Source organism: Marinomonas polaris DSM 16579, assembly GCF_900129155.1.
Classification (GTDB): Bacteria; Pseudomonadota; Gammaproteobacteria; order Pseudomonadales; family Marinomonadaceae; genus Marinomonas; species Marinomonas polaris.
The window spans coordinates 56,381-171,723 of the sequence record NZ_FQVF01000005.1 but is presented as its reverse complement, the minus strand read 5'-3'; the positions used below and the strand labels follow the sequence as shown (position 1 = coordinate 171,723).

The window sequence follows — 115,343 nt, the reverse complement described above, 5'->3', positions numbered from 1 at the left end:
GCGTGTCCGGCTTTTCTGTCTCTGAGCAATAAGTTTATTGTTTGATGTTGGTGCTCACTACAAAACGCTCATTGAAACAATTTTATTAAAATACAGGCAAATACATGGCAACACATTTAAGCGCGGCCGATACCAGACCTCGTCATAAGCGAGTCTTGCCCGGACTCAGTTTAAGCTTGGGAACCTCCCTGCTGTTTATCAGCTTGATTCTGTTACTCCCAATGAGCGGATTGGTCATGCAATCCGTCGACATGGGCTGGGACAGATATTGGCAGGTAATCAGCGACGAACGTGTGGTTGCCAGTTACAAAGTGACTCTGTGGGCAGCTTTAATAGCCTCTATCTTTAATGGCTTTTTTGGTCTTTTACTCGCTTGGGTATTAGTGCGTTATGAATTCCCCGGACGCCGTATTTTAGACGCGTTAGTGGATTTGCCCTTTGCTTTACCAACCGCGGTTGCAGGTATCACATTGGCGACCTTATATGCTCAAAATGGTTGGTACGGTGAAATACTAGAAAGCCTAGGGCTTAAGGTAGCTTACACGCCTTGGGGGATCGTGCTTGCCATGGCATTTACCAGCATTCCTTTTGTGGTCAGAACCGTTCAGCCAGTATTGGAAGAGTTATCGCCTGAAGAGGAAGAAGCCGGTATGACGTTAGGCGCTTCCGATTGGTCAGTCTTTCGTCGGGTTATTTTCCCTGCCTTGTGGCCAGCATTGATGACGGGGATTGCCTTGTCATTCACTCGTAGTTTAGGCGAATTTGGCGCGGTGATCTTCATCGCGGGTAACATGCCTTACGTCAGCGAAATTACGTCCTTGATGATATTCGTTAGCTTACAAGAATTCGATTTCCCTGCCGCCAGCGCCATTGCGTCTGTTGTGCTGATGGCGTCGCTGATCCTCTTGTTCGCCATTAACATCTGGCAGGCGCGTTATTTACGTCGCCTTCATGGACGCAGTTAGGAAAATATTATGTCATCTTCTAAAACATCATCTGGGCAACGCCACCAGCTAAGAGTTGGCGACAGTCCTTGGGTAAAAGGCCTGTTAATCGGCATTACCTTATTTTTGACCGCAATATTATTAGTTGTGCCACTCATTGCCATTTTCCAACAGGCTTTTGTCGAAGGCGCAGCGCATTACTTCAACAGTTTGATTGAAGCCGATACCTTGCACGCCATTGGTTTGACTCTGGTGGTTGCGGCGTTAACTGTGCCGATTAACTTGGTGTTCGGCGTGATGCTCGCATGGGCCGTAACGCGTTTTGAATTCCCCGGCCGCAAACTATTGATGACCTTGATGGACATTCCCTTCGCGGTATCTCCTGTGGTGGCGGGCCTGTTATATCTTTTGTTGTATGGCAATAACGGCTGGATTGGCTCATGGCTTTATGACCAAGACATCCAATTGATGTTCGCTTGGCCCGGCATCGTCATGGTGACCGTGTTTGTAACTTGTCCGTTTGTGGCGCGTGAATTGATCCCTCTGATGCAACAACAAGGTCGAGAAGACGAAGAAGCCGCCGTCATTTTGGGGGCTTCAGGCTGGCAATTGTTCCGCCGAGTGACTTTGCCCAATATAAAATGGGCGCTGATTTATGGCGTTATCCTGACCAACGCTCGCGCTGTAGGTGAATTTGGCGCTGTGTCCGTGGTTTCTGGCAATATTCGCGGTGAAACCAATACCTTGCCGCTGCATGTTCAGTTGCAGTATGAGGATTACCAAGCCGCTGCCGCATTTGCCAGCGCCTCGCTATTGGCGATGATTGCCCTACTTACCTTGTTGTTGAAAGCCTTCATTGAATGGCGTCAGGAACGTAGTTTAAAAATTGAAGCTGAAAAAGAAAGACAGGTGACACAATGAGCATTTTGATTGAAAACATTTCCAAACACTTTGGGCATTTTCAAGCCTTGTCACCTTTGTCATTAGATATTAACGAAGGCGAAATGATTGGCTTGCTTGGACCATCCGGTTCAGGGAAAACCACCCTATTACGTATTATCGCAGGGCTTGAAGGCGCAGACACTGGCCGTATTAAATTTGGCGACCGAGATGTGACCAACTTGCACGTCCGTGATCGTCGCGTGGGCTTCGTATTCCAAAACTATGCCTTGTTCCGTCACATGACAGTGGCTGATAACGTAGCCTTTGGCTTAGAAGTCTTACCTCGCAAAGAACGCCCAAGCCCGACAGAAATCAAAAACCGCGTAATGCATTTATTAGAAATGGTACAGCTTGAACATCTTGCTAACCGTTTCCCGTCACAGCTTTCTGGCGGTCAAAAACAGCGTATTGCTTTGGCGCGTGCTTTGGCAACGCAACCGGAAGTATTACTGCTAGACGAACCCTTCGGCGCCTTGGATGCAAAAGTACGAAAAGAGCTACGTCGCTGGTTGCGCGGCTTGCACGATGAACTTGGCTTTACTAGCGTATTTGTGACCCATGACCAAGAAGAAGCCTTGGAATTGTCGGATCGTGTTGTCGTCATGAGCAACGGACACATTGAGCAAATCGACCAACCCGGTGCGCTTTACGCTTCACCTAACAGCCGATTTGTATTCGATTTCCTGGGCAACGCCAATGTCTTTGAAGGCAAAGTTGAAAACGGTAAATGGCATAATGGGAAGGCTAGCATCGTTTTACCTGATGCCGCAAAACAGAAAGACGGTCAGCTATACATTCGTTCCCATGAGTTCTTTGTATCGAAAGAACCAACTGCTCATGCAAACTTGCCGTTACGCGTTATTGCCATCAACCCGATTGGCGCTGAAGTTCGGCTAGAACTCACCCCAATTGATTGGCAAAGTAACGACGTCTGGGAAATCGACCTGCCTCACAAAGCCTTCGACAAAAACTGCTTTGAGAAAGGCCAAACCTTATACGTTACCCCGAAAGCAGGTTACTTCTTCGCCCACGACGCACAAAAACCTGTGCTATTGAGTTGGGAAACAGAGAAAGTCAAAACGGCTGATAAAGCATAATTTAAACAACCAAAAGAGCGGCATATATTGTGTCGCTCTTTTACATCAACCGCACAGAAAATAATATCACTATACTGCATCTAGATTCATGACTAGAACCTAACAATTCCCCACGAAAATTACGGCATTTTATTTGCATAAAAAATAAGATATTGTGTTCGTAAAAAAAACTTATGAGGGGATCAAAGTATGTTAGAAACAAGCAGCAAGGCAAATACATCCTATTTTCAAAGCCATTTGAAGCGCTCTAATCTTGCTTTTACTCACCCCACCCCTTCTAAGAATTCTTCAACACAGCCCAAAAGAGCAAACTTTGTACTGCTAGATCATTTTTCTATGTCTTCTTTTTCCGTTGCTTTAGATACTCTAGTGACCCTTAATCTAGTACATGACAACCCTATTTACGAATGTAAAACGTACAGCGTAAACAATAACAAAGCGCTATCAGATATCTCTATCGAAATAGCAACTGACGGCAATATACAAGATATTGAAATAAGCAAAGACTCTATTTTGGTGATTTGTGGCGGCTTTCGTAACTCACTTAAACCAGAACCATTGCTTAATAAAAAATTAGCCAAAGCCGCACAGTCAAATGCGACAATCATAGGTATATGGAACGGAAGTTTTTATATCGCTGATAGCAAGATCAAGACAGGGAGCACTATTTCTATTCACCAAGACAACAAAGCAATAATGGAAGAGCGTTTTCCCGAGTTAAATTTATCGACCTCCACTTTTACTGAGGAAGGTACTTTATTAACGTGTTCTGGACCCAACAGCACACTAGACATGATGCTCCATTTCATTAAAGGCTCACATGGAACAGATTACTCACAAGCTGTTGCAGAAGTAATTGGGTCTGATCGATCCAATAAAAAAGATTCAAAAATCATTAATCGCTTTTTACTTGCTGAATCACACACTCCTGATTGCATAAAAGAGTCGATACAACTAATGGAAAATAATGTTGAAGATCCATTAACCATAGATGAACTAACAAAACTCGTCGGTATTTCCAGGCGTCAAATAGAAAGACTATTCAAGACTAATGTCGGTGTGACTCCTGCGCGTTATTACATGGAGTACCGATTAACTCATGCACGCCAACTAATACAGCAGTCCAACCTTAGTATTTTTGAAGTATCCGTTGCTTGCGGTTTCGTAAGCTCAGCTCACTTTAGTCGTACTTATCATAGATTCTTTGGCCAATCTCCAATCGATTCCCGTCGTACATCTCAAGCAAGCTAAACTTACACTTCATCAGTTCAATGCATTGGGTAACCACAAGACAAAAAGTAGCGAACATCCAGAACTTCTATGTGTATGATTAGGTAGAAACGATAGATGAATACTTCAGGGAGAATTTATGAAGTGAGCTATTTACTTACAAATCCCTTGCTTACTTTTTTAAAACCCTTTGTCGCTTTCCGTCAACCTTTCGCCGCAATAAGAAATACGACTAAAAGATAAGCATCCTAGAGTCGGTAGATACCAACTCCCGAAGGAAAAAGTCGTATGCGCTATCCAAGTTTATTGTTAGTTTCTGTCGCCTTGTCCCAAGCTCCTTTGGCATTATCTGCCGCAAAGTTTGATTTCTCTAATGAATACAACGCGACGTCAATTCATGCTGAAGGTGATAAATATTTCATTGATCAAGTAACAAAACTTAGCAATGGCGACATAGATATTACACTCCACACAGGTGGCTCTCTCGGGTTTAAATCTACTGACAATTTTTATGCTGTTGCTGACAATGCCATTCAAATTGCAGATACTTTAGCAGGCAGCATGGCTGGAATAGATCCTATATTCCTATTATCTTCACTGCCTTTTCTCGTAGAGAATGAAGACCAAGCAGAACAGCTTTATCAAATCGCCAAACCTTATTATCAAAAAGTATTTGCTAATAATGGACAAATCCTACTTTACGCTTCTCCTTGGCCAGCCAGTGGTATTTGGTCTCAAAAACCCGTCACGACAAAAGAAGAACTCGCCAATTTAAAAATTCGTACCTATGACAAAAATGGCACTTTGACATTACGTGAAGCTGGCGCAGAACCAATTAGCCTTTCGTGGGGGGATGTCGTTCCTCAACTGTCCACTGGTGGCATTAAAGCGGTGCTTACCTCAGCTGATGCGGGTGCGAGCGGTAAATTTTGGGAACATCTTGATAATTACAGCGCTATTCAATACGCCATTCCTCTCAACATGGTACACATGAACAAAGAAGCATTTGACGATTTATCCAATGAAGAACAAAGCGCTATTCTCAAAGCAGCCGCTTTAACTGATGAACATAACTGGCAAACAGTGAGAACTCGAGTTGCTGGTAACTACAAAGAACTGGCCGAACATAAGGTTGTCATTCATCAAGATCTACCAAAACCCTTCATTAACTGGCTGCAAGAATCAGCTAAGCCATCGTTAAAAGAATGGCTAAAAGACACAGGAAAATCGGGTAGCGATATCATGGCGGATTTTGAGAAAAGCAAATGATCATCCGTCTATTAGCCAGTGTATCCAGACGGCTTAACCAGCTGTCTGGTGCATTGGCAATGTTGCTAATAGCCTATCTACTGTGCCACATACTGTTAGAGATTGTCTTACGTCTATTTGGAACATCAACGTATGTTTTGGATGAATTTGTTGGCTACGCTATCGCCACTACAACCTTTCTCGGCCTAGGTTATAGTTTAGAAAGAAATGGGCTTATAAAGGTTAATATATTAAGTGACCGTCTCCCAGAACAGCACCATTGGCTGTTAGATCTTGTTATATCTTTCGTTTCTTTCGCCCTTTTTTCTTGGATTTCATACTACTGGTACATCAATGTTGCCAGAAGCTTTAAACGCAATATCACCAGTGAATCTATAGCAGAAACACCTTTGTGGATTCCCGAAGGCATGGTGTTAGTTGGCTTGAGTCTTTTATGCTTAACGTTATTTGTCAGAATGCTCGTCCTCGTATCTACACGCCAAATCCCCAATATTGAGACAAACAAATAAGATGGAAATAGTATTATCAGCCGTTGGTGTTATTACTTTAATTCTCTTGGTTCTCGGACTTGGGGTTTGGGTATTTTCTGGTCTGGCAATCGTTGCTTTGTTGTCTCTTATTTTAATTGGAGATGTCAGCTTAGATCGTGCCGGAGCCATACTAAGCCGTATCCTTTTTAGATCAGCAAACTCTTGGGAATTATCCGCCATCCCGCTCTTTATTCTGATGGGGGAACTTATCTTCCGATCAGATATTTCAGATCGACTGTTTAGAGGACTAGAGCCTTGGACGAAAAAAATACCAGGCGGCATTCTTCACACGAATGTTTTCGGCTGCGCTCTTTTTGCAGCGGTTAGTGGCTCAAGTGCTGCCACCACAGCAACGGTGGGGAAAATCACCACGACTGAACTTAAAAAACGTGGTTATGATAGAAGTTTATCCGTCGGCTCCTTGGCTGGAGCAGGCAGCCTAGGGCTATTAATCCCGCCATCGCTTGTGATGATCGTATACGGCATTCAGTCAGAAGTCTCAATCAGTAAACTTTTTATGGCTGGCGTATTGCCTGGAGTTTTAATTGCCACACTCTATTCTGGATACATCATATTTCGAGCAATATTAAACCCTTCATTATGTCCACCAGAACAATCCCATACCGCCAGTAAACTGGAAAGTTTGATTCTGCTTTTACCCGTAATTTCACTGATCGTTATCGTAATGGGAGCAATTTATACAGGTATTGCCACACCATCAGAAGCCGCCGCTGTCGGCGTATTTGCAACCGTCATTATTTTAATAAAAGAACGTCAGCTATCATTTAAAATGATACAAGAAGCAATGATTGCCACCTTGTTGAGCTCAACCATGGTATGCAGCATATTAGTTTCTGCTGCGCTTTTATCTACCGCAATGGGCTTCCTTCACCTGCCTTCCGAACTAGCTGGCTACATCGCAAGCTTGGATCTTACGCCTGCTTTTTTACTTTTAGCGCTGGCAATTTTTTACATAATACTTGGCTTATTTCTAGACGGTATTTCCATCACGGTAATGAGCTTGCCCATAACCTTACCCATCGTGATTCAAGCTGGCTTTGATCCCATTTGGTTTGGGGTATTTCTTGTCATACTCATAGAACTTGGGCAAATTACACCACCAGTCGGTTTCAACCTCTTTGTCCTACAAGGTCTTACCGGAGAAAAAATAGGCCAAGTCGCAAAAGCCGCTTTCCCATTCTTTCTTCTGATGTGCTTAGCTGCATTTATACTTTGCCTAGTTCCAGAAATCGCTTTATGGCTGCCTAATGCACTTTCAAATTAGGTCTTATCCATGTCTAATAAAGCACCAAGAAAAAAGCAAAGTGATAAACAATTATGCAAGCAGTCATTTTTGACATGGATGGATTACTGATTGATTCCGAACCCTTCTGGAAGCAAGCAGAATACGATGTATTTTCGTCGGTTGGTGTTGAAGTTACTTCCGAGCTGACAGCGTTAACTGCTGCAATGACGACAAGAGAAGTCACTGAGTTCTGGTTTGCAAAACAACCTTGGTATGATGCTTCTCTTGAGGAAGTCGAGAATCGTGTCGTTGAGCGAGTCAAATATTTGATCGAGACTCAAGGGCAAGCCATGCAAGGTGTTCATGATTTACTCAACTCACTACAACAAGCCAAAGTAAAAATTGGCCTTGCTACCAACTCACCAAAAGACATTATTCCTAGCGTGTTACAACGCCTTAATATTGCCGACTATTTTATGGCTTATAGCTCAGCGGATGAAGTAAGCCAAGGCAAACCCGCTCCTGATGTTTACCAGCTAACACTGGAAAAACTTGGTATTGAAGCTCATCAGTGCATTGCTTTTGAGGATTCACTCGGCGGTATAAAAGCGGCATTAGCTGCTGGCATTAAAGCGATTGCCATACCGCACCCAGACGAATTTGATCATGATAAATTTGATCTAGCACCACACAAACTCAAGAATTTATCTGAGTTCAACCACCAGCTTGGCAAAACGCTTTTGGCTCGCTCCTAAAGCTAAAAAAATAAAACCAAAAGCTTAAATTAAAAATCTAGCTTCAAAGCCTCATTAAGCTTTTGACATGACAAAAGGCAGCGCGTCCTAGCGCATCTACGTTATAACCACCTTCTAATACCGATACTACTTTTCCACCACAGTGACGATCAGCAACATCCATCAAAAGATCAGTAATCCAAGTAAAGTCAGACTCGCTTAATCTTAGTTGCCCCATTGGGTCTTCTTTGTGAGCGTCAAAGCCTGCTGAAATCATAATCAGCTGAGGCTTGAATGCGTCCAGCGCTGGCAGCAGCTGCTCAGTAATGATGTTTTGAAAGGCTTCGCTACCAGAACCGGCTTCCAGAGGCATGTGTAGAATATTATCGTGAGAAGCACCTGGATCGCTGTAGGGATAAAACGGATGTTGGTAGCTGGAAGCATAAAGCACTTTCGGATCAGCTTTAAAGATGTCTTCCGTACCGTTACCGTGATGAACATCAAAATCTACGATCGCCACACGCTCTAAACCGTATTGTTCAACGGCATAACGTGTTCCAACAGCAATATTATTGAACAAACAAAAGCCCATGGCTTTGTCGTACTCTGCGTGATGACCCGGCGGACGAATCGCGCAAAACGCATTGTCCATTTCGCCTTTCATAACTAAGTCTACCGCTTTAATCACCGAACCTGCTGCATATAGCGCAGCATCTAGCGTGTGTGGCATCATCAAGGTTTCTGGCTCTAGTTCCACATGACCTTCTTCTGGCGCTCGCGCAAAAATAGAGTCCACATAGGCTTCATCATGAGCCAGAAGCAATTGCTCTCGCGTTGCTGGATCGGATTCCAATCGACGTAGAAAATCCATCAACTGCCCCATGATCAAACGATTTTGAATCGCACCAAGGCGCAACGGAGACTCAGGATGATCTTCTCCCATATCATGCTTATCGCAATAAGTGTGTGTGATGTAAGCCGTTGTCATCTTTATTCCAGTGTTTTTTATTTTTAAAAACTGTAGAAGTCCTTTCAGGCTGTCATGAGCAAAGTAAAGACAAGGCAAAAACGGACGAGAAAGCAGAGTTTATGGGTTATAAATGAGCATTTCGAGTCCGTTTTTAACACAGTATTTACAAGCGCAGTAAGCATGAAACGATCTTCTTATATCAAGCCACGAATGAAAAAGACAGTCTACCCTACCATGGTCTACAATTCGTATTATAGAGGACTGTGATACAGTCCCAAGACAGAGCTACAGTCACAAAGCATAAAGTGAGTTTCAGGAGAAAATTAAGTGAGCCAACACGCATTACAATCTCTACTCGCCCCAAAGTCTATGGTGGTGCTCACTGGCGATGATGCGCACGACCCTCTCATGCTGGCGCTGTTAACGTCCTTATCTCATACAAAAAAGTCCTGTCCGGTTAGTCTTGTTGGTGTTCAGCCTGCGACAGAGTTCTCCTTCCCGCTTTTTTCAACGCTCGGCGAATTAACCACAAGCCCTGATCTTGCCGTGTTAGTTGGCTCTTATTCTTCCAAAGAAAGCCAACCTTCCATGGAAGACATTATTGCCGCCTGTGGCGCTGCGGGCATTGGCTCATTACTAATGTTGTCTTGGACAGGCGACAGCCAAGAATCACTGGTTGAAGCGCTGCGCAAACACAATGTTCGATTACTTGGCCCGAACAGTTTTGGTATTTGTCGCCCTAAACAAGGCGTCTTTGCTTGGCTTGGTTTAACTCAGCCTTTACCGGGACGCTTAGCATTAATGTCGCAATCTGGCACGGTCGCCAGTGCGCTTGTAGATTGGGCGACTTGGCAAGGCATCGGCTTTTCTCAAGTAGTTTCTATGGGGTCACCTGTCGATGTGATGCCATCGCAAGTATTGGATTACTTATCCAATGATTTCGACAGTCAGGCCATTTTGATGTATTTGCAAAAAATAGGTCGTCCGACACGCTTCCTTAGCAGCTTACGCGCTACAGGGCGAAGCAAACCCGTTGCCGTTGTCACCGAACATTCCGTCGGTGCCGATGAGCGAGTACTCGACGCCGCACTCAGCCGAACTGGTGCAGTACGTGGACGACGCTTGAATGATTTAATCGCGGCCGCCTCGGTAATGACAAACGCCCGTCGGGTAAAAGATGGCTCGTTGTTAATTATAGGTAACGGCGCAGGGCCGGGCGAACTCGCGGCACAACGCGCTATGGAATTAGGCATTGATCTACTCACGCCAGAAGGCGAGTTACACAATAGATTGGAATCCACCATGGCGGGTCGCGGTGGCATTGGCCCGGTGACAACGGTTTGGGCAAGTTGCGCCACAGATCTCTTTATTGATCTTGCCGCTAATGCTTTGCAGAGTGATGATTGTGGTGCGGTGTTACTAACGCTAAGCCCAACTGCGCTAATAGACATAGATTCCCTTTACGATCTCATCATCAAGTTGCATCGAACACAGAAAAAGCTTGTTATGGTATGTTTGCTTGGTGGTGGCAACATGACTAACATGCGTACGCGTATTAACGAAGCTGGCATTCCAACCTTCCGCACCCCAGAAACCGCCATTGAAGGCTTTCAGTTCTTGGTGCAATTCCAGCGTAACCAATTACTCGCCAAACAATCTCCTGACAGCCATGCGTTTCGTTTTAAAATTGATGTTTCAGAAGCAACCAAAACGCTTAATCGCCTTTTTAAACAAGAACGTAGACAAGAGCTCAAACAGGTTGAAAAAACGCCTCATACGGATTCGTTACGAGATATTTTTGAGCTGTTTCATATTCGCTTAATTACTCGCCGTCAGGCCTCAAATCAGTTATCTGCACCGATCCATCTTAGAGTATTTCAGGATAAAGTATTTGGCCCAGCCATTGGTTTGTCGTTGGAAGGTGCTCAGCAACATAAACAAGCTGAAGCCGTTGCTTTGCCACCTCTCAATACTATTTTGGCGAAAGATTTAATTCAACGCGCCTTTCCCGGTGAAGAGTCATTTGAGCTAGAAAGTTTACTGCGCAACTTATCCTCTATGGTTTGCGAATTACCTGAAATTGAAAGCCTAGAAATGGCCGATGTGAGGCTTCATGACAGTGGTAGTGTTTACGCTGACGTCACGGCCAATCTTCGTCTTTGCAAAAATTGGCGTCGTTATGAACATCTCGCCATTCATCCTTACCCAAGACAATGGGTATCGGAGCGAGTATTGAAAAATGACGAGATCGCCACCGTTAGACCTGTTTTACCGAGAGATTCAGGCATTTTGGCGGATTTTGTTCGCAGCATGTCTCATGAGACTCGCTATTTTCGTTTTATTTCCAATATCGAAGAACTGACACCGCGCATGCTCGCCAGCATGTCCCACATCGACTACGACCGAGAAATGGCCTTACTCGCGGTGATTCAGCGGGATGACCAAGATTTATTGATCGGCACCGCACGATACATAGATAACTTCGACGATCAAAGTTGTGAATTTGCCGTGGTACTTGGCGATGAATTCCAAGGTTTAGGCTTAGCGTCTTATCTAATGCGACGACTGATGCAAGTCGCCGCAGACAAAGGCATTCGCGTGATGAAAGGTATTGTCTTAGCCGAAAACAAACGCATGATCGAATTCTGCCGCCATTTAGGATTTTCTATTCAACGCGATCCAGATGATTTCGGCCAAATGGTGGCGAGTATTAAACTGACACCGAGCTTGCTTGAAAAATGTCGGGATGCTTCCTAACTAGTTCAAGACCTCAATCTCAACTTCTATAACACCAGAACGAGTATTACCGATGCGCTGAAAAGCTGCTTTGCTCAGGTCAATAATCCGACCACTTACGAACGGTCCACGGTCATTAACTCGCACCACGACACTTTTGCCATTCTCGACGTTGGTAACTTTTACTTTTGAGCCAAAAGGCAATCGTTTATGGGCGGCAGTCATGGCTTTTTGATCAAACAATTCTCCGCTGGCGGTTTTACGTCCTTGATACTTCATGGCGTAATAACTGGCTCCGCCGCTTTCTTCGAACCCTACTGAATCGGAACGACTGATTGGACCACTTGCGCATGCGGTTAGAGCAAGAGACAAGATTGCCACACATAAGGTGCTAATTTTTCGCATTGTTTTTTCATTTCCTTTAAGTCGCTTTGATTTTCAGATGCTATGCTCTTAGTCTCATAGTAACAGATACGTCCGCCTAGCAAACTCAACCAAACGAAACATCAGTCAGCTTCTTGTCAGTTTTTGATGTATCTTCCTATTCTTTGCCTTAATGCTCACAGCAATTCCCAACATAATAAGGCAGCAACATAAGTTGCAAGTATGGTTAACATCACCAGAGACGCCAATAATACCTGCTCATTTAAGGTATGCTTCGCGCCATTAATACTCACTGACTTTTTCGACAGATAGACATGACTTCTCGCTTTTTATCACTTTGCAAAACCCCTTCTCGTTGGCCAACAACCTGGCGATTAACCGTCTTATTAGCCGTATCTTTTGTTTTAGTGGTTTGTTTTGAATACGCTAATTTGCCAGCGGCGCTTCTGCTTGGTCCTATGATTACAGCAATTATTTTAGCCACCAGTGGCGCAGGTATGACACTGCCAAAGCCAATGTTTTTAATGGCTCAAGGTATTTTGGGCATGATGATAGCCAACAGTCTTCCGCTGACGGTCTTTGCGAAAATCTCCATGGAATGGCCGTTGTTTCTAATTGGCACTGTCTCGACGATTGTCGCGTCTAGCTTTTTGGGCTGGTTGCTTAGTCGTAGCGGATTATTGCCCGGCACTACTGCCATTTGGGGTTCTTCTCCTGGCGCGGCATCCGCAATGACTATTATGTCTGAGTCTTACGGAGCGGACATGCGGCTGGTCGCCTTTATGCAGTATTTACGTGTGGCTTGCTGTGCTATCGCGGCAACGATTGTTGCGGCGGTATTTCACGTCGATGGTGTTTCTGCTGAACCGATTGATTGGCTTGGCGTGTCGTCATGGTCTGGTTTTGCTATTACGCTAGCAGTCATCTTAGTAGCGAGCATTGTGGGTGTAAAACTTCGTCTACCAAGTGGGCCTTTACTGCTTTCTCTTGCAGTAGGGTTGGTGATCAAGTTCTCCGGTATTTTACCAATTATTCTGCCCCATTGGTGCTTGGCGATTAGCTTTGCAATGCTGGGTTGGGGGATTGGCTTTCGCTTCACTCGACAAGTGTTGCAGCACGCTTGGCATGTCTTTCCGCATGTATTAGCCGCGATTCTAGCCTTGATTGCGATTAATGCCTGCTTGGCCATGCTTTTGATTACTTTTGCCGATATCGACCCGCTCACGGCCTTCCTTGCCACCAGCCCTGGCGGTGCTGACTCTGTTGCCATTATCGCCGCGTCAACTAATGCTGATGTGTCTTTTGTGATGGCCATGCAGGTTGCTCGCTTTCTATTGGTACTGATTGCTGGGCCGATGCTTGCTCGTTGGCTTTCAACAAATAAGACCGCCTAAAAGCTTTCTACATAAAAAAATATCTAGACAAAAACCATATAAACAAAAAACCACCCGAAGGTGGTCTTTGAAGTTAGGGCTAAGCTCTAAAGTTTAGCTAACTTGTTGTTCCAGATTCTCTGGGCCAAACGAGAAGGGTAATAGGTCGTTCATTGTGAGGGATTTTCTCACGCCTTCTGCGCCACAAATATGAATCATGGTATCCACAGAAGAGAACTCACGAATTTTCTGACGGCAACCACCACAAGGTGTTACCAATTCCTCACCTTTCCCAATGACATAGATATCTTTGATAAGCGTATCGCCACCAAGCACCATGGAAGCGATAGCGCCAGCTTCAGCACAAGTTCCTTCTGGATAAGCCGCGTTTTCCACGTTACAACCAGAATAAATCTTGCCACCAGCCGTTAAAATCGCCGCGCCCACATGAAAGCGAGAATAAGGCACATAGGCTTTATTCATCGCGTCTTTAGCCAATGCAAATAATTCAGCGCTTTGCTCCTTATTTGGCATGTTAGGCTCGCTCTTTCACATAAGGGCGACCGATCGCTTTTGGTCCGATGGCTTTGCCGATGAAGCCTGCCAATAACAAGACAGTTAATACATACGGCAATACTTCGATTGCTTGTACTGGTACTTCGCCAATACCTGGAATCACAACGCCCTGCATACGAACCGCAACAGCGTCTAAGAAACCAAACAACAAACAAGCAAGCAATACTGGAACTGGACGCCATTTACCAAAGATAAGCGCAGCCAATGCCATGTAGCCTTTACCCGCACTCATATCTTTCAAGAAACCTGCGTTATGGGCAGTAGACAAATACGCGCCAGCAAGGCCACATAAAATGCCACAAATAATCAAAGCGCGGTAACGAATGAAAGACACTGAAATGCCAGCCGTATCAACCGCATGAGGGTTCTCACCCACCGCACGAAGGCGCAAGCCAAAGCGAGTTTTATAAATCACCCAATAGGTCACTGGCACCATAATAAAGGCCAAGTAAACCAAAATATTGTGGCCGCTAAGCAAGTTCGAATAAATTTGTCCGATTATAGGCACACTTTCCATTGCATCAGCAAATGGGAAAGTAATGTCTAAAAAGCGCGCATCACCAACCAGTGCCGGTGTTTGTCCGCCCATGCCAAACCAGTGCATAGACAAAGTAACCGTCAAACCAGCCACAATAGTATTAATCGCCACACCAGAAACGATGTGATCGCCGCGGTGAGTAATACAAGCGAAACCGTGAATCATAGCCAAGCCAACAGAGGCTAATATACCAAAGCACAAACCGATCCAAGCTGAGCCAAAAACGGCTGCTGCTGCCGCTGCTGCAAAAGCACTGCCTAAAATTTTACCTTCTAAACCGATATCAACAATACCCGCACGTTCAGAATACAAGCCAGCTAACGCAGCAAAGATAAGCGGAGTAGATACGCGCATTGTCGCGTCTAACATGAGTATTAATGTTTCAAACATAGTTTTCCCCTACGCGACAGCTCTGCGAATAAAAAAGCCTTCGATACGATCCTTGAACATATGCTCAAGCGCACCAGAGAATAGAATCACTAAACCTTGAATAACAACGACAATTTCAGGCGTAATAGTTGGAATTTCAAATGCTAATTCGGCACCACCTTGATACAAGGCACCAAATAGAATAGCTGCCAGAATAATACCAATCGGATGATTACGTCCCATCAAGGCCACTGCGATACCGGCAAAACCGTAACCCGCCGTAAAGTTGAGCAACAAGTTATGGTTCACACCCATGATCTCATTAAGGCCAACAAAACCTGCCAAGCCTCCAGAAATCAACATTGCCCAAATGGTCACTTTCGCAGTATCAATACCAGCGTAACGAGCCGCCGTAGGATTGGTTCCTAGCGTACGCAGCTGATAACCCCAACGTGTATGCCAAATTAATCCCCAAACAAACACACAGCACAACAAAGCCCAAATGAAAGCAAGGTTCAATGGTGAGTCACCAATTTCGATACCTATTGGAGAAAGCAGTTCATGTAAATAAGGCAACCAAGCGCTTTCTTCAAACGTTCGGCTGTTTGGTGCCATACGGCCATCTTCTTTTAACCAGTTTACGATCAAGTAAACCATCAACGAAGAGGCAATAAAGTTAAACATGATGGTAGTGATAACAATGTGGCTACCGCGACGAGCTTGTAAATAAGCTGGAATGTATGCCCATGCTGCACCAAAAACTGCTGCACCAATTACGGCCAAAGGCGCAATCACATATAATGGCATGGTGTGATCCAGTGACAAACAGATCAAACCAACACCTAGACCACCAATATAAGCTTGCCCTTCACCACCGATATTGAACAAACCACCTTTAAAGGCTACAGACACAGCTAAGCCAGTAAAAATAAGGTTTGTTGCGTAGTAAAGCGTGTAACCAATACCTTCGTCGTAACCAAAAGCGCCATAAATAAGATATCCAGCAGCTTCAATTGGGTTTTCACCAATAGCAAGAATCACCAATCCAGAAACAAAAAAGGCCAACATAATATTTAGCACAGGGATAAGGGCAATATTTACCCACGTAGGGACTTTCGCCTGACTCATGCGGACACCCCTTCTTGCTCTTCGTTATAGGCATTAGCCATCATCAGGCCAAGGGTTCGTTCATCGGCATCTTTTGCATCTAGCTCACCGACAACCGCACCATCAAACATCACAATGATGCGATCACTTAGTGCCATAATTTCATCCAATTCAACGGACACAAGTAAAATGGCTTTACCCGAGTCTCTTAATTTAACGATTTGTTCGTGAATATTTTCGATTGCGCCAATATCAACACCACGAGTTGGCTGGCCAATCAATAATACTTCAGGGTTTTGCTCAACTTCACGGGCAATAACTATTTTTTGCTGGTTACCACCGGAAAAATTCGCCGTTTTCAAATGAGGATTCGGTGGACGCACATCCCAAGCCGCCATGCGCTCATTGCATTCATCGAGCATTACCTTGCGATTCATTAGAATTTTGCCGTTATAAACAGGCGAATTATGATAGCCCAAGACAGCCGCTTCATACGCTTCAAAGCCCGTTACCAAACCCATTTTATGGCGATCTTCAGGCACATGAGCCATCTTCAAATCACGCATTTGTGCCGCATCTTTTGGCGCTTTCGCAGTGATAACTTGACCAGCAAAGTGAATCTCGCCCTCGTCCATAGATGTGATACCAGATAGGACATTCAATAATTCACTCTGCCCATTGCCAGATACGCCAGCAATACCCAGAATTTCACCAGCACGCAGCTCTAAACTTACATTCTTTAAGCGTTTAACGCCTTGGCTGTCAAACTGCGACAAGTTTTGCGCAGACAACAGCACTTCACTTGGCTGAGCTTCATCTTTATCGACTGTTAAACGAACTTTTTTGCCCACCATCAATTCGGCAAGATCTTCCTTACTGGTGTGAGCTGTTTCTCGATGGGCAACCATTTCACCTTGGCGCATCACCGACACATTGTCGGTGGAAGCCATTATTTCACGTAATTTGTGGGTGATTAACAATACGGTAACGCCCTGATCTTTTAGGGCTTTTAGAATGCGAAACAGGTGATCTGCTTCTTGTGGTGTCAATACGCCTGTGGGCTCATCCAATATAAGGATGCGTGCGCCACGATATAGCGCTTTTAAGATCTCAACTCGTTGCTGTAAACCAACCGGAAGTTCCTCTACGATTGCATCTACATCAATATCCAAACTGTATTCGTGAGCCAAGCGTTGCAATTCTATGCGAGCTGCACCGATACCATTTTTTAGTACCGCTCCGCCTTCAGCGCCTAAAATAACGTTTTCAAGAACACTAAAATTTTCTACCAGCATAAAATGCTGATGCACCATACCTATGCCAGCATTAATAGCATCCTGAGAGCTACGAATATCAACGCGCTTACCATCAACTTCAATATGACCCGTATCGGCTTCATAAAAGCCATAAATGATACTCATCAAAGTAGATTTGCCCGCGCCGTTTTCACCGATAATACCGTGAATCGTGCCAGCCGGAACTTGTAAGCAAATGTCTTTATTGGCCTGAACCGCACCAAAACGTTTACTGATGTCTCGCAATTCAATTGCGTATGGCATTGTTTTATTCGTCATATCTAAAAGTAATTCATCTGCTTAAAATGGAACACACTAGAACAAAAAAAACAGTTACCTACTCTATGTAAGTAACTGTTTTTTGATGCAACTTAGTAGTTACAAGTGTTATCTGACATGTAATCGTGAACTTTAATTTCACCACTGATGATTTTGGCGCGAATGTCTTTCATTTTCGCTTTCATATCTGCAGTAATTAGGCTGGCATTGTTGTCATCTAGCGCCCAATCAACACCACCATCAGACAAACCTAAAACAACCAAACCAGGTTTCCAAGTGCCTGCTGCGGCATCTTTGTACGTTTTGTAAGCCGCTTGGTCTACACGTTTAACCATAGAGGTTAGCATTGTGCCTGGCTGAACATGGTTTTGGTTTGAATCTACACCAATCGCCAATTTACCTTCGTCTTTTGCAGCTTGGTATACACCGATACCTGTACCACCTGCAGCCGCAAACACAACATCTGAACCTTTAGAGAATTGGCTCTTTGCTAATTCAGAACCTTTTGTTGGATCATTAAACGCCGCACCAGTAGAGCCTGTCATATTTTGCAAAACAGTGGCATTAGAGGACTGGTATTTAACGCCTTGCTCATAACCACAAGCAAACTTACGAATCAGAGGAATATCCATGCCCCCGACAAAGCTTACAGTATTGGTTTTAGATGCCATCGCCGCCAAAGCACCAACAAGGAAGGAGCCTTCGTACTCTTTGAAAACAACAGACTGAACGTTTGGAAGATCGATGACACCATCAATAATAGTGAAGTTGATTTCAGGGAAATCTTTAGCGACTTTCTCAACCGCAGAAGTCATGTTGAAACCAACGGTAACGATAGGAGAATAACCACGTTTAGCAAGGCGGCGTAGACCTTGCTCTACCTGAGCTTCGTTCTTAGGTTCAAACTCTCGAACCTGAATGCCCGTCTCAGCCGTGTATTCTTTCACGCCATTGTAAACGCCTTCGTTAAAAGACTTATCAAATTTACCTGCTTGGTCATACACAACCGCTGGTTCTGTCGCAGCGTGAGCCATGGTTGATGAGATAGCAAGCGCTGTAACGGACGCAAGAAAGACAGCTTTCATTCCAATTCCTCTTATATATGTAATTTAGTCTAGGCAACTATAAACCCTGCCTAACTGGTCAAAAATAAACCGATTAGCAGAATACCGCAATGTAATCTGCACATTTTAAGCAACATTTTTACGTATTTACAAAAAGCCCACTCAAAAATAATCTTTTTCTGAGCATCTACTTAGTCAACAGACTAGGTAGCAATTCTTGTGCCTAACCTAAACAATTGGTCAAGATTGGCAGTTGATGCAAAAAACTGTACTACGCTGAGCTTGCCGAATTTCTTTAAGTGGCGCACTACATATGATACAAGCTTTATTACCCCGACCATAAACAGCCAACTCCTGCTTAAAATAACCAGGCTTGCCATCACCGCCAACAAAGTCTTTTAATGTCGTTCCGCCCTGTTTAATAGCAGCTGCTAGCACCACTTTAATGCACTCAACCAAACGGGCCAAACGCACCTTACTTATCTTACCGGCCAAACGATCAGGACGAATACCCGCTTTAAATAGCGCTTCATTGGCATAAATATTACCAACACCCACAACTACCTTGCTGTCCATAATAAAGGTCTTAATTGGAACCTTGCGACCTTTCGCTCGCGCGTAAAGCATATCAGCATTAAAAAGATCAGACAGCGGTTCTGGGCCTAAGTGCTTTATTAGCTCATGCTCGTTCCAATTTTCAGTTGTCCACAAGATAGCACCAAAGCGACGAGGGTCAGTGTATCTTAGCCACACATCATCATCGCTAAAGCAAAAATCTACATGATCATGAAATAACGGTGGCGTGTCAGCTGGCACAAAATATAAGCTGCCAGACATACCAAGATGAACAATCAAGGTGCCTTTTGACGTATGAATGCCGATGTATTTACCACGACGAGAAAGATGAGTAATTTCCTCACCTACCATTTCTGAGCTTAGCTCAGGCGTAATTAACCAGCGCAGCTTTGGCTGGCGAATATCGACCCTAGCGAGAGAGCGCCCAACTAATTTGGGTTCGATGCCACGTAACGTGGTTTCTACTTCTGGTAACTCAGGCATAGTTAACCTCAATGATGACTAGATACACACAGACAATACTGAGTAAAAAAATAAAGTGCAGCTACTAATTGCCACAGAAAAAATATTGACCAAATGAACAAGGTGTTGTTACTAGATACAAAAAAACCGACTCAATGAGTCGGTTCCTTTTGACAAAAAGCAAAAATTATTTAATTTTCGCTTCTTTGTACATAACGTGCTTACGTACAACTGGATCAAACTTTTTCATTTCAAGTTTGTCCGGAGTATTTCGCTTGTTCTTGTCAGTTGTGTAAAAGTGACCAGTACCAGCAGAAGATACCATGCGAATTAGATCGCGAGCGCCTTTAGAAGCCATGATTCAGATCCTTATACTTTTTCGCCGTTAGCGCGCATTTCAACAAGAACTGTTTCAATGCCCTTTTTATCGATAATACGCATACCTTTAGAAGATACACGTAAACGGATGTAACGGTTTTCACCTTCGACCCAAAAACGGTGCCAATGAAGGTTAGGAAGAAAACGACGTTTAGTACGGCGTTTTGAGTGAGAAACGTTGTTACCTGTAACAGGACGCTTCCCAGTAACTTGACATACGCGAGACATAATTAAATACCTTTTGCTATCCAGAAAGATTATTGGAAGTGTTTCACTTCCTCAGGCGGAGCATGATTCCTTATGAATCAAAAAAATCCCATACCGAGGATATAGCGGCGCGCATTTTCCCATAAGCCAACCAATTGAGCAATTCTTTTGTTAAAAAATGATCAATTGACTCTGTCGAACAAAAAGCATCAAAGAAAAACATAATGGCGCTCCTTATCGAATCCAACGTCTACCTCTGCAGAGCCCAACTATGTTCTTCTAATACTATGTTTTTCTAAAAAGACAACGTAGCTAACACCTCCCCCACTAAACCAAGGATACTAACGAGTTTTAGCTTTCTGTCGTTGATCTAAAGATTAAGCCTTAAATTAGAATAAATTTCTTCTATTAGTAACTTAGGAACACCCCACTCTTGGGCTAAGGTCGGCCACCTAGAGACACATTCGATCGTTTCATCGACGATACTGTCAATTTTGCTCTTGCCAAATAAGGGGCTGAGTTTCTCTAGACTATAAAAATCCGCTCGCGTAAAACCATCTCTCTTTCCATTTAAACTCATCCAATGACTATTAACCCACTTACTTCCAGGCTTGTAGCTATAGGCCAAATCATAGGCAGGGGCTAAAGACCAACCCTCATTTTTCAGAATGAAAGCAAAATTTTTGGCATGATCATCATGATTCCGAGCAATAATATTAAATACCATACGCTTTAATATCTGCTGGGCATCAGTTGCAGGCAGCTTTAATTGCCGAGCAACACTGAATATTTCTGCATAGGAAAATGAGCCTGGTTTATTGTAGTCGACATGGGCTAACCCATTGAGCGTCTGGACATGAACTTTGGTATTACTTACGCGATCAAAACGCTGCGTTATAAAGTGCCGCCTGCCACCTTCTTCAAGCAACCTACAGGGCATCATTTTAATACCACAACTTTTGGCCATCAAATAATAAACAAATTCCATAGCTCCGTAACCTAAGGGATCCCCAAATGTCTCTTGGTTCTGATTGTGTTCATTTACACCATCAAATTTCATTAGGTAATGAGTAAAACCTTCAGGAACGGTCGTTTGCCCAGAGCGAACTTGAGTAAAGTCTTTATTAAATGCCAGTACAGCCTTAGGTCTTGCTCCGCCAGCACTCATACCAACAGAGAGTAACGACAGCATTGCTTCTCTTTCTTCTCGTCCATCCTTATTAAGCTCTACCTCAAATACACCACGAGAATCTAAAATTTCTTGCGCGATTGAAACAAGAGATTGAATTTCTACTTGCTGTGATGCATTCAAGCTACGCAGCTTTGTAGCGGGTGAATACTCCAAAGCCCCCATACCTCTTTTCCCTGTGTATTGAAGCCGTTGTAGAGGAGAAATATCATTAGGAGACTTACCTTGACTTGCCACCCAAGCATTAAGAACTGAGTTACCAAAGTTATCGGGGAGAGAATCTGCTATTAAGCCTGGCAAGCCTTTAAAGGTATTAAAATCAAGTTCAGGAAAACTAAAAATCCGTCTGGATAACGGCATTTTAAGAGGAGAAAGCTCTATCCCTTTTTTTATAAAACTTGCTGTATATTCAAAAGCTCCTATGCCTTTTTCGACATCAAAGCTTACAGCCCCAACATCATGACCTTGATAAGAGACCTTAATAACTTCCATTACCATTCTGATATCCCTTTATTATTTTCTCGATGCACTCCTGACGCTCGCTGCCGTTTTTTGCCCTCTAGCTTAGCCAGCTGCAATGGTGATATTTCTTGTTTTGGCAGGAATAAATTCAATTGATCCGTTAAATTCAGTGCAATCATGATTGCCACAAACACTTCTAATTGCACTTTCCCTTTTTCGGCATTTAAAACCGTTTTCCGAGCAACGCCAGCAAGTGCCGCGACCTCAGACTGAGTCAGGTTAAGATTCAACCTAGCCTGCTTTAAACGTTCACCAAGCTCCTCAGCAAGAGCGGCCGCAGATTTTTCGATAGCCATACAAAGTTCCAATATAGTGACATTGTAAGATTAAAATAACCTTTATGTCCTAAATTTAGAACTTTCCGAACAGATCATCAAGAAAAACAACACTAAGTCCTAAAACAGTTACTTTGACACCTAAAAATCTATATAAAGTAACCAAATAGGAACTTTAAACGAAATTAAAAAATTAAATAACATACAAACTACTTCTCATTTTTCTATTATCAGACTTAAAAGCAGTGCCTACACCAATCCCCTCTCCGCTAACGAAACAGGCGAGCCATCACCGACGACAAAGTGATCGAGCAATCGCACATCAACGAGGTCTAGCGCACGTTTAATTTTATCGGTAATACTGATATCGGCCTGACTGGGTTCTGCGATACCGCTTGGATGGTTATGAGCCAGAATGACCGCGGCGGCGTTATATTGCAGCGCGGCTTTAACAACTTCACGCGGATATACTGCCGCGGCATCAATGGTTCCCATGAAGAGTTCTTGATAGCGGATCAATCTGTGTTGCGTGTCTAAGAAAAGCACCGCGAAGACTTCTCGTGGAGAATGACGCAACTGGGAAGAAAGATAGGTTCGAACATGTTCTGCACTAGCGAACACTGTTTCGCGCATCAGCTGTTCTTGTAAATGACGCTTGGACATCTCAAGTACAGCTTGTAGCTGGGTATATTTAGCATCACCAAGGCCAAAGCCTTGGCAAAACTCTTCTCGACTGGCCGACATTAACGAACGCAACCCGCCAAACTGAGTCAGTAGTTGTCGAGCAAGTTCTACCGCACTGATACCTTGCGTTCCAGTACGAAGAAAAATAGCCAAAAGCTCAGAGTCACTTAACGCGCCTGCGCCTTGCTGGATTAACTTCTCGCGCGGCCTCTCTTGCTCCGGCCAATGTTTAATACTCATGATCTACTCCTTGATACATGATAATCTTGCTCTTATTTAGACAAACAAATATAGCGGCGGCATATATATAACCGCAAAAGGCTTCCTGCCTTATTTGTTAACCTTATCTATCACAGATCGAATTGAGAAGTTTTTTATGTCAAATCTCGCTCAAAAACGCATTTTATTAGGCATTACTGGCGGCATCGCTGCTTATAAAAGCATCGAACTAATTCGTTTATTAACTAAGGCTGGCGCAGAGGTGCAAGTCGTTTTAACAGAAGGCGCAAAGGCTTTTGTCACGGAAATGACCCTACAAGCAATTTCTGGCCATCCAGTACGCAGTACCTTATTAGACCCAAATGCCGAAGCTGGAATGGGACATATAGAACTGGCGAAATGGGCGGACTTAATTGTAATAGCACCCGCTTCAGCTGACTTCATGGCTCGTTATGCTCAAGGCATGGCAAACGACTTATTAAGCACCCTATGTTTAGCCACCGAATCCCCTGTTTTGCTTGCTCCTGCGATGAACCAAGCCATGTGGCGTCATCCTGCAACACAAGCCAATGCAAAACTACTGGCCGAACGAGGCGTATTAAACATCGGACCTGCTGATGGTGCTCAAGCTTGCGGTGACATTGGGCCTGGGCGCATGAGCGAGCCGAGTGATATTTTCAATGCTGTCATCACGCATTTCCAAGGTTCATCGATCAAACAAGATTTGGCGGGACAACATTGGGTGATTACTGCAGGCCCAACGATGGAAGCCATCGATCCTGTTCGTTACATCAGTAATCACAGCTCAGGAAAAATGGGGTATGCTCTCGCATCTGCTGCGATTGCTCGTGGCGCAAGGGTCACATTAATAAGTGGCCCAGTGCAAATAGCAACGCCTGCTGGTGCAAACATCATTGCTGTAAAAAGTGCCGATGACATGCTGGCGGCTTGTGAGCGAAGCATGAACACACAAGCCGATGTGTTCATTGGTGCCGCTGCGGTTGCAGACTTTAAAATGAAAGCCGCTAACGACCAGAAGATGAAAAAGCAATCCGATACCGATGAAATCACCCTGACATTAGTAAAAAATCCAGACATCATCGCCACGCTTGCCAAACACAAACGTGCAAAAACCATCGTTGGCTTTGCCGCAGAAACACAAAATGTGATCGAATACGCGAAAAGCAAACTGGAACGAAAAGGTCTGGATATTATTATCGCCAATGACGTTTCTCGTACCGACATTGGCTTCAATCAAGATGAAAACCAAGTCACTGTTATCACTCAAGACAAAACTTGGTCTCCAGATAAAGCCGCAAAAAGCGAGCTAGCAAATCAACTCGTTGAATTTATTCAACAACATATTAAATCCTCGTCTTAACACCCATCATGAATTAAGAGAAAAAGAGAAGATAACCATGAAACAAGCTATTCAATTAAAAATCCTTAGCGACAAAATCGGCAAAGAGATTCCGCTGCCAACCTACGCAACTGAGGGTTCTGCTGGTTTAGATTTGCGCGCTTGCCTTGATCAAGCGATTGATCTTGCTCCGGGTGAAACGACACTACTACCAACTGGTTTGTCTATTTATATCCAAGACCCAAATCTGGCTGCGACGATTTTGCCACGCTCTGGATTAGGTCATAAACATGGTATCGTTTTGGGTAACTTGGTTGGTTTAATCGACTCGGATTACCAAGGCGAGCTAATGGTTTCCTGTTGGAATCGCGGTAATACGACATTCACTATCGAACCAGGTGAGCGTGTTGCGCAATTAGTTCTACTACCTGTCGTTCAAGCTGAATTTAATATTGTTACTGAATTCGAAAGTACTGAACGTGGCGAAGGCGGCTTTGGCCACACAGGCACAAAATAAGCAAAAAACACACGAAAAGAGTGAGATTAATTCACCCTTTTCGTGTTCGTCACCACATTCATTCACTCATCTTTCTTCACACAAACGAAATTAACTTTCATAAGTCTAAACTTCGTAAGTTTCATACAAATTTCTATAGTTAATCCTTCAAGATCACGCTATTATTTCAAACCTAAGTGGTTGCTTACACTCGTTGTCAGCCTTGGCTGTCACCGTTTTGCCATACTTAGTAAGTATATTTTGTCGTTGATAGAACAATACACCTATCAAGTTTGTATATTTTTTTGTGCGACCCATTTTTGTTTACAGGAGTACATAATCCGTGGCTTTTTCTCGTGAGTCTGCTTTAGATGTTGCTAAGGTTTTAAGCGAATCGCTTCCTTACATTCAGCGCTTTGCTGGTAAAACGCTGGTTATTAAATACGGCGGCAATGCCATGACAGATGAAAACCTACAAGCAGGTTTTGCACGAGATATCGTTTTAATGAAAGCCATTGGTATTAACCCTATCGTGGTTCACGGTGGCGGCCCACAAATTGGTGAAATGCTTGCTAAACTGAACATCGAATCAAAATTCATCAATGGCATGCGAGTAACCGATACCGCAACCATGGATGTAGTTGAGATGGTACTAGGCGGTCAAGTAAACAAAGAAATCGTTAACTTAATTTGTGAAGCTGGCGGTAAAGCCATCGGCATCACAGGTAAAGACAGCCGCTTCATTAAAGCAAAGAAGCTTTTTGTAAAACACCAAGCGGAAGGCATGACAGCACCAGAACAAGTGGATATTGGCCACGTTGGCGAAGTCGCCAGTGTCGACACCAGCTTCTTAAAGTTCTTTGAAAACAGCGACCTGATTCCAGTTATTGCACCAATTGGTGTGGATGACGAGGGTAACTCTTATAACATCAATGCAGATCTTGTTGCCGGTAAAGTAGCCGAAGCGGTTGGCGCAGAAAAGCTTATGCTACTGACCAATATTTCAGGCGTACAGGACAAACAAGGCAATGTGTTAACTGGATTGAGCACAGCGCAAGTCGATGCCTTGATTGCTGACGGCACGATTTATGGCGGCATGTTACCTAAGATCAGCTGCGCGCTATCAGCAGTTAATGCAGGCGTAACAAGCGCTCATATTATTGATGGACGAGTTCCACATGCGACTTTATTGGAAATATTCACCGACACTGGCGTTGGTACACTAATATCAAACACCAAGGTTGGCGAATAAGATTTTTCGCTTTTGTTGATACTATCACTTAACGATACTAGCAATTAACAACACTGGTTAAAAACTGGACACGAAAAATGAGCAACAAGAAAAACGATCGTCGCACACAGATATTGCAAGCGCTCGCTCAAATGCTAGAAAGCAGCCCAGGAGCACGTATCACTACGGCCGCTTTAGCAAAGCAAGTTGGTGTGTCAGAAGCGGCGTTGTATCGTCATTTTCCCAGTAAAGCTAAGATGTTTGAAGGTTTGATCGAGTTTATTGAGGAAAGTCTCTTCACGCGCATCAACCGTATCGTACAAGAAGAAAGCAACGTGATTGCTCGAATAGAGATGATAGTCACACTAGTACTAGGATTTGCTGAACAAAACCCTGGTATGTGTCGTTTGCTAACAGCCGATGCGTTAGCAGGCGAAACTGAGCGTTTACGCGTTCGTATTACCCAAGTATTTGATCGCATTGAAACCCAGCTCAAACAAGTTATTCGTGAAGCAGACTTGAAACAGGGTTTACGACCTGCGATGGGCGTTGCGCCTTGTGCAAATTTCCTGATAGCTATTATCGAAGGAAAAATACGCCATTACGTTCGTAGCGAGTTCAAAGTTAAGCCAATGGAAATTTGGCCCGAACAATGGACAGTATTGGCACAGAACTTGATGCTAAATCGCTAAGGCTTGAGGAAAACCTCAAACCTTAGTATTTGTATTAGCATTAAATTCCGTATTGAAGGCGATATGCTTTAACGGCATCAAGATGTTTAGCAAATTCAGGAGAATCCTGTTCTGCCAAATACGTCATGATGTCATTTAAAGATACGATACTAATAACAGGCATACCGAAGTCACGTTCGACTTCTTGGATAGCAGACAATTCACCTTGGCCTCGTTCTTGACGATCCAAGGCGATAAGAACACCAGCCGGAAGGGCATTGGCTTGTTGAATTATAGCCATCACTTCTCGAATGGCAGTTCCTGCAGTAATAACGTCATCGATAATCATGACGTTACCAGCTAACGGAGCACCCACTAGAGAACCGCCTTCACCGTGAGTTTTTGCTTCTTTACGGTTGAAAACGTATGGTGTGTCTACATTATGATGATCATAGAGAGCAACAGCTGTGGTCGTTGCCAATGGAATGCCTTTATAGGCAGGGCCAAATAGAACATCAAATGGAACATTTGCTTCCATTAATGAGGTTGCGTAAAAGCGCCCTAATTTAGCTAATGCTTGCCCAGAACTAAATAGGCCTGCATTAAAAAAGTAAGGACTTACGCGACCTGATTTAAGCGTAAATTCGCCAAAGCGCAACACGTTTTGTTCAATAGCGAATTCGATAAAGTCTCTTTGGTAAGGTTTCATGCCAACTCCAGAAAGATAATAAATAGTACACAACAAAGCGCCGCCAAGAACGAGCGAAGCCATGCCAACATTGGATAGGCGCTAATATAACACACGGCTAGGAATTGTAGGGACCAGAAATGAAGGTCATCAGCCTTAATGTAAACGGTATAAGACAAGCAGCAGAACGCGGCTTTTTTGAATGGATGGTTCGTCAGGACCCAGATGTTGTGTGTCTGCAAGACATACAGGCAGATGAACGCACACTAAATGACAGTGTGTTTTTCCCACCTGGGTATAACACATACTTCTTTGACTCGATGGAAAATCCAGAGCAAGCAGGTGTGGCTATCTATTGCAAAACCATGCCTAAAGCCATTATGACTGGCATGGGATTCCCTGAATGCGACTTTGAAGGTCGTTTTATTCAAGCGGATTTCGATAAAGTCAGCATTGGAGCTTTCTTGACACCTCACGGTTCAAACCACGAGGAAACGCTGCAAGAACATAAGTATCGTTTTATGGAAGGTTTTAAAAACCATCTCATTAAAACTCGTCGCAAGCGTCGTGAATTTATTTTCTGCGGTACAGCCAATGTTGCTCGTTCACCGATCGATGTGAGCAGCTGGTTCGTCAATCAACGTAACTCTGGCTTCTTACCAGAAGAACGTAAGTGGATAAATGAAATTTTCAATGAGCTGGAATACATCGACGCTTTCCGCCAAGTAAACAAGCAAGACAAGCAATATACTTGGTGGCCAGATTATGAACGTGCATGGAAATTAGATGAAGGTGGTCGTTTAGATTACCAAATCACCACTCCAGGCATCAAAAATCTGATCCAAGGCGGCACGATTTATAAAGGCCAACGATTTTCAGATCACGCACCATTAATCATGGAATATAATATTGATTAAGCGCTGCATCAATTCCAATGAAAGAACACAGTTTTTTCATTGGAATTGAAAATCAAAAACTAAAAAGCCCGCTAGGTGTGACTTTTAATATTTAAACAGTCAACACCAGCGGGCTTTTTTATGTATTAAACTGTCTATGGAGTCTTTGTAGAAAGTTATTCGTCCACCAGTGACTTGCTCTTCACTTTTAACTTAAGCTGATGAATTCCACCGACTGGAATGCTATAAGCATCACTAAGCGCGTTACCAGCCTCGACACAGACGAAACGACGATAGTCATCATCTTCCATATCAGTGCGCTGCTTAGCAATTTCTGCACCTGGGTTCCACAACACAGTACTGTTACTACCTTCTGTGCTGATCACCAATCTTCTTTGCAATCCAGCATCTAGGATTTCACATTTTTCTGGAGCAGAAGTATACACCCTGTCCATGTGATCACATGGTGTCACTGCACCTTGTTGCAAATTCTGACTGCCATTATCAAACTTATCGACATAACTTACTTGATCTAAGCCATGCACTTCAGCCGTTTGGTTATCTGAAACATTAAAATAGGTGTGCAAAGCTTCGCTAATTAGCATCGGCTTATCGGATAGATTCGCCGCCGAGAAATTCACTCGAAAACCCTTATTAGAGAAACGAAAGACTTGTCGTAACTCAAAGGCAAATGGCCACATCTCTTCGATCAAAGGGTGATCTTCTGAAGCCAAACGAATGACGATTTTCACATCACCATTTTTAAAACGCCCTGCCTCAATGAATTCCCAGCGAAAATAACGAGCAAGACCGTGTGCAGGGAAATCCGCATGCGTCTCATTAGCACCAAACCAAGGCCAACAAACAGGAACACCAAAGTGACGACGCCCAAAACGGCCTTCACCACCAGGATTTGTCGATTGAAATAACAGATCCTCTTGACCCGCAGGAATGAAACTCTCCAAATGCCCGCCCCATAAGGCAATGACCGTACTAAAGCCTGGTTGCTCAATGACGATCTCGTCGCACTTTCTTAAGCTTGCTGGGCGTATTTCACCACCCAATTCTTCCAACTCTTGCATCAGTCGGCCATTCATCAACAACTCCATTAAAGTAATTTCGTACGCCCATATTAACTTTAGATGCCATGATTACAATAGTTTGAGCTTATACTGACAATATAACAAAACGGGTAACCTTGTTGTGTATCAATAAAGACTTAACCTGATCGCACTTTTACGCTATAAAACACAGCAACTTAGGGCACGTTTTCATTATCGTTAACGTATGCTGCTTTCATTTTAAAAGGTGTCATATTTTTTATGAATCAACAGAACGAACCCAAAATGGTCATTGGCTGCGACGAATGGTGCGCATTTCCTTCCCTTAATATCCCAGCGATTAAAGCACGAGTAGATTCGGGCGCAAAAACATCATCAATGCATGCAATCAATATCGTACGTTTTTCTCGTGATGGTGAGAGCTGGGTAAGCTTTGAAGTTCATCCTCTACAAAAAAATCGTAAAGTAACCGTGCATTGCGAAGCCCAGCTTGTTGATCAAAGAGTCATTAAAAGCTCTAGCGGAGACAAAGAAAGCCGCCCAGTCATTCGCATACCCCTTTCTCTTGGCGGTATCTCATGGGAAGCAGAAGTCACGCTAACCAATCGTGACAGCATGGGCTACAGAATGTTACTTGGGCGGGAAGCAATGAATGGACGCGTTCTCATCGACCCTGAGGGCCTATGCCTACAGGGTGACAGGCAGGAAGAAAACTTTGTAGAGCTCTATAAAATCCCGGCGAAAAAAACAGCAAAGAAGAAACAGTAAAAAATTGCCTTCCTTATTTCCACCGAATATACAAAAGGAAGGCACTTTTCCTATTTAGAGAACGCTGCTTATATTTAGAAAGAGCTATTTAGATAGAGCTTGACTCAAACGTCGTAATTTCTGGTTAGCGGAAGATAACGCCATTTTATTGGTTGCAATATCAGTCACATCATAGACGACCAAGCAAATATTCTTGATTGATCCATCTGGACTCGATATCGGGCGTATTGCCACATTCTGATACATTTTATCCGCAATTCCAGTAATTGGGCGATAACTCTTAAATGGAAATAAGTAAGGCCGCTGCTCCCACGATATAAAAATCGGTGTTTTCAAACCAAAAACATTATCTAACTTCTGGTGTAACCACCCCGTATCCAATTCTGGATAAAGAGTGAGTAGAGATTGCTGCTTCGCTATCGATGAACTAATACCGCTATGGTTTTCCATAAAATTATTCCATAGCTGCACCCGATATTTCGAATCCAAGACCACAAGCCCGACATCGATATGATGAAGCATATCGAACATCCAGTGAAGATCTGCCATTCCTTCTGCTTTATTACTCATTCGTCTTCCTCAACCAAAAAGGACAATAAATTTTCTAGTGTCGGCACAGAATCCTCGGTAAAAAGCATAATTAAGTCACAACTAATTTGATAGTTTTCCACTTCATAAACAATTTCAACCGCTAACGTTCTTTTCCATGTAGCTTTCTTTTCGTTAATCAAGTCTGCAATTTTAACGTGTTGACCCAGTAATAACGGATGACTGTGACTAAAATCGATATTAAGCTGCTTGCCAATGGCGGCCATAAAAGGGCCCACCAAAACAGAAGACACATCCATCAAGAGCTCTGTTTCTAACTCTCTAGTAATGGTGTCCGTCACGCCTAAAAGTTTCGCCATATCAGGGAAGCTGGAATCACTAAAAATAAGCAGTGTTTCAAATGCAATACCAGAACCAACAAAACCTTGTGAAACCGCTGAACAGCTGTCATCTTTAACACTGTAATCAAGTGCCATTTGCAGTTCGCCAACCTCCAAAATATTAACTCTCGGAACTGGCAATTTAATAAATACATTCAGCATCTCTGCTAAAACACCAGCAGCACGCCCCATGGCAATATTCGAAATTTCTTGCAAGCATTCATTAAGCGTAAACTGCTCTGCAGCTGTAGGCTGATCGACAACAACCTTATTTTGCTTATCATCATTATCAGTTGAGAAAAGTCCCAAAGAAATTAGTAAGTTACGTAGTTCTTCTGCGGATGCTGGTTTTTTATGGAAGGCAATTGCTCCCATATCCTTTACCCGCTGAATGGCCTTTGGTTGAACATCACCAGACACAACGATGACAGCAGGTGACGGATTAAAAGACCGCAAGACTTCAAGGGTTTCATAGCCGTCTTTCACCGGCATATTTAAATCTAAGAATAAAATATCAAAAGCAGAAGACGATAATATATCCAGTGCTTCTTGACCGTCTTCAGCAAACTCGACTTCGACATCCCAGTCTATCGGTAATATTTTTGCTAATTGCTTACGCGCAATTTTTGAATCGTCACAAATCAGTACTCGTGTACTCATTACCACTCTCTTTTTGATCAGTACCATATACTACATACTATGACACTTAAGACCTTGTTTTTAAAAACACAAAAATGTTACGTCACGTAACCAGAATTAATCCAAGCCGCATTTAATTATCTTATTTAAAGATAGCACAAACTTTTTTTGTCACTTAAGTCTGTGAATTTAAACAAAAGACAACAAAGCTCTAGCAACTAAACGCTCATCGTACTTATGCTGCTTTTCAGTAATCAATGGCGTTCTTATAACAACAACATTTAGACCATTCAATAATTGGCAGTCTAGCTCGCCATAATTATATGAATCATCAAGTAACAGATAATCCAATGCTGAGTACAAACCAGTAGCCCCTGTATCGGCCATAACCGTAGAAACTAAACGTTTTACTCGTTCCATTAATGACAACCCATGTTGCTCTGGGTCAGTACCCAAATTGGGCAAATACACTTTAGGGTTAGGGTTTTGGCAAATCGATCTACCAACACCCTCAGGCAAAAGATTGGCAAGTAAACTGCTATAAAAGCTACCTGGTGGATAACAAATCAAGTCAGCACTTTCGATGGCGTCTTTACGATCATCCGCGATATGACAATTCGTCGGCACAATATTACGTAAACCTTTGTTTAACCACATACGCTTTATCGGGCTAGACAGCTCATCAGTTTCTTTTCCCGTAATCCTATGCTGCCCTAAGACAATTTCGCCGTTATCAAGTTCGACACCCAAATGCAAGCTAGCATCCAGTGTCGTTTTCACTTCACCTAAAGCTTTAACTAATCGCGAAAACAAAAAAACGATCGGATCCAACTGCTGCTGATTATTTAAATATCCACCAGCCATAATCAGATTACCAATACTGGCACCGCGCAAATCAAAATCAGCATTAATACGTGCTTGAGTCACCGCTAAATGCGTTTGAATCAAGGCTTTCATCGGGTTAGGAATACACTCAATTAACGGATGCTCACCCAACACCAACAGCTGCAACTGCTCTCTTAATGCTAACGCTTCCGCTTGCTGAGGAAGACGATGCGTAAATAAATCATATACTTCTGGCTGACCCATTACGGTTTCGTCTGCTAACGCCATTAAGCGACTGCGCAAATCTCCGACCGCAGGAATATCAAATTCAGCACGCAATCGTGCAGAACTGCCACCCGAATCAAAAGGTGTCACTAAGTGTACTGAATGATGTGTGTATTCTTTAAACACTCGACTAATTTTATTCAAAGCCGAGCCCCCACTAAAAAACAATACCTTTGGGCCTTGCTCAGGCAAGCTCTGATAACGATGAACACGAACGAGATCAGGCATAATCATACGACGCCAAATACGCATAGAGCTTGTCATACAAATCCTCATCTATATAAAACCAAAATAGAAACAACGCTATAATAGCAAATCAAAAAACAAAGCGTTGTGACAATATATTTAAATGGGTGAGTATTATCTTCCCATCCTACAGGGTGCTAAAATGTCTAATGAGAAATAAACAATAGCACGTATTACCAACAGGAAACGTCATGGAAACCAAAACCTCGGGGTCATCACTTAGCAAAGCGTTAAACATGCTAAACCATGTTTGTACGTCTCCGGTACCCTTACGTTTTGCTGAATTAGTTGATCTTTCAGAACTCCCTAAAGCTACCGCTCATCGGCAATTAAACACCTTACTCGAACATGGTCTAGTCCGCTTCGACGAACACAAACAAGCCTATTATCCGGGTTATGGATTACTTGCTCTTGCTCATCGCACTTGGGCTAATTTAGATATTCGAGATATTGCCGCTGAGCCGATGCGAGACTTATGGTCAAGCACACAAGAAACCATTCACCTTGCTGTCCTAGATGGCTCTGATGTGATTTATATTGATAAACTAGAAAGCCCAAAAAGTCTGCGGCTGTACTCAGCTGTTGGCAAAAAAGGTCCTGTCTATTGCACAGGTGTTGGCAAAGCCATGCTAGCGTTTTTACCAGACGATAAACAACAAGCAGTCATCGACACTCAAGCATTTTTTCGCCACACAGAACATACATTGACCTCTTCTGAAGCCCTAAAAGCCAATCTAGAACTTATTCGAACAACGGGTATTTCTCTCGACTTAGAAGAACATGAAATAGGTATAAAGTGTGCAGCGGCACCGATTTTCAATTCACGCAATGAAGCCGTGGCAGCCATTAGTGTGACTGCTCCCGCTTTTCGTACCAACGACGACGTTTATGAAGAAATGAAAGTACAAGTCAAACAAGCAGCAGATACCATTTCAAAACGATTGGGCGCCTGCGAATAAGTAATAAAGACACTTTATTTTCACAGGGAAAACGATCATGGCAATGACAGGCTTACTAGCACTTCTTGATGACATCACTACATTGCTGGACGATGTTGCTGTTTTCTCCAAAGTCGCGGCCAAAAAAACCGCAGGCGTACTAGGTGATGATCTTGCGTTAAACGCCGAACAAGTTTCAGGTGTCAAAGCAGATCGTGAATTGCCTGTCGTCTGGGCGGTGGCCAAAGGCTCCTTTCTTAACAAACTAATTCTTGTGCCGTTAGCGCTAGCCATCAGCGCGTTTATACCTTGGCTGATTCAGCCTTTATTAATGGCCGGCGGCTTGTATCTGTGTTTTGAAGGCGTGGAAAAAGTCCTTCACACTTTTAAAGACAACCATGAAGAAAAAGAAACACTAAGAAAGAACGTCAAGCAAGCGAACTCAGCGAAAGAGCTATTAGCCCTAGAAAAAAGCAAAGTGAAAGGCGCTATTCGTACCGATTTCGTTTTATCGGCCGAGATTATCGTTATTGCCCTTGGCACCGTGGCGGGACAAAGCTTATTAACACAAGCCATTGTCGTTAGCCTGATCGCTGTTATTGTCACCGCCGGTGTATATTTCTTGGTTGGGTTAATCGTGCGTCTTGATGATATTGGCTTACACCTAAACCAATCAAAAACCGTATTCGTCAAACAACTTGGTTTAGTCATATTGAAAGGCGCGCCAATGCTGATCCGCCTTTTGACCATCGTCGGCACCATTGCTATGTTCTTAGTGGGCGGCGGTATTTTTGTTCATGGCTTGCCAACGTTGCATCATCTTGCTGACATGGCAGTGTCTGGTGAAATCGCTCAAATCCCACTTGTTACAGGCTTAATAAACACTGGCATTAGCTTCTCAGTTGGCTTAATTCTAGGTGGCGTTGCCGTTGGCATTGCTTCACTTTTCAATAAGATAAAAGATAACAAGAAAAAAACCTAAGAAACTCAATAAACCACACGACAAGCAATAATTTAAGCTTGTCGTGCAGAAAGAATAAACTCAGCTAGTTCGGCAAAACCCAAGCCGCCCGGTTGCGTCGTCTGATAACGAGGATGGTGACGCATAATCGACAAGTGCTCGGCGATATTCGCCACACCGACACTCAGTGGAAAACGCGCAAACATACTTTCATCGTTAGGCGCATCACCAACGTAGAGCACTTGCTCTTGCTGCTGCGCTTCACTCAAGCCATATACATCGCCTAACACGCGCTGCGCCATGGAAAACTTATCATAACCTTGCGAACACACATTAATGTGTATCGAACTAGCCTTAGCATTTAAGCCCATGGCAATCAGAGCTGCCAAACAAGTATCTTTGTCGGCCACTGCAGCGGGTTTAACGTCTTGAGCGTAATCAATCGCCACGTCAGTGAGTCGATAAGCTTGGTCTCTTGCCAAACGTAAACGCGGGAATTGGGTTAGAACCTGATTCACCTGAGTCAATATGTGCGCTTGCTCTGCACGCATTTCTGACTCATCACGCCAGAAAGAGTACGTCAGATGACGGTCTGCAGTTCTACCAATAAAACATGCGCCACCTTCTGTAATCACACCATCAACAGGAAGTGCTCTGGCAATCATATCAGACCAACCAGCACAACCGCCTGTTACTGGAATCACCTTAATGCCATCCGCTTCCAGTTGCGCCAGAGCCCGCAATGTCTCAACAGGCAACTGGCCTTCCCATGTCAGCGTGTCATCGAAGTCGGTTAAGATAAAACGCAAACCTTGGCATGCACTTTTGTCTATAGAGGAAAGTTCTAAAGCAGAAAGCTCCAAACCAGAAGAGCCTAACGAAGAAGAAACAGATATCGACATATTCGTCCTAAGAACAGAGTTGAATTTGAACACCATGAAAGGTGAGTAAATGGGTTTGCGATTCGGTTAGCACATCACTAAAAAGCCAACCTATCGCCGAAAAAGGCTGTACCCGCGCCATTGCTTTGCGTCCCCACTTATGTTGATCGGCGACCAACAAACTGTGACGACTTTGTTCAACCAACACACGACTTACCGCCGCTTCTTCAGGGTCAAAATCCAATATCCCTTGATCTTCATCCATGCCTCCACAGCCTAATACGCCGTAGTCGAAATAGTATTGACGCAATCCAGACAAGGTCTCTTCACCGACTAAATCATGATGACGATGTCGTAATTTTCCTGCCAGCACACGCACTCGAACATCAGGGTAATCGCCCAAGATGCTCGCCACGGTTAAGTTGTTGGTAAAGACTTGCAAATTATTGTGCGACACCAAAGCTTTCGCCACGTATTCGACCGTTGTACCGATACCTAAAAACACCGAAGCGCCGTCAGGAATAATCTGAGCAACCTTGGCGGCAATCGCTTCTTTCGCATCACTGTTCAAAAATTGACGATGATCAAAAGGCAAATTTTCCGTACTGGAAACCGGAGCAATACCGCCATGAGTACGACGAACAAGATGACGCTCAGCAAGCTGATTAATGTCTTTACGAATGGTCTGTGATGACACGTTAAAACGTGTCACCATGTCTTCCACCAATAATGCGTCTTCTTGCTGTACCCAGTTTAAGATCTGGTTTTGTCGCTCGTTCAAACCCACAAAATAGCCCTAGTGAAATTATTAAAAAATGGCTAAGCCGATAAAAAAGCAAAATTCGTTGGGTCATCGGTGATTACCGCATCCATTCCCCATTCCCAATGCGCTTCCACTTTTTTAGGATCATTAGCGGTATAACACAGCAATTTATATCCAGCCGCTTTTACCGCTCGCGCCTGAGTTTCGGTTAATCGTGAGTAATCACAATTCAAGCTATACGCTTTAATAGACGCAAGCTGCTCTTGCCAGTCGTCAGGGATGTATTCATACAAAGGAGCAAGATGTCGCTGGGTATCAATTTCATAACAAAGCTCTAGCGCCGCTAGGTTGAAACTAGAGATCATCAACTTATTGTTGTCTTCCCAGTGATCACGCAACATCGCCATCACCGAAGGCACAATGTTCTCCACATCTGCGCTGTCGTGTTTAATCTCAAGATTTAACCCAAGACCCAACGACTGAATGCACTCTAGCGCGTCCAGTAGCGTTGGCACTTTTTCACCAGCGAACTTTTCTGAGAACCAAGCACCAGCGTCTAATTCCGCCACTTCCATTGGTCGTGCGTCACGGGTTAAACCTGTCCCATTGGTGCAGCGATCCAGTGTGTCATCATGAAAAATAACCAGACCACCTTCGGCAATTAAATACACATCAATTTCGACCCAAGTCGCGCCGACTTCGGCAGCAGCTCGAATAGATGCCAAGGTATTTTCTGGCGCCAATAATGCAGCACCACGGTGCCCCATTACTTTGGTATTTAGCACTTTGTCTTTCACAATATAGCCTTTAGAAACATTGTCATCTTGCATATTAGTCTCGCAATCGTTGTTGAGTTTTTGCGTCAAATAGGTGCCAATGCAACACTGGCGCCGTTAACCACATAAGGCTATTCACATCCGGTAAATGCGGCCCAGACAAACGTACCACCATCGGATCGCCATTACCTAATTCAGTCTCTACTTTGCCGTGAATTAGAGTCTCTGCACCCAAGGATTCTACCGCTAGGATACGTAAAGCGAAATCGGCGTTATGCTCATCGCTCACTTCTAAATGCTCAGGGCGAATCCCCCAGACAATGCCGCCTCGGTGTTGATGAGAAAGCGGCAAAGTTAAGGCTTCAGAGATTTTGATGCCTTGTTCGGTTAGATTTGCATCGATCAAATTCATCGATGGAGAACCAATAAACGCCGCCACAAAAGGCGTTGCAGGTTTATTGTATAAATCCATTGGCGTACCTATCTGTTCCGCCTTCCCCTTGTTCAATACCACTAAGCGATCGGCCAAAGTCATGGCTTCCACCTGATCATGGGTAACATACAAGGTTGTCGTGCCTAATTTGCGCTGCAGCTGACGAATCTCGACGCGCATCTGCACTCGCAACTTAGCATCTAGGTTAGACAAAGGTTCATCAAACAAAAACACTTTCGGATCTCGAACCATAGCGCGTCCCATGGCAACACGCTGACGTTGTCCACCGGATAACTGACGCGGCTTACGCTGTAGCAACTCGGTTAAACCCAGCATAGCGGCCACATCACTGACTTTTTCTTCAATAAGATTTTTTGCCATTCCGCGGTTTTTCAAGCCATAGGCCATGTTGTCGTACACAGACATATGCGGGTACAAGGCGTAATTCTGAAACACCATGGCGATGTCACGTTCTGCCGGTTCTTTTTCATTCATACGCTCGCCACGAATGCGTAGCTCGCCAGTAGAAATACTTTCTAGACCCGCCACCATGCGCAACAAGGTGGATTTACCACAGCCTGATGGCCCAACTAAAACAATAAACTCACCTTCTTCAATCGATAAATCTACGCTTGGAATCGCGTGATAACCATTAGGATAGGTCTTACCAACTTTTTCTAAAATAACGTCCGTCATTACTACTTCTCCGAATCCACTAAGCCTTTAACAAACAGCTTCTGCATGCCAATCACCACCGCAACCGGTGGCAACATCGCTAATAAGGTGGTTGCCATAATTTGGTTCCATGCGATATCACCATCGGTCACCGACAACATGCGCTTTATACTCATTACCAAGGTGTAATAAGCGTCGTCTGTGGTGATCAACAAAGGCCATAGATATTGATTCCAACCGTAAATAAACAAGATCACAAACAAGGCCGCGATATTGGTTCTAGACAGCGGCAACAAAATGTCAAAAAAGAAACGCCACGGCCCAGCACCATCCATTCGAGCAGCTTCCACCAGCTCGCCAGGAATACTTAAAAAGCACTGACGAAACAAGAAGGTCGCCGTCGCACTGGCGATCAAAGGCAAGGTTAAACCTGTGTAGCTGTTAAGCAGATCAAGATTCGCCACCACCTCGTAAGTAGGTACAATTCGTACCTCAACAGGCAGCATTAAGGTCATGAAAATGATCCAAAAACACAGGTTACGGAACGGGAAGCGAAAGAACACAATCGCATAAGCCGACAACAACGAAATGGCAATTTTGCCGAAGGTAATCCCCAGCGCCATGATCAAAGAGTTCAGCATCATAAACCAGACTGGCGTATCCACGCCGTTACCAGCTTTTTCAAACAATACAGTGCCCCAAGTTTCCGCGCCAGCATCGCCGAACCACAAAGGAATATGACCAGCACCAAAGGCTGATGCAGGGTGAGTCGATGCCACCAGCGCCATCCAAACAGGCAACGCCACTAAAGCAATACCCATCAATAACGTTGCATGACTCGCAAAGGTTAACCAAGGTCGATTTTCGATCATGAGTACTGCACCTTACGCTCAATAAAACGAAACTGAATGACCGTCATCAAACCGACAATCGCCATTAGCACAACAGATTGCGCCGCAGATCCACCAAGATCTAAGCCGACAAAACCGTCATTAAACACTTTATAAACCAAGGTAGTCGTACTTTGACCAGGACCACCTTTGGTGGTCGCATCGATCACACCGAAGGTTTCGAAGAAAGCATAAACAAGGTTAACGACCAACAAGAAAAACGTCGTCGGGGACAAAAGCGGAAAAACAATCGTCCAAAAACGCTTAAATGGGCTCGCGCCGTCAATCGCCGCCGCCTCAATAAGCGAACGTGGCACGGCTTGTAAACCCGCGAGGAAGAATAAAAAGTTGTAGCTAATTTGCTTCCAAGTAGAAGCAATCACCACCAATATCATGGCTTGGTTACCATTAAGGTAATGGTTCCAATCGACACCAGCAGACTTCAACCATAGGGCAATCGGCCCCATGCTCGGATCAAATAAAATCCACCACAATACACCAGCTAAAGCAGGCGCAACGGCATACGGCCAGATTAATAATGTTTGATACGCCAGTTTGCCGCGGATCACTCGATCCGCCATCACGGCCAACAACAGCGCCAAAGACATACCCACAATGGCAACAGAAAAACTGAATACCAAAGTAGTCAACATTGACTGGTAATACAAAGGATCAGTAAATAAGGCTGCAAAGTTTTCTAAGCCAATAAATTCACGACTCAAACCGAATGCGTCTTCTTGGTAAAACGCTTGTTCTAAAGCTTGCTCAGCAGGCCAAAGAAAGAAAATCGCCGTCACCAACAACTGTGGTAATAACAACAGCCAAGGCAGGCCTTTTTGGGGGAAGGTAACCGTCATCGGACAATCCAAACAAAAGAGAACGACAAATAAAAAAGAAAAACAATTTATGTAAGTAAAAAAACGCCCTTATGCGTTAAAACATAAGGGCGTAGATTTTATTTAATCGTTCGCTTTTTCGAATTTACGAAGCTGCGCATTACCACGCTCAACCGCTGTATTCAGTGCAGTTTGCGCGTCTACATCACCACTCCATACAGACTCTAGTGCTTCGTCGATAACACCACGAATCTGCACAAAGTTACCCAAACGCAAACCTTTGGTGTTTGCCGTTGGTGTGCCCGTTGTCATTTGAATAACACCCGTTTCTGTACCAGGATTTGCTTTGTAGAAACCTTGCTCTTTTGTCAAATCGTATGCCGCTTTAGTAATTGGCAAGTAACCAGAAAATTGGTGCCAATCCGCTTGTACAGAAGCTTTCGACAAGTAACTTAGGAAAGAAGCTACGCCTTTGTACTCTTCTTTAGAATGGCCTTGCAACACCCATAAAGATGCACCACCGATAATAGTGTTAGAAGGCTGTTTTACCTTACCTTCCCAATAAGGAAGCTCGGCCACACCAAAATCGAATTTCGCATTACGTTTTATGCCTGCGTAACCTGCAGAAGACTCGGTAAACATGGCACATTCTTGGCTGTAGAATTTCGCTGCACCGTCATTGGTACGGCCAGAATAGCTAAAAATACCGCTCTTCTGCCACTCGCCCATTTTCTGTACGTGAGCAACTTGCAATGGCCCATTAAATTTCAATTCTGTTTTCAAACCACCAAAGCCGTTATCCAAAGAAGCAAATGGCACATTGTGACGAGCACTTAGGTTTTCCAATTGAATCCAAGACTGCCAAGCCGTGGTGAAACCGCAAGTCACGCCAGACGCCAGCAATTTATTAGAAACACTTTCTACATCTTGCCATGTTTTTGGCGCTTGGCTAATACCCGCTTTTTTGAACAAATCTTTGTTGTAATACAGTACTGGAGTAGAACTGTTGAAAGGCATAGAAAGCATTTGACCATCGCTGTTCGAGTAATAACCCGTAACGGCACTTAAATAGGCACTTTCATCAAACGCCTGACCTGAATCTTTCATCAGTTTATATACTGGATAGATAGCGCCTTTTGCCGCCATCATACTGGCGGTACCGACTTCAAATACTTGAACGATAGCGGGTTGCTGTTTCGCACGAAACGCGGCAATAGCTGACGTCATTGTCTCGGTGTAATTGCCTTTATAAACCGGTTTCACTTCATAAGCGTCTTGCGAATCATTAAACGCTTTAGCGATTTCATTTACTTTTTCGCCATTTGCACCACCCATTGCATGCCACCATTCGATTTCAGTGGCGGCAAAGCCTGAACTCGCAATAGATAAACCAACAACAACTGACGCTAACTTCAAATTATGCATTTCCGTGTTCCTCACAATGAGTTTTTATTAGAAAAGAAAGAACGACTATAAAAAGAAAATGTTTCACTTTGATGATAGTTAGGTTTCATTTGAAATACAATTTTAATTCAAATGAAACTTTTTTAACGAATAAACAGAAGAAAGATAGGCAAAAACAGCAGAAATGAAAGAAAAATAAGTAAAAACGAAAGCACTATGAAAGGTTATTAAAAGATCTATTAGATAAAATTTAACGCAAAACTTCTTGATTAAGGGCAAGCACTAAGGCCTTAAACTCATCATTCAAAGTCACATAGCTAGTCGGAAGCAGGCCACTTTCACGCTTTATCGAGAGTTTTTCCATCTCGGCAATTAATCGACAAAAACGATAACCAGACACTTCCAACGCAGCACCTTTTAAACGATGCGCCACAAGAGCAAAATTATCCCAATCCTCATCTGCCATATGAGCCTGCAGAACTCCTAACAAGGTCGTTGCTTCTTTAACAAACTCCACAGCAACCAATGTCATTAATTCGTGGTTGTAGGCCAGACGACTCTCGTAATCTGTATTATCAAATACCTTAGGCTCAAACATGACAAAGAATCTCCATCTCAATACTATTCCCTAAGGAAGCCATTTTGTGAGTATTGCGATCAATTTATCTTGTGAAATCGGTTTTGCAATATGATCATTCATGCCTGCTGCAAAACATTCATCTTCATCGCCTTTCATGGCATTAGCACTAAGAGCAACAATCGCTACATCAGAAGGCGTTTGAGCATCGGTAAACTGGCGAATGGTTCGAGTCGCTTCATAACCATCCATTACCGGCATCTGGCAATCCATGAAGATCATATCAAATTGAGTTGATTGGGCTTGCTCAACAGCTTTCTGACCGTTTTCCGCCACCACAACTTCTACGCCATATAAATTCAGCAAACCACGGGCAACAATCTGGTTGGTTAAATTGTCTTCCGCCAATAGAACTTTGGCTATAAATATTGGCCGACCATCTGGAGTTTTTTCTACGTCTTTCGCCGCCATCACAGGCTCTCCTTCAACTAACGGTTTTAGATTTTCAAGAACGTCCAGCAACGGCTGCTGAAATACTGGTTTCGTTAAAGAAGCATCGTACTTCTCTTTATCAAAATCCATACTTGAACGTCCTTGTAGTAATACTTGCTTAATCGCATTCTTCTTACAGAACACTTCTAATTCAGAAACTTCAGAAACAGCCGAAACGACATCTGAGTCCAGTAATATACAATTTCCTATCCATTCACTATCAGCAAGCGCACCGTTAACACTGTCGTAAGCATTGTAAATGACACCAAATGTATCGAGCAATGCAGCAACATACTCGCGACCAGTTTTATTACGATAAATTAACGTCACTCTAACCGCCGATTCTGAAGCATAACCGGCCACAGAAGTATGCTCCATAGCAGACACAAGCGTGAGTGGTATACGAAACCAAAAAGATGAACCTTGACCTTCTACCGAGTTTAAACCTATTTCACCATCCATGGCTTGGATGATTTCTTTACTGATTGCTAAACCCAATCCAGTGCCACCAAACTTGCGTGTTGTCGAACCATCGGCTTGTTTAAAACGCTGGAATAAATGGCTTTGATTCTCTTTAGAAATACCAATTCCAGAGTCTTCAATAACAATACGCAAAATAACACTATCATCTGCTAGCGGCTCAATCGCAAATCGCAACGCCACTTCACCCTCTTGAGTAAATTTAACCGCATTACCCATCAAATTAACCAATACTTGCTTGATGCGTAATCTATCTCCAAACAACGTAACATTAGGAATAGGTGTCGTTGGCGAATTTAATATAATGCCTTTCTCTTCGGCTTTTAAAACAAAGATATTGGTCACTTCTTCAATTAACGCACGTAACTCAAAATCCTGTTTATCTAATACTAAAGTTCCCATCTCAATCTTAGACAAATCTAAAATATCATTAATAATATCCAGCAAGGATTCCGCACTCTGCTGAGATATTTTTGCTAAATTCGACTGCTCAGGCTGCAGTTTCGTATTCATCAACAAAGACAAACAACCAATAACGCCATTTAATGGCGTACGAATTTCATGGCTCATATTTGCCAAAAACTCACTCTTAGCGCGGTTGGCTTCTTGCGCTTCTTCTTTGGCTTTACTCTGCTCTAGTTCAGACGCTTTTAAATGCTCGTTTGCCAACTGCAAATCTCGCGTCCTTAATCTCACTCGATTTTCAACTTCCGCTGTATGGCTACTCACAATCAATAAAAACCAACCAAATAATCCCGTGAATAAAAAGCCACAAGCTAAAACGAATTTTACGATCCAAGGCTGTTTGAAAAAATAGTTGTCACTAACTTGATACAACTGCCAGTTTTTGCCACCGACATTAATAACGAAATTAACCGCATGATGAAATTCACCGGCGTAGTAACGAGCAACCAATTCTTCTGCAGACAAATGAGCTGCCGTATTTTTTGTCACGATAATAGGCTTGGATGTTCCATTGTCAGTATCGACCAAGTAGAGTTCAGTATTGGGGAGAAGGCCTTGCTTAACAATCGTTTCGGTTAACACATCCAATTCAATAACCGCTGTAGCAACACCTAAAAAAGCATCTGTTTTTCGATCAAAAAAAGGCAGAAAGAGCAATATTCCATTTGAATTTTGAACCAACTTAAGTGGCGCTGTTGGATAAGCTTCACGAAGAAAAATCGCATTATCTAGGGCAAAACGTCGATCGGCTTGCGAATAAACATCGTAGCCCAACGCTGCGTCATTACCCTTTAAGGGACTAATAAAGGTCACTACAATATGTCGAGTTCTTGGCGCAACAGGTATAAGTTTGCCCTCGCTGTCTCTTTTTTTCACTTGAAAGGTATGGTCTGGGTAGCTTTTTTGAATCATCTGTTCAAAGCTAGCAATATCCTTTCCGGCTACAGCAAAGTTTAATGACACCCCAAGAATAGAATCATCTCGTCGCATTACACTGTCAGCAAAAAGCTCAAACTCATTCGCCTCAATCTGCTCACTACCGTTTATCAAACCAACAAAGCTATGCAGCATATCCACACTGTTTTTAATTCGATTATTAAGCAGCACTTCTAACAATTCAGCATTAGAACGAAACTCTCTCGATTGCTTGTTCCATTCCGAGTAACTGCTTCCACAAGACAGAACAATCGTAATAACCAACACAGTTAAAAAACCGCCGATTAATCGCAGCGGATGATCAAATTTATTACCAAAATATTTGGGGAAACACACGGCTAACCAAGGCACCATAACCAGTACCCCGATCATGTCACCGCCCCACCAAACCAGCCAATTGGTTAGAAACTCCTCTTTACCAATGATGCCAAAAGAAAGCAGCGACGTTGAACCAACACTAGCACTAATCAAGGTGGATAAGACACCGGCTAAGAAGATAAACCTAACCACTAAACTAGTACGATAAAATTGAAAAGGTATACCTACAAAGCGGCGAACCAAATAGCCGCCAACAAAAGACTGTAACGTTGAACCAAGGGCAATAAGAACGGGAAGAAACAAAGCAAAAACATGATTATTAACCCAAGTCGCACCAATGTTTAGTAACAAAGAACCTAGGAAAATACCGAACGGCGCTTGCTTAGGAAAAAAGATAGACGCCGCCACCGCCAAGCCAGAAGCAGGCCAAATAATCGTTGAGTATCCTGGTGAAATCGCAACAGCCAACCCCACAACGCCAAGGATAAAATACCCCATCGCAGTCAAGGCGACTATCGTCATCACTCTCATCATATTCACTTGCTCCATCAAAGATGGTTTAAGCATAGCTAAAACAGCGAGTTTTTAAGATTTAATATTGGTTACGTTATGTAATAAAAAGCAACTTGGTGGGGGGGTTATTTTAGAGAAAGACGAAGTATATATGGTGCCCAGAGACGGAATCGAACCGCCGACACGAGGATTTTCAATCCTCTGCTCTACCGACTGAGCTATCTGGGCAAATAGAAAAATGACTATGGAGATGTGCTAGCCATTTCGACCAAAAAAAAGCCTGCTAAAAATAGCAGGCTTTCTTCTTAATCATGGTGCCCAGAGACGGAATCGAACCGCCGACACGAGGATTTTCAATCCTCTGCTCTACCGACTGAGCTATCTGGGCAAGTGGGGCGTATTATAGAGAAACCTTTTTTTTGGTCAATAGTTTTTTTGAAAAAAAATTAAAAACTTAGTTTCTTCTGCTCGTCTGGTATTATCTTCCTATATCAAGGAGATAAACCAATGCTTCACATCGTACTTTACCAACCTGAGATTCCGCCTAATACAGGCAATGTTATTCGATTATGCGCTAACACTGGCTATCATCTTCATCTTATCGAGCCGCTTGGCTTTGAGCTTGAAGATAAGAAATTGCGTCGAGCCGGGTTAGATTATCATGAATTCACGCGGCTAAAACGCTATCCAGACTTTCAGGCATTTGTTGATCAAAATGAGATTGGCACTATCTACGCGTTGACAACAAAGGGCAGCCATACGCACAGTGAAGCAAGCTTTGCTGAAAATGATGTGTTGGTTTTTGGCCCTGAGACTCGTGGATTGCCTGCGGAGTTTATCGAGGCCTTGCCACCCGCTCAGCGCTTACGTTTGCCGATGCAAGCTAATTCTCGCAGCTTGAACCTATCCAATACCGTTGCTGTGATGGTTTACGAATCTTGGCGTCAGCTAGGTTATGCCATGCCAGCTGATAGCGAATAACCAACCGAGGTACGATGAATTCTCTTTCACTGCTCTTAAAGAAAAAAAATAGCCGTCGCCAATTTCGGAAAAAAGTACACCTGCATGAAACGGGCGATTTGAATAAACGTCTGATGCTGTTAGCGGGTGTGATTGCGATTCACAGTTTGGCGATGGTGTTCTTTGAAGATTTAAATTGGTGGCAAGCCTTCTGGCTGACCATGACATCGGCCAGCACCACAGGTTATGGCGATATCTCTGCAGCCACCTTTTGGGGACAGTTTTCTACTGTCGTATTAATTTATGGCATGGGTATTACCCTGCTAGCACAAATCGCCAGTGACTATGTTGAAATCAGGCTAATGCGTAAAGAAATGCGTATCAAAGGCCGTATGAAGTGGGACGACATGCAAAATCATATACTTATCATCAATACACCAAAATACGACGCAGAACGTTATTTAGGCTTGCTGATTAATCAGATCAGCCAAACACCTGAGTTAGTAGATATTCCCATTCAAATCCTAACGAAGGCGTTTCCTGAAGGCTTACCGCTTAATCTAAGATCACAAGGCGTAGTTCATCACACTGGCGATGCACTAGAAGATGGTATGTTGGAGTCAGCTGGGACTCACAAAGCGAAATACATTATTGTACTTTGCCAAGACGCTCAGGACAGCCACTCAGACAGCTTAACCTTTGATGCCTTGCATCGCGTTCAAGCGCTAAATACATCGGCCTTCGTGATGGCTGAGGCGATTAATGACTCTAATCGACCACGATTCAAGGCAGCTGGCGCAAACGCGGTCATACGCCCTGTGAGAGCCTATCCTGAAATGCTGGTACGGTCATTGATTGCTCCGGGAACAGAGCAAGTGCTGGAGGATTTATTTCGCCACCAAGGAGATCATACGATTCGCCTTGATGTGGAAATAACCGGCGTGACGTGGGCAAAAATCGTCACGACCTTAATCCAAAAGGATGTTGGCACTGCACTCGGGTATGTCAATAAAGACGGGGATATTATCACCCATCCGCAAACCTATTCACTCATCGATGCACAAGGACTGATTGTCCTCATCAACGACGACCAAGAGATTCCGTCATTAGCTGAAATTGGTCTGTTTTTTAACGAATAGAAAACTTAGAAATGGGTGTTCAAGAGACCTTTTCACGATGTAACAAGCACAGTAGTCGTGCAAAGGTCTCAGACTTGCTTATCTTGCAATTTAAGCCCAATAATTTCTACCTGGTTGCCATCCATCTGCCTAATGGTAAGGCGAATATTACCAAAACGTACTCGGTCACCGACAACTAGATGTTTACCAAGCTGACGCTGCAACAATTCAGCGGCAGTGTCAGCTTCATCAATACCATCAACCGGCACACCGTACACTTTCGCTAAATCGATCAAAGAGGCATCACCACGAATAGCGAACTCACCAAAGAAATTCTGCAACAAGAAAGACGTAGACGCTTTATGAGAGAAAATCTGCGCAACATCATTTACATCACCAGGATGCAATAACATCCAAATTCTATCGCCCGATTTCAGCTCGGTGTCGGCATTGACCACAATTGGCTTTTGATCACGAACAAGCGATACCAGCTGAGGCGTAGATACCGTCGCACTCGGCACATTTTGCACGATAGCCGCTGGAATTCGAACACCTTCCGCCTGAACCAAAAACTCATATAACTCTAGAGAATGATTCGAATCTGAATCGTTGATCAAGGAGAAACGCGTCGTTGGCGCAGGTGCAGGAGGAACGACAATCTTTAACCATCGCGCCACTTGTGGAACAGTCGAACCCTGTAGCAATAAAGAAATCAGCACTACAGTAAAGGTAATTTCGAACAACAACTCAGAATTGGAAAGACCAGCAATTACAGGGTAAAGCGCCAAGACAATCGGCACTGCACCACGCAAACCAACCCAACTAATATAAATGCGCTCGGGCCAGCGGAAGTCAAACGGCAATAAACAGATCATCACCGCCACAGGACGAGCCACGAAAATCAGAAAAGCGGCAATCGCAACAGCTTGCCAACCATGAGTCAAAAGACTCGATGGCGTAACCAACAATCCCAATAACAAGAACATGCCAGCTTGTGCTAACCAAGCCAAGCCATCCATCACTTGTGAAATAGCTTCTTGTTGCTTAATTCGCCCGTTACCAACGCTCAAACCAACCAAATAAACCGCAAGAAAACCACTGCCGCCAATCATATTGACGCCAGAAAATATGGCCAAACCAAATGAAATAATAAGAAGTGCGTACAAACCTTCGATCAAAGGAACACGACGCAGAATCATTAACAATAGCTTGCCGCCGAGTAAACCTAACACGCCACCTATGGCAAACTGTTGAATCATTTGCCCTAAGAAAGCCAAAACACTTAACTGATCCGCGCTTTGCAATAGCCCAGTTAGCATGACGACTAACAAAATAGCCATTGGGTCGTTGGCACCAGACTCTATTTCCAATGTACCGCCAACTCGCTCATTCAGCTTAACACCGCTATTGCGTAATAAGCTAAAGACCGCTGCAGCATCAGTCGAACCGACGATGGCGCCAAGTAATAAGCCATAGATCAGCTTAACGTCTAACAACCAAGCGGCAAAAGCACCAACAGATGCAGTTGTAATCACAACACCTAAAGTAGCAAGTGATAAAGACGGCCAGAGAGCCACTCGGAAAGTGCTGGTTTTAGTCTGCATACCACCATCCAAAAGAATGACGGCTAAAGCCAGATTACCAACAAAAAAGGCAAGACTTGGATTGTCGAAATCCAGACGGCCTAATCCCTCTTCACCAGCAAGCATTCCCATCCCGAGAAAAACCAGCAATAAAGGTAAGCCGACACGAACGGTAAAAGAACTTGCTAGAATACTGACTAGTAGCAGTATTCCAGCTAAAAATATAAAACTATTTGTGTCGATAGCGATAACAACCTATTCGTTATAATTGACCTGTAAGCGTTAAGTACTTTTCCATTAACTGCTCTTCTGTTTCCTTACGATTGGGATCCAAAGGAATACAATCTACAGGGCACACTTGCTGACATTGAGGTTCGTCAAAATGCCCTACACATTCAGTACATTTTGATGGATCAATAATATAAATCTCATCACCCTGAGAAATAGCCTCGTTCGGGCACTCAGGTTCACACACATCACAATTGATGCATTCATCGGTAATAATAAGAGACATTCTTCTCTCCTAAAACCGCTACATAATCTATAACACCATCATGTAGCAGGACGTAAAAAAACAGAAACTAAATCGTTTGATAATGTTCTTGCAGAACACGCTTCACTTCTGGATTAACAAACTGTCCAAAATCACCATTCAAAGACGCAATCTCACGTACTAATGTTGATGAAATATAAGAGTGCTTCTCAGAAGGCGTCAAAAAAATACTTTCTACATCTGGCGCAATCGCACGGTTCATATTGGCTAGTTGGAACTCGTACTCAAAATCAGAAACAGCACGCAAGCCACGAATCACCACTTTGCCACTGACAGAGCGTGTAAACTCAGTTAGCAAGTTATCAAAGCCAACCACTTCAACATTAGTCAAATGGCCCAATACTTCTTTTGCCAATGATATACGCAATTCATGAGACAGTGCCGGGCGCTTTTTAGGGCTCGCAGCGACGGCTACGATAACTTTTTCAAATAGCTTTGATGCGCGTTCAACCAAATCCGTATGGCCGTTAGTAATAGGGTCAAATGTCCCCGGATAAACCGCAATCGTACTCATAGCTTTCATCCAACAAATTAATAAGGGAGAAGGAGTCGGGCAGCGACGACTTTTTGTCCGCTCTAGTTCCCGTTTAGGGGTCGCATCATATAGGAATACGCCTCTGTTCTCAATTCACCGAGTCACGACGAGAATACTCCCGTCAAAGGTTAAGTATGTTTATTATATTAAATACTATAAGGTGCTAGTACTTGTTTCAAAAAAGAAATCGCAAGAAATATAAAAATTGGTGATAAATCTAGTCCACCTAAAGTTGGAATAACTCGCTGGCAAGCACGATATAAAGGAGCAGTAATTTGCCCTACTAACATAGCTCCTGGGTGATTTGCACCTGGCGCCACCCAACTTAAAATAACCGAAATAAGCATCGCCCAAAAATACAGATCTAACAAATGATACAAAGTGCCAGCAAACGTATAAATAGCGTAGCTGATAGGTGATATCGCCACACCTTTAATCATCACAATAAAGAAAACCGTCAATAACTGAACCGCAAGCGCCAATACAAGAGACGCGGTATCTAATCGACCAATGGCTGGAATGATTTTTCGCAAAGGTAAAACCAGAGGACTTGTCGCCTTCACAATGCCTTGGCTAATTGGATTATAAAAATCCGCACGCGTCAATTGAAGCACTAAACGTAGTAATACAATAAATAAGTAAAGATTACAGATAACCTTTACGAGCATAACAAATGGATCTGAATACATCGTGTATAGTCCTTAATTAGTCTTTCTTAGCAGCGAAGTCTGCCGCCATTTCTTTTGATCGGTTAACGCAGGCCATCATTGCATCTGCGACTATTTTATCAATATCAGCAGCCTCAAAAGACAACAAAGCTTGCTCTGTTGTTCCCTTTGGCGAAGTAATATTCTTACGCAGTTGAGCAATAGGCTCGTCTAGTTCCATTACCATTCGTGCTGCGCCAAACATAGCATTGCTGGCTAGTTCACGACTTGTTGCCTCATCTAGGCCTTGTTCTTTTGCATTTTTAACCATGGCTTCAATAAAACGAAAGAAATACGCAGGCGCACTGCCAGACAAACTCGTTACCGTGTGCATGTGAACTTCATTTTCAACCCAAACAGAGTTACCAATGCTAGAAAATAGTTCACTCACCCAGTTCTTTTGCTCGCCATTTGTGTGTTCATTGGCAATTAAGCCTGTCATGCCAGCACCAATTTGTGACGGTGTATTTGGCATACTACGAACCACAGCAACCGGTTTACCTAACCAATGAGCCAACGAATCTAACTCAATTCCCGCAGCCACTGAAATAAACAATTGGTCTTCGCGTACATGAGATGAAAAATCTTCCACCACGGCTTGCATTTGTGCTGGTTTAACACACAACACCACGACATCAGCCTGACTTACAGCCGAATCATTATCTGCCAACATGGCGATACCATATTGCTCGTGATAGTACTCACGTTTTTCTGGTGTTCTAGACGTACCGATAATTTTCTCAGCAGGATAGCCACTCGCCAACATGCCACTAAAAATCGATCTTGCCATATTTCCCACGCCGATAAAGGCAATACTTGGTGTCATTTTATATCCTACTCTTTCGTTATTTAAGCAGATAATAATCCATCTACTTATTCAAAAATGCTCTGGTATGCAAAATCGCTCATACTTTAACTGAATTACGCTTTAGCGGAATAGTCTCGTTCACCAAAAATCGCCGTCCCAACACGAACCATGGTACTGCCAGATTGAATCGCCGCTGGCAAATCTCCAGACATGCCAATAGATAAGGTATCTATCATGCTATCGGATTTGGATAATTCAACAAAAGCTTGCCTCAAAGGTTCATAAACCAAACATTGTGCTTCATGACTTTCCTGAGGGGCAGGAATCGCCATCAAACCTCGAAGACGTAAATTAGGTAGCTCTGTAATTAAAGCAACCATGTCATTTAACTCAGACAAAGCCACTCCAGCCTTACTTTCTTCACCGCTAATATTCACTTGAATGCAAACATTGAGCGGCGGCAAATCTTTAGGGCGCTGCTCACTAAGACGACGAGCAATTTTCTCACGGTCAATAGAGTGCACCCAATGCATGGTTTCTGCGATAAGACGAGATTTGTTCGACTGAATTGGTCCAATAAAGTGCCATTCAATATCTGCTAAGTGTGCCAAAGCATGAAATTTATCCACCGCTTCTTGCACGTAGTTCTCACCAAAGGCTCTCTGACCTGCCGCATAAGCAGCTTCAAGCGCAGATAACGGCTTGGTCTTACTGACTGCTAACAAACGTACACTACCAGTCTCTCGCTGATACTGCTGCACAAGCTGATCTACTTGCTGAGAAACCCGCGTTAAATTTGTTTTAATTTCTAGTGCTTCGTTGCTTTCGACTTTAATCGCCATTTCGCGCCACGCTCCGCTCATATCAAGATGTAACGAGTTAATCCTGTGACTGTGATTGCATTCCCCATAATAAATACCTGAATAGCACCTCAGGAAAGCACAGGGGAGGCATAATAGCATCTTTTTAAAAGGCAGAAAAAAGCTTACAAGGAAGACTTAAAAAGAATGTTTATAAGGCTTTATTACAAAGAATAAAAGTCCGCGCTAGAACCATAGCATTCACCATGAAATTCAAGGCGATATCCGGATATGTTTTTCAGAGAGTTAGCAGCGAATAAAGCCGCTTGATGAAGTGATTCCAACGATGAATGCTCAGGATAAAAAGCAATACCAATAGACAAGCCTTCGCGTATTAAACGGTTGTCTGAAAACTTGGGAGAATTAAGAGATTTCAATAATTTTGCGGCAACTATTTCAGCGTCTTCCAAATGCTGAATGCGAATCCCCATGACTAACTCACGTTCATCATAATGCGCGATAAGATCATTATCTCGCACGGTGTCGCTCATTACCTCAGCCAGTAGCTTCAAGTCTGTATCATTAACCTTTGAAGAAGACAGCAAACGAAGAGAAAATAATGCTGCGCGCTGAAAATGGCGACGAGAATCCTTTAAAACAATACCAAAACTGTTTTCAAAACTGTAGCGCCTTAGTAAGCCCGTCGTAGGATCCCGATGACTATCTTCTAACAATAAATAATCCGCTTGCTCTCGTTCAAATACGGCACTTAACCAAGCGGCATAACTGTCTAGCGCAAGCGCCATCAGCTCACCTTCAAGCCGAACTTCTTCACGCTGAAACACCAACATAAGATAAATCGAACCTTGGCAATCAGACACACTGACCATAGAAACATCAGAAAATGTATGATCCTTTAAAAACGGCAACCAATGCTTCCAACCTGATGCACTCTGAATATCAATGTCGTGACGTTTCGGACAAGACGGGCTTGCCGCAAAGGTAATTAAAGCTTGAGGTACAATGCTCAATTGACCGTTGGAGTTCAGTAAACGATCATTTATAGAATCGGTATATTGCAAGCGCCACTGCAAACACTCTTTATCACAAACAATAAAAAGACAATACGCATTGGGCAACTGGCTTTGCATTTTATTTTTAAAACGATTGAGCGAGGTACTTAACAAGGATCCCTTGGAGATAACCTGAAGCATCTGCGGCATATCACAGTACAAGTTCTTTACAAAATCTCGCTCTTTTTCAAGATATGCAACACGAGACCGCAAGACCTGCTGTTCCTTGAGCAATGAATTTGAAGAGTCGATCGACATAAAATACTAAAACCATAATAATCTGTAATTCAAACTAGATTAACTGGCTGATATAAAAAGTAAAGGAATAGTAAGGCCAAGTGAAAGAAAAACTCTCAATCAGCCTTACTAATTGGCTTAAACAGCCTGATAGACGCGTTGTCCAGAAATATAAGTCGACATCACACGCCCAACAAATTCATCACCGAAGTAAGGTGAGTTATGCCCTTTTGTCTTGCGGCCTTCATATGACCAGACCCAACGTGCGGTACTGTCGAACAAAATAAAGTCTGCAAAACTACCAACTGACAAAGAGCCTGCCTCTAAACCAAAGCAAGCTGCTGGACCAGATGTTAGACACGTCAACACGGTAGAAAAGTCTAAATCGCCTTCATCCATCAGTTGCATAGCCAAAGGTAATAATATCTCGACGTTCGCCATACCCGGCTCTGTTGCCGCAAATGGCGCAATTTTCGCCATTTTTTCGTGAGGCTGATGATCTGAGCAAATGGCAGAAATAACACCGGCTTTAATACCTTCGATTAAGGTCAAACGATCTTCATCACTGCGTAGCGGTGGCAGCACATGATAATGGCCATCGAAACGACTCAGAACCTGATCATTAAGCAATAAATTATGAACCGCCACATCGGCCGTCACATCTAATCCAGATGCTTTTGCATCAGCAATCATCTCAACAGACTTAGCACAAGACAATCGAGCAAAGTGCGCGCGAACACCGGTTTTTTCAACCAGCAACAAATCACGCATCAGCGCGATGGTTTCTGCTTCTTCAGGAATACCTGCTAAACCATGCATGGTTGACATCAAGCCTTCGTGGGCACAACCGCCTTCTGAAAGGCTCGCCTCGTCAGGATGGAAAACCACCAGCAAATCATGCGTCGCAGCGTATTCAAGTGCGCGAGACAACACTTTAGTGCTCGCCATCGGATGACGATGATTCGATAAGGCGATACAACCAGCATCCGTTAAAGCAACCATGTTGCTCAGCTGAGCTCCTTCTAAACCTTGCGTCAATGCGCCGAGGGGAAATACATTGGCCATTCCCGCATCATCCGCTTTATCTTGAATAAGCGCAGCAACGGCAGCGGTATCAACGATTGGGCGTGTATCAGGCGGACAAACCAAAGTCGTTACACCACCGGACACAGCAGCACGACCTTCAGTGGCTATATTGCCTTTTTGTGTCATGCCAGGCTCGCGAAGAGAAACCGCAAGATCCACCAAGCCTGGCAATACCCATTGACCAGATGCATCTATCACTTCAGCGTCTTCAAAGCCTTCTGGTGCCTCACCAATCGCTACGATTTTTTGATTATCAACAAACAGATCCGTTACGGCATCAATGTCTTGACTCGGATCGATTAAACGACCATTTTGAATACGTAATTTCATGTTATTTTTCATCCTTCGCTGCTGGCGTTTCATCACTTTGCAACTGACCGCTCATTGCCATAGACATGACAGCCATTCGCACTGCGATACCATTAGTGACTTGGTTCAAAATGACTGAGTGTTTGCCATCTGCAACTTCTGAGGATATTTCCACACCACGGTTAATTGGGCCTGGGTGCATAACAATCGCATCAGGTTTCGCCCAAGCAAGCGTTTCTTCCGTCAAACCATACAAGCGGTAGAATTCGCTTTCACTAGGCAGCAAAGCGCCTTTCATGCGTTCTTTTTGCAAACGCAACATCACGATCACGTCAACGTCTTTTAATCCGGCTTCTAAATCATGGCAAATGGTCGCACCCATCTCCGCAAAGAAGCTCGGCACTAAAGTTTTCGGGCCAACTAAGCGAACATCACTAACGCCTAATGTTGTCAGTGCTTGAAGCTGTGAGCGTGCCACACGAGAATGAAGAATATCGCCAACAATAGCGATCTTAAGGCCATCGAAGCTGCCTTTGTGACGACGAATCGTCAGCATGTCTAACATTGCTTGAGTTGGGTGAGCGTGACGGCCATCACCAGCATTGATAATAGCGACGTTAGGCGTGCAGTGTTCGGCAATAAAGTGAGCGGCGCCACTGTCAGAATGACGGACGATAAACATATCGCTTTGCATCGCTTCCAAGTTTTTTAAGGTATCCAGTAAGGATTCCCCTTTCGAGGTCGCTGATGTTTCAATGTTGAGGTTAATGACATCTGCCGACAAACGCTTTGCGGCTAATTCGAACGTCGTACGAGTTCGAGTTGAATTTTCAAAAAACAAATTCACCACGGTTTTACCGCGTAACAGAGGTACCTTCTTAACCGACTGCTCTCCCATTGATAGGAAAGAATCCGCTCGATCAAGAATCTCCGTCAAAATAGTTTTGTCCAATCCATCCAGCGTTAAAAAGTGCTTAAGCTGCCCGTGTTCATTTAACTGTAATGCCCGAGGCTCGGATCGCATCATGGTTTGCTTTCCTCAAACTGCAAAGACGATGGTGTCGTCTTTCTCTATTTAAAATAGGATATTCAGATAGGAAAATGCCCGGTACAGAAAAACTGCAACCGGGCATTAATGACACTAAACGGTTGTCCCACCGTATTTTTTTGGTGAGATTTCATTCTTCTAACCGCTGTATCGTCAATCTTATCCATGCGTTAATTGTCGTACGTGTTCGACAAAAAATAAAGCTTTGTTATGCATATTAATGGGTATCAATCACAGAAACACTCAATGGGCTCGGCCCAACCAACTTAACCCTTTGATCAGGATTAAGCGTCAAGTGCTCACCGACGATATCTGCTGCTATCGGTAGCTCGTGCTGACCTAAATCATAAAGGATTGCCAAGGTGATACTGGCAGGTCGACCGAAATCAAATATTTCATTCATTGCCGCTCGAATCGTACGGCCAGACATCAAGACATCATCCACTAAGATCACGTGGCGATCTTCAATCGCTGGCAATAAAGTTTGATTTACCTTTGGGTTCAAGCCAGCTTTGGTAAAATCATCACGATAAAAAGTGATGTCTAACGTCGCCAAAGGTTCTGTCGTTGGCACAGCTTCCATCAAGCGCTCAGCAACCCAAACACCACCCGTATGAATCCCCACGACAATGGCATCCTCGATGTTGTTCTTTTCACAATACGCTGCCAATTGCGTTTTCATCGACGCCAGAGAATGCTCTAAATCTAACTTCATTGTCTTTCAAACCTTGCTCTTAAATTCATAATAAAACACCGTTCAACAAGCAGTTCCTTAGTAAGACTCTGCAAACCAAGTCTCTAAAATCATTTGAGCGGCCAAACCATCTACCGAATTCTCTTTAAAATTACGATTGCCTCCGCGAGCAATAACTTGACCCTTGGCTTCATAAGAAGATAACCGTTCGTCCATCATATGGTAAGGAAGGTTAAAACGTCCATGCAATCGTTTGGCAAATTTACGTGCACGTTGACACATCTCATTTTCTGAACCGTCCATATCAAGTGGCAAGCCAACCACAAAGGCGTCTGGCTTCCATTCTTCAACGATACGCGTGATTTCATCCCAATTAGGAATACCTTCTTTGGCTTTTAGTGGGTCAAGCGGCTGAGCGGTGCCAGTAATGCTCTGACCAATAGCAACGCCAATACGCGTGGTACCAAAGTCAAAGCCCAATACTGAGCGAACAGTATTGGGCTTCTGGTTATCGTCTAACGATGTTCCTGTAGAGATTGACCCTGTCATTAACCATGTCCTATATCCGGTGAAAGTCTTGTCATATCAATTCCCAATACGCGCGTTGCGGCGGTAAATTGCATATCACTTGGTGTGTGGAATAATACGTCTAAATCCGCCTCACATACCAGCCAATCATTATTTGCGATTTCAGCTTCAAGCTGTCCTGCATCCCAGCCAGCACAACCTAATGTTATACGAAAGGCATCAGGTCCATTGCCTTGTGCAATATCTTCCAATGCTTCCAAAGAAGCCGACAGAGAGACCTCATCAGTCACTCGCAAGGTATTACTCCAGACTTTATCCGTTGTGTGCAAAATAAATCCGCGCTCAGCTTCCACTGGGCCACCTGTGTAAATTGGTTCAGAGCTTAAACGTGGGTTGTGAATTTGAATTCCAAGGTGATCCGCCAATTCTGTAAAATCAACATTTGAGGGACGATTGATAATAATCCCCATGGCGCCCGCTTTGGTGTGTTCACAAAGATAAATAACTGTATGTTCAAAATGTGGGTCGTCTAGGTGTGGCATAGAAATTAAAAAGTGATTTTTAAACGAATCGAAAAATGCATTCATAGTCATGAGCCCTCTTTAATTGATGACAGCGCAAGGATAGCGCTATTTACTAAAACCTAAGAAGTACCTGAACTTAAGACAAAACTCGCCAATTAAGACGTGATATATACATAGAGAAGAGCAAAAGAAGACGGCAAATAAAAATAGCCGACTCCTGCAGTATAGGACAAACAGAGCGTTTGCCTACCCCCAAACTACAAATTATTACCGAATCCCTTCAAAACTCACATTTCAAGCAGTAAACTAGCACTCTTAATCCTTAATATAGGATTAAGAACACCTTTTCGAGCTTTGGAGGCATGTTATGTCCTTACTATCATCACAAAACGTCCAAATACAATCAGCTTATGCTGAGATGTTTGATCGTCTACATGCGATGAGTTTGGCAGCATGGATTCAGCACTACCAAGCAGAAACCGTCGATTTACGCTACTTTTTCCATAGCGGCTGGTCTTCTTAGACTTTCCATATTGCCCAAACCAACCAACTGCTTTTCGATTCAACGAAAGCAGCGTTTCAATAAAATAATTGGCAATACAGGAAACTATCATGCAACTACAAGCGATCGATTACACCAGCCCAACCGCCGCAGAAGACTTTGTAAAATCTCTTCGCGAAACAGGATTTGGCGTTCTTAAAAACCACCCTATTAAAAAAGATTTAGTGTCTGCTATTTATAAAGAATGGCAAACCTTTTTTGATAGCAAATCTAAATACGACTATCGCTACAATGTCGGCACACAAGACGGTTTTTTCCCACCTGATGTTTCAGAAACCGCCAAAGGGCACACTAAAAAAGACATTAAAGAGTACTTTCACTATTATCCATGGGGGCAATGCCCAGAAGATAAAAAAGCGCTTTTAGAACAATACTATAAAGAAGCAAACACGCTTGCATCAGAACTACTGGCATGGGTCGAAAAACACTCGCCAGCTGAAGTAGCACAGCATTACTCACAATCCCTTTCCAGCATGGTGGAAGGCAGCGATCAGACATTGCTGCGTGTATTACACTACCCGCCACTTAAAGGTGACGAAGAGCTGGGGGCGATTCGTGCTGGCGCACACGAAGACATTAATCTATTGACGATACTACCTTCGGCCAACGAACCTGGCTTACAGGTGAAAGCCAAAGATGGCTCTTGGATGGACGTACCTTGTGATTTCGGTACTTTGATAGTAAACATTGGCGACATGCTACAGGAAGCATCTGGCGGCTATTTCCCGTCGACTTCTCATCGCGTAATTAATCCAGAAGGCGCTGACAAAACCAAATCACGTATTTCTTTGCCTTTGTTCCTTCATCCAAAACCTGAAGTGGTCTTATCAGAACGCCACACGGCCAAAACCTATTTACACGAACGATTAGTTGAGTTGGGCGTTATTTAACCTTCAATCTTTCCATTTTAACAAACAAAAAAGCCGCTACTCATATCGATATGGACAGCGGCTTTTTACTTGCATGTAACGTTTAACCGCCTGTTACCCGAATAATCACTGGAATACACACCACAATCACGATAGAAGAAACCAACGTCGTTGTGGCAATGGCATTTGCCGTTGATTTCCCATCATCACCTTTTGCCACCGCAGTAACATAAGCCGATGCAGCCGTTGGCGCAGCAAGAAAAATAAACAAAAACAACAATTCTTTTTGGTTAAAACCAAGCGCATAACCCAACGATGTAAACAAAATAGGGCTTAATGCGACTTTACTTAAAATCGCCATAGGAAAGTGTTTAGGCAAGGTGAACCCGCTGGTCACTAGCGAGCCACCAATACAAACCAATGCCAACGGCAAAGACAATCCACCAATTAAAGAACCGGTTTTCACAACAAAAGCAGGGAGCTTCAAACCAATTAAATTCGCGACCACACCTAGTACAATACCCAGTATTAGCGGGTTCTTCAGCAAACTTTTTAAGACGGGAACCAGCTGTAATTTACCGTGGCTGTAACGGGTTAAAATGACTTCAGCGAGAATATTAAATAATAAAACGCTCAAGCCCGACATTACACCACCAAGCGCAACCCCATCTTGCCCGAACATATTAACCACTAACGCGACACTAAAAATCCCACAATTACCGCGAAAAGCAATTTGAACAAAGACGCCTCGCTGCCGCTCAGGAACATCAAGCTTCACCGCTAATAACCACGACAGTAGAAAGGTTAGAACAATGGAAACAATAAAATAGGCAGCTAAATCAACACTAATAAGCCCATTTAGATTATTTCCCAGCATGCCGAAGAAGAACATGGCAGGCATAGAAACCTGAAAAACAAATCGCGAACTAATAAGAATAAAACCATCATTTATTAGCTGGATACGGCGCAAAAATGCCCCCATCGCAATCATCAACAGCACTGGCGCGGCCACATCCAAAATCACGCTTTGCGTTTCTAACAACATAGACTCCCTCAAAAAACACTCTTAAACCGCCTTGGTTAATAGAGTACTCCATCTATAAATTTAAAATTCTATTTTATACCAACTTTCCATTCTCTAATTGAGGAATTTTTAAGGGATTTTGAATCTTGCTGGCTCATTTTTTGATGTGCATTCAATACTTTATGGCATTAAAAAAGGGAGTTCCAACAACTCCCTTTTGACTTAATATCCGCTTTAACAACAATTATTTAGCTATTAAAGGTCAATCCCTTTGGATTTAAGCAATTCAGCCACTTCGATAATCTTGCCGGTTTTTACCGATTCTTCTGCTGCACAACCCACCACAACAGACCAGAAACCTTCTTCAACTGTTGCGCTGTTGGTTTTTTTGCCTGCCATTTGATCGGCAAAAGCAATGTGCTCGAACCAAGTTGCACCATTGTGGCCGGAGGCTTCGATCAATTTAGGGTAGCTTGGCTGTGATGTTTTAGACGGACGATTCTGACCACAGAAAACTTCCATTTCGGTACGCAAACGTGCGTTTTCACTGAAGTCTTCGATCTCAGCCGCTTTCACACGACCTTCATCACCGCACACCAATAGCTCTTCATGGAACATAGGGGCAAACATGCAAAGGTTGAAACCTGCGCGAACGCCATTTTCATATTCTACAGTCACAAAAGCGCTATCAAGAATATCGGATTTTTCGCCTTTGAATTCAAAGTCACGGAAGTTGGTAGACTGGGAACCATTGGCATAAACACGAACAGGACGAGACTGTGCGAACAAATTCATTAAATCAAAGTAGTGGCAGCATTTTTCCACCAGCGTACCACCAGAGAATTTAGAGAACTTGTTCCACTGGTTTACTTTATCAAGGAACGGAATACGGTGTTCCATGATGTTGATCATCTTCACTTCACCCACAGCTTTGCGCTCTAGTACTTCGTGAATGGCTTCGGAATAGATAGATTTATAACGGTACTGCAAACCGATCTGCAAAACAGCGCCGTATTCTTTCGCCATTTTGGTGATTTCGTAGGCATCTTCTAACTTGGTCGCCATCGGCTTTTCCATGAAGATGTGTTTGCCCGATTTGATCGCTACTTTTAGAACATCAAGGTGAGTAAAATTAGGCGTACAAATTAAAATACCGTCAACTTCTGGGTCATTACAGGCTGCTTCTAGGCTGTCGTAGACTTTGAAATCTTCATCGGTGATTTTAGCGAATTCTTCTTTGGCTACTTTAACGCTGCGCTCGTTTAGGTCGAACACACCATGAATAGCAGAACGACCAACACGAGTCGCCACACGCATGTGTTCCATACCAATCATGCCGCAACCAATCAGGTTCACACGAAACTGCGCTGGCTCTTTGGCGAAGAAGTGACGTTCTTCTTCGTTGATGTAATGAAAAGCTGGGCCTGTGTAACTGAATAACTGTCCGTCGATTTTTTCTCTGCTCATGGTATCTCACCTAACTTAGAATTATTTTGTAAGGCTAAGATAGGAAAAGCGCATCATTATGTCTAATATATGTTAATCACATGCTTAATATGAAAAAGATATCATGCGTTTTAGAAAACTGAATTATTTTATTACCGTGGCGGAAGAGCTGCATTTTGGACGCGCTGCGGCTCGATTACATATTGCCCAGCCACCACTGTCACAACAAATTAAAGCCATTGAAGATGAACTTGGCGCCGTACTGTTTGAGCGCAGCAGCCAAAAAGTCTCTCTGACACCAGCAGGAGAAGCTTTGCTACCTCAAGCAAGAGCACTGTTGCAGAACTGGGAAAAGATACAAGAACAAGTTCGCAGTGTTGCCAACGGGACAGCTGGTAACCTATCGCTTGGGTTTGTTTGGGCGGCTGGCACACCGCATTTTTCCAAAGGCATTGCTCAGTTCAAACAAGACAATCATGGCGTCACTTTGAATCTAGAAGAAATGACCACGACCCATGCCTTGGATGCGCTAAGAACAGAAAAAATCGACTTGGCGATGATCTTCCTCAATCCCTTGATGGACATCACCGACCTAGAAAACCAAGACTATGAAACACAAAAACACCTTCTCGCCTTGCCAGAGAATCATCCACTCGCGCAAAAAGAAAGTGTGCCTTTAAGTGACTTGCACCAGCTGCCGTTTATCTCGTTTGTTAGACAAGCGCATCCGTCTTTATACGACCAAATCATGCATCATCTTCATGCAGCAGGCGTCGAGCCTAATATTGTACAAATCGCTCGGTTGACTCAGACCACTCGAACCTTAGTTGCTGCGGGTGTGGGCATTGCGCTTGTACCGGAATCCACGCAATTCGATCAACGAGAAGGCTTGACCTACCGCCCGATTGATGGCGTTTTACCAGAACTCGATATCCACTTTGCATGGCGTAAAAACAGCCTAACGCCCTTGATGGAAAGATTAATCACTCATCTTCAAGCACAAGTACCAAGCTAATCTAGCCCAACACATTTCTGAAAAAAAATACTCAGACCCAAATCCACGCAAAAAAAAGACAAAAAAAAGCCAGTGCAAGCACTGGCCTAACGGAAAATCACCGTTCAGAAGGATTTATTAAGATTAGTTCTGCGCCATGTAAGCTTCATCAATAGATGCTTCACATGATTTAACCGCATTCTCTGTGGTTTCTACCCACTTAGCGCCATATTCGTTCACGAACCAAGCACGAACTGGTTTCGCTGCTTCTTGGAACTGAGCTTTTTCTTCAGCCGTTGGCGCATAAACGGTACCGCCAGACGCCTTAAACTCGTTATACGCTTCTATCTGACGACGTTTTGGCATTACGGTCGTCACTTCACGCAAAGCATCAAAACCGTCCATCATGATGTGCTGAAGATCTTCAGGCATATCTTTCAGAGAGTCGTTATTCATCCACCACATAGACGCCATATAACCATGGCCATCTAGCGTCATGTATTTAATATGTTCGTTAAATTTCATGCCCATGATGTCGGTAATGCCGTTTTTCGTACCTTCCACCAAGCCAGTTGCCAATGAGGTATACACTTCTGGCCAAGGCACAGCTGTTGGGCTACCACCCATTGCTTTCACAAGCTGCATTTGGATTGGTGAGTTGATCGTACGAATCTTCAAACCTTTCACGTCAGCCGGTGTTTTAATCAATTTATTGGTTGTCGCAAAGTTACGCCAGCCACCGGTATTACCAATGGTCATTAAACGCATGGTGCCAGTACGATCTAATAGTTCTTTACGAATTGGCCCAACCAGCATTTCATTGTTCAAGGCACATTCAGCAACACGATCGGTTGGGAATATATACGGAATATCCAGCGCTTGAATCTCTGGAAAGACGTTAGACAGGCCGCCAGTCGTGGTATTAAATACTTGGATTAAGTTGGCTTGTAACGCTTCAATACATTCTGTTGGGTTACCGCATAGTTGACCACCAGAATAAATATTAACGTGAATACGACCGTTAGATTGTGCTTCAACATAATCTTTCAATACCACCGCGCCGTCATAATCTTCATCGCTAGTGTTAGAAAGGTGGACAATATTGAAGTCATAATCCGCCGCAAGTGCTGGCATAGCGGCAAGAGATAAGCTCGCTGCCATTAGTGTTGGAACAAAAGCAGCTGTGGTCTTTTTTAGTAAATCGGTTTTTTTCATTTCGAAGGCTCCGTTTTTTATTCTTGGATCACGTATTTTTATTCTTGAGTCACGTAAGTGGTAAACAAGCCAACAGAACATTTATTAACAAATCGTCATACGATTATTGATAGTAAATGAACGCATATCTTGTTATAACTTGTTTTATATCTTATATAAGACATGAATTACAAGAAAATAACAGTTTTTTTTCTTCCATTTACGTATTCTAAGAACAATAAATTCACAACAGGTTAAGCCATGACAGACACTACACCGAAGCCATCACCTATCTTCAAACCTCTGTACAAACAGGTTCAAGAGTTGATTACAGAGAGAATTATTGAAGGCATTTGGAAGCCCGGTGAAATATTACCGAGTGAGTTCCAACTGGCGGATCTACTGGGTGTCAGTCAAGGAACCGTTCGCAAAGCACTCAACGCGCTTACCGAAGATAACGTATTATTTCGCCGTCAAGGCGTCGGCACCTTTGTGTCAGAGCACACCTTGCAAAAAATGATGTTCCATTTTTTTCATTTTAAAAGTGATAACGGTGATGTTCCCGAGCTGCCTTATGCGCAGTTACTCGAAACACGCTTGATCACACCAGACGACAGCCTGCGCACTCTTTTTGATATCGCTTCAGATGAAAAAGTCATTGAAATCCATCGTGTACGCTCAATAAAAAATACGGCTTCTATTCGCGAGCTTATTTACCTTCCTCATCGTTTCTTTATAGATTTAGATAAAGAGGAAAAACTTCCGCATTCGTTGTATCACTACTACCAACAGCATTTTAATATTACCGTTCACAAAGCCACAGACAAACTAAAAGCCGTGTTAGCCGATGAACAAGACCAAAGTGTTTTAAACATCGCCGCAGGACAGCCTTTGTTAGAAGTGACACGAACCGCTCGTGCGTTAGACGGACGTACTGTCGAGTACCGAATCAGTCGAGCCAATAGCCAAGACCTACATTATCTTGTCGAACTCAATTAACTGACTCTCTACATTAACAAGCAAAATTAACCAACTAAAAAAGAGCGCCCGACAACAAGGTCAATGCGCTCTTTTTTTATGGCCTTTCTATTTAGTGAGAGCTTTTCATCCCTATTAAAAGCCCTGCCACATCAAGCTGACACCAGACAGTAACAACAAGCTAAACGCCACAAAACGCATCGCTCGACCAGAAATTGGCACCGGAAACTTTCTCGCTACTAAGGTCGCTATCACAACCACAGGAAGGCCCAGAGCACATAACAACCAAGTCTCGGTATCGACGCCTTGTGTCATGCTGACCGATCCCACGCGTAATGCCGCTGTGCAACAAAATATTCCTAACAACGTCGCGCGTATTCTGGCCTGATCATCTGGCTGACGATACATCATGAAGGTAATTGGCGGGCCAAAAGTCGCAAACATGCCGCCCATCACACCACCTATCACACCACTGACAGCAAAAGCCCCAGAAGAAGACTCACACCTGACTTTATGAGCTTGAAGCATCATCACCAAGCTGCTGACGACAATGCACAAACCTAAACTGAATTTCAGCCAGCCCAGTGCATTTTCACCAAGGTAGCCAAGCAGCCATACGCCAAGAAAAATGGCTGGTAGACAAGGCAAAATAAAACCCCAAAAAGCGCGGCGATTTATCTTTTTCCAACCCCCACCATAAAGCCCAATGCCAGCATTAATAAGACTTAGCACACTCACTGCAAACGCCGTGACTTCAATGGGCGCTAAACCTAAGGCAGACACGCTGCTCACGACAATCAACCCAAAGGCAAAACCTGTCGTCGCTTGAATGTAACTGCCGAGAGCAAAAAACAATAATAAAAGCAGGCTCGAACTATCCATAAGCATAAAAGCCTCCCTCGTTTGTTACCTTCTTAAATATTCCGAGAACTAGTTGCTTACATCCCATCAGGAGGCAAAGCCAAGTAAACGAGGCAAGGTCATCGTCAATGCTGGGATATACGTAATCAGCAGAATAACCAGAATATGAACCGCTAGATAAGGCAGCATTTCACGGCTAATCGTCTCAACTCGCTCACCACTCACACTGGAGGCGACAAATAGCACCAAGCCCATTGGAGGCGTCGTCAAACCTATGGTTAAGTTCACACACATCACGATGGCAAAGTGCAATGGATCAATACCAAATTGCGTCACGATAGGACCAAGAATCGGCCCCAATATAAGAATCGCTGGGCCTGCGTCTAAGAACATGCCAACAAACAAAAGTAGCAAGTTAATGATCAGCAATAACAACAATGGGTTTTCAGTCAGAGAAACCATGATCGCAGCGACTTTTTGTGGCGCGCCAGACAAACTAATCACCGAAGAAAAAGCGACCGCGCTGCCCACAAGGAACAAAATTACCGCAGACGATTTCGCCGTCGCGTAAAACAAGCTAGGTAAACTACTCACTGTCATGGTTTTCGACATCAAGCTAACAATCAAGGCGTACGCTGCCGCAACTGCTGCGGCTTCTGTTGGCGTAAACACACCAGACAAAATACCGCCAAGCAAAATCACCGGCGTTAATAAAGGCCAAAAAGCTTGTTTGACTGCCGTGCCACGCTCTTTCCATGTCGCTTTTTCAGACGCAACTTTGTAACCACGACGACGTGCTAAAAACCAAGTCATCGCCATCAAGCTAACACCGACCAAAACGCCCGGCACAATACCTGCGGCAAACAAACCACCCACCGACACGTTCATCACAAACGCGTACAAAATCATGATGCCGCTTGGTGGAATAATCGGACCGATCACCGAAGACGCTGCCGTCACAGCCGCCGCAAAACGACGCGAGTAGCCGTTCTTTTCCATCGCTGGGATCAACATTTTCCCTAACGCAGAACAATCCGCTACCGCAGAGCCACTAAGCCCTGCAAACAACATGGAAGACAAAATATTGATTTGCGCCAGACCACCACGCAAATGACCAATGAAGGCTTGGCTTACTTGTACAAGCGACAAGGTAATGCCACTGCGGTTCATCACCTCACCCGCCAACATGAAAAACGGAATCGCCATCAATGGAAAACTATCAATGCCGTTGTACAAACGTTGCGTCAGCAAGAGATAGAACATCTCTTTGCCTTCTAAAAACAGACTCAAGCCCGGCGCAAACAACAAGGCAAACGCAACAGGCATCCCCAAAAACATGACAGAAAGCAAAATCCAGAAAAATGAAATGCCCATGGGTTATGCCTCGCTTTCGCTATCAGACAACACAAACTTGTCGTCATTAGATTCATTAAAAAGACGCGCAGTACAAATCAAGAAAAGCTCGATATACACCAGCATCATGACGCCAAAACCAACCGGCATCGCCATATAAGACCAAGCTTTGGTAATCGGCAGCGCCGTTGCTAACATGCGCGTCCCTTTTAGAGCGAAATCTAAGCTTTTATTAAACGCGTAATACAGGACAATCCCGATCAACACATACAGCACCAGCTCCAGCAGCAAGCTCAAGCGTCTTGGCAAAGACCCCAAAATAATATCGAGCGCAGCATGTTGCTTAGTACGAGACACCACTGGCAGCGTCAGAAACGTCATCCAAACCATCAGATAGCGCGCCAACTCTTCAGACCAAGGTAACGAATCGTTAAGTACATAACGACAAAACACCTGAACGAGAATCGAGGCCGTCATCACAGCAACCGCGGTGATTGCCAGATATTTGAAAACGAACACAAAGGCAGAGTTTATCTGCCCCAGAAACGTTATTATTCTTGTTAATAAAAGCATAGAGACACCTTTATGAATTCTTCATTTGCGCCAAATGCGCCTTACACTGTCCCAACATATTGGCTAGATCATTGGCAATCGACACAAAACTAAAACCGACTTCTAATGCCCATTTTGCATCATCAGGTGTTGGCATAACGGTTCCCACAGGAATCCCCGCTTGGTTACAAGCTGTCACACAGGCAACGATTTTTGCGCGCACATCAGGATGGTTCACCTGACCTGGCAAGCCCATTGTCATCGACAAATCTCCAGGGCCGATAAATACTGCACTAACGCCTTCCACCTTGCCGATTTCAACCGCAAGCTCTAACGCTTCGACGGTTTCAAGCTGAGGAATCAAACACACTTGTTCATTGGCCGCTGCAGGATAATCTTCACGTGTGGTATAACGCGCAGCACGATGCATTTTGGCAAAGCCTCGTTTGCCCAATGGCGGATACATACTGGCCTGAACAATGGCTTTCGCTTCTTCAACCGATTCAACAAATGGGAAATACAAGGTCATACCGCCTTGGTCCAATACTTGTTTAATGGCAATCGGATCATGGCTTGGCATACGAACCACCGCTGCTGTCGCTGTTTGCTCAACTGCACGTAAAATTGGAGTCGTGTCATGAATACTGGCTGGACTATGCTCTAAATCCACCACCAAATAGTCATAGTTCAAAAACGCCATGGCTTCTGCAACAGTCGGGCTACCAGACAAAGTCCAGCCACCAATTAACTTCTGACCATCCAGTAAACGCTGTTTAAATGGGTTAATCGTCTTGCTCATTTAGAATATCTCCGGTTCATCGATGACAGCGTCACCTTGTAAAAAGTCAAAGTCGCACCCTTCGTTTGCTTGGGTGACATGGGTTGAAAACATAGCGCCATAACCACGAGCAAACTTTGGTGGTGGTGGTGCCCAAGCCGCTTTTCGTGCGGCCATTTCTTCCTCGCTAATCTCTAAATTCAGCGTGCGCTTTTCTACGTCCAACGCGATCCAGTCGCCGGTTTGAACAAAGGCCAATGGCCCACCTACATAAGATTCAGGCGCGACGTGTAAAATACAGGTGCCATAATGCGTGCCGCTCATGCGTGCATCCGAAATACGCACCATGTCACGTACACCTTTTTGCAAAAGCTTTTTCGGAATCGGTAACCCGCCCCACTCAGGCATACCCGGGCCACCAATTGGACCCGCGTTTTTCAGCACTAAAACGGTGTTTTCATCGACATCCAGATCCGGATCGTCGATCTGTGCGTTCATTTGCGCATGGTTTTCAAACACCAACGCTTTACCGCGATGATTCAATAAGTGCGGGGACGCCGCAGAGGGTTTGCACACCGCGCCATCTGGACAGAGGTTTCCAGTGATCACGCCAATCGTGCCGCGATCATTTACCGGATTGTCTAAGGAACGAATTACATCCTCGTTGTAAATCTCGACGCCTTCCAAGTTCTCACCCAAGGTACGACCATTCACATTGCCTTGATCAAGATGCAAAAAATCTTTTAGACGCGTTAATAAAGCCGGCAATCCACCCGCGTAAAACAGGTCTTCCATTAGGTATTCGCCAGCTGGCATGAGATTGGCAATAACAGGCACTTTACGCGCCCATTCATCAAACAAAGACATAGGTAAGTCGATACCAGCACGCCCCGCCATGGCGATCAAATGTATAATGCCATTTGTGGAACCGCCCAGCGCGACATAGGTGACAATAGCGTTTTCAAAGGCTTCTTTGGTGGCTAGGGATTTAGGTGTCAGATCTTCAAACACCATTTTCGTGATGCGTTCACCCGCAATTGAACATAGACGTTGATGAGCAGAATCGGCCGCAGGAATGGTCGCAGAACCGGGTAAGCAAAAACCCAACACTTCGGCCATAGAGGTTAACGAAGACGCCGTTCCCATGGTGTTACACGTTCCCACAGAACGAGTCATTTTTGCTTCCAATTCAAGCCAGTCTTCATCGCTCAAATTACCGGCACGTTTTTCATCCCAAAATTTTCGAGTATGGGTTCCCGTACCAATTTTTTGACCTTTGAAGTTGCCGTTTAGGCTCGCACCAGCAGGAATATAAATAGCGGGGATGTTCATACTGATAGCGCCCATTAATAGGCCCGGTGTGGTTTTGTCACAACCGCCCATTAAAATCGCGCCATCAATTGGATGACTGCGCAGTAGCTCTTCGGTTTCCATCGCAAGGAAATTTCGGTACATCATGGTGGTTGGCTTCACCATCACTTCACCGAGTGACATAGCCGGCATTTCTAAAGGATAGCCACCAGCACGAATGATGCCTTCTTTGACAAACTGAGCACGTTCTCTAAGATGAGTATGACAAGTACTGATGTCGCTCCACGTATTAATGATGCCAATAACGGGGCGATTCATGAAATCGCTGCGCTTGTATCCAGTCTGTTGCATGCGTTGTCGATGCGCAAAAGCTCGCATATTGTCAGGAGCAAACCAACGCTGACTGCGAAGGTCTTCGATACGTTTTGCCATGATGCTGTCCTGTTCTTACAGTGTTTATTTTTATCGTTTAACCGCTTAACCAACGATGCTTGTTTACGGCTTCTTCAAACTTGTGATATAACTCTTATATAAGACATAAGAGAAGTCAAGAACTATCCCATCAGCCACTAAAAATAGTGAACAAAAAATGGCGAAAGAATAGTGGCGAAAAAATCACGACTTGAAAAAGACTTAAATCGTAACAACCTAAAAATAAAGCGAACAAACTAATAGAGGTACCGCAATGCTTGAACTAAATAACAAAGCACTCCTGCAAACAAAATGTTTAATCAATGGAGAGTGGGTCGAATCTTCAGAAGGCAGCACGCTAGATGTATTTAACCCTGCAAATGGTGAATTAGTAGCAACCGTTGCGACCGTTGGTGCTGCGCAAACCGAACAAGCCATCGCCGCTGCTGAAGCCGCTCAAAAAACATGGAAAAAGAAAACTGCCAAAGAACGCGCCGCACTATTACGTCGCTGGCACGACCTATTAATGGAAAACCAAGAAGACTTAGCGAAACTCATGACCGCTGAGCAAGGCAAACCCTTAGCAGAATCTCGCGGCGAAATAGGCTACGCGGCTTCGTTTATTGAGTGGTTCGCGGAAGAGGGTAAGCGCATTTATGGCGATGTGATCCCAACTTATGCGCCAGATCGTCGTCTCCTTGTGATGAAAGAACCTGTTGGCGTGTGCGCTGCTATTACGCCTTGGAACTTTCCTGCTGCCATGATCACTCGTAAAGCAGGCCCAGCGCTTGCTGCTGGCTGTACCATGATCATCAAGCCGGCTTCCGAAACACCATTAAGCGCATTAGCAATGGGCGTTCTTGCCATCGAAGCGGGTATTCCAGCGGGGGTTATTAATATCGTTGTGGGTAAAGCGAGTACAATCGCCAAAACTCTAACGGACTCATCCGTTGTTCGTAAGCTGACGTTCACAGGTTCTACGCCTATCGGCAAATTACTGATGAAAGACTGCGCCGACACCATGAAGAAAGTCTCTCTTGAGCTTGGTGGCAACGCGCCTTTTGTTGTGTTTGATGATGCCGACATAGACGAAGCCGTTAAAGGCGCCATGATGTCTAAATACCGTAATGCTGGCCAAACCTGTGTTTGCGCAAACCGCATTTATGTTCAAGCAGGTGTATACGATAGCTTCGTTGAAAAATTCGCCGCGCAAGTTGCCGCAATGAAAGTCGGCCATGGTACTGAAAGCGGTGTCGAACAAGGCCCGCTGATTAACCGTGCAGCGGTTGATAAAGTTGACGAGCATGTACAAGACGCCATCAGCAAAGGCGGTAAAATCGTCACAGGTGGTAAACACCATGAACTGGGCGACAATTTCTATCAGCCAACGGTTATCGCCAACGCCACTCAAGACATGCTGTTTGCCAAAGAAGAAACCTTCGGACCTTTAGCGCCTATCTTCAAATTTGAAACAGAAGATGACGTGATTGCCATGGCGAACGACACGGAATACGGTCTAGCGTCTTACTTCTACTCTCGCGATATTGGTCGTATTTTCCGCGTAGCAGAAGCGTTAGAAACTGGCTTAGTCGGTGTTAATGCTGGCATCATCGCCACAGAAGTGGCGCCATTTGGTGGTTACAAAGAATCTGGTCTGGGTCGTGAAGGTTCGAAATACGGCATTGAAGACTACATCAACACCAAATACGTTTGCCTAGCAGGTTTGGATAAGTAACGGATAACTCAAAAACCTATGCAAGGTATGCCCATTCAGACATGGGCATACCTATCTTTTGTCGACCGGAGAATAATAAATGCCGACATTAACCAACCAATACCCATCCTTAAAAGACAAAGTCGTTTTTATCACTGGCGGTGGCTCAGGGATTGGAGAATATTTTGTTCATCACTTTATGAAGCAAGGCGCACGCGTTGCTTACATCGACATTGATGACACTAGCGCTGCTGCGTTGAATCAAAAACTGACTGACGAATTTAAGGTGACGCCTTGGTTTAGAAAAGTCGACGTCCGTGATATTGACGCGTTGCAATCCGCCATCGACGATGCTGCACAAGAACTTGGCCGCTTAGACGTATTAATCAACAACGCGGGCAAAGACGATCGCCATAAGATCGAAGACGTCACACCGGAATACTGGGATAATTGCCTAAACATCAACATGCGTCCGCATTTCTTTGGAATGCAAGCCGCTGCTAAATGGATGAAAGAAGGCGCAAGCATTATCAATATGGGATCGATCAGTTGGATGCGTGGCCGTGCTGGTATGGTGGGTTACACTACATCAAAAGGTGCGATTCACACCATGACACGAACCATGGCGCGAGAGCTTGGCCCTCGCGGTATTCGAGTCAACTCTATTGTACCAGGAGCGGTTGTCACCGAACGACAAAAAGCCCTATGGCTAACACCAGAATTGGACCAAGAGTTTATCGACGTTCAATCTCTTAAATTCCGTATTGAACCAGACGATATTGTGGCAATGGCCCTATTCCTTGCCTCACAAGATAGTCGCGCTTGCGCTGGACAAAACTTCATTGTGGATGCTGGCATTGTCTAGCACTATCAAACAGAGCGGTTCAGCCATTATCTGAACCGCTCAACTTAGACTCCCCTTCCAATTTCTTACAAATCGCCTAGATTCTGCAAACAAAAAGTATCTATCAGGTTTTCTGCGATCTAGTACTTTTAATTTCCCACACCACCCATAACAATAGGTTAATAATTAAACACCGAGACCATTAACCATGAAAGACTCTTTAGACATTCAATTCATTTCCGATGTTATGTGCCCTTGGTGCGTGGTCGGTTTAGGTAACCTCAACAAAGCCCTAGAACAACTGAGCGACAAAGTTGATACGCAATTATCATTTCAGCCTTTCGAGCTTAATCCGAAAATGCCAGCAGAAGGCCAAAACCTAAACGAGCACATCACAGAAAAGTACGGCATCAACAAAGAGCAATCAGACCAAAACAGAGTCATGATTCAAGCTCGTGGCAAAGAAGTCGATTTCGATTTTAACTTCACACCAGAAAGCCGTATGCGAAATTCGTTCGATGCCCATCGTTTGTTGCATTGGGCGCAGTTAGAAGGCAAACAAGCTGAGCTAAAAATGGCACTATTTAAAGCTCACTTCACCCATAATCAAGATATAAGCGATTACCAAACGCTCGCCAATCTTGCTGCCAGCGTTAATCTTGACCCAGCCGCAGCTAAAGGCATTTTGGAAAATAACCACTTTGCCGATGAAGTCCGCCAGCAAGAACAAGTTTGGCAACAAAATGGCATCACTTCTGTTCCTACTGTCATCATCAACAACGCCTACGCTATCTCAGGCGGACAGCCAGCAGAAGTCTTCAAAAGCGCGATTGAAGAGGTACTAAAGAAACAAAAAGCGGAACAACTAGTTTAATTCACTGTCACTTCACTCCAACTATTCACGCAAACATTTAACGGATTATAAAAACCGAAAAGCCCCATGTTGTTTTTCCAGCTATTGGAAATCAACATGGGGCTTTTATCATCTAGACTAATTACCCTTTCGACTACAAAGCACTTAAATCAGCCGAACATGGTATTAGGAAGTAACAGTACAATCTGCGGGAAGATAATCAACAAAGCCACCGCCAAAATCATCATCAACCAGAAAGGCAGCACTCCTCGGAAGATGTCGCCTAACTCCACGTTTGGCGCAACTGATTTTACGATGAAGACATTAATACCAACAGGAGGAGAAATTAAGCCCATTTCAAGAGTCAGAACCGTCAGCACACCAAACCAAATCGGATCTATCCCTAGTGACACAATAATTGGAAAGAAAATCGGCAAGGTCAGAACCAGCATGGCGAAGCCTTCCAAAAAGCAGCCCAGCACAAGATAGATTGCAAGGATAAGAATAAGCGTTCCCGTTACTCCCAATCCCAATCCAGACAACAATTCCCCTACCGCCGAAGGAATATGACTAAGCGCCATAAATGGGTTGATCAGGTGAGCTGCAATCAAAATTAACATCACTGTCGCCGTGGTAACAACCGCGTCCCTAGACGCATGCCAAAGGGCTTTTAATGATAAGGACCGCGTTACAAATCCGACTAAGATCACAACTCCTGCGCCAACGGCAGCGGCCTCAACAGGTGAAAATAATCCACCATAAATGCCACCAATCGTCAGAAGTATCACAGCCACAATCGGCCCAGCACCTAACAAAGCTTTGCCTTTGTTACGCCAGCTTGTCGCAGGCCCAGCAGGACCGAACTCTGGACGAAACCAACAAATAACTGTGATCACTAAAATGAACAACAGCAGCAACATAATGCCAGGCAGAACACCGGCTAAAAACAATCGCCCGATACTTTGCTCGGTGAGAATCGCGTAAATAACAAATCCCGTCGACGGTGGAATGAGAATCCCCAGTGTGCCACCTGCGGCAACCACGCCAGTAGATAGCCTTTTGTCGTAATTGAAACGATCCATCTGCCCCAATGCGACTTTACCCATGGTCAATGCTGATGCAACTGACGAACCAGATAGCGCCGCAAAACCACCACAACCAATCACCGTAGCCGAAGCCAATCCGCCACGTAACTGGCCTATAATGGCATAAGCGGCGTCGTATAGTTTCTGACTCATTCCTGTGATGGAGGCGACATTTCCCATCAGAATAAACAGCGGGATAACAACCAATTCAGGTGAGGAGGCTAACGTGAAGGTTTCCGATGCCAGTAAACTGAATGCGGATCGGCTGCTATCAAGTACCGTAATACCCACAAATCCCACAGAAAACATGGCAAACGCCACTGGAATACGCAGCACCAACAGACCAAACATGATCAAGATGCCAACAAAACCAATCATTGATGCGCTCATGCAGCGTCTCCTTTGTCCGTGTCTACTTTACGAATGTCACGACCTGACAAGGTTAATTCAACAGCACGTAATGCCATTCCAGCCGCTGTGATCAAAGCAAAGACAGAAAGTCCATTTTGGAACCACGCCTTCGGTATAAGTAAAAGATTGGTCGAAAGGTTCAACATAGTTGAAATCTTAGCGCTTTCATTTACTGAGTAAGCAATGCCCACAAAGATGACAGTGCCCAGTAACGCGGAAAAAACATCGATTAAGCGGTTAAGTACCACTGGATAGTTTCGTTCGAAAAGATCAACCGAGATGTGACCACCCTGACGGTCACACAGTGCCATTGCGCCAAAGAGTAGAATAACCATGGTCATAGTAACTATGTCCTGCGATCCATAAAGTGGTGATCCCATCGCACGACCAATGACATCCGCGAGAATAATGATCACCTCAAAAATTAGACCTAAGGCGCCCAAGGCGGCGGATAGGGAAATAATCCCATCCGCCAGTTTACGAATGATAGCAAGCATGGATTACTTGCCTTCCATTGCCGCAAGTGTCGCTGCGCCATTTACGCTTTTTACATAAGACTGAACCACACCAGAAACAGCTTTGGTAAACGCCGCTCTTTCATCATCGGTTAGGTTAGTTATGGTATTTGCACTATCGGCCCGAGCCACTTCAAGCGCTTCAGTAGCCGTTTTTAGCCAAGCATCTTCCGCACTTTTAGACAGCCCAGCACCACTTGCTGCGTCAACGGCAGCCTTTTCACTCGCACTTAATCCATCATAAACTCTGCGGTTAAGTACCGTATAAAAGACAAGACGACCTAATGGCGCGCCCAGAGTGAGAGAATCAGCCACTTCGTCAAGTTTGAAGTCTTTTAGTGTTGATGCTCCTGTAATAACACCATCAATAAGGCCGGTTTGCATGGCATTATAGATCTGACTAGCTGGCATTTGCACAGGGGTTGCACCTAAGGCGCTCGCGACTTTTGCGGCAGTTGCACCAGCAACACGAATTTTAAGCCCCGCCAAATCTGCTGGTGTGCGAATCACTTTATTACGCATGATGAAAATATTAGGCTCAGAGGTCCACAATGCTAATGGTTTAGTCCCCGGAAACTCACTACTCAAATGCTTATCATACGCACGCCATAGTGCTTCGTAACCAGGCATATCTTCAGGAATCGCACCAGGTAATTCAGCTATCATTGTTTTACCAAACTGTGACGAGGTATAACCCGGTAAGCCCCAAGACATATCCGCTGCACCTTGCAAAACACGCACATATTGCTCGGCAGGCCCAGCGCCCAGCTCGCCGCCATGATATCCGCGAACAGTAAGAGAACCATTTGTGGCCGCCGACAGATCAGCATTTAACTTTTCAATCACCGATGCATTAATTGTGTGAAACGGCGGAGTGAAGCTGGCGAACTTCAATTCCTCTGCAAAAACTTGAGTGGATAATGCAATGGCCGCTGAAGTAGCAATAATGAATTTATTTAATTTCATCTCTGTTCTCCCAATGTTGCTTTAGTGCCTTACTTGAAGGCTTTGTTATTTTTGTTATGAGACTGACCGAATCAACGGACCGTCCTTTTTAAATAGAAACTCTACTCTTAATAATTTACCAAGTCTTCAAACGACTCTTTCCCTCGCGACTCTTTCCCCTGCGACTCCTTTTGCTATTTAACAGTTACTCTTTAACAGCTACCCTGTTTTGTCTGAAGTTCCTTTGTAGTGCAGTTCAATCGAACCCTGTCTTTTGGCTATTAACCACTCACCACTTACACTTGTAATTTCATCTATGAAACGACCAATAAAAATGTCTGCATTCGCTTGCACCATGCTTTCAATACCTTCGGCTTTTTTATTCGCGGCAAAAAGCACCACTCTCGATGTTACGACGACAAGACCTTCATTAATAATATTGGCTTCTATGTTCGTTAGTGCATGGCAGGTTTCCTTCGCTGGACGCGAGGTAAAAGACTCAAGAATCGCGTCGCGTCCTTCAATTTTTACGGTCGGTGCACTCGGGCGATACAGTTCGCCATCTTCGGCATAGCAATTTGCCAATTCTTGCCAACGCCCTTGATCTAGCAAATTAATCGAACGAGTTACCAGCTTTTGGCACTGCCACTCAATCAGCATATTTTCGATCGTTTGATTGCTCATAATCCCCTACTTTTTCTTTAACCATGAGTGCAGTGCCGCTGCGACATTTTCTGGATCTTCCGCCGGTGCCATGTGCCCAGCGTCGTCGATCACGACAAGTTCACTACCACTAATTTGTTGTTGGATCGCCTGATGCTGAACCACAGGGCTCCAGCTATCTTGCAAGCCGGAAAGCAGTAAAGTGGGCACCGATATTTGTGAAAGAAGCGCTTCAGCATTGGGGCGATTTATCAATGCATGAATCTGTTTTTCAAAATCTTCAACCGAATAAGACTCGACCATTTTTGTTAAATCGGCCATCAAATTTGCGTTATTTAATCCTTTAGGGGACATCATGGGGATTAGCCATTCTGTTGCTAACACTGAAATGCCACTCGTTTTCGCGGCTTCAATCAAGCGCATACGCCCCGGTATTTCTTTGTCTGACTTGGGATGAACACCTGTATTTAAAAGCGCTAGACGCGTTACCCGCTGCGGTGCAAGACGATATATTTCCAGTGCTACTCGTCCTCCCATGGAATGACCCGCCAAGGCAAAGTCACCTTCAATACTGGATAACACAGACCGAGCCATGCCGGTCAGATCATCAAACCCTGCAAAACTAATAATTTCAACGTCGGCATCATTCTCTAATTGAGCTGCGACCTTCTGCCACATTCGTTGATCACATAGCAAACCAGCTAAACAAACTAATTTGGGTCTAGTTATACGCACATTCATTGTGATTTATTCTCCCTTTTTATCAACATTTTCGTATATCAGATGACCCAGCGCCGTATTAGAAACAGGCACATGGTAATGACGATGAATTTCGTTAACCTCATGATTCAGCGCACCACGCATGATTAACCACATCACCATTTCACTCCCTTCTGTTCCGGATTCTCGAATATATTCAACTTGAGAAATCGCCCCTAGCTTCTCATAGTCACTCTTTAAATCATCCAGAAAAGCGAGGTCCCACTCTTGGTTAATCAAGCCAGCACGCTCACCCAGCAATTGATGACTCATGCCACCTGTTCCCCAAACCTGAACATTTAGGTCTTCTGGAAATTGCTCTACTGCAGCTCGAATCGCTTTACCCAAAGCTAGGCAACGATCACCCGTTGGCGCAGGATAAACCACGGTATTGACGGCCAAGGGAATAACTTGGCAAGGCCATTCTTCCACTTCTCCAAACACCATAGACAAAGGCACGGTAAGACCATGATCCACGTCCATTTCATTGACAATCGTCATGTCAAAGCCTTGCTTTATCAACGATTCGGTAATATGCCACGCTAGCTTCGGCGCGCCTTTTACCGTTGGAACAGGACGTGCACCATAACCTTCGTCTGCTGGGTGATATTCTTCCCCACAGCCAATCGCAAAAGTTGGGATTACTTTCATATCAAACGCTGTCGCGTGATCGTTGTAGACCAAGACGACCACATCTGGTTTTTGCTCGCGAATCCACTTTTTAGTGAACTGATAACCATCAAATATTGGCGCCCACTTCTCATCGCCGCTATCGCCCTTATCAATAATATGTCCCAGCAACGGAATATGAGAGGTACCTAATCCACAGGTGATTTTGGCCATTATTGCTTCTCCTCAGATGTCTTATTCACAACATAACGATTCCCTTCCGGCGAACGGCCACCACGGCGCATCATATCGATGTATTCATCAACGGATAAATCGGTCATGGTGGAAACGGCTGCCGCCACGCTTAGCCCATCGCTCGAACTGATTTTGACGAGGTAATAAATGTTGCCACCAAGGGCGATGAGTTGACTAAAATCCCGAGCAATCACGGCACTTTTTTGCGCTTCTGTCATAGGCCATTTATCTAGATAAGCACGCTCATTTTGCTTAAACGCCGTTCGATTAGACTCTTGCATTAAGGACATACAAAATTGATTGAGGTGAAAGCCTATTCTGGCCATATCGCCGTCGAAAACGGTCGTGCCAGGAATATCACTGTAAGGCTTATTGTTATTATTCATTCGCGTCTTACCTTCGCTCGTTTCTTATCCTCACTAAAGAGGAATTAACTAAGTAGAACTTATTCAATTAAAGGTACACAGAAAAAACCAACCTTACATATGCACAATCAAAAATATGGCTTAAATTTTGGTTATATCATAAATTATAAATAACGAACTTTTACTCACCACGACTTCACGAAATGACTTTTTAAAAGGAGACCAAGGATGAGCAACCCTAATTCAAATTTTCCACTGACACTCAAACAATGCCGTGTTATCAGGGAAATAATGAAGAAAGGTACCGAAAAAGAAGCAAGCTCGTCGTTAAACCTAAGTCAATCCAGTGTCTCGCGTGCACTGTCACAAGCCGAACAAGCATTGCAGGTGGATATTTTTACCCGTGGCTGGAGTGGAGCTGAACCAACGTCTGCAGGTGAAGTGGTGATCTCGTCTTGCAACAGCATTCTACAGGCGATTTCTGACACAGAGCGCCAATTGCAAAGCAACGTCACTACCTTACTAAAATTAAAAACCTACGTTGAGTGGCGACATCTACTGATCATTGAAGCCGTCGTAAAAGTAGGCAGTGCGTCTGTTGCCGCACAAACACTAGGCATGACACAACCAGCAGTCAGTAAAACATTAAAAGAAATCGAAAATATGGTGCAGCAGCCACTCTTCTCAAGAGCTCGCCGTGGTTTGATTCCACAAACTGCAGCTAAACAACTGGCTTCGTTATTCCTAAGAATTTCACCTGTGGCTCAATCGCTACAACAGAGTCTTCAATCACTGCCAAACGAGCTAACCGGCAGATTGTCCGTAGGGATGTTGTCTTTTTCCTGCCAAGATATTGTTCCCATTGCATTTGCTTCTATATTTAAACAACACTCAGGGATTCGCCTACAAGCGATGCAAGGTCCTTATCACATGCTGGCAAATGCCCTACGACAAGGTGAAATAGATTGTTTTCTGGGTCTCATGAGAAAAGGCCCGATTCACCCAGAGCTAATCGAGCTGCCATTATTACCAGCCCAATACGCTTTGATCGCTCGTGCTGATCATCCGATACACAACGACGCGAAGACACTCAATGATCTGGTCAATGAACGCTGGATTGTGGCGCGTCACGGCACGCCGATCCGAGATTATTTCGAAAGCCTGTTCCATAGCATAGACAACAAACCGCCCATTCAAGCACTGGAAATGCTGACCTTTGCCTCTTCAGAAGAACTCGTTATTCACAGCGACGCCATCGCGCTATTATTCTATGACGACTGGAATATCAACAAACTCACCCCTCGCCTAAAGCAAATCCCTATCCCACTTCCAAAACCTGAATGCACCATAGGGATAACACTGCATCGCGAACGACAATCCACCATCATTCAGACATTCATTGAAGAGTTAAAGTTAACGATTATAGACAAGCTAAAAACACAATAACCGATAACCATGAGACCGCGAATAACAAAAAGCTCCATACCATCAGCATGGAGCTTTTTTATTTCTAAGATTTACCTATCCAAACACCTTAAAAAGGATAAGGCGTTGCAGCTTGCTTAACGGTCACCCATTGCCAATGAGTATAAAGATCCCAATCCGCAGGGCCACACACCGCGCTGCCATTGCCTGATGCGCCGCAACCACCAAATGGGTTAATGCATTCATCGTTGACGGTTTGATCATTGATATGCAGTAAGCCAACATGCAACTGAGCACCAATACGTTGTGCTCGGGAAAGATCGTTCGAAATCACCGCTCCAGCTAAACCATATTGTGTGTTGTTCGCCATAGCCACAGCTTCGTCATCGTGTTTAAAGGTAACAATATTAACCACTGGACCAAAGATTTCTTCATCAAAAGAACGCATTCCCGGCTTCACATTGCTCAATACTGTTGGCGCATAGAAAGGCCCTTCGTGAGAACCACCAGCTTCTAACTTTGCGCCCGCCGCGATGGTGTCCTGAACAATAGCGTGAACTTTTTCAAGCTGACGCTGATTAATCAGCGGCCCTAAAGCAACTTGTCCAGAAGCTGGATCACCGACTGGTAAATGCTTCGCTTTTTCGACGATTTTAGCCGTTAACGCTTCTGCGATGCTTTCTTGGACTAGGATACGACCAGACGCCATGCAAATTTGTCCTTGGTGGAAATACGCACCCCAAGCAATGTTACTGGCAGCCACATCTAAATCGGCATCTTCCAAAATGATCAAGGAGCTTTTGCCACCTAACTCAAGCGACACTTTTTTCAAATTACGACCACAGGCTTCACCCACTTTTCGGCCTGCAGCAGTAGATCCAGTGAACGCTACCATACCGATCTCTGGCGCAGCACAAAGCGCTTCACCAGCTTCAACAGCACCCGGTAAGACTTGAAATACGCCTTTTGGCAAACCTGCGGCCTCCAAAGCAAGAGCAAGAATAAAACCGCCAGTGACAGGCGTTTGTGGATCTGGTTTGGTGACTACCGCATTACCTGTCGCCAAGGCTGGAGCAATAGATCGAATAGAGAGAATCATCGGAAAGTTAAAGGGAGAAATAACACCCACAACACCAATAGCCTTACGTGTCGCGTAAGACATTTTTTCGGGGACAGAAGGCAACGTTAGACCATTTGGCTCCAACGTCATATTGGCAGCCAATTGCAGAATTAGAATGGCTTCTTTTACTTCGTGCTGGCCTTTAGGAATAATACCGCCAGTTTCACGGGCAATATACAAAGCCAGTTCGTCAAAGTTTTCTTGCATGAAAGCGGCGGCTTTATGAAACAATGTAGCCTTGTCTCTTGGCGGGACTTTTAACCATTCTTTTTGCGCTTCATTGGCTCGCTGACAAGCCAAATAAACTTCATCTGCTGTAGCAATACCGACTTCACTCAAAACCTTACCTGTCGCTGGCTCCATAACGTCTTGCTTGTTTGAAGCAGCAACCCAGTCACCCGTAAAAAACTTACCAGACCATTTTTTAGATTCAAGTACAGATACTGTCATGTGTATTCTCCTATTTATTTTTATTAGCCACTGAATTTCTACTAAGACAAATCAAGCCAAGTGGAAGTTCAGTATTTTGGTTATTCATACCATTCGTACACTACAGCAATAGCTATGCCGAAATAATACTTCAGCAAATTCCATCAAAATATAAAACGCAACATATTGATAAATAAAGGTTTGTAATTTTATCAATATCGATAATCCGATATTGCATTGTATAAATATCCAACAACAACTTGACGATATCGTTAAATACAATCAAAACTAGGAAAAAGCAGTTAACCATTTCATCAACTAGATGAAAGAGGAAAAATAATAATGACGAACTCTCATCGCATTTCTTTAGCAGACTTAGCTAAAAGCAATCAAAAAATCCTACTCAAAGGCAGCTCCCGTGAACTAGATGGCCAACATGCACCCACCGTAGAGGAGCTGACAGAATGTCTGTTTTTTTCGCCTGGTGATGGTCGCATTTGGTTAGACGATCAACGCATGTTACTGATCCACAGCTCGTCGTTTGGGCTGTTGCGTCGCGAGATGATTGATTCCCTTGGTCTCGAAAAATCGCGCGACATTCTTACTCGAACAGGTTATTTATCTGGCCTAAGAGACGCAGAGCTCATTCAAAAGCGCTGGCCAGACTCAGATCCAGCCTCCATTTTCACTGCTGGCACTCATCTTCATGGGCTAGAAGGTGTCGTCAAAGTGGAAACTATTCACTTTGAATTTGACACCGAAAAAGGTGCATATGATGGTGAATTTCTTTGGCATCACAGCAGTGAAGATGAAGAACACATTGCCGCTTACGGCATTGGTAGCTCACCCGCATGCTGGATGGAATTAGGTTACGCCATCGGTTATGTCTCAGGTTTAGTAGGATCTCTGGTCATTTTTAGAGAAATAGAATGTCAATCTATGGGGCATTCGGTCTGTCGGGTTATCGGTAAATCTGCCGAACTTTGGGATAATATCGAAGACGATATTCGCTTCCTTAACGTCACTTCTCAAAATGCTGAACTGGTTACTAAACCTTCCCCTAAACTCGACCTAATGGAACCAGAACTGTTAGACGATCAGCCAAAAATGATTGGAGTTTCCGCCGCTTTTACCGCTGCTAATCATTCATTACAAAAGGTCGCACCAACCAATGCTACAGTGCTATTCACTGGCGAATCTGGAGTAGGCAAGGAGCTTTTTGCCAGTATGCTGCATAAATTCAGTCGCCAAACTGGTCCTTTTGTCGCATTTAACTGTGCTGCGATTCCTGAAAATCTCATAGAAACTGAACTGTTTGGCGTCGAAAAAGGCGCCTACACAGGAGCAACGAGTAGCCGTCCCGGTCGCTTTGAAAGAGCCAATGGCGGTACACTATTCTTAGATGAAATTGGCACACTAAGCCTAGCAGGACAGAGTAAATTATTACGTGTTTTACAAGAAAAAGAAGTCGAGCGAGTCGGCGGTATTTCAGCTATTAAAGTCAATGTAAGAGTCGTCGCTGCAACCAATGTAGACCTACGTAAAGCCATTGAAAAAGGCGAATTCCGCGAAGATTTGTTCTTTCGTTTAAACGTCTTCCCAATACATCTACCTCCGCTAAGAGAGCGAAAAGCTGACATCCCATTGCTCATTAATCACTTCTACCATCACTTTTGCCAACTGCATCAAAAAGCACCATCTGGCATGACACAAACAGCGCGACGAGCGTTATTAAATTATGGTTTTCCGGGGAATATTCGTGAGTTACAAAATCTAATGGAGCGCGGCGTGATTGCATCAGAAGAAGGTGAACCGATTGATCTTCCACATTTGTTTAGAAACGAGTTTATTCCAGAAGAAATTATCTACTCAGTGAATCACCAAGGCACCTTAAGCCATGCCGATAGCAAAAAAGAAGCGACAGAATCGCTCTTGGAACACATCACTCAATTTGTCGGTGGAAAAGATCATCTTGATATTGAAGAGCTTGAGCAAAGCTTATTACGAGAAGCCGTAGAAAACGCCCAAGGCAATTTATCTGAAGCGGCAAGACGAGTTGGCCTAAGCAGACCACAATTGGCTTATCGTCTAAAGAAGAATAAGTAAAACAAAAAAGTGGTCATTTAAAAATCAGATAAGCCTGTGATACAGCACAATCACAGGCTTATCAGCTTCCGTCGATCTACCATATTCTGAATATTTAAAGATAAGTCGAAGCTAATCCACCATCAACAGGTATATTCACGCCACATACCCAACGGGAAGCATCGGAGCAAAGAAAAGCGATCACTTCTGCCACTTCATCCGAATAAGCAGGACGTAACATACGCTCGGCGTCTTTTTGAACTCGCTCTTCCCCTAGCATGGAGACGAAATCGCCTAAAATTGGCGTAAAAACAGGACCTGGAGCCACGCAATTCATACGTACACCATGATCACGGAACCAAGTAAAAGCTTGCTGCGTTGACCAAACAATAAGAGCTTCTTTGAAATACTGATAACAGGTTTCTTGTGGAACTGGGTTCTTTTTCAGCCAAGCAGCACCTTCTTCAAAATAAGAGGTACCAGCCAATGCTTTATGCTGTTCAAGACGCTCTGGCCACTCGATACCTAACACAGAAGCCACATTGACAATACTGGCCCCTTGATTGAATCTAGGAATCAAAGCTTCACTTAAATGGCGCAACCCCAAATAATTCACGCGACCAACCAACTCGGCATCTGCAGTGCCTGGCACACCAGCGATATTACACAAGGCATCAATTTTTTCAGGCAAGGTATCAAGCGCCGTATCAATCGCCGTAGGATTACCTAAATCTATTTTTACAAAGCCATCCAACGTCATACTTGGTTCATTACGATCAATGCCAATAACTCTCGCCCCATGGAAACGAGCAAGTCTTGCTACATCGGCACCAATACCAGAAGACACACCAGTAATGACAATCGTTTTATTCGCTAATATCATATTTACTCTCCTTATTATTTTTATAAAACGTCAGAAAAAGTAGAAGGTCATTACTTTTCCTTTTGTAACAAGGAGAACTGCACGGAGTATGCCCAAACCTAAAAACAACGAAAACTTAATCATTTATCGAAATTAAGACATTGATATATATTGATTTTTTAATTAAATAGAATTAATTAAAAACATCTATAAACGCTATGAGAGGAAGGCTTGATTAATCAAATGATCAAAAAAGAAAGATAAATACATTTAAAAATTGATGATTTAAAGAATCAACAAGAACAGACATGTCATCCTCGACCCAGCTTTAACCTATGTCGAATTCGGCTCAAAGCTACCGGAGTGATACCAATGTAAGACGCAATTTGCTGCTGAGGAATAGAATCTTTTAACTCAGGATAAGCAGCACAAAAATCCAAATAGCGTCGTTCAGCGGAATGTTTTACAAAGGCATTTTCACGCTCTTCTTTGACGATAAAGATGCGTTCAAGAAATTTAGCATAGCACTCTAAAAAGCCTATATCGTGGCGCATTTGGGCATAAAAAGCTTGCCAGGTATAAGAAGACACCATGCTGTCTTCCAAGGCTTGGATACCGAACAAAACTCGTGTCTCGGTGACCATTGCCTTGGTCGAACCAATGATTCTCGGGCTCTTCGCAAAAGTTTGTGTGAACTCTTTCCCCTCATCGGAAACACTCACATAACGCACCAATCCAGAATGTAAAAAATACAAACGATTCGCAAAATCACCTTGCTGAAACAGATAATCGCCTTTGCGAATCACATGGACATCCATTGGTACCGTCAATCTTTGCCAATCAATATCGTAGCCTAATTCGTTAAAATACGCTTCGAAGCTATTTTGAAGTTGAGTTCGATCCATGGGCGAGCTTTACCTTGCTTAAATTGCCATCAATAAGAAACAGTGCGACGCCTAAAAATACAATGCCAGAAGCAAAAGGCCAATCGACCAAGCTTAATAAACGTGATTGAGTCAACGCGGTAAATAACGCAACCCAAACTGGTATTGTATAAGATATCGCAAGTAAGCGACTTGCCCCAACCGTCATGACCAAACGCTGCTGTAACACAAAGGTAAATAAGGTAGTAAACACCGTCAGATACAACACATTTATCCAGAAACCTTGCGACAACCATTGCACCTGATCAAGCTCTCCCCAAATCAACGCGATAGGCAGTAGCCAAAGCGTTCCAAACAACATAATCATGAAAGCACCGGATAATGCCCCTAACGAACGCCCCCATTTTTGTACCGACACTACATGTAAAGCCAATAAGAAACATGCCCCAACAAAAATATAATCGCCGGAATGCCACTGAAATCCGTCGTTGTCTTGTACAGAAAAACCTTGTGTAGAAAACAACACAGTCATCGCGCCGATTGAGCCAAGAACAAACCCAATGACTCGCCATAAAGGCGCGACTTCCTTGAGCCAAACTCTCGCTATCATCACACCAATTAAGGGAACAAGCGTATACAAAACAGAGGTATTCAACGGCGTTGTCGACTGCAACGCCACAAACAAACCAATAAAAAATCCCACTAATGCGCCGCTTATCACCACATAATGAAAAAGCCGCTGGCGAGAAGCGAACAACGCCTTAAACTGCTCGGTTTTATTCAACCTAGCCCGCTGCCAACTAAACAATAGCGCTGGCAACATAATTAACATCGCCAATAAAAAACGAAACGCTGAGGTAGCAACCGGACTGGCGTATTCCACCATATGACCCGATACGATAAAAGAAGACGCCATCAACCAAGCCCAAAGCAACAAGGTAAAAAATGAACTCATGACGTTATCCCGACTTTATCTTCGGTCAAAATAGGCACCAAAAAGCGAATAAAAAGGTGCTCAATCACAGCCGGTTCAAGATTGATATCAAACTCTGAGCTCAAAATATTCCCAAGGGACTCAGGGCTTTCAATCAACAGCTTTTGCTCACCTTGGCTGTCTCTAATAGTCAGCTCCGCATTCACCAAAGCGATCGTCTGGTCTTGCTTCTTCAAGGTCACCATTAGGTTCTTAAGAAACACCGCATTGGAGTTTTTATGAGAATAAAAATGCCCCAGCGCACAATCTGCATCGCTGTAAGTCGCACTATCAAAACGATAAAGGGTAAAATAGTCATCGCCCTTCACTACCTGTAAATCATATTCACCCTTACCTTTAGCGAGCATTCGATAACGGTCTAAACCAGCCACTTGCTGTGTGTTTATATCTAACCGCAATGGTGCAATCGGCCCGTTACCACCAAAACCAGTATCAACTAAATAGCTCACACCTTCTAGCGTTAACAAGGTCACACGATGCGTTCTGCCCGCTTCGCGCTCAAAATTGTTATTCAGTACTCTTGCCAACTTAAGCTGCACGTCATAACCCAAGGCTTTTAATAGCTCAAACGTTAGCTTGTTATGTTCAAAGCAATAACCGCCCAAACTACGAGTCACTATTTTCTGGCTGATCGCGTCAAGATCCAAAGAAATATCTTCACCCAACACCACCGCCAAGCTATTGAAACTATAACGAGCCACATGCTCAGCCTGCAGGGCTTGAACAAACTTAATATTTGGCTGCTCTGGTACAACCAAACCTAGGTCAGATAGATAATTTTGTAGACTGGATGATAACGGCATATTTCACTTCCTTAATAATCAACATACATGGAATACGACCAAGACTACTGCAAAAAAAAAGAGAAAAAATTAACCTAGGTTAACTCCTTCTCTTTTTTAGACATCAGGGATAAAATTAATGATCTTTATATGAAAGACATAGTTTATTTTTTAGCACTTTTATATCTGTAATAAAAAGGAAGCAGTATAGAAACTACAGATAGAAGAATAAAACCAAGACTAATAGGATGACTAAAAAATATAGTCCAATCACTATCGTACATTGCCATGCTTCGTCTAAAATTAGATTCAACCATATAGCCCAATATCATACCTAAGACAACAGGTGCAGAACTAAACCCATAACGATTCAAAAAGTAACCAAATATCCCAAAGAATAATAAAATCCAAGCCGATGTTAGAGAACCACTGATTCCATAAGCTCCTACGATACACATAACCAATATAAACGGCATAAGGAAAGATCGAGGAATTTGTAGAACTTTCACAAACAGTTTTATTCCAACTGCTTGAAAGCAAAACATAAAAATATTTGCAATTAGAAACGCAATAATAATTCCATAAGCGATATCAGCATGATCCTGAAACAATAATGGCCCAGGCTGTAATCCATGTATAAGAAGTCCGCCCATTAACACTGCGGCAGAAGCATCCCCAGGAATACCTAATGTCATCATTGGAATTAATGCACCGCCGGTCATACCATTATTAGCAGATTCACACGCAACAATTCCTTCATTATGGCCTGTTTGAAATTTTTCCGGTGTCTTTGATTGTCTTTTAGCAACATCGTAAGCTAAAAAAGAAGCAATACTTCCTCCGGCCCCAGGAACAGCACCGACCAAAGAACCAATTACAGAACTAACAGACCAAACTCGCCACAGACCAAAAGTTTCCTTAAAGCGAGGATAAGCATTATCCACTTTAATTTTTACTTCTGCGCCCTTAGCATTTCGACTCGAAACAATATCGCCAATAATTTGGGACAACGCAAACAAACCTATTAGTGCAGGCATGAAGTCTACACCACCAATTAAATCGGGAATATCCGCAGTGAGTCTAACTATACCACTCAATGAATCAATCCCAATCAAGGAAATCAATACGCCAATAAGGCCTGCAACCAATCCTTTCACAATTGATTGCCCTGAAACTGATGCAATAATAGTTAAACCAAAAATACCTAATGAAAAATACTCTACGGCACTAAATTCAAGAGCAGCTTTGGCAATAATAGGTGACAATAATGCAAAAACTAAAACACTAATTATTCCGCCAATAAAAGAAGCGACAACACATAGACCTAAAGCTCTTCCTGGCTCTCCTCTTTTCGACATTGGATAAGCATCCAGTGTGGTTGCAACAGAAGAGGGAGTACCAGGTATATTTAACAAAGCAGCAGGTATCGACCCTCCAGATATAGCACCACAATACATACCAAACAACATCCCCATACCACTGATAGGCTGCATACTAAATGTCAATGGCAATAAAAGAGCAATCCCCATAGTAGCTGTCAGGCCGGGTAAAGAACCAAAAATCAGCCCTAAAACAGTACCAGCAGCAATAGCAAGAAAGATGGTTGGTTCTAAAAAAGCGTCAAACGAATGAACAAATTGCATAAACATAATAATCCACCTTTAACTACGGCAAACTCATTTTAAAAAGAACCGAGAAGACAAAATAAATTGAAAGCGTCGCTATAAAAGAAAACAGAGCTGACACCAAATAAGATTTATAGTTAAAGCCTCCACTGTTTAAAAGGTAACTATTAAGCCGCTGAAATAAAAATAAGAAAATTATTGTCGAAGCAAAAAAACCTATTAGAGATAAGATAAATATATAAACAAAAATCAATAATAAAGTTCCAGCTAATGCAAAAAACTCAGCACGACTAAAAAATAGCTTTTCACTTTTTTCTCTAAATTCTATAACAAACAAATAAGAAACAAGAAATAAGATCAAGACACAAATAACAATAGGAAGAAAAGCTGCCCCTGGATCATTTTCTACACCTATTCCTGAAGGAATATCCCAAGATAGTTTTAAGAAAAAACCGGCGCCAGCCATGAGAAAAAGATAAAAAACATGTTGTTCTTTCAAGTGAAACATATTGTCACCTAAATAGTTAAAATATGGTCAGGTGTCTAACATCCACCTGACCTTTTATACTTATTTTTTCAAGTTATGAGCCGTATTAATAAAAGACTCGGCTAACAGTGACATCCATTTGTCTAAATTTTCACCTGATTTTTGAAAATCAACTTGACCTCCCTGAGTAGCAATCAGCTGCTGAAATTTTTCATCCTTGACTGCATGCTCTAGGGCTTTATTCCAAGCCACTTTTACTTCATCACTCACTCCAGCAGGTGCTGCAATGCCTCGCCAATTGGTCAAATTTAAATCTATACCAGTTTCTTGTAACGTAGGAACATCTGGGTACTCGCTGAGACGCTTGCTACCCAAAGAAAGTAATGGTTTCAATTTTCCAGATTTAATACCAGAAGATAGATCACCTAGGTTCAACATTAATGCATCAATATGCCCTCCCATTGCAGCAACTACAGCCTTAGAAGAACCATCATGAGGGATTTGTTTAGCTTGATAACCTGCAACATTCGCTAGTATCTGACTAGCAACATGAGTTGATCCGCCATAACCTGAGAAACCAAATTTAATTTTATTTGGATGCTCTTCCATATCTTTTAATAAGTCATTCCAACTATTCCATGGGCCATCAGCACGAACGGCTACAATATAATCTTCCGTTAAGATATTGCCTAAATAATCAAAATCTTTGTACTTGTAAGTAGCATTCCCCATGCCCTCTGTAGCAAAAATTACATTATTAGGAATTGTCACGGTATAACCATCAGGCTTAGCATGTACTAACTGAGTAAAACCTAGAATACCACCGCCGCCAGGGACATTTTTCACGATAACGGTTTGACCTAGCGACTCTTCCAATGCAGGCTGTAGGGCCCTAGCCAAAACATCGGTACCGCCACCAGCACCATAAGGAATCAACATAGTAATGGTTTTTTCAGGATAAGCTGCGTATGAACTCTGAGCTAGGACAGCCCCAGCGAGAGTAAGAGAGAGCGAAAGTAACTTTATATGCTTTTTCATGCTTAATGCCTTTTATTTTGTTTGTTGGTCTTTGCATTAATGTGCCTAAACACACATTATTAATTTTTCCATTTCATAATTTGCTACTAGTCATTTAGTAGACAGATTGGTCTGACTGCACTGCAGACTTACCAAATTCAAATTCCTCTGCACGCTTCCTGATCGCTTGCATCATGAGTGATACATCTAACCCAACAGCAACAAATCCTACGCCTAATTCCATGTACCTTTTTGCCTGCGCAGAATCACTGGTTAACGTACCTGCTGATTTTCCACTCGCTATTATTTTTCGAATACTTTCTTCAATCGCCTGCTTGACCTCAGGATGACTGGGATTGCCAACATGCCCCATAGACGCGGCTAAATCCGCAGGCCCAATAAAAACACCATCAACACCTTCAACGGCACAAATAGATTCTAAATTTTCAAGGGCGGTAACAGACTCAACCTGAACCAATACACAAATATCTTGATTGGCGTTATGAACATAATCCGTTATGCCATTCCATAAAGACGCTCTTGCTGCAGCGGCACCAACCCCCCTCGTTCCAAAAGGAGGATAACGAGTCGACTTAACAATCGCCTCTGCTTGCTCAGCACTTTGCACCATAGGTATAAGTAAAGTCTGTGCACCAACATCCAATATTTGCTTAATAAAAGTGGGATTATCATCAGCTAGACGCACGACTGGATGAGAAGAATAAGGAGCAATAGCTTGTAATTGTAAAAGCATCGATTGCAAGTTATTAGGTGCATGCTCTCCGTCAATCAAAAGCCACTGAAACCCAACAGAAGCACACATTTCAGCACTGTATGAGCTCCCCATTGAAAGCCAGAACCCAACCTGCTGTTCTCCTCTGGATAAAGCTTGTTTAAATTCGTTAGTTTTTTTTATTTTCATAACAACCTCTTAAGAAAGATTTCCTTGGCATAAATATTTAATATGCAGGTAATCATCTAATCCATATTTAGAGCCTTCTCGACCATAACCAGATTCTTTAACACCTCCAAATGGGGCTGAATCTGCCGCAATAGCTCCTTCGTTAATACCTACAATCCCTGTTTCTAATGCACTGGCAAGTCGCCAAATACGGCTAACATTTTCAGAGTAAAAATAAGCAGCTAAGCCAAAAGGAGTATCATTGGCTTGTTCTATGACTTCTTGTTCATTATCAAAACAAAATAATGGAGCAACTGGACCAAACGTCTCTTCCTGACAAAGAACGGCATTTTTACTCACATTCCCTAGCACTGTGGGAGCAATATAATTAGGGCCATCAGATATTCGAACCCTATTTCCACCAACTAATACCCTTGCACCTTTCTGTACAGCATCGTCGATATGAGACAGTATCTTGTCTACTGCTCTCTCATTTATCATTGGGCCAATTTCACTATCTAATTCGCTGGCAGGGCCAACTTTTAGAGCACGAACTTTCTCCACTAATTTTGCAGCAAATTCGTCATAAACCTTTGCTTGCACATAAACTCGATTAGGGCACACACAGGTTTGACCACCGTTACGAAATTTCGCTGCCATTAAGCCTGACACTGCAGCGTCTAAATCTGCATCTTCGAAGACAATAAAAGGTGCATTACCTCCAAGTTCTAAAGAAAGTTTTTTCAACGTTGCCGCTGAGGCTTGAGCCAAATGCTTACCAACTGGTGTTGAACCAGTAAAACTGATTTTACGAACTCGACTATCTTGCAACCAGTTGTTCACCATCGCTGGTGTATTATTACGAGATGAACACACTATATTAATCACACCACTAGGAATTCCAGCGACCTCGGCCAGCTTAACCAAGGCAAGCGATGTAAGCGGAGTGTCTTCTGCTGGTTTAGCGACGACAGTACAACCAGCAGCCAAAGCTGGTGCGATTTTTCGAGTAATCATGGCAGCAGGGAAGTTCCATGGTGTTATGACTGCAGTGACACCAACAGGCTCTTTAATCGCCATCATTTTTCGACCAACTACAGGAGATTCGATTAAATCTCCCTCAATTCGAGGAGCTTGTTCGGCAAACCATTCAACATAACTTGCTGCATAGCTAATCTCACCCTTAGCCTCGGCTAATGGCTTACCTTGCTCTAACGAAATGAGCCCAGCTAACGTATCCAAATTAGCTAAAATCAAAGCATGCCAAGCCTTTAGATACTGAGCTCGCTTTCTTGCAGGCACGAACCGCCATGTTAAAAAAGCCTGACACGCTGCATCAACGGCAGCCGAAGCATCACTAGCATCGCTATCTGGAACATGAGCAATCACTCCTTGATTAGCAGGATTCAAAACCTCAAACGTTTGCTCTGAGTGAGCCGTTGTCCAAACTCCCGCGATATAGTTTTGATTCGTAATTGTATGTTGACTCATGCAATTGATTCCTCTGCAATATAGAAAATGGAATTAACTAACAATACCGATGTGCCAAGGAATAAACTCGTTATCACCTAAGCCTAAACGTTCGCTAGAGGTACTTTCTCCGGATGCCACTTTAATAATGTGTTCGAAAATATGTTGCCCCATTTCCTCAAGGCTCATTTTTCCATCCAGTATTAACCCACAGTTAATATCCATATCTTCTTGTAAGCGGTTATACATATTTGAATTAGATGCTAATTTAATCGTAGGAGCAGGCTTTGAACCGAACATCGATCCCCGCCCTGTCGTAAAGCAGATCAAATTCGCTCCGCCAGCTATTTGTCCGGTTGCTGAAACTGGGTCATATCCTGGAGTATCCATAAAAACAAAACCATTTTGTTCAATAGGTTCTGCATATTCATAAACCGCTTGAAGAGGTGTCGTACCGCCTTTCATGGCAGATCCCAACGATTTTTCAAAGATATTCGCCAAGCCGCCAGCTTGATTGCCCTGCCCAACCACACCATTAAACTGCCCATTGTGACCGCGGGTATATTCATCCCACCAAGAAAGACGATCTAATAGCTTCTGACCGACTTCCTGACTAATAGCACGTCGAGTCAGCATATATTCGACACCATGAATTTCTGGAGTCTCAGATAAAATGGCTGTACCACCATGTCTAACCAAAATATCCATGGCCATACCTAATGCAGGATTAGCAGTAATTGCTGAAAACCCGTCAGAGCCGCCACATTGCAAACCTATCTTTAAGTGCTCTACACTCACTGGTTCTCGCACCACCTTATTGGCTTCTGGCAACATACTTTCAATCGCAGCAATACCAGCTGCAATCGTTGCTCTAGTTCCACCCACAGCCTGCATAACCAAGGTCTGTAAATGAGAATTTTCTTCGAGTTGCTGAGAAGCAATTAAAGAGGACATCTCATTCCGTTCACATCCAAGCCCAACAATAAGCACACCAGCTAAATTTGGATGACGTGCATATCCGGACAAAGTTCTACGGAGGACATCAAAATGATAACTAGGAGAAGACATGCCACATCCACTGGTATGAGGAAAAGCAACAATGCCATCAACATTAGGGAAAGCGGAAAGTCGTTCTGGAGTAAAATGATCTGCAATTTGTCGAATAACAGTAGAAGAACAATTAACCGTTGAAAGAATACCAATATAATTACGCGTTGCTACTTTTCCATTGGAGCGCACAATACCATTAAAAGCCGCTCTTGCTGAAACGTCCACATAATCGACAGGAACAACATCCTGACAAAAGCTAGGATCTCTTTCATAATCAACTAATTCAAGATTGTGCGTATGAACATGATCTCCAGCTTCAATTCGACGTAATGCCACACCAATGCGTGTATCGTATTTGATAATCGGCTCACCAGCCTCAATAAGCCTTGCAGCGATTTTATGACCACCCGAAACTTGAGCTCGAATACGAAGATTAAACTCTGGAACTTGCTGCCCTATTGATACTGACTCACGAACGATGCATACATTATCATTGCTATGCAATTTAATTAGAGGGGACGATGAGGATGACATATTTTATTCACTCACACTAAATTTGTTGTAGTTATGTGAACAAGTATGTTGAGCATCTATATGAATGTAAAATGAAACAATAGACTCTTCTCATTCCATTATGTTATGAAGTAGATAAGAAAATAAAAAAGAGTAAAACATTTCATGATAGGCATTGATCGCGTCTTACGCTCTAATCTGAGGCTAAGACACTTACAATTATTAGTAGCATTAGATGAATTTCGACACCTAGGAAGAACCGCAGAGTTTCTATCTGTGACTCAGCCAGCCGTATCAAAAATGCTCGCAGAAATAGAAAAAACATTCGACTTACAGCTATTTGAACGTTCGAGTAGAGGAACTGAACCTACTCCATACGGCGTAACCGTTATTAAATTTGCGCGTTCAGTACTAGCAGATTATGACAGGGCCAAGATTGAGATAGCAGCAGTTACAGAAGGTTCAGCAGGTAGAGTACAAGTAGGTGCTATGGTTGCAGCAACACCTACCCTACTAACGCAAGCCGTTAACAACCTTAAAAAAAATGCGACCAAAACAACAGTTCTAATAGAAGAAGGTGACCTAAGGCGCCTATTACCCCGATTAAGGTCTGGGGAGCTAGATCTCATAGTAGGAAGGTTAGAGCCTGGTTATGCAGCCCCAGATTTAGATACAGAAGCACTCTATAACGAATCCATGTGTCTCATTTGCTCACCAAATCATGAAATTCTGAAAGGAAAAATTATCGATTGGCCTCTGCTATCACAACAAGCTTGGATTGTTCCGCCATCTTGGGCAGCATCTAGAACAAAACTGAACCAAATATTTTACAAACATAACTTACATCCACCAGAAAACATCATAGAGTCAGCATCATTTTTAAATATACTGATGTCATTACAAACAGGCTCAGCCATAGGCTTTATGGCTCATCAAGTTGCACAGCATTTCGAGCAACAAGGGCTAATGTCTATTATTCCCATAGAGTTAGAAATTGATTTGCCACCTATAGGTATAATCACTTTAGATGGCAGAGAAAAGACGCCGACTACACTAAAGTTAATAGAACAGCTAAGAATGGTAAATGGATGTGAAAATACATAAATATTGCCAACTATATCTATATGCAGGAACGATGAATCTCTTTTTCAAACCATTCAACATCCCAGTATTGACCAAATTTTCGGCCAACTTCGAGGTATACACCAACAGATTCAAAGCCGAACTTTTCATGGATAATACGGGAGGCTTCATTGGGCAAGGTAATGCCAGCGTAGGCGCGATGAATGTCTTCTGTTTCCAGTTGCTCAAACAGTTCAAGGTACAAGGCGGTTCCCAAACCTCGGCCTTTTGTATTTGGCTTTAGGTAAATACTAACTTCCACCGACGTTTCATAAGCGCGTTTTGGTTTGAATTGTCCACTGCAAGCGTAACCGAGAATTTCTCCGTCTTGTTCCGCCACCAGTAAACGATACCGACCAGTTGGCGCAAACTGCGAAAACCAAACCGCTCGACCTTCTAATGTGTAAGGCTCTATATCAAAAGTAGTCACCGTATTCACTATGTAGTGATTATAAAGATCGGTTAACGCGGGTAAATCCTCAATCACAGCTGGACGAATTTGAACGCTCATTTTATCTCCCAATGGCAATAATCTAAGGCTGAAGCGATGCTCTATTTTTACCACGCTTCACATTACTGTAATAGACAATTTGCGGTGGTACTGCGTTTAACTGCTTGGCTTGTTTATATCTCGATAAAAAAGATCGATACACGCCGTATTTAAAATACATAATATCTGCGTCCATCGTCGAACCTTGGTAGTCGACTTTTTGTTCGCCGTTTACCCAAACTTGGAATACACCAGAATCGTCTTTTGCCCAGCGAGCATATACTTCGATTTTATGCCATCGACCTCGCAGATCAGACTCTTTAATCAGCTCGTAATGTTTCTTAGCACCGGAAATATGATCGTCTAGATGATACCCACCACGGCCATTTTGAAACATCCAGATCGGATGAGAGTTAGCTTGATGAAATTGACCAAGAGCAACCTTGGTAGGAAAAACATTGGGGTAATCATCAGGAAAATAAATCGACCAACCGTACCAAGCGTCACTGCCTGCTGGTGTCATTTTCTGCTGCTCGGATAACTCACTGCGTTCGCGATCTTGCTCGCAATCATTCCAACCTTTATTCCAGTAGCAGTCTCCTGGACGCACCTCGAATTTCTCGATTAGTTTAGTTGGTGCGCTATCGGTAATGTCCTGAATAACTTGATAACCATAGCTCGTATTATTTAACGAACGCATGAAAGGGCCAAAATCCCCATGATTAATATCTTGCGCAACAGACTGCGCCTGAACAGGAATAACAAAAAAATATAGCCATAAGGAAATTAAAAAACGAGACATAGGAAACAAACCTTATTTATTACTCATCACGCCATTCTAAAGTTTGCGAAGGCTGTTCACCAAACAGTTGTTTGTAGTCTTTCGACCAAGTAGGGTCAAATGAAGAATACGGGGATATTTTCATCTAACTTTATCTCTCAATAAATGTATTTCGTCCTAACACCCAACATTTATTGGCTACTAGACGATCAACCACATTAACCTCTTGAATTTCTAGAATTTCTTGAATTTCTTGAATTTCATTGTTTAAACAAGTTCACAAGAAAAAGGCAATCTATTGCTAGACCGCCTTTGTTTTTTTCTTACTGTTGGTGTAAAAACACCGTTTGCAGTTATTTGCCGCCTGAGACAGCAAAGCCGCTAAAGCCACCCATTGGTAGGTCAGCCATTAAGCTTGCCGCGCCTGTCGTCAGGTCTATAGAGTAAAGACCGGCTTTTGATTCACCTTCGAGCTGCAATATTGCATAAGCAGCGTCAGAACCTTCTTCGGCAGAAACAATATCGAAGCCACCCATTGATGATAGGTCAACGGCCTTGCCATTGATGGTGATCTTAGCAACGGTTTTTAATTCGCCTGCATTATTAGCAAGGCTGACCAATGAATCTGTTTTGCTATCTAACGCAAACTGGAAAGTGCTCGACGCTTTTGCACCGGCAATGGCGTTCGTGTAAGCGTTCGCAAAAATTTCAGGCGTCATACCTTCGTTGCTGTCGCCTTTTACATAAAAGGTAGAGGTGAATTTCAATACTGAATTAGCACGCTTATCTTGGTCACCAAAACCGACTGGGAAATACACCAAGTTCGTACCGTCAGAACCCACCATACGAACCGCATCGATGGCGTTATTAAAATCCATCGCGGTGGCTGACGCATCCTTGGAAATCATGGCGCCATTTGTGAAGGTCGCCCCAAGATCGGTTAGCTTGCCCGTCTTAGTATTCACAACATAAACCGCGCCGTTGGAATAGCCCAACAGCTCGCCAGTGACGGGACGATAAGCCACAGCATCCAGCTTGTTGCTTAAGGCAAAAGTGTCCATTTTCGCAGGAGACGCAATAGACCCCATTGTGATCAAAGTCGTTCCGTTGTTAGCAAGCGCGTATCCAGCGATAGGACTATCTTGGTCAGATGTTCCGTAAAAGCCAGTTGAACAAGCAGAAACAGCAAAAGCAGTCGTGGCAGCAATAATCGTCTTTTTCATCATAAGCATCCTATATGAGTTTTATTAGTAAACTAGGTGTCACCCAACTGGGTGGCTCATACAGAGATACTCATCTTTTAAAAAAAGGTTTCAGATAAACGATATTTTTTGAAAAATAATTTGTTGCACAAACCGAGTCTGGCGTTAATTGTCTTAACATACGATAAAGGCTCGGTTGCTTTTTACTCAACCACTCAACCCCGTAAGTGTTTTTGACGGCGTTTCACCAAACAGTTGCTTGTAGTCTTTAGCAAACTGGCTCAGATGCCAAAATCCCCATTGGGCGGCGATGTCACTGACCGCTTGACCATTTTTTGCTTGTACCAGAGAGCGACGAACGCCGTTTAATCGACTAATCCGCAGATATTGAATCGGGCTGACGCCAAGGATGCTTTCAAAGCTGTATTGTAAGGTACGGCGGCTGACACTGGTAACTTCACACAATTGCGTCACGGTAACGGGTTCATCAAGATGATGATCTAAAAATAAACGCGCGCGATCGACGACTTTCTTACGATGATAATAGCTTTGTGTTTTAGCAGGTTGTGGGGTTTCCACTTTTAAAACTTCCAGTAGTGCCATCATAACAATGTCTTGCTGCAAGCGTGGTGGTGTTGTTGTGTTTTGCACCGAGAGTAAACGTGCTAGCACAAAGCGCACTTCCTCTAAGGTTTTATCTGGCACGCCAAGGCGACCATATTCGGTGAGTTCTTTCCAATTCAAATCGACACCATGAATCGCCGCCATCTTGATCAATTTCGAACGCTCTACAACTAAACCATATAAATCATAATCTTGCGGTGTGGATAGCTGAAAATCACAATCGCCAGGACGGCACATAATATTATTGGGATTGATGGTTAAGCCGTTGATACGGCTTTCTTCTTGATCGGCAAGAGGAATCCCCAGCCAAACAGAATCCGGCCAAACCATACATTTTTGCTGCAATGCCTGACTGGTGTGCTCACAAAAAACCTGCAAACCATCAAACGGCAGCTCGACAATACGACCGTAAAAACTACCACGGCTGGTTTGATCGTACTCTTGTTGCCAGTTGGTCAAATTACTCGCGTGCAAATCCGCATCGTGAGCTTCCGACACACGAGTTTTTGATACATTAGAGAAAAAGCCCTCTTTTGGTGCATCAATCATTAAATTCAACATAACCACACCTGTCTGTGTTTTTTTTCTCACAGAATATGAGGAATTAAAAACCTAAGTTTTTGAAAAATATACCATTTATAAATTTTGCCATTATTCGATAACGTAAATTTATGGATTTCCGTAATGTTAACTAACGTTATAAATATTCAGCGATTAACTTTAATAATAAGCAAAATTTATGCCCTTTTTACTCTAAATGTTTGTATCAATACATTAAGAGCTTGGGCCAACTCAATGTCAGTAAAGCGCGAGAAACGGTTATGAGCAAGCCAAATTCGACTTTTCAGTTTAAGAACACAGTAGGCGAGCGCACCTTCGGCTTTGTCGATCTTGCCGATTTAATGGCGAAAGCAACACCCGCACGTTCGGGGGATCGCTTAGCCGGTGTTGCGGCCCAAAGCGCCGAAGAACGCGCCATCGCGCAGATGACGCTTGCCGATGTACCACTGAGCCTTTTTCTTGAGCAAGCTCTCGTACCCTATGAAGAAGACGAAATTACCCGACTAATACTAGACGATCATGACAAAGCTGCTTTTTCTTTGATTTCACACCTTACCGTAGGTGGCTTTCGTGATTGGTTATTAAGCGACCTTGCCACCAACGAGGTGCTTATTCAGATTCGTCCCGGTGTGACGCCAGAAATGGCCGCGGCGGTTAGTAAGATCATGCGTAATCAGGATTTGATCTTAGTTGCGAAAAAATGCCATGTAAAAACCGCGTTTCGTAACACCATTGGTTTGCCAGGGCATTTGTCAACTCGTTTACAACCCAATCACCCAACCGACGATTTAACTGGCATCGCGGCCAGCATATTGGACGGTTTGCTCTACGCCAATGGTGACGCTGTGATTGGTATTAACCCTGCCACCGACAACGTGCAACAAGCCACACGCTTGATCAAGATGATGGACGAAGTCATCCAGCATTATGAGATTCCAACCCAATCCTGTGTGCTAACTCACGTGACCAACACCATCGAATGCATTGAACAAGGCGCACCCGTGGATTTGGTATTCCAGTCGATTGGTGGCACCCAAGCGACCAACGACAGCTTTGGTTTTAACCTCGCCACACTGGCCGAAGCCCAAGCAGCAGCCTTGTCGCTGAATCGTGGCACGGTTGGTAATAACGTCATGTACTTTGAGACAGGCCAAGGCAGCGCTTTATCCGCCAATGCTAATCATGGTTTAGATCAGCAAACTTGCGAAGCGCGGGCCTATGCGGTGGCACGTAAGTTTAATCCGCTATTGGTGAATACCGTGGTCGGTTTTATCGGCCCAGAATATTTGTACGATGGCAAACAAATCACTCGTGCAGGGTTAGAAGACCACTTCTGTGGCAAGTTACTTGGCTTACCTATGGGTTGCGACGTGTGTTATACCAATCACGCCGAAGCCGATCAAAATGACATGGATAATTTACTGACACTTTTAGGTGTCGCTGGTTGTACTTTTGTTATGGGCATCCCCGGTTCCGACGACATCATGCTGAACTACCAGACCACCTCGTTTCATGACGCTTTATACGCTCGTCGAGTACTGGGCTTAAAACCCGCGCCGGAGTTCGACCTTTGGTTAGCTAAAATGGAAATCTTCAAAAACAACGAGCAATTTACCCTCAACCACCAGCTACCAGATGCGTTCCATAAGTCACTCAATCGCATGATTGGAGGTCGCTCATGAGCCAAGACACTCCTAAATCCGACATCCCTAAACCTAATAAGTCCTTTCCGACGCATCCTCATGCAGAAGCCGTCACCGAAAACGCGTGGAGCAAACTCAATGCCTTTACTGACGCGCGTATTGGTTTAGGCCGTTCTGGTATCAGCGTCCCAACCAAACATTTATTAGCATTCCAACTTGCCCATGCTCAAGCGATCGATGCGGTGCACACGCAACTCGATAGCGACGCGTTAGCCAAAGCTCTGGTAGAGCAAGATTGGGCTAAAGATTGGGCTAAAGATTGGACCAAAAACTGTGCCCCCCTACTGTTACACAGTCGCGCGACGGACCGCGCAACCTATTTACAACGTCCAGATTACGGTCGCAGATTGAATGACGAATCTGCCAATAAACTAGACGAGCACAGAGTTTCTACTTCGCAAGACTATGACCTTGCCATTGTAGTCGTCGATGGTTTGTCGTCGCTGGCGGTTGAACAAAATACCTTACCGTTTTTACAAGCACTTTCTAGCCATATAAACGGCTGGAGCCTCGCGCCTGTTTGTTTTGTAAAGCAAGGCCGCGTAGCGATTGGCGACGATGTTTGTGAACGCCTAAACGCCAAATGCGTCTTGGTATTGATCGGTGAGCGCCCTGGGTTGAGCTCGCCCGATAGCTTAGGTTTGTACCTGACTTGGGGCGGCAAAGTCGGCCTAACAGATGCCTACCGCAACTGCATTTCCAACGTTCGCCCAGCGGGCTTGGTTTACCAAGAAGCCGCACGTAAAGCCTTTTATCTATTAAACGAAGCACGAACCCTGAAGCTGTCTGGCGTAAAACTCAAAGACAGATCAGACGATGACTTAATTATAGATACATCAAAGGAGTCAAAAAACTTCCTCATCTCCTAATACGAGGAAAAAGACAAGAGAAAAAAGATAAGGAAAAACAAAACGCACGAAGACGTACAAACAGAAAAGCAAGAAAACTATAAGCCCACAGGGCAAAAAATGACGGTTTAAAACTCAACATATAGAGCACAACTGGAACAAAAGGAAACTAAAATGTCTGATCAAATCAATAAAGAATATCTGGCGAAACGCCAGCTAAAACGAGGCTCCGCGGGCTGGATTCTGCTCGCGGGTTTGGGCGTATCTTACGTTATCTCTGGTGACTTCGCAGGCTGGAACTTTGGTATTGCCGAAGCGGGCTGGGGCGGGTTTGCCATCGCAGCAGCGCTCATGGCGGTGATGTATTTCACCTTGGTTTTATCCTTGGCAGAAATGTCTGCCGCTATCCCAGCGGCGGGCGGCGGTTACAGTTTTGCGCGTCAAGCAATGGGGCCTACTGGCGGTTATTTAACCGGCCTAGCGGTGTTAATTGAATACGCTTTGGCGCCTGCCGCCATTGTGATATTTATCGGTTCTGCGGTAGAAGCCCTGTTGGGCTTTAATGGACCTTGGGTCTACGCCGCGTTTTACATTGTCTTTATCGGCATTCACCTAGCCGGTGCAGGCGAAGCGCTAAAAGTCATGATGGTCATCAGCGGCTTGGCAGTCATCGCCATTCTAGCGACAGCAGTAGCCTTGATTGGCGATTTTGATAGCAGCCGTTTATTTGATGTGGCGGTCACCGATGCCGCTGGCGCGTCTGAGTTTATGCCGATGGGCTGGTATGGTATTTGGGCGGCATTGCCATTTGGCATGTGGTTGTTCTTGGCGGTTGAAGGTGTGCCTCTAGCCGCAGAAGAAGCCAAAGATCCAGCGAAAGATGTGCCAAAAGGCATTATCGGCGCGATGATCTTCTTACTGTTCACGGCACTTTTGGTGGTGTTTTTGTTAGCCGGTGCCGCTGGTGCAGATGCGATGGGCAAGAGCGCAGTGCCTTTGGTTGATGCCTTAAATTTTGCGGGTCACAGCTCTTTGGCAACAGCGGTAAACGTTCTCGGTCTTGCTGGTTTGATCGCGTCTTTCTTCTCCATCATCTACGGTTACAGCCGTTTAGTCTTTGCTCTGTCTCGTGCTGGTTACATTCCACAAAGCTTGTCAGTAACAGACAAACGTAAAGTGCCTGCTCGTGCTTTGATCGTACCTGGCATTTTAGGCTTCCTTGCTTCTTTGACGGGCGAAGGCGATCTAATGTTGGCAATGGCCGTGGTTGGCGCAACCGTATCTTATGCTTTGATGGCGCTTAGCCACATTTTGCTTCGCATCAAACAGCCAAATATGGAGCGTCCTTATAAAACACCAGGCGGTATTTTCACCTCGTCTATCGCGTTTGTTTTGTCTCTGTTAGCACTCACTGGCGTTTACGCTTACGACCCACGCGCGTTTTTCTACACGCTGGTCTTGTTCGCTATCGGCGCCGCTTACTACTTCTTGTACAGTAAAAATCGCCTTGTGGCGAAAACACCAGAAGAAGAGTTTGACATGCTGGCGGCGGCAGAAGCCGACCTCGCTGCAACGGCTTAACAACCTTTTCACTGAGTAAATAAAACAAAGCCCCGCATTCCTTTCCTAGGGAATGCGGGGCTTTTGAGTGTTAGGATCAAACGCATTTACGACTTAGCCAATGCCATGCTTTGCAAAGCAACACGCTCAGGCTCCATCATGTAGCGATAAGACAATGCCGCCACGATGCCACCTATAAAGATGGCGTAGTTTGCCAAGGCGCTGAATACAAAGGTCGCTAAGATAGATACTAAACCCGCAATAATCAGAGCATAAACGCTTTTCTTATTCACGCCATTCTCATACCAATAAGCCCCTTTAGGAGACTCTGTGTACAAAGCGGCAACATCAATTTGGCCTTTTTTAATAAAGAAATAATCGACAATAATAATGCCGTACAAAGGCCCAATCATCGCACCCAAAACATCTACCGTGTAGTGAATCACTTCTGGGTTATTGAATAAATTCCATGGCGTTAGCAGCACAGAACCAAACGCGGCAATAAAACCACCGGCTCTAAAGCTGATTTTCTGTGGTGATACGTTGGAGAAATCAAACGCTGGCGCCACAAAGTTCGCAACGATATTAATCCCAACTGTAGCAAAAATAAAAGTTAACGCACCAAGTACCGTAATAAATCCAGAATCGAGACGTTTCACCGTTTCCACAGGGTCGGTAATCATCTCACCAAATACTGGGATAGAAGCCGACACAATCACCACACTAAACAAAGAAAACAAGACAAAATTAAGTGGCAAGCCCAATAGGTTTCCCAGTTTTAATTTTTTATAACTGCCGCAATAACGTGAAAAATCACTAAAGTTCAGCGTTGGGCCAGCGAAATAACCCGCTACTAGCGCGATTGCAATAAACATCTGCACAATCACATCCATGCCCGTCAGGTTATTTGAGCTCAAATTAAAGCTGATATTTTCCCAACCCGCTCGATTCACCATATAAATACACAATGCAAACATAGCGACATAGATAGCAGGGCCTGACCAATCGATTACCTTACGAATCATGTCCATGCCAAACATGAAGACGATTCCCTGTACAATCCACATTGCCGTGAAACCAATCCAGCCAAGATATGAAAGACCGATGAAAGATTGATCCGCAAGAGATGCCATGCCAGGAAAAAAATACAACAACAGAATAATGAAGGAGCTAGACGCCAGAAAGGTTTGAATACCGTACCAAACGACCGCGATCAAGCCACGAATGATGGCTGGAATATTGGCACCGAACACACCAAAAGACATTCGTGCCACCACAGGAAACGGCACGCCTGCTTTTTGTCCCGGTTTACCCATCAAGTTGGCAAATACCAACACAATAGAAATGCCCAATAACAAACTAATAAACACTTGAATACCATTTAGACCCAGTGCAAACAAGCTGGCAGCAAACACATATCCACCCACACTATGAACGTCTGACATCCAAAAAGCGAAGATGCTATACCAACCCCATTTCTGATCTTTCTCTGGCAGCAGATCCCTATTCGCTAATTTAGGACTTTGCTCAAATTCTTGTTTCATGATTGCGTTCCTTTTTAATTGTATACAATGATAAATACAATTTTTGTGCCAAAAAACAGAACCTAAAGAACTTAAGTAAAAATAGGGATATGAACCCAAAAAACCAACATTTACTGCACCATTGCAAGTCAAAAAAACGAAAACCACACCAATATTGTGCACAATTAATTCATTTTTTGTTTAAGATGTACGAAACAAACTAGCATGCTATATTGTCTTAAGAACTATATTTAATGAGACATCGTATACAATCTATAGAGAAGCACTCATGTCGAATGACGAGAACATTTACCGACAAATGCTAAACGCCATTGTCGAACATCAATTACCGCCAGGGGCGCGTTTACCAGAAGATCGTTTATCAGAAGCGTTTGGTGTAAGCCGAACAGGCATACGCAAAGTATTACAGCGGCTCGCCTTAGAACACTTTGTGATCATTGAAAAAAACAAAGGCGCGCAAGTAAACCGACCTAGTGAAGCCGAAGCATTAGAAGTTCTAGACAGCCGCATATTGATTGAGCCGCAACTCATTCCAGCCTTACTTGATCATTGGAATACAGAACATTCTGAACGTTTTCGAATCATGGTCACTGAAGAAAAACGCGCAGAAGAGGCCAACCAACTGGCAGACTCTATACAACTAACAGCTCGCTTCCATTACGAATTAGCAAAGCTTTCTGGCAATCAGGTGCTGGCTAGCTTTGTTGAACAGCTGTGCTATCGGTCTTCCTTGATTCTGGCCGCTTACGGTACTCGCGGCAGCGTGGGTTGCGAATGTGGTGATCATTCACAGCTACTCGATATTCTTGACCAGGGTAGAAAAGATGAAGCTAAAACTTGGATGAGTCACCACTTAAAACATATTAAATCGTCACTTATTCTCGAAAGCAAACCCGAAGAAAATATCGATTTTCAACGACTTTTTGGCCGCTAGGAGCACCATGCGAATTCAGCTCATTAACCCAAACACCAGCGCTGACATGACTAATGCCATGGCACTGAGCGCACAATCTGTTGCGCTAGACAGCACACAAATTATCGCCTGCACACCAGAACACGGACCGAAAAGCATAGAGTGCGCTTTTGATGAAGTCATTGCCAGTGCAGCCCTTCTCGACCTAATAGAACAAGGCAAACAACAAGGTGTTGATGCTCATATTATCGCCTGCTTTGGCGATCCGGCTTTAGACGCCGCCCGTGAATTAGCGGATGCACCTGTGATAGGCATTGCCGAGGCGGGATTTCAAATGGCAAGTTTAATTGCCCACCGCTTTGGCGTCGTCACCACGTTATCCAGAACCTTACCAGCAAGTGAACACTTACTTCAAAAATACGGTTATCAACATAAATGCAGCGGTGTAAGAGCCACCAACATTCCCGTTTTAGCCTTAGAAAATATCGATCCCGCAGCATATCAGTTACTTAAAACAGAATGCCTAGCCGCGATAGAGGAAGACGGCGCGGAAGCCATCGTCTTGGGCTGTGCTGGCATGTCGAGTTTGGTGGAAAAGCTATCTACCGAATTACCTGTTCCTATTATTGATGGCGTTGTCGCCGCGGTAAAACTGGCAGAATCATTGCATCAGTTAGGGCTACAAACCTCTAAAAAAGGTCAATACGGACAGCGTGTTAGCAAAGCTTTTACTGGGCGCTATGCCCACTGGAGTTTATAACTACTCCCAAACTACATAAAAAATAATGGAACACAGACTATGAAACACTACTTAGAACGCGATTACGCGGGTTATGGTCGCCAAGGGCTACCAAACGTAAAATGGCCAAACAATGCCAGAATTGCAGTCCAGTTTGTTTTAAACTTCGAAGAAGGTGGTGAAAATTGCGTTCTTCATGGCGATGAACACGCCGAGACATTTCTATCGGAAATCTTCGGCGCGCAGCCCTTCAAAGACCGCCACATGAGCATGGAGTCTCTATACGAATATGGCTCTCGCACTGGTGTGTGGCGTATTTTAAATGAGTTTGAGCGACGCGGTTTGCCACTCACTGTTTTTGCCATTGCGACTGCATTACAACGTAATCCAGAAGTGGCCAAAGCTTTTGTGGAAGGCAAACACGAAATTGTTTGCCATGGTTTAAAATGGATTCATTATCAAGAAATGCCAATCGAGCAAGAACGCGAGCACATGCAACAAGCGCTTGCTTTAATCGAAGAAGTCACTGGTGCTAAACCTGTTGGCTGGTATACAGGGCGAGACTCGCCAAATACTCGCGTCTTGGTCGCAGAACAAACCCAGCTCAAATACGACTCAGATAATTACGGTGATGACCTCCCTTATTGGGTAAAAGTCGATACACCTGATGGTGGTAGCAAACCGCATTTGATCGTGCCTTATACACTCGATTGCAACGATATGAAGTTTTCCTCGCCTTATGGCTTTAATCATGGCGAAGAATTCTTCCAATACCTGAAAGACAACTTTGATTGTTTATATGAAGAAGGTGCCACCGCACCGAAAATGATGTCCATTGGTATGCATTGCCGAACCCTTGGCAAGCCAAGCAGATTCATGGCACTGAAGAAGTTCTTAGACTACGTACAATCCCACGACAACGTCTGGATTGCTCGCCGTGAAGATATTGCAGATCATTGGATTGCAAATCATCCGCCGCAGAGTTAAATATTAAAACCTATTTAAAAATCTAACCATTTGATTAAAGAGGGAAAAGTAGCGGTTTCCCTCTTTATATTTCTCTCCTAAATTGAAAAGACATTAAAAGAAAGCCCCAAAAATAAGACTTTTTAATTGATAATAGATATCATTACTTTTATCAATTGCATAAATCTATTTTATAAAGGACTCCGTTTAATGTTATCCAAAAAACCTTACACGGCAATTATCCTATTGCCTTTCGCCCTTAGCGCCTCACAAATCACCCTTGCAGACACGGAGTCCGTAAGCCTCGATGAGCTAGTTATCCAAACCAGTCGCTCTAATACCAAAAAAGAAGACAGTCCTCAGGTCATCACTGTTATCACTCGACAACAAATTGAAGAACAACTGTCCATCAGCTCTGACAGCTCGCAAGTACTTTCTAATCTTCTACCTGCCTATGCACCGAATACGCAAAAATTAAACGATAGCAGCCAATCTTTTCGAGGACGCTCTGTTTTATACATGATAGATGGTGTTCCACAGTCTAATCCACTTCGAGACGGTAGCCGTGCCGCACACACCATTGACCTTGCTATGGTGGAACGCATTGAAGTGATTCATGGTGCAAGCGCAATTCATGGCTTAGGGGCAACTGGCGGTATTATTAACTTCATCACCAAATCAAATCGTTCAAACGAACTAAAACAACACGTCGATGTACAACTGACCACACCGACAGATGAATTAAAAAGCGATTCTCTGGCCTATAAAATTGGCTACCAAGTAGAAGGTTCACAAGATAATTTTGATTACCTTGTGGGTTTGTCCAACGAAGTACAAGGGATCTATCTTGATGCCGACGGCAACTATGTTGGTTCAGACTCTACTCGTGGCGAAACAATGGATTCAAAAAGCTACGATGCTTTTGTCAAACTTGGTTACTGGCTAACCGATGACAAAAGACTGGAACTTGAAGTTAACAAGTACAGATTAAAAGGACGAATGAACTTCACTGGTGTCAACGGAGACAGATCAAACGGCATTCCAACCAGCTCCATCAAAAGCACACCAAGAGGTCTTGCTCCATATAACGATGTTCAAACTACCAGCCTTGCTTATACCGACAGCGACCTTGATGGTATGGAGTTTAAAGCGCAAGTTTTCCACCAAGATTTTGAAGGGAGATATGGTGTATCAAAGTCAGGCAGCTTCCAAGACCCTAGCAATGGTATAACCTTTGACCAAAGCCAAAACCAATCAGAAAAAATCGGTGCAAAATTCAGCTTAACTAAAGACGACCTATTAGATAACGATTTAAGCGTCACGGCAGGCTTAGATTTGTTACAAGACACAACCAGTCAGACGTTAATATTGACTAATCGCACTTATGTTCCTGAAACGGAATACACCAATTACGCTCCGTTCGTACAACTTGAATACCGACCAACTGACCGCTTAGTTCTACAAGCTGGTGCCCGTAATGAACACGCTAAGTTAGACGTAGATACATACCAAACAGTCGCGGCGAATAACAATGTGACAGTAAATGGAGGCAAACCGAGCTTTAGTGACACGGTTTACAATGCAGGTGCTGTTTTTAAGATCACGCCTGCAATTAGTGTATTTGCCAACTACTCACAAGGCTTTGGTATGCCGGATGTCGGACGAGTCCTCCGTGGCGTTAATACACCAGGTCAAGATGTCGATTCACTGATCGATTTATCCCCTATTGTGACCGACAACTATGAAGTCGGTTTTCGTGTAAACCGTCATCCATACGATTTTGAATTGAGTTATTACGAATCTAATTCAGACCTTGGGAGCCGTATTGAAGCAGTCAATGGACTCTATGTTGTAAAACGAGAGAAGAAAGAGATTCAAGGTGCTGAAGCTTCTTTAGGATTCCAGCTCAACAAAGACCATAGACTACAAGCCAGCTATTCTTTCATTCAAGGCAAGTCTGATACTGATGGAGATGGAAAAGTAGACACTAAGTTGACCGGTTCAGATATCTCGCCTAATCGCTTGGTGACATCATGGAATGCTCGCTGGAGTGACAAACTATCCTCTTTGCTGCAAATCAATCATGCTTTTGACAAAAGCTTTGATGATAAAAAATTAGAGTTTGATGGCTACACTCTAGTCGACGCATCCGTTGGTTACAAACTTCCTGTGGGTAAAATGAGTGTTGCGGTTTCCAACGTATTTAACGAAGACTACTTCACTTACTACTCCCAAAGCTCCGTCAAAACGGACGACCTTTACTTCAAAGGCCGAGGTCGTACTGTGACACTGGCTTATGGTTTAGACTTTTAATTTTCTAGCCACACTTAACTCTTCTCTTATTTTTTAAGAGAAGAGTTAGCTTTCTTTAGAGGCAAAGGACAAGAACCACAATAGACTGGGGGCTCTGTAGCTTGGTAGTAAAAACAACAGGTACGTCGAACACGAATAGGATTTTCCGATATTGCCGTTAACTGCTTTTCTCGATAAAAAACCGTCAAAGGATTTTCGTTTAAACCAAACAATGCAGTCGTACTTTTATCCAGAAGATACGCATAATCTGCTTGAGCTTTTGATCTCATTTCCTCAGCAACACTCACTAAAATACGTTGTTCGTAGATGCTAAAAACCCGCACTGCGACATTTTCCCAAAGGATACGTCTAGACACTTTTGTTAGGCGATAAAATTGCTCGACCAATAAGGTTAAATGCCCCGAAAATGCCTTGTTCAAGATCTCTTTTCGCCAAGCGTTTCGATCTTCTTTGTCAGAATCTTTCCAAACAGACACCGCCGTCGTTTTTAATGGCATCTTGGATAACCACATTTTGCTTTCTAACGGATATTCAAAAACACTGTTTTCTATTGATGCATCAAGGCCTTTATCAAACCCAGACATGGCGTATAAGACAGGTGCCAACGTAAGAAATGCCACACGTTTTATTACTAAAGACGCCGTTACTTTAAGGTTCGGCGCGCCAAGTTCAGGCATGATTTTTTGTAGTGTTTCCAAACACAAGGCATCATCCAATAACTTACTAGAATCGATCGCAAGTGGCTCGTCTTGTTGATAAGGCTTAAGTCCGAATGCTGCCAACACGTCCCATTCTTCTGGAAGCAATACTTGCTTAGGAGCTTGTTTAAACATGCTTAGCTGCCTGAGAGTCGACCTTGCGTCCTTTCCCATAAGGAATACACATTGGCGTACCAAACAGTGGATCGGCACTGATATGGCATTCCATATCAAACACAGCTTTCACCATATCATGATCTAAAATCGTCTCTGGTGCGCCTTGGCAAAAAACCGCACCGTCTTTAATAGCGATCATGTTATGAGCATAACGAGCTGCAAGGTTCAGATCATGCAACACCATCAAGATGGTCGTATTCTGAGTCGCATTTAGCTCAAACAATAGATCAAGAATCTCTATCTGATGGGTTAAATCCAAATAGGTTGTTGGTTCATCCAATAGCAAAATATCGGTATTCTGTGCCAGCGCCATGGCAATCCAAGCTCGCTGTCTCTGGCCGCCAGATAAAGCATCAATGGAACGATCTGCAAACTCGGTCATATTGGTGTCTTGCAAGGCTTTACGAACTAATCGTTCGTCGTCTTCGGTCCAACTTTGTAGCCAATTTTGATGAGGATAACGGCCTTGACGAACCAACTGCTCAACCGTCAAGCCTTCTGGCGCAACAGGGCCTTGGGGAAGAATAGCCAGCTTGCGAGCCACGTCCTTTCCAGACAAGGAATGAATATCTGCACCATTCAGGAGAATCTGGCCAGTCGAAGGTTTCAACAATCGGGCAAACGACTTCAGTAAGGTAGATTTACCACAACCATTGCCGCCCACTAACACTGTAATTTGGTTAGGTTTAATAACCAAATCCAACGACTTAATAATGTTTTTTTTCTCATAACCTAAAGATAGCGCCACACTTTCTAATGGACTACTTTCTCCTAAGTGACTGTTTCCTAAATGACGGCTTAATAAATTACTGTCTAATAAATGATTTTCGGACATGCTCATCGTTAAAAAATCCCAATATGACTAACCGACTTAAAAACGCTGTCGATAAAGTAAATAAATAAAGAATGGTGCACCAATAGCAGACACAAAAACACCAGCGGGAATATCCAAAGGCTGAAACAACAAGCGACCACAAAGGTCTGCCAGCATCACTAGGCAAGCACCGACCAATGCAGAGGTTGGTAGTAAAAGAGCGAAACTCCGCGCAACAAGACGTCTGGCAATGTGTGGTGCGATCAAACCGACAAAGCCCACCGCACCAGCATAAGCAATAGCTGGCGCTGCCATAATCACACTCAAAAATAACAGAGCTAAACGCAAGCGCTGCACAGGTACACCCAGCCCAGTTGCCAGTTGATCACCCAATTCTTGGGTATTCACCCGGCGCGCTAAATAAAACGCCAAGGGCCATGAAATCAACAACCACGGCAACAAGGCTTTCACCTCAACCCAACTCGCGCCATACACACTACCCGTTAGCCAGATATAGGCGGTAATGCTGGTAGAAAGCGGACTCGCCGCAATGACAAAGGTCGTCACCGCGCCCATCGCCGAGGAAATACCAATACCAACCAATACCAGCCGCATTGGTGTTACACCACTATTCCAAGCGAGCGTATAAATTAACAAAGCCGCCAATAAAGCTCCCGAGATGGCGAAAATAGGTAACCAGATAATCCCCATTGCCGTCGCAAAAAAGGATAAAAAACACACCGCGGCGGCAGAAGCTCCGCCAGTAATGCCAATAATATCTGGTGACGCCAGCGGATTACGTATCATCGATTGCAATACCAACCCAGAAGAAGCCAACGCAGCCCCCACCATGGCCGCCATCAGTACGCGAGGCATACGCAAAGTTTCCACGACAAACTGCGCAGCCTGACCGCCCTTTCCAAGCAGTACCTGAAGCACTTGCGGCAAAGCTATGAACTCTTCGCCTAAACACAGGGAAAGCAAAATAATCGAGAGAAAAAAAACGAGGAGAACAAGCATCGACCACAAAGAACGAACTGGAGTCGAAAAAGAAAATAAACGGTGACGAACGCTGAAAAACTTACTCACGTTTGCCTCCTTTACGTGCCAAATAAATAAAGAAGGGCGCACCTAAAATCGCTGTTGTCACACCAATTGGCACCTCTTCTGGCATGATCACAAAACGACTGATCACATCCGCACACAACAACAAAATAGCGCCCCACAAAGCACTTAACGGAATTAGCCATTTATGATCGTAACCCACCATTGATCGCACCATATGCGGCACCATCAAACCGATAAAACCAATGCTGCCACCAAGCGCGACCGAGCCGCCCGCCAAGCCAATAATCAACAAGCTCAGCACCACTTTGATCAGCACCGTGTTCTGTCCCAATCCTTTAGCAATGTCGTCACCGGACAACAAAATATTGATCTGCGGTGCCGACAGCATCGCCAACACGATGCCAATAATAAAAGCGGGTGCTAATGGCATCACCATAGACAAATCACGACCAGATACAGAACCAGCTACCCAAAACAAAACACTGTCTAGACCTTCTTGACCAATAACCAATATGCCTTGAGTAAAAGCCATAAACAGCGCCGAGATCGCTGCACCAGACAACACGATACGAACCGGAGATAAACCGTCTTTGCCTAAACTACCCAGTCCATAAACCAGCGCGCCAGCCACACTCGCACCCAAAAAAGCCAACCACAAAAAAGTATTCAAGGAAGTAACGGAAAAGAAGGTCGAGAACAAAACGATAGAAAATACAGCGCCTGCATTGACGCCAAAAATAGACGGTGAAGCCAGCGGATTGCGCGTTAATGCTTGCATCAAGACACCGGAAACCGCCAACGCTGAGCCTACTAAACAAGCAACAAGAGCGCGGGATAAACGTGTAGTACGGATAATAACGTGATCAATAGATTGAGGGTCAAATACCCAAAACGCCGTCCAAACTGATTTAGCTGAAATGACATATTGCCCATAGGCAATGCTCCCCAACAAGGACAACATCAGGCATAAAATAGACAGAGCAAGAAGGCTCCATTTAAAAGAGCTACTGTTGTGTAAGCGCATAAATGCTCTATTGATCGGCCTGAGGTAATTGATAGATTTGGTACAACTGATCTAAGATTTTTTCTGCACCCAGAATCCCACCAGACAACAACCAAGCCACATTATCCACTTCATACACTTGCTGGTTTTTAGGTGCTGTTAACATTTTCCATAACGGGTGAGCGCGCCAAGCGTCGTAATTTTGTCTAACGGCAGCATCATTGGAATGCAAAATAACAAAGAACACATCCGCATTCACACTCGGCAAGGCTTCTTTGGTTTTCAACTTCACCCCCCAACCTTTTTCATTTGGCAAAGGGAATTTAAAACCTATCTCCTTCAACACCACGCCTGGAAAACTTTGATTCAAATACAGACGCAAATGATCAGCACGAATATTTAGAATCGCTGCGGTTAATGGCCAGTTTGCTTCGCGTTGCTTGATAGCATTGTGGAGGGTAGTAATGCGCTGCTGAAAGTCGTCCCAAACCTGTTTTCCTTTAACTTGCTTACCTAATGCTTCAGCCGTTAAATCCAAAATGGTTTTAAAGTCATACACATTTTCAGTCATCACAGTGGGCGCGATCTGCGACAATTGATGGTATATTTTTTCGTGACGAGACTTGGTGCCAATAATCAAATCTGGCTTTAACGCCACAATAGCCTCAAGGTTCGGTTGAGTTTCCAACCCCACATGAGCTACGCCTTTCAAAGCATCTCGCAAATATTCATAGGTTGGCTGCTGCGCCCAAGAATCCACTACACCAACAGGCGTCACGCCTAATGCCACCACAGAATCGGTCGCCCCTTGAAACAAAGTCACCACACGTAAAACTTTTTTGGGGACCTCAGAACTTCCCATCGCATGAACAATCTCTTTATATACATCGTTTTTATGGACACTGTTTTTACTATCGGAAGCCATCGTCTGATTTACAGGTGCTAAAATCAGCAAAATCACTGTCAGCAAAAATGCCCATTTTCTTACTTGGTTTACCAGCATGTTGAGGTGCTTCCTTCAATTGTTCTTT

General features: G+C 43.8%; 112 protein-coding genes and 2 tRNA genes. 37 read left to right on the top strand and 77 right to left on the bottom strand.

Features of this window, described 5'->3' with window-relative positions; translation table 11 throughout:
* The first annotated feature begins 104 nt into the window (after positions 1-104).
* From cysT to hxpB, 8 genes are all read left to right on the top strand, one after another.
* Positions 105-965, top strand: a complete 861-nt coding sequence (gene cysT, locus BUA59_RS06295) for a sulfate/thiosulfate ABC transporter permease CysT (protein ID WP_072838869.1) — start codon at positions 105-107, stop codon at positions 963-965.
* A 9-nt stretch (positions 966-974) separates the two neighbouring features.
* A complete protein-coding gene (cysW, locus tag BUA59_RS06290; RefSeq protein ID WP_072838868.1) occupies positions 975-1,865 on the top strand; it encodes a sulfate ABC transporter permease subunit CysW in 891 nt (296 codons plus the stop codon).
* Complete coding sequence (locus BUA59_RS06285) at positions 1,862-2,983, top strand: sulfate/molybdate ABC transporter ATP-binding protein (RefSeq protein WP_072838867.1); 1,122 nt, start codon at positions 1,862-1,864, stop codon at positions 2,981-2,983. Before cysW ends, BUA59_RS06285 begins: the two co-directional genes overlap by 4 nt.
* A 189-nt stretch (positions 2,984-3,172) precedes the next feature.
* Positions 3,173-4,234 carry a GlxA family transcriptional regulator gene (locus BUA59_RS06280; protein ID WP_072838866.1) on the top strand — a complete coding sequence of 354 codons (1,062 nt, stop codon included), beginning with the start codon at positions 3,173-3,175 and terminating at the stop codon, positions 4,232-4,234.
* Positions 4,235-4,501: 267 nt separating this feature from the next.
* Entirely contained in the window at positions 4,502-5,482 is a 981-nt protein-coding gene (locus BUA59_RS06275; protein WP_072838865.1) for a TRAP transporter substrate-binding protein, read from the top strand.
* Positions 5,479-5,991: a TRAP transporter small permease gene (locus tag BUA59_RS06270; protein ID WP_072838864.1), complete on the top strand. Its 513-nt coding sequence runs from the start codon at positions 5,479-5,481 to the stop codon at positions 5,989-5,991. The genes BUA59_RS06275 and BUA59_RS06270 overlap by 4 nt, the downstream gene beginning before the upstream one ends.
* A 1-nt stretch (position 5,992) precedes the next feature.
* A complete protein-coding gene (locus BUA59_RS06265; protein ID WP_072838863.1) occupies positions 5,993-7,297 on the top strand; it encodes a TRAP transporter large permease in 1,305 nt (434 codons plus the stop codon).
* 53 nt (positions 7,298-7,350) lie between these two features.
* Positions 7,351-8,013 carry a hexitol phosphatase HxpB gene (hxpB, locus tag BUA59_RS06260; protein WP_072838862.1) on the top strand — a complete coding sequence of 221 codons (663 nt, stop codon included), beginning with the start codon at positions 7,351-7,353 and terminating at the stop codon, positions 8,011-8,013.
* Positions 8,014-8,056: 43 nt separating this feature from the next.
* Here the strand turns inward: hxpB and BUA59_RS06255 are convergent, their stop codons facing one another.
* Positions 8,057-8,980 (bottom strand): histone deacetylase family protein, encoded by a 924-nt coding sequence (locus BUA59_RS06255; RefSeq protein WP_072838861.1) that lies wholly within the window; start codon positions 8,978-8,980, stop codon positions 8,057-8,059.
* Positions 8,981-9,289: 309 nt separating this feature from the next.
* On the opposite strand from BUA59_RS06255, the gene BUA59_RS06250 reads away from it, so the two are divergent.
* On the top strand, positions 9,290-11,719 hold the full coding sequence (locus BUA59_RS06250; RefSeq protein WP_072838860.1) for a bifunctional acetate--CoA ligase family protein/GNAT family N-acetyltransferase: 2,430 nt from the start codon (positions 9,290-9,292) through the stop codon (positions 11,717-11,719).
* On the opposite strand, the gene BUA59_RS06245 is transcribed toward BUA59_RS06250, so the two are convergent.
* Positions 11,720-12,103: a septal ring lytic transglycosylase RlpA family protein gene (locus BUA59_RS06245; RefSeq protein WP_072838859.1), complete on the bottom strand. Its 384-nt coding sequence runs from the start codon at positions 12,101-12,103 to the stop codon at positions 11,720-11,722. It lies immediately after the preceding gene.
* Positions 12,104-12,396: 293 nt separating this feature from the next.
* Between BUA59_RS06245 and BUA59_RS06240 the strand changes: the two genes are divergently transcribed.
* Positions 12,397-13,476, top strand: a complete 1,080-nt coding sequence (locus tag BUA59_RS06240) for an AbrB family transcriptional regulator (protein WP_072838858.1) — start codon at positions 12,397-12,399, stop codon at positions 13,474-13,476.
* Positions 13,477-13,569: 93 nt separating this feature from the next.
* Here BUA59_RS06240 and cdd read toward each other — a convergent pair whose 3' ends face one another.
* The 11 genes from cdd to radC all read right to left on the bottom strand — a co-directional run bounded on the left by cdd (position 13,570) and on the right by radC (position 23,216).
* Complete coding sequence (gene cdd / locus BUA59_RS06235; protein WP_072838857.1) at positions 13,570-13,989, bottom strand: cytidine deaminase; 420 nt, start codon at positions 13,987-13,989, stop codon at positions 13,570-13,572.
* A 1-nt stretch (position 13,990) separates the two neighbouring features.
* Positions 13,991-14,959, bottom strand: a complete 969-nt coding sequence (locus BUA59_RS06230) for an ABC transporter permease (protein WP_072838856.1) — start codon at positions 14,957-14,959, stop codon at positions 13,991-13,993.
* Positions 14,960-14,968: 9 nt separating this feature from the next.
* Positions 14,969-16,066, bottom strand: a complete 1,098-nt coding sequence (locus BUA59_RS06225) for an ABC transporter permease (protein WP_072838855.1) — start codon at positions 16,064-16,066, stop codon at positions 14,969-14,971.
* Positions 16,063-17,619: an ABC transporter ATP-binding protein gene (locus BUA59_RS06220; RefSeq protein WP_072838854.1), complete on the bottom strand. Its 1,557-nt coding sequence runs from the start codon at positions 17,617-17,619 to the stop codon at positions 16,063-16,065. The genes BUA59_RS06225 and BUA59_RS06220 overlap by 4 nt, the downstream gene beginning before the upstream one ends.
* A 92-nt stretch (positions 17,620-17,711) precedes the next feature.
* Positions 17,712-18,704 (bottom strand): BMP family lipoprotein, encoded by a 993-nt coding sequence (locus tag BUA59_RS06215; protein ID WP_072838853.1) that lies wholly within the window; start codon positions 18,702-18,704, stop codon positions 17,712-17,714.
* Positions 18,705-18,923: 219 nt separating this feature from the next.
* Entirely contained in the window at positions 18,924-19,742 is an 819-nt protein-coding gene (mutM, locus tag BUA59_RS06210) for a bifunctional DNA-formamidopyrimidine glycosylase/DNA-(apurinic or apyrimidinic site) lyase (RefSeq protein WP_072838852.1), read from the bottom strand.
* 166 nt (positions 19,743-19,908) lie between these two features.
* Positions 19,909-20,079, bottom strand: coding sequence for a 50S ribosomal protein L33 (gene rpmG / locus BUA59_RS06205; protein ID WP_011978459.1), 171 nt, complete (start codon positions 20,077-20,079; stop codon positions 19,909-19,911).
* Positions 20,080-20,090: 11 nt separating this feature from the next.
* Entirely contained in the window at positions 20,091-20,327 is a 237-nt protein-coding gene (gene rpmB, locus BUA59_RS06200; RefSeq protein WP_072838851.1) for a 50S ribosomal protein L28, read from the bottom strand.
* A 349-nt stretch (positions 20,328-20,676) separates the two neighbouring features.
* Positions 20,677-21,993 carry a type II toxin-antitoxin system HipA family toxin gene (locus BUA59_RS06195; protein ID WP_072838850.1) on the bottom strand — a complete coding sequence of 439 codons (1,317 nt, stop codon included), beginning with the start codon at positions 21,991-21,993 and terminating at the stop codon, positions 20,677-20,679.
* Complete coding sequence (locus BUA59_RS06190) at positions 21,987-22,313, bottom strand: helix-turn-helix transcriptional regulator (RefSeq protein ID WP_072838849.1); 327 nt, start codon at positions 22,311-22,313, stop codon at positions 21,987-21,989. Before BUA59_RS06190 ends, BUA59_RS06195 begins: the two co-directional genes overlap by 7 nt.
* A gap of 228 nt (positions 22,314-22,541) precedes the next feature.
* Positions 22,542-23,216 carry a RadC family protein gene (radC, locus tag BUA59_RS06185; protein ID WP_072838848.1) on the bottom strand — a complete coding sequence of 225 codons (675 nt, stop codon included), beginning with the start codon at positions 23,214-23,216 and terminating at the stop codon, positions 22,542-22,544.
* Between the two features lie 136 nt (positions 23,217-23,352).
* Between radC and coaBC the strand changes: the two genes are divergently transcribed.
* The 4 genes from coaBC to slmA all read left to right on the top strand — a co-directional run bounded on the left by coaBC (position 23,353) and on the right by slmA (position 26,974).
* Complete coding sequence (gene coaBC, locus BUA59_RS06180) at positions 23,353-24,576, top strand: bifunctional phosphopantothenoylcysteine decarboxylase/phosphopantothenate--cysteine ligase CoaBC (RefSeq protein WP_072838847.1); 1,224 nt, start codon at positions 23,353-23,355, stop codon at positions 24,574-24,576.
* A 37-nt stretch (positions 24,577-24,613) separates the two neighbouring features.
* On the top strand, positions 24,614-25,072 hold the full coding sequence (gene dut, locus BUA59_RS06175) for a dUTP diphosphatase (RefSeq protein WP_011978451.1): 459 nt from the start codon (positions 24,614-24,616) through the stop codon (positions 25,070-25,072).
* 322 nt (positions 25,073-25,394) lie between these two features.
* Complete coding sequence (argB, locus tag BUA59_RS06170; RefSeq protein ID WP_072838846.1) at positions 25,395-26,303, top strand: acetylglutamate kinase; 909 nt, start codon at positions 25,395-25,397, stop codon at positions 26,301-26,303.
* A 77-nt stretch (positions 26,304-26,380) separates the two neighbouring features.
* Positions 26,381-26,974 carry a nucleoid occlusion factor SlmA gene (slmA, locus tag BUA59_RS06165; protein WP_011978449.1) on the top strand — a complete coding sequence of 198 codons (594 nt, stop codon included), beginning with the start codon at positions 26,381-26,383 and terminating at the stop codon, positions 26,972-26,974.
* Between the two features lie 40 nt (positions 26,975-27,014).
* On the opposite strand, the gene pyrE is transcribed toward slmA, so the two are convergent.
* On the bottom strand, positions 27,015-27,662 hold the full coding sequence (gene pyrE, locus BUA59_RS06160; RefSeq protein WP_011978448.1) for an orotate phosphoribosyltransferase: 648 nt from the start codon (positions 27,660-27,662) through the stop codon (positions 27,015-27,017).
* Between the two features lie 119 nt (positions 27,663-27,781).
* On the opposite strand from pyrE, the gene BUA59_RS06155 reads away from it, so the two are divergent.
* Positions 27,782-28,558 (top strand): exodeoxyribonuclease III, encoded by a 777-nt coding sequence (locus BUA59_RS06155; protein WP_072838845.1) that lies wholly within the window; start codon positions 27,782-27,784, stop codon positions 28,556-28,558.
* Between the two features lie 155 nt (positions 28,559-28,713).
* On the opposite strand, the gene BUA59_RS06150 is transcribed toward BUA59_RS06155, so the two are convergent.
* Positions 28,714-29,634, bottom strand: a complete 921-nt coding sequence (locus BUA59_RS06150) for a D-hexose-6-phosphate mutarotase (RefSeq protein WP_072838844.1) — start codon at positions 29,632-29,634, stop codon at positions 28,714-28,716.
* Between the two features lie 225 nt (positions 29,635-29,859).
* Between BUA59_RS06150 and BUA59_RS06145 the strand changes: the two genes are divergently transcribed.
* Positions 29,860-30,366 carry an ATP-dependent zinc protease family protein gene (locus tag BUA59_RS06145; RefSeq protein ID WP_072838843.1) on the top strand — a complete coding sequence of 169 codons (507 nt, stop codon included), beginning with the start codon at positions 29,860-29,862 and terminating at the stop codon, positions 30,364-30,366.
* A gap of 84 nt (positions 30,367-30,450) precedes the next feature.
* On the opposite strand, the gene BUA59_RS06140 is transcribed toward BUA59_RS06145, so the two are convergent.
* From BUA59_RS06140 to BUA59_RS06130, 3 genes are all read right to left on the bottom strand, one after another.
* Positions 30,451-30,936, bottom strand: coding sequence for a transcriptional regulator (locus BUA59_RS06140; protein ID WP_072838842.1), 486 nt, complete (start codon positions 30,934-30,936; stop codon positions 30,451-30,453).
* Positions 30,933-31,955, bottom strand: a complete 1,023-nt coding sequence (locus BUA59_RS06135) for a response regulator (RefSeq protein ID WP_072838841.1) — start codon at positions 31,953-31,955, stop codon at positions 30,933-30,935. Before BUA59_RS06135 ends, BUA59_RS06140 begins: the two co-directional genes overlap by 4 nt.
* A 168-nt stretch (positions 31,956-32,123) precedes the next feature.
* Positions 32,124-33,308, bottom strand: coding sequence for a GAK system CofD-like protein (locus tag BUA59_RS06130; protein ID WP_072838840.1), 1,185 nt, complete (start codon positions 33,306-33,308; stop codon positions 32,124-32,126).
* A gap of 173 nt (positions 33,309-33,481) precedes the next feature.
* On the opposite strand from BUA59_RS06130, the gene BUA59_RS06125 reads away from it, so the two are divergent.
* Both BUA59_RS06125 and BUA59_RS06120 read left to right on the top strand, forming a co-directional pair.
* Positions 33,482-34,249: an IclR family transcriptional regulator gene (locus BUA59_RS06125; protein ID WP_072838839.1), complete on the top strand. Its 768-nt coding sequence runs from the start codon at positions 33,482-33,484 to the stop codon at positions 34,247-34,249.
* Positions 34,250-34,286: 37 nt separating this feature from the next.
* Complete coding sequence (locus tag BUA59_RS06120) at positions 34,287-35,210, top strand: DUF808 domain-containing protein (protein WP_072838838.1); 924 nt, start codon at positions 34,287-34,289, stop codon at positions 35,208-35,210.
* A gap of 32 nt (positions 35,211-35,242) precedes the next feature.
* Here BUA59_RS06120 and BUA59_RS06115 read toward each other — a convergent pair whose 3' ends face one another.
* The 11 genes from BUA59_RS06115 to BUA59_RS06065 form a co-directional block, all read right to left on the bottom strand.
* Complete coding sequence (locus BUA59_RS06115) at positions 35,243-36,091, bottom strand: HAD family hydrolase (protein ID WP_072838837.1); 849 nt, start codon at positions 36,089-36,091, stop codon at positions 35,243-35,245.
* Between the two features lie 7 nt (positions 36,092-36,098).
* Positions 36,099-36,857: a DeoR/GlpR family DNA-binding transcription regulator gene (locus tag BUA59_RS06110; protein WP_072838836.1), complete on the bottom strand. Its 759-nt coding sequence runs from the start codon at positions 36,855-36,857 to the stop codon at positions 36,099-36,101.
* Between the two features lie 32 nt (positions 36,858-36,889).
* Entirely contained in the window at positions 36,890-37,663 is a 774-nt protein-coding gene (locus BUA59_RS06105) for a glycerophosphoryl diester phosphodiesterase (protein ID WP_084122225.1), read from the bottom strand.
* A gap of 1 nt (position 37,664) precedes the next feature.
* Entirely contained in the window at positions 37,665-38,738 is a 1,074-nt protein-coding gene (ugpC, locus tag BUA59_RS06100; RefSeq protein ID WP_072838835.1) for a sn-glycerol-3-phosphate ABC transporter ATP-binding protein UgpC, read from the bottom strand.
* 2 nt (positions 38,739-38,740) lie between these two features.
* Positions 38,741-39,589 (bottom strand): sn-glycerol-3-phosphate ABC transporter permease UgpE, encoded by an 849-nt coding sequence (gene ugpE / locus BUA59_RS06095; RefSeq protein ID WP_072838834.1) that lies wholly within the window; start codon positions 39,587-39,589, stop codon positions 38,741-38,743.
* Entirely contained in the window at positions 39,586-40,464 is an 879-nt protein-coding gene (gene ugpA, locus BUA59_RS06090; protein ID WP_011978434.1) for a sn-glycerol-3-phosphate ABC transporter permease UgpA, read from the bottom strand. Before ugpA ends, ugpE begins: the two co-directional genes overlap by 4 nt.
* 102 nt (positions 40,465-40,566) lie before the next feature.
* Positions 40,567-41,868, bottom strand: a complete 1,302-nt coding sequence (gene ugpB, locus BUA59_RS06085) for a sn-glycerol-3-phosphate ABC transporter substrate-binding protein UgpB (RefSeq protein WP_072838833.1) — start codon at positions 41,866-41,868, stop codon at positions 40,567-40,569.
* Positions 41,869-42,097: 229 nt separating this feature from the next.
* Entirely contained in the window at positions 42,098-42,445 is a 348-nt protein-coding gene (locus BUA59_RS06080; RefSeq protein ID WP_072838832.1) for an Hpt domain-containing protein, read from the bottom strand.
* 30 nt (positions 42,446-42,475) lie between these two features.
* Positions 42,476-45,682: an ATP-binding protein gene (locus tag BUA59_RS06075; RefSeq protein ID WP_245813100.1), complete on the bottom strand. Its 3,207-nt coding sequence runs from the start codon at positions 45,680-45,682 to the stop codon at positions 42,476-42,478.
* Positions 45,683-45,780: 98 nt separating this feature from the next.
* Positions 45,781-45,856, bottom strand: a tRNA-Phe gene (locus tag BUA59_RS06070).
* 84 nt (positions 45,857-45,940) lie between these two features.
* Positions 45,941-46,016: transfer RNA gene (locus BUA59_RS06065), tRNA-Phe, on the bottom strand.
* 119 nt (positions 46,017-46,135) lie between these two features.
* Here BUA59_RS06065 and trmL point away from each other — a divergent pair.
* Both trmL and BUA59_RS06055 read left to right on the top strand, forming a co-directional pair.
* Positions 46,136-46,609, top strand: coding sequence for a tRNA (uridine(34)/cytosine(34)/5-carboxymethylaminomethyluridine(34)-2'-O)-methyltransferase TrmL (gene trmL, locus BUA59_RS06060; RefSeq protein ID WP_072838830.1), 474 nt, complete (start codon positions 46,136-46,138; stop codon positions 46,607-46,609).
* Between the two features lie 14 nt (positions 46,610-46,623).
* Positions 46,624-47,727 carry a potassium channel family protein gene (locus BUA59_RS06055; RefSeq protein ID WP_072838829.1) on the top strand — a complete coding sequence of 368 codons (1,104 nt, stop codon included), beginning with the start codon at positions 46,624-46,626 and terminating at the stop codon, positions 47,725-47,727.
* A gap of 68 nt (positions 47,728-47,795) precedes the next feature.
* Here BUA59_RS06055 and BUA59_RS06050 read toward each other — a convergent pair whose 3' ends face one another.
* The 12 genes from BUA59_RS06050 to BUA59_RS05995 all read right to left on the bottom strand — a co-directional run bounded on the left by BUA59_RS06050 (position 47,796) and on the right by BUA59_RS05995 (position 58,260).
* Positions 47,796-49,532, bottom strand: coding sequence for a potassium/proton antiporter (locus BUA59_RS06050; RefSeq protein ID WP_072838828.1), 1,737 nt, complete (start codon positions 49,530-49,532; stop codon positions 47,796-47,798).
* Between the two features lie 19 nt (positions 49,533-49,551).
* Entirely contained in the window at positions 49,552-49,803 is a 252-nt protein-coding gene (locus BUA59_RS06045; RefSeq protein ID WP_011978380.1) for a YfhL family 4Fe-4S dicluster ferredoxin, read from the bottom strand.
* Positions 49,804-49,870: 67 nt separating this feature from the next.
* Positions 49,871-50,356 carry a pantetheine-phosphate adenylyltransferase gene (coaD, locus tag BUA59_RS06040; RefSeq protein WP_048813883.1) on the bottom strand — a complete coding sequence of 162 codons (486 nt, stop codon included), beginning with the start codon at positions 50,354-50,356 and terminating at the stop codon, positions 49,871-49,873.
* A 167-nt stretch (positions 50,357-50,523) separates the two neighbouring features.
* On the bottom strand, positions 50,524-51,066 hold the full coding sequence (locus BUA59_RS06035) for a YggT family protein (RefSeq protein ID WP_072838827.1): 543 nt from the start codon (positions 51,064-51,066) through the stop codon (positions 50,524-50,526).
* Positions 51,067-51,082: 16 nt separating this feature from the next.
* Positions 51,083-51,910 carry a pyrroline-5-carboxylate reductase gene (gene proC, locus BUA59_RS06030; RefSeq protein WP_072838826.1) on the bottom strand — a complete coding sequence of 276 codons (828 nt, stop codon included), beginning with the start codon at positions 51,908-51,910 and terminating at the stop codon, positions 51,083-51,085.
* Positions 51,911-52,005: 95 nt separating this feature from the next.
* Complete coding sequence (locus BUA59_RS06025; protein WP_072838996.1) at positions 52,006-52,734, bottom strand: YggS family pyridoxal phosphate-dependent enzyme; 729 nt, start codon at positions 52,732-52,734, stop codon at positions 52,006-52,008.
* 182 nt (positions 52,735-52,916) lie between these two features.
* Entirely contained in the window at positions 52,917-54,023 is a 1,107-nt protein-coding gene (locus tag BUA59_RS06020) for a diguanylate cyclase domain-containing protein (protein WP_245813099.1), read from the bottom strand.
* A 117-nt stretch (positions 54,024-54,140) separates the two neighbouring features.
* Entirely contained in the window at positions 54,141-55,418 is a 1,278-nt protein-coding gene (locus BUA59_RS06015; RefSeq protein WP_072838825.1) for a dihydroorotase, read from the bottom strand.
* A 1-nt stretch (position 55,419) separates the two neighbouring features.
* On the bottom strand, positions 55,420-56,424 hold the full coding sequence (locus BUA59_RS06010) for an aspartate carbamoyltransferase catalytic subunit (protein ID WP_072838824.1): 1,005 nt from the start codon (positions 56,422-56,424) through the stop codon (positions 55,420-55,422).
* A 238-nt stretch (positions 56,425-56,662) separates the two neighbouring features.
* Positions 56,663-57,160 (bottom strand): bifunctional pyr operon transcriptional regulator/uracil phosphoribosyltransferase PyrR, encoded by a 498-nt coding sequence (gene pyrR, locus BUA59_RS06005; RefSeq protein ID WP_072838823.1) that lies wholly within the window; start codon positions 57,158-57,160, stop codon positions 56,663-56,665.
* A 57-nt stretch (positions 57,161-57,217) separates the two neighbouring features.
* Complete coding sequence (gene ruvX / locus BUA59_RS06000; protein ID WP_011978371.1) at positions 57,218-57,688, bottom strand: Holliday junction resolvase RuvX; 471 nt, start codon at positions 57,686-57,688, stop codon at positions 57,218-57,220.
* The gene (locus BUA59_RS05995; protein ID WP_072838822.1) at positions 57,688-58,260 is read right to left on the bottom strand and encodes a YqgE/AlgH family protein; all 573 of its coding nucleotides are present in this window, start codon (positions 58,258-58,260) and stop codon (positions 57,688-57,690) included. Before BUA59_RS05995 ends, ruvX begins: the two co-directional genes overlap by 1 nt.
* A gap of 298 nt (positions 58,261-58,558) precedes the next feature.
* Here BUA59_RS05995 and BUA59_RS23810 point away from each other — a divergent pair, with 298 nt between their 5' ends.
* On the top strand, positions 58,559-58,714 hold the full coding sequence (locus tag BUA59_RS23810; RefSeq protein ID WP_157789875.1) for a hypothetical protein: 156 nt from the start codon (positions 58,559-58,561) through the stop codon (positions 58,712-58,714).
* 89 nt (positions 58,715-58,803) lie between these two features.
* Positions 58,804-59,643: a 2OG-Fe(II) oxygenase family protein gene (locus BUA59_RS05990; protein WP_072838821.1), complete on the top strand. Its 840-nt coding sequence runs from the start codon at positions 58,804-58,806 to the stop codon at positions 59,641-59,643.
* A gap of 82 nt (positions 59,644-59,725) precedes the next feature.
* Here the strand turns inward: BUA59_RS05990 and BUA59_RS05985 are convergent, their stop codons facing one another.
* On the bottom strand, positions 59,726-60,667 hold the full coding sequence (locus tag BUA59_RS05985) for an AEC family transporter (protein WP_072838820.1): 942 nt from the start codon (positions 60,665-60,667) through the stop codon (positions 59,726-59,728).
* A 234-nt stretch (positions 60,668-60,901) separates the two neighbouring features.
* Positions 60,902-62,113: a Gfo/Idh/MocA family protein gene (locus BUA59_RS05980; RefSeq protein WP_072838819.1), complete on the bottom strand. Its 1,212-nt coding sequence runs from the start codon at positions 62,111-62,113 to the stop codon at positions 60,902-60,904.
* Between the two features lie 103 nt (positions 62,114-62,216).
* Between BUA59_RS05980 and BUA59_RS05975 the strand changes: the two genes are divergently transcribed.
* Positions 62,217-63,107, top strand: coding sequence for a LysR substrate-binding domain-containing protein (locus BUA59_RS05975; RefSeq protein WP_072838818.1), 891 nt, complete (start codon positions 62,217-62,219; stop codon positions 63,105-63,107).
* A gap of 123 nt (positions 63,108-63,230) precedes the next feature.
* On the opposite strand, the gene BUA59_RS05970 is transcribed toward BUA59_RS05975, so the two are convergent.
* Positions 63,231-64,301, bottom strand: a complete 1,071-nt coding sequence (locus BUA59_RS05970; protein ID WP_084122223.1) for a TRAP transporter substrate-binding protein — start codon at positions 64,299-64,301, stop codon at positions 63,231-63,233.
* A gap of 240 nt (positions 64,302-64,541) precedes the next feature.
* On the opposite strand from BUA59_RS05970, the gene BUA59_RS05965 reads away from it, so the two are divergent.
* Positions 64,542-65,279 carry a GntR family transcriptional regulator gene (locus BUA59_RS05965; RefSeq protein ID WP_072838817.1) on the top strand — a complete coding sequence of 246 codons (738 nt, stop codon included), beginning with the start codon at positions 64,542-64,544 and terminating at the stop codon, positions 65,277-65,279.
* 114 nt (positions 65,280-65,393) lie between these two features.
* On the opposite strand, the gene BUA59_RS05960 is transcribed toward BUA59_RS05965, so the two are convergent.
* The 5 genes from BUA59_RS05960 to araD are packed head-to-tail and all read right to left on the bottom strand — an operon-like array spanning position 65,394 to position 70,545.
* Complete coding sequence (locus tag BUA59_RS05960; protein ID WP_072838816.1) at positions 65,394-66,146, bottom strand: TSUP family transporter; 753 nt, start codon at positions 66,144-66,146, stop codon at positions 65,394-65,396.
* Between the two features lie 60 nt (positions 66,147-66,206).
* A complete protein-coding gene (locus tag BUA59_RS05955; RefSeq protein ID WP_072838815.1) occupies positions 66,207-67,493 on the bottom strand; it encodes a TRAP transporter large permease in 1,287 nt (428 codons plus the stop codon).
* 3 nt (positions 67,494-67,496) lie between these two features.
* Positions 67,497-68,045 (bottom strand): TRAP transporter small permease, encoded by a 549-nt coding sequence (locus BUA59_RS05950; RefSeq protein WP_072838814.1) that lies wholly within the window; start codon positions 68,043-68,045, stop codon positions 67,497-67,499.
* A gap of 10 nt (positions 68,046-68,055) precedes the next feature.
* Positions 68,056-68,823, bottom strand: a complete 768-nt coding sequence (locus BUA59_RS05945; protein WP_084122219.1) for an HpcH/HpaI aldolase family protein — start codon at positions 68,821-68,823, stop codon at positions 68,056-68,058.
* Positions 68,824-70,545: an L-arabinonate dehydratase gene (gene araD, locus BUA59_RS05940; protein WP_072838813.1), complete on the bottom strand. Its 1,722-nt coding sequence runs from the start codon at positions 70,543-70,545 to the stop codon at positions 68,824-68,826. It lies immediately after the preceding gene.
* Between the two features lie 253 nt (positions 70,546-70,798).
* Between araD and BUA59_RS05935 the strand changes: the two genes are divergently transcribed.
* From BUA59_RS05935 to BUA59_RS05925, 3 genes are all read left to right on the top strand, one after another.
* Entirely contained in the window at positions 70,799-72,259 is a 1,461-nt protein-coding gene (locus tag BUA59_RS05935; protein WP_072838812.1) for an NAD-dependent succinate-semialdehyde dehydrogenase, read from the top strand.
* Between the two features lie 79 nt (positions 72,260-72,338).
* On the top strand, positions 72,339-73,103 hold the full coding sequence (locus BUA59_RS05930) for an SDR family NAD(P)-dependent oxidoreductase (RefSeq protein WP_072838811.1): 765 nt from the start codon (positions 72,339-72,341) through the stop codon (positions 73,101-73,103).
* Between the two features lie 187 nt (positions 73,104-73,290).
* Positions 73,291-73,956, top strand: coding sequence for a DsbA family oxidoreductase (locus tag BUA59_RS05925; RefSeq protein ID WP_072838810.1), 666 nt, complete (start codon positions 73,291-73,293; stop codon positions 73,954-73,956).
* Positions 73,957-74,105: 149 nt separating this feature from the next.
* Here BUA59_RS05925 and BUA59_RS05920 read toward each other — a convergent pair whose 3' ends face one another.
* The 7 genes from BUA59_RS05920 to ligA form a co-directional block, all read right to left on the bottom strand.
* A complete protein-coding gene (locus tag BUA59_RS05920) occupies positions 74,106-75,410 on the bottom strand; it encodes a TRAP transporter large permease (protein WP_072838809.1) in 1,305 nt (434 codons plus the stop codon).
* Positions 75,407-75,928 carry a TRAP transporter small permease gene (locus BUA59_RS05915; RefSeq protein ID WP_072838808.1) on the bottom strand — a complete coding sequence of 174 codons (522 nt, stop codon included), beginning with the start codon at positions 75,926-75,928 and terminating at the stop codon, positions 75,407-75,409. Before BUA59_RS05915 ends, BUA59_RS05920 begins: the two co-directional genes overlap by 4 nt.
* Positions 75,929-75,931: 3 nt before the next feature.
* Positions 75,932-76,912, bottom strand: a complete 981-nt coding sequence (locus BUA59_RS05910) for a TRAP transporter substrate-binding protein (RefSeq protein ID WP_011978343.1) — start codon at positions 76,910-76,912, stop codon at positions 75,932-75,934.
* Positions 76,913-77,110: 198 nt separating this feature from the next.
* Positions 77,111-77,575: a nuclear transport factor 2 family protein gene (locus BUA59_RS05905; protein WP_072838807.1), complete on the bottom strand. Its 465-nt coding sequence runs from the start codon at positions 77,573-77,575 to the stop codon at positions 77,111-77,113.
* 6 nt (positions 77,576-77,581) lie between these two features.
* Positions 77,582-78,295, bottom strand: coding sequence for an alpha/beta fold hydrolase (locus BUA59_RS05900; RefSeq protein ID WP_072838806.1), 714 nt, complete (start codon positions 78,293-78,295; stop codon positions 77,582-77,584).
* A 6-nt stretch (positions 78,296-78,301) separates the two neighbouring features.
* Positions 78,302-79,156 (bottom strand): class III extradiol dioxygenase subunit beta, encoded by an 855-nt coding sequence (locus BUA59_RS05895; RefSeq protein WP_011978340.1) that lies wholly within the window; start codon positions 79,154-79,156, stop codon positions 78,302-78,304.
* A complete protein-coding gene (gene ligA / locus BUA59_RS05890; RefSeq protein WP_072838805.1) occupies positions 79,156-79,563 on the bottom strand; it encodes a protocatechuate 4,5-dioxygenase subunit alpha in 408 nt (135 codons plus the stop codon). The genes BUA59_RS05895 and ligA overlap by 1 nt, the downstream gene beginning before the upstream one ends.
* Before the next feature lie 207 nt (positions 79,564-79,770).
* Between ligA and BUA59_RS05885 the strand changes: the two genes are divergently transcribed.
* The gene (locus BUA59_RS05885; protein WP_072838804.1) at positions 79,771-80,988 is read left to right on the top strand and encodes a LysR family transcriptional regulator; all 1,218 of its coding nucleotides are present in this window, start codon (positions 79,771-79,773) and stop codon (positions 80,986-80,988) included.
* A gap of 88 nt (positions 80,989-81,076) precedes the next feature.
* Here BUA59_RS05885 and BUA59_RS05880 read toward each other — a convergent pair whose 3' ends face one another.
* A complete protein-coding gene (locus tag BUA59_RS05880) occupies positions 81,077-82,537 on the bottom strand; it encodes a benzaldehyde dehydrogenase (RefSeq protein WP_072838803.1) in 1,461 nt (486 codons plus the stop codon).
* 321 nt (positions 82,538-82,858) lie between these two features.
* On the opposite strand from BUA59_RS05880, the gene BUA59_RS05875 reads away from it, so the two are divergent.
* Positions 82,859-84,622 (top strand): sigma-54-dependent Fis family transcriptional regulator, encoded by a 1,764-nt coding sequence (locus tag BUA59_RS05875; RefSeq protein WP_072838802.1) that lies wholly within the window; start codon positions 82,859-82,861, stop codon positions 84,620-84,622.
* A gap of 94 nt (positions 84,623-84,716) precedes the next feature.
* Here the strand turns inward: BUA59_RS05875 and BUA59_RS05870 are convergent, their stop codons facing one another.
* The 10 genes from BUA59_RS05870 to BUA59_RS05825 all read right to left on the bottom strand — a co-directional run bounded on the left by BUA59_RS05870 (position 84,717) and on the right by BUA59_RS05825 (position 95,207).
* Positions 84,717-85,484 (bottom strand): coniferyl-alcohol dehydrogenase, encoded by a 768-nt coding sequence (locus tag BUA59_RS05870; protein ID WP_072838801.1) that lies wholly within the window; start codon positions 85,482-85,484, stop codon positions 84,717-84,719.
* A gap of 290 nt (positions 85,485-85,774) precedes the next feature.
* Entirely contained in the window at positions 85,775-86,368 is a 594-nt protein-coding gene (locus tag BUA59_RS05865) for a Crp/Fnr family transcriptional regulator (protein WP_072838800.1), read from the bottom strand.
* Complete coding sequence (locus BUA59_RS05860; protein ID WP_072838799.1) at positions 86,343-87,302, bottom strand: DMT family transporter; 960 nt, start codon at positions 87,300-87,302, stop codon at positions 86,343-86,345. Before BUA59_RS05860 ends, BUA59_RS05865 begins: the two co-directional genes overlap by 26 nt.
* On the bottom strand, positions 87,299-88,144 hold the full coding sequence (locus tag BUA59_RS05855) for an arylamine N-acetyltransferase family protein (RefSeq protein ID WP_072838798.1): 846 nt from the start codon (positions 88,142-88,144) through the stop codon (positions 87,299-87,301). The genes BUA59_RS05860 and BUA59_RS05855 overlap by 4 nt, the downstream gene beginning before the upstream one ends.
* Positions 88,145-88,287: 143 nt before the next feature.
* Positions 88,288-89,772 (bottom strand): tripartite tricarboxylate transporter permease, encoded by a 1,485-nt coding sequence (locus BUA59_RS05850; RefSeq protein ID WP_072838797.1) that lies wholly within the window; start codon positions 89,770-89,772, stop codon positions 88,288-88,290.
* 16 nt (positions 89,773-89,788) lie between these two features.
* Complete coding sequence (locus tag BUA59_RS05845) at positions 89,789-90,256, bottom strand: tripartite tricarboxylate transporter TctB family protein (protein ID WP_011978330.1); 468 nt, start codon at positions 90,254-90,256, stop codon at positions 89,789-89,791.
* A gap of 60 nt (positions 90,257-90,316) precedes the next feature.
* Positions 90,317-91,273 (bottom strand): tripartite tricarboxylate transporter substrate binding protein, encoded by a 957-nt coding sequence (locus BUA59_RS05840; RefSeq protein ID WP_011978329.1) that lies wholly within the window; start codon positions 91,271-91,273, stop codon positions 90,317-90,319.
* Between the two features lie 94 nt (positions 91,274-91,367).
* Positions 91,368-92,174, bottom strand: coding sequence for a 4-hydroxy-2-oxoheptanedioate aldolase (gene hpaI, locus BUA59_RS05835; protein ID WP_072838796.1), 807 nt, complete (start codon positions 92,172-92,174; stop codon positions 91,368-91,370).
* 9 nt (positions 92,175-92,183) lie between these two features.
* Positions 92,184-93,644 (bottom strand): NAD-dependent succinate-semialdehyde dehydrogenase, encoded by a 1,461-nt coding sequence (locus BUA59_RS05830; protein ID WP_072838795.1) that lies wholly within the window; start codon positions 93,642-93,644, stop codon positions 92,184-92,186.
* 33 nt (positions 93,645-93,677) lie between these two features.
* The gene (locus tag BUA59_RS05825; RefSeq protein WP_072838794.1) at positions 93,678-95,207 is read right to left on the bottom strand and encodes a UxaA family hydrolase; all 1,530 of its coding nucleotides are present in this window, start codon (positions 95,205-95,207) and stop codon (positions 93,678-93,680) included.
* A 144-nt stretch (positions 95,208-95,351) separates the two neighbouring features.
* Here BUA59_RS05825 and BUA59_RS05820 point away from each other — a divergent pair, with 144 nt between their 5' ends.
* Entirely contained in the window at positions 95,352-96,290 is a 939-nt protein-coding gene (locus BUA59_RS05820; protein WP_011978325.1) for a LysR family transcriptional regulator, read from the top strand.
* Positions 96,291-96,306: 16 nt separating this feature from the next.
* Here BUA59_RS05820 and BUA59_RS05815 read toward each other — a convergent pair whose 3' ends face one another.
* The 4 genes from BUA59_RS05815 to BUA59_RS05800 form a co-directional block, all read right to left on the bottom strand.
* Positions 96,307-96,819 (bottom strand): GNAT family N-acetyltransferase, encoded by a 513-nt coding sequence (locus BUA59_RS05815; protein WP_072838793.1) that lies wholly within the window; start codon positions 96,817-96,819, stop codon positions 96,307-96,309.
* A 22-nt stretch (positions 96,820-96,841) separates the two neighbouring features.
* Positions 96,842-97,600, bottom strand: a complete 759-nt coding sequence (locus BUA59_RS05810) for a polysaccharide lyase family 20 protein (protein ID WP_072838792.1) — start codon at positions 97,598-97,600, stop codon at positions 96,842-96,844.
* 332 nt (positions 97,601-97,932) lie between these two features.
* Positions 97,933-98,802, bottom strand: a complete 870-nt coding sequence (locus BUA59_RS05805; RefSeq protein WP_245813098.1) for a DUF4394 domain-containing protein — start codon at positions 98,800-98,802, stop codon at positions 97,933-97,935.
* Positions 98,803-98,988: 186 nt separating this feature from the next.
* Positions 98,989-99,966, bottom strand: a complete 978-nt coding sequence (locus BUA59_RS05800; protein WP_084122215.1) for a helix-turn-helix domain-containing protein — start codon at positions 99,964-99,966, stop codon at positions 98,989-98,991.
* Positions 99,967-100,226: 260 nt separating this feature from the next.
* Here BUA59_RS05800 and BUA59_RS05795 point away from each other — a divergent pair, with 260 nt between their 5' ends.
* From BUA59_RS05795 to eat, 3 genes are all read left to right on the top strand, one after another.
* Positions 100,227-101,648 (top strand): ethanolamine ammonia-lyase subunit EutB, encoded by a 1,422-nt coding sequence (locus BUA59_RS05795; protein WP_072838790.1) that lies wholly within the window; start codon positions 100,227-100,229, stop codon positions 101,646-101,648.
* Complete coding sequence (gene eutC / locus BUA59_RS05790) at positions 101,645-102,538, top strand: ethanolamine ammonia-lyase subunit EutC (RefSeq protein WP_245813097.1); 894 nt, start codon at positions 101,645-101,647, stop codon at positions 102,536-102,538. The genes BUA59_RS05795 and eutC overlap by 4 nt, the downstream gene beginning before the upstream one ends.
* 153 nt (positions 102,539-102,691) lie before the next feature.
* The gene (gene eat / locus BUA59_RS05785) at positions 102,692-104,098 is read left to right on the top strand and encodes an ethanolamine permease (RefSeq protein ID WP_072838789.1); all 1,407 of its coding nucleotides are present in this window, start codon (positions 102,692-102,694) and stop codon (positions 104,096-104,098) included.
* 86 nt (positions 104,099-104,184) lie between these two features.
* On the opposite strand, the gene BUA59_RS05780 is transcribed toward eat, so the two are convergent.
* Complete coding sequence (locus BUA59_RS05780) at positions 104,185-105,621, bottom strand: NCS1 family nucleobase:cation symporter-1 (protein WP_072838788.1); 1,437 nt, start codon at positions 105,619-105,621, stop codon at positions 104,185-104,187.
* 268 nt (positions 105,622-105,889) lie between these two features.
* Between BUA59_RS05780 and BUA59_RS05775 the strand changes: the two genes are divergently transcribed.
* The 4 genes from BUA59_RS05775 to BUA59_RS05760 all read left to right on the top strand — a co-directional run bounded on the left by BUA59_RS05775 (position 105,890) and on the right by BUA59_RS05760 (position 110,552).
* Positions 105,890-106,555 (top strand): GntR family transcriptional regulator, encoded by a 666-nt coding sequence (locus BUA59_RS05775; protein WP_072838787.1) that lies wholly within the window; start codon positions 105,890-105,892, stop codon positions 106,553-106,555.
* A 7-nt stretch (positions 106,556-106,562) separates the two neighbouring features.
* Positions 106,563-107,294, top strand: coding sequence for an aspartate/glutamate racemase family protein (locus BUA59_RS05770; RefSeq protein ID WP_072838786.1), 732 nt, complete (start codon positions 106,563-106,565; stop codon positions 107,292-107,294).
* 39 nt (positions 107,295-107,333) lie between these two features.
* Positions 107,334-108,260 (top strand): allantoinase PuuE, encoded by a 927-nt coding sequence (gene puuE / locus BUA59_RS05765; RefSeq protein ID WP_072838785.1) that lies wholly within the window; start codon positions 107,334-107,336, stop codon positions 108,258-108,260.
* Between the two features lie 189 nt (positions 108,261-108,449).
* A complete protein-coding gene (locus BUA59_RS05760) occupies positions 108,450-110,552 on the top strand; it encodes a TonB-dependent receptor (RefSeq protein ID WP_072838784.1) in 2,103 nt (700 codons plus the stop codon).
* Positions 110,553-110,578: 26 nt separating this feature from the next.
* On the opposite strand, the gene BUA59_RS05755 is transcribed toward BUA59_RS05760, so the two are convergent.
* From BUA59_RS05755 to BUA59_RS05735, 5 genes are read right to left on the bottom strand one after another with little or no spacing between them, the layout of a single operon-like run.
* Positions 110,579-111,385 carry an IucA/IucC family C-terminal-domain containing protein gene (locus BUA59_RS05755; protein ID WP_072838783.1) on the bottom strand — a complete coding sequence of 269 codons (807 nt, stop codon included), beginning with the start codon at positions 111,383-111,385 and terminating at the stop codon, positions 110,579-110,581.
* Positions 111,378-112,268, bottom strand: a complete 891-nt coding sequence (locus BUA59_RS05750; RefSeq protein ID WP_084122212.1) for an ABC transporter ATP-binding protein — start codon at positions 112,266-112,268, stop codon at positions 111,378-111,380. Before BUA59_RS05750 ends, BUA59_RS05755 begins: the two co-directional genes overlap by 8 nt.
* Before the next feature lie 30 nt (positions 112,269-112,298).
* Positions 112,299-113,330 carry a FecCD family ABC transporter permease gene (locus tag BUA59_RS05745; protein WP_072838782.1) on the bottom strand — a complete coding sequence of 344 codons (1,032 nt, stop codon included), beginning with the start codon at positions 113,328-113,330 and terminating at the stop codon, positions 112,299-112,301.
* On the bottom strand, positions 113,323-114,333 hold the full coding sequence (locus tag BUA59_RS05740) for a FecCD family ABC transporter permease (protein ID WP_072838781.1): 1,011 nt from the start codon (positions 114,331-114,333) through the stop codon (positions 113,323-113,325). Before BUA59_RS05740 ends, BUA59_RS05745 begins: the two co-directional genes overlap by 8 nt.
* Positions 114,334-114,340: 7 nt before the next feature.
* Positions 114,341-115,315: an ABC transporter substrate-binding protein gene (locus BUA59_RS05735; protein WP_072838780.1), complete on the bottom strand. Its 975-nt coding sequence runs from the start codon at positions 115,313-115,315 to the stop codon at positions 114,341-114,343.
* Between the last annotated feature and the right edge of the window lie 28 nt (positions 115,316-115,343).

Excerpts from the sequence above, each read along its gene's own strand:
- cysT (WP_072838869.1), top strand. The coding sequence starts at position 105 with ATGGCAACACATTTAAGCGCGGCCGATACCAGACCTCGTCATAAGCGA.
- cysW (WP_072838868.1), top strand. The coding sequence starts at position 975 with ATGTCATCTTCTAAAACATCATCTGGGCAACGCCACCAGCTAAGAGTT.
- BUA59_RS06285 (WP_072838867.1), top strand. The coding sequence starts at position 1,862 with ATGAGCATTTTGATTGAAAACATTTCCAAACACTTTGGGCATTTTCAA.
- BUA59_RS06280 (WP_072838866.1), top strand. The coding sequence starts at position 3,173 with ATGTTAGAAACAAGCAGCAAGGCAAATACATCCTATTTTCAAAGCCAT.
- BUA59_RS06275 (WP_072838865.1), top strand. The coding sequence starts at position 4,502 with ATGCGCTATCCAAGTTTATTGTTAGTTTCTGTCGCCTTGTCCCAAGCT.
- BUA59_RS06270 (WP_072838864.1), top strand. The coding sequence starts at position 5,479 with ATGATCATCCGTCTATTAGCCAGTGTATCCAGACGGCTTAACCAGCTG.
- BUA59_RS06265 (WP_072838863.1), top strand. The coding sequence starts at position 5,993 with ATGGAAATAGTATTATCAGCCGTTGGTGTTATTACTTTAATTCTCTTG.
- hxpB (WP_072838862.1), top strand. The coding sequence starts at position 7,351 with ATGCAAGCAGTCATTTTTGACATGGATGGATTACTGATTGATTCCGAA.
- BUA59_RS06255 (WP_072838861.1), bottom strand. The coding sequence starts at position 8,980 with ATGACAACGGCTTACATCACACACACTTATTGCGATAAGCATGATATG.
- BUA59_RS06245 (WP_072838859.1), bottom strand. The coding sequence starts at position 12,103 with ATGCGAAAAATTAGCACCTTATGTGTGGCAATCTTGTCTCTTGCTCTA.
- BUA59_RS06240 (WP_072838858.1), top strand. The coding sequence starts at position 12,397 with ATGACTTCTCGCTTTTTATCACTTTGCAAAACCCCTTCTCGTTGGCCA.
- cdd (WP_072838857.1), bottom strand. The coding sequence starts at position 13,989 with ATGCCAAATAAGGAGCAAAGCGCTGAATTATTTGCATTGGCTAAAGAC.
- BUA59_RS06230 (WP_072838856.1), bottom strand. The coding sequence starts at position 14,959 with ATGTTTGAAACATTAATACTCATGTTAGACGCGACAATGCGCGTATCT.
- BUA59_RS06225 (WP_072838855.1), bottom strand. The coding sequence starts at position 16,066 with ATGAGTCAGGCGAAAGTCCCTACGTGGGTAAATATTGCCCTTATCCCT.
- BUA59_RS06220 (WP_072838854.1), bottom strand. The coding sequence starts at position 17,619 with ATGACGAATAAAACAATGCCATACGCAATTGAATTGCGAGACATCAGT.
- BUA59_RS06215 (WP_072838853.1), bottom strand. The coding sequence starts at position 18,704 with ATGAAAGCTGTCTTTCTTGCGTCCGTTACAGCGCTTGCTATCTCATCA.
- mutM (WP_072838852.1), bottom strand. The coding sequence starts at position 19,742 with ATGCCTGAGTTACCAGAAGTAGAAACCACGTTACGTGGCATCGAACCC.
- rpmG (WP_011978459.1), bottom strand. The coding sequence starts at position 20,079 with ATGGCTTCTAAAGGCGCTCGCGATCTAATTCGCATGGTATCTTCTGCT.
- rpmB (WP_072838851.1), bottom strand. The coding sequence starts at position 20,327 with ATGTCTCGCGTATGTCAAGTTACTGGGAAGCGTCCTGTTACAGGTAAC.
- BUA59_RS06195 (WP_072838850.1), bottom strand. The coding sequence starts at position 21,993 with ATGGTAATGGAAGTTATTAAGGTCTCTTATCAAGGTCATGATGTTGGG.
- BUA59_RS06190 (WP_072838849.1), bottom strand. The coding sequence starts at position 22,313 with ATGGCTATCGAAAAATCTGCGGCCGCTCTTGCTGAGGAGCTTGGTGAA.
- radC (WP_072838848.1), bottom strand. The coding sequence starts at position 23,216 with ATGAGTATTAAACATTGGCCGGAGCAAGAGAGGCCGCGCGAGAAGTTA.
- coaBC (WP_072838847.1), top strand. The coding sequence starts at position 23,353 with ATGTCAAATCTCGCTCAAAAACGCATTTTATTAGGCATTACTGGCGGC.
- dut (WP_011978451.1), top strand. The coding sequence starts at position 24,614 with ATGAAACAAGCTATTCAATTAAAAATCCTTAGCGACAAAATCGGCAAA.
- slmA (WP_011978449.1), top strand. The coding sequence starts at position 26,381 with ATGAGCAACAAGAAAAACGATCGTCGCACACAGATATTGCAAGCGCTC.
- pyrE (WP_011978448.1), bottom strand. The coding sequence starts at position 27,662 with ATGAAACCTTACCAAAGAGACTTTATCGAATTCGCTATTGAACAAAAC.
- BUA59_RS06155 (WP_072838845.1), top strand. The coding sequence starts at position 27,782 with ATGAAGGTCATCAGCCTTAATGTAAACGGTATAAGACAAGCAGCAGAA.
- BUA59_RS06150 (WP_072838844.1), bottom strand. The coding sequence starts at position 29,634 with ATGAATGGCCGACTGATGCAAGAGTTGGAAGAATTGGGTGGTGAAATA.
- BUA59_RS06145 (WP_072838843.1), top strand. The coding sequence starts at position 29,860 with ATGAATCAACAGAACGAACCCAAAATGGTCATTGGCTGCGACGAATGG.
- BUA59_RS06140 (WP_072838842.1), bottom strand. The coding sequence starts at position 30,936 with ATGAGTAATAAAGCAGAAGGAATGGCAGATCTTCACTGGATGTTCGAT.
- BUA59_RS06135 (WP_072838841.1), bottom strand. The coding sequence starts at position 31,955 with ATGAGTACACGAGTACTGATTTGTGACGATTCAAAAATTGCGCGTAAG.
- BUA59_RS06130 (WP_072838840.1), bottom strand. The coding sequence starts at position 33,308 with ATGACAAGCTCTATGCGTATTTGGCGTCGTATGATTATGCCTGATCTC.
- BUA59_RS06125 (WP_072838839.1), top strand. The coding sequence starts at position 33,482 with ATGGAAACCAAAACCTCGGGGTCATCACTTAGCAAAGCGTTAAACATG.
- BUA59_RS06120 (WP_072838838.1), top strand. The coding sequence starts at position 34,287 with ATGGCAATGACAGGCTTACTAGCACTTCTTGATGACATCACTACATTG.
- BUA59_RS06115 (WP_072838837.1), bottom strand. The coding sequence starts at position 36,091 with ATGTCGATATCTGTTTCTTCTTCGTTAGGCTCTTCTGGTTTGGAGCTT.
- BUA59_RS06105 (WP_084122225.1), bottom strand. The coding sequence starts at position 37,663 with ATGCAAGATGACAATGTTTCTAAAGGCTATATTGTGAAAGACAAAGTG.
- ugpC (WP_072838835.1), bottom strand. The coding sequence starts at position 38,738 with ATGACGGACGTTATTTTAGAAAAAGTTGGTAAGACCTATCCTAATGGT.
- ugpE (WP_072838834.1), bottom strand. The coding sequence starts at position 39,589 with ATGATCGAAAATCGACCTTGGTTAACCTTTGCGAGTCATGCAACGTTA.
- ugpA (WP_011978434.1), bottom strand. The coding sequence starts at position 40,464 with ATGACGGTTACCTTCCCCCAAAAAGGCCTGCCTTGGCTGTTGTTATTA.
- ugpB (WP_072838833.1), bottom strand. The coding sequence starts at position 41,868 with ATGCATAATTTGAAGTTAGCGTCAGTTGTTGTTGGTTTATCTATTGCG.
- BUA59_RS06080 (WP_072838832.1), bottom strand. The coding sequence starts at position 42,445 with ATGTTTGAGCCTAAGGTATTTGATAATACAGATTACGAGAGTCGTCTG.
- BUA59_RS06075 (WP_245813100.1), bottom strand. The coding sequence starts at position 45,682 with ATGCTTAAACCATCTTTGATGGAGCAAGTGAATATGATGAGAGTGATG.
- trmL (WP_072838830.1), top strand. The coding sequence starts at position 46,136 with ATGCTTCACATCGTACTTTACCAACCTGAGATTCCGCCTAATACAGGC.
- BUA59_RS06055 (WP_072838829.1), top strand. The coding sequence starts at position 46,624 with ATGAATTCTCTTTCACTGCTCTTAAAGAAAAAAAATAGCCGTCGCCAA.
- BUA59_RS06045 (WP_011978380.1), bottom strand. The coding sequence starts at position 49,803 with ATGTCTCTTATTATTACCGATGAATGCATCAATTGTGATGTGTGTGAA.
- coaD (WP_048813883.1), bottom strand. The coding sequence starts at position 50,356 with ATGAGTACGATTGCGGTTTATCCGGGGACATTTGACCCTATTACTAAC.
- BUA59_RS06035 (WP_072838827.1), bottom strand. The coding sequence starts at position 51,066 with ATGTATTCAGATCCATTTGTTATGCTCGTAAAGGTTATCTGTAATCTT.
- proC (WP_072838826.1), bottom strand. The coding sequence starts at position 51,910 with ATGACACCAAGTATTGCCTTTATCGGCGTGGGAAATATGGCAAGATCG.
- BUA59_RS06025 (WP_072838996.1), bottom strand. The coding sequence starts at position 52,734 with ATGGCGATTAAAGTCGAAAGCAACGAAGCACTAGAAATTAAAACAAAT.
- BUA59_RS06020 (WP_245813099.1), bottom strand. The coding sequence starts at position 54,023 with ATGTCGATCGACTCTTCAAATTCATTGCTCAAGGAACAGCAGGTCTTG.
- BUA59_RS06015 (WP_072838825.1), bottom strand. The coding sequence starts at position 55,418 with ATGAAATTACGTATTCAAAATGGTCGTTTAATCGATCCGAGTCAAGAC.
- BUA59_RS06010 (WP_072838824.1), bottom strand. The coding sequence starts at position 56,424 with ATGATGCGATCCGAGCCTCGGGCATTACAGTTAAATGAACACGGGCAG.
- pyrR (WP_072838823.1), bottom strand. The coding sequence starts at position 57,160 with ATGAAGTTAGATTTAGAGCATTCTCTGGCGTCGATGAAAACGCAATTG.
- ruvX (WP_011978371.1), bottom strand. The coding sequence starts at position 57,688 with ATGACAGGGTCAATCTCTACAGGAACATCGTTAGACGATAACCAGAAG.
- BUA59_RS05995 (WP_072838822.1), bottom strand. The coding sequence starts at position 58,260 with ATGACTATGAATGCATTTTTCGATTCGTTTAAAAATCACTTTTTAATT.
- BUA59_RS23810 (WP_157789875.1), top strand. The coding sequence starts at position 58,559 with ATGTCCTTACTATCATCACAAAACGTCCAAATACAATCAGCTTATGCT.
- BUA59_RS05990 (WP_072838821.1), top strand. The coding sequence starts at position 58,804 with ATGCAACTACAAGCGATCGATTACACCAGCCCAACCGCCGCAGAAGAC.
- BUA59_RS05985 (WP_072838820.1), bottom strand. The coding sequence starts at position 60,667 with ATGTTGTTAGAAACGCAAAGCGTGATTTTGGATGTGGCCGCGCCAGTG.
- BUA59_RS05980 (WP_072838819.1), bottom strand. The coding sequence starts at position 62,113 with ATGAGCAGAGAAAAAATCGACGGACAGTTATTCAGTTACACAGGCCCA.
- BUA59_RS05975 (WP_072838818.1), top strand. The coding sequence starts at position 62,217 with ATGCGTTTTAGAAAACTGAATTATTTTATTACCGTGGCGGAAGAGCTG.
- BUA59_RS05970 (WP_084122223.1), bottom strand. The coding sequence starts at position 64,301 with ATGAAAAAAACCGATTTACTAAAAAAGACCACAGCTGCTTTTGTTCCA.
- BUA59_RS05965 (WP_072838817.1), top strand. The coding sequence starts at position 64,542 with ATGACAGACACTACACCGAAGCCATCACCTATCTTCAAACCTCTGTAC.
- BUA59_RS05960 (WP_072838816.1), bottom strand. The coding sequence starts at position 66,146 with ATGCTTATGGATAGTTCGAGCCTGCTTTTATTATTGTTTTTTGCTCTC.
- BUA59_RS05955 (WP_072838815.1), bottom strand. The coding sequence starts at position 67,493 with ATGGGCATTTCATTTTTCTGGATTTTGCTTTCTGTCATGTTTTTGGGG.
- BUA59_RS05950 (WP_072838814.1), bottom strand. The coding sequence starts at position 68,045 with ATGCTTTTATTAACAAGAATAATAACGTTTCTGGGGCAGATAAACTCT.
- BUA59_RS05945 (WP_084122219.1), bottom strand. The coding sequence starts at position 68,823 with ATGAGCAAGACGATTAACCCATTTAAACAGCGTTTACTGGATGGTCAG.
- araD (WP_072838813.1), bottom strand. The coding sequence starts at position 70,545 with ATGGCAAAACGTATCGAAGACCTTCGCAGTCAGCGTTGGTTTGCTCCT.
- BUA59_RS05935 (WP_072838812.1), top strand. The coding sequence starts at position 70,799 with ATGCTTGAACTAAATAACAAAGCACTCCTGCAAACAAAATGTTTAATC.
- BUA59_RS05930 (WP_072838811.1), top strand. The coding sequence starts at position 72,339 with ATGCCGACATTAACCAACCAATACCCATCCTTAAAAGACAAAGTCGTT.
- BUA59_RS05925 (WP_072838810.1), top strand. The coding sequence starts at position 73,291 with ATGAAAGACTCTTTAGACATTCAATTCATTTCCGATGTTATGTGCCCT.
- BUA59_RS05920 (WP_072838809.1), bottom strand. The coding sequence starts at position 75,410 with ATGAGCGCATCAATGATTGGTTTTGTTGGCATCTTGATCATGTTTGGT.
- BUA59_RS05915 (WP_072838808.1), bottom strand. The coding sequence starts at position 75,928 with ATGCTTGCTATCATTCGTAAACTGGCGGATGGGATTATTTCCCTATCC.
- BUA59_RS05910 (WP_011978343.1), bottom strand. The coding sequence starts at position 76,912 with ATGAAATTAAATAAATTCATTATTGCTACTTCAGCGGCCATTGCATTA.
- BUA59_RS05905 (WP_072838807.1), bottom strand. The coding sequence starts at position 77,575 with ATGAGCAATCAAACGATCGAAAATATGCTGATTGAGTGGCAGTGCCAA.
- BUA59_RS05900 (WP_072838806.1), bottom strand. The coding sequence starts at position 78,295 with ATGAATGTGCGTATAACTAGACCCAAATTAGTTTGTTTAGCTGGTTTG.
- BUA59_RS05895 (WP_011978340.1), bottom strand. The coding sequence starts at position 79,156 with ATGGCCAAAATCACCTGTGGATTAGGTACCTCTCATATTCCGTTGCTG.
- ligA (WP_072838805.1), bottom strand. The coding sequence starts at position 79,563 with ATGAATAATAACAATAAGCCTTACAGTGATATTCCTGGCACGACCGTT.
- BUA59_RS05885 (WP_072838804.1), top strand. The coding sequence starts at position 79,771 with ATGAGCAACCCTAATTCAAATTTTCCACTGACACTCAAACAATGCCGT.
- BUA59_RS05880 (WP_072838803.1), bottom strand. The coding sequence starts at position 82,537 with ATGACAGTATCTGTACTTGAATCTAAAAAATGGTCTGGTAAGTTTTTT.
- BUA59_RS05875 (WP_072838802.1), top strand. The coding sequence starts at position 82,859 with ATGACGAACTCTCATCGCATTTCTTTAGCAGACTTAGCTAAAAGCAAT.
- BUA59_RS05870 (WP_072838801.1), bottom strand. The coding sequence starts at position 85,484 with ATGATATTAGCGAATAAAACGATTGTCATTACTGGTGTGTCTTCTGGT.
- BUA59_RS05865 (WP_072838800.1), bottom strand. The coding sequence starts at position 86,368 with ATGGATCGAACTCAACTTCAAAATAGCTTCGAAGCGTATTTTAACGAA.
- BUA59_RS05860 (WP_072838799.1), bottom strand. The coding sequence starts at position 87,302 with ATGAGTTCATTTTTTACCTTGTTGCTTTGGGCTTGGTTGATGGCGTCT.
- BUA59_RS05855 (WP_072838798.1), bottom strand. The coding sequence starts at position 88,144 with ATGCCGTTATCATCCAGTCTACAAAATTATCTATCTGACCTAGGTTTG.
- BUA59_RS05850 (WP_072838797.1), bottom strand. The coding sequence starts at position 89,772 with ATGTTTATGCAATTTGTTCATTCGTTTGACGCTTTTTTAGAACCAACC.
- BUA59_RS05845 (WP_011978330.1), bottom strand. The coding sequence starts at position 90,256 with ATGTTTCACTTGAAAGAACAACATGTTTTTTATCTTTTTCTCATGGCT.
- BUA59_RS05840 (WP_011978329.1), bottom strand. The coding sequence starts at position 91,273 with ATGAAAAAGCATATAAAGTTACTTTCGCTCTCTCTTACTCTCGCTGGG.
- hpaI (WP_072838796.1), bottom strand. The coding sequence starts at position 92,174 with ATGAAAATAAAAAAAACTAACGAATTTAAACAAGCTTTATCCAGAGGA.
- BUA59_RS05830 (WP_072838795.1), bottom strand. The coding sequence starts at position 93,644 with ATGAGTCAACATACAATTACGAATCAAAACTATATCGCGGGAGTTTGG.
- BUA59_RS05825 (WP_072838794.1), bottom strand. The coding sequence starts at position 95,207 with ATGTCATCCTCATCGTCCCCTCTAATTAAATTGCATAGCAATGATAAT.
- BUA59_RS05820 (WP_011978325.1), top strand. The coding sequence starts at position 95,352 with ATGATAGGCATTGATCGCGTCTTACGCTCTAATCTGAGGCTAAGACAC.
- BUA59_RS05815 (WP_072838793.1), bottom strand. The coding sequence starts at position 96,819 with ATGAGCGTTCAAATTCGTCCAGCTGTGATTGAGGATTTACCCGCGTTA.
- BUA59_RS05810 (WP_072838792.1), bottom strand. The coding sequence starts at position 97,600 with ATGTCTCGTTTTTTAATTTCCTTATGGCTATATTTTTTTGTTATTCCT.
- BUA59_RS05805 (WP_245813098.1), bottom strand. The coding sequence starts at position 98,802 with ATGAAAAAGACGATTATTGCTGCCACGACTGCTTTTGCTGTTTCTGCT.
- BUA59_RS05800 (WP_084122215.1), bottom strand. The coding sequence starts at position 99,966 with ATGTTGAATTTAATGATTGATGCACCAAAAGAGGGCTTTTTCTCTAAT.
- BUA59_RS05795 (WP_072838790.1), top strand. The coding sequence starts at position 100,227 with ATGAGCAAGCCAAATTCGACTTTTCAGTTTAAGAACACAGTAGGCGAG.
- eutC (WP_245813097.1), top strand. The coding sequence starts at position 101,645 with ATGAGCCAAGACACTCCTAAATCCGACATCCCTAAACCTAATAAGTCC.
- eat (WP_072838789.1), top strand. The coding sequence starts at position 102,692 with ATGTCTGATCAAATCAATAAAGAATATCTGGCGAAACGCCAGCTAAAA.
- BUA59_RS05780 (WP_072838788.1), bottom strand. The coding sequence starts at position 105,621 with ATGAAACAAGAATTTGAGCAAAGTCCTAAATTAGCGAATAGGGATCTG.
- BUA59_RS05775 (WP_072838787.1), top strand. The coding sequence starts at position 105,890 with ATGTCGAATGACGAGAACATTTACCGACAAATGCTAAACGCCATTGTC.
- BUA59_RS05770 (WP_072838786.1), top strand. The coding sequence starts at position 106,563 with ATGCGAATTCAGCTCATTAACCCAAACACCAGCGCTGACATGACTAAT.
- puuE (WP_072838785.1), top strand. The coding sequence starts at position 107,334 with ATGAAACACTACTTAGAACGCGATTACGCGGGTTATGGTCGCCAAGGG.
- BUA59_RS05760 (WP_072838784.1), top strand. The coding sequence starts at position 108,450 with ATGTTATCCAAAAAACCTTACACGGCAATTATCCTATTGCCTTTCGCC.
- BUA59_RS05755 (WP_072838783.1), bottom strand. The coding sequence starts at position 111,385 with ATGTTTAAACAAGCTCCTAAGCAAGTATTGCTTCCAGAAGAATGGGAC.
- BUA59_RS05750 (WP_084122212.1), bottom strand. The coding sequence starts at position 112,268 with ATGAGCATGTCCGAAAATCATTTATTAGACAGTAATTTATTAAGCCGT.
- BUA59_RS05740 (WP_072838781.1), bottom strand. The coding sequence starts at position 114,333 with ATGCGCTTACACAACAGTAGCTCTTTTAAATGGAGCCTTCTTGCTCTG.
- BUA59_RS05735 (WP_072838780.1), bottom strand. The coding sequence starts at position 115,315 with ATGCTGGTAAACCAAGTAAGAAAATGGGCATTTTTGCTGACAGTGATT.